This window comes from Pseudogemmobacter blasticus, from assembly GCF_003071405.1.
Lineage (GTDB): Bacteria > Pseudomonadota > Alphaproteobacteria > Rhodobacterales > Rhodobacteraceae > Pseudogemmobacter > Pseudogemmobacter blasticus.
The window spans coordinates 389782-502387 of the sequence record NZ_CP020470.1 but is presented as its reverse complement, the minus strand read 5'-3'; the positions used below and the strand labels follow the sequence as shown (position 1 = coordinate 502387).

At 66.6% G+C, this 112606-nt stretch carries 102 protein-coding genes (2 of these 102 running past the window's edge); 51 read left to right on the top strand and 51 right to left on the bottom strand.

Translation table 11 applies throughout. From position 1 onward, the window contains the following. From B6K69_RS02420 to B6K69_RS02400, 5 genes are all read left to right on the top strand, one after another. A protein-coding gene (locus B6K69_RS02420; RefSeq protein ID WP_108642642.1) for a carbohydrate ABC transporter permease crosses the window boundary here: on the top strand, positions 1-255 show its 3' end. The gene continues 972 nt to the left of window position 1, outside the view; 255 of the gene's 1227 nt are visible here — the last part of the coding sequence; its start codon lies off the left edge, out of view; the stop codon is at positions 253-255. A gap of 13 nt (positions 256-268) precedes the next feature. After that, entirely contained in the window at positions 269-1408 is a 1140-nt protein-coding gene (locus B6K69_RS02415; protein ID WP_108642641.1) for a carbohydrate ABC transporter permease, read from the top strand. 9 nt (positions 1409-1417) lie between these two features. Then, positions 1418-3037 carry an alpha-amylase family glycosyl hydrolase gene (locus B6K69_RS02410; RefSeq protein ID WP_108642640.1) on the top strand — a complete coding sequence of 540 codons (1620 nt, stop codon included), beginning with the start codon at positions 1418-1420 and terminating at the stop codon, positions 3035-3037. A 15-nt stretch (positions 3038-3052) separates the two neighbouring features. Beyond that, entirely contained in the window at positions 3053-4138 is a 1086-nt protein-coding gene (locus B6K69_RS02405) for an ABC transporter ATP-binding protein (protein ID WP_108642639.1), read from the top strand. 294 nt (positions 4139-4432) lie between these two features. Further along, positions 4433-5434: an SLAC1 family transporter gene (locus tag B6K69_RS02400; protein WP_108642638.1), complete on the top strand. Its 1002-nt coding sequence runs from the start codon at positions 4433-4435 to the stop codon at positions 5432-5434. 7 nt (positions 5435-5441) lie between these two features. Here the strand turns inward: B6K69_RS02400 and B6K69_RS02395 are convergent, their stop codons facing one another. Next, entirely contained in the window at positions 5442-6143 is a 702-nt protein-coding gene (locus B6K69_RS02395) for a type 1 glutamine amidotransferase (RefSeq protein ID WP_108644741.1), read from the bottom strand. Between the two features lie 139 nt (positions 6144-6282). On the opposite strand from B6K69_RS02395, the gene guaB reads away from it, so the two are divergent. From guaB to B6K69_RS02380, 3 genes are all read left to right on the top strand, one after another. Next, a complete protein-coding gene (guaB, locus tag B6K69_RS02390; RefSeq protein WP_108642637.1) occupies positions 6283-7731 on the top strand; it encodes an IMP dehydrogenase in 1449 nt (482 codons plus the stop codon). Positions 7732-7851: 120 nt separating this feature from the next. Then, positions 7852-9003 carry an RsmB/NOP family class I SAM-dependent RNA methyltransferase gene (locus tag B6K69_RS02385; RefSeq protein WP_108642636.1) on the top strand — a complete coding sequence of 384 codons (1152 nt, stop codon included), beginning with the start codon at positions 7852-7854 and terminating at the stop codon, positions 9001-9003. A 165-nt stretch (positions 9004-9168) separates the two neighbouring features. Beyond that, positions 9169-11421 carry a hybrid sensor histidine kinase/response regulator gene (locus tag B6K69_RS02380; RefSeq protein WP_228156788.1) on the top strand — a complete coding sequence of 751 codons (2253 nt, stop codon included), beginning with the start codon at positions 9169-9171 and terminating at the stop codon, positions 11419-11421. A 28-nt stretch (positions 11422-11449) separates the two neighbouring features. On the opposite strand, the gene B6K69_RS02375 is transcribed toward B6K69_RS02380, so the two are convergent. Beyond that, entirely contained in the window at positions 11450-12043 is a 594-nt protein-coding gene (locus tag B6K69_RS02375; protein WP_108642634.1) for a hypothetical protein, read from the bottom strand. Between the two features lie 206 nt (positions 12044-12249). Between B6K69_RS02375 and recA the strand changes: the two genes are divergently transcribed. From recA to B6K69_RS02355, 4 genes are all read left to right on the top strand, one after another. Further along, positions 12250-13323, top strand: coding sequence for a recombinase RecA (gene recA, locus B6K69_RS02370; protein WP_107674380.1), 1074 nt, complete (start codon positions 12250-12252; stop codon positions 13321-13323). A 158-nt stretch (positions 13324-13481) separates the two neighbouring features. Continuing rightward, positions 13482-16136 carry an alanine--tRNA ligase gene (gene alaS, locus B6K69_RS02365; RefSeq protein ID WP_108642633.1) on the top strand — a complete coding sequence of 885 codons (2655 nt, stop codon included), beginning with the start codon at positions 13482-13484 and terminating at the stop codon, positions 16134-16136. Between the two features lie 4 nt (positions 16137-16140). Then, positions 16141-16431 carry a DUF1330 domain-containing protein gene (locus B6K69_RS02360; protein WP_107674382.1) on the top strand — a complete coding sequence of 97 codons (291 nt, stop codon included), beginning with the start codon at positions 16141-16143 and terminating at the stop codon, positions 16429-16431. A 187-nt stretch (positions 16432-16618) separates the two neighbouring features. Next, a complete protein-coding gene (locus tag B6K69_RS02355; protein WP_108642632.1) occupies positions 16619-17413 on the top strand; it encodes a class II glutamine amidotransferase in 795 nt (264 codons plus the stop codon). Positions 17414-17415: 2 nt separating this feature from the next. Here the strand turns inward: B6K69_RS02355 and B6K69_RS02350 are convergent, their stop codons facing one another. The 3 genes from B6K69_RS02350 to B6K69_RS02340 all read right to left on the bottom strand — a co-directional run bounded on the left by B6K69_RS02350 (position 17416) and on the right by B6K69_RS02340 (position 19965). After that, positions 17416-17625 carry a YgaP family membrane protein gene (locus tag B6K69_RS02350; protein ID WP_108642631.1) on the bottom strand — a complete coding sequence of 70 codons (210 nt, stop codon included), beginning with the start codon at positions 17623-17625 and terminating at the stop codon, positions 17416-17418. 84 nt (positions 17626-17709) lie between these two features. Beyond that, positions 17710-18351, bottom strand: coding sequence for a Crp/Fnr family transcriptional regulator (locus B6K69_RS02345; protein ID WP_108642630.1), 642 nt, complete (start codon positions 18349-18351; stop codon positions 17710-17712). 114 nt (positions 18352-18465) lie between these two features. Then, complete coding sequence (locus B6K69_RS02340) at positions 18466-19965, bottom strand: CoA-acylating methylmalonate-semialdehyde dehydrogenase (RefSeq protein WP_108642629.1); 1500 nt, start codon at positions 19963-19965, stop codon at positions 18466-18468. Positions 19966-20068: 103 nt separating this feature from the next. Between B6K69_RS02340 and B6K69_RS02335 the strand changes: the two genes are divergently transcribed. The 3 genes from B6K69_RS02335 to coaD all read left to right on the top strand — a co-directional run bounded on the left by B6K69_RS02335 (position 20069) and on the right by coaD (position 22038). Further along, positions 20069-20953, top strand: a complete 885-nt coding sequence (locus B6K69_RS02335; RefSeq protein WP_108644740.1) for a LysR family transcriptional regulator — start codon at positions 20069-20071, stop codon at positions 20951-20953. Between the two features lie 59 nt (positions 20954-21012). Beyond that, on the top strand, positions 21013-21447 hold the full coding sequence (locus B6K69_RS02330; protein WP_107674387.1) for a CBS domain-containing protein: 435 nt from the start codon (positions 21013-21015) through the stop codon (positions 21445-21447). A gap of 99 nt (positions 21448-21546) precedes the next feature. Then, a complete protein-coding gene (gene coaD, locus B6K69_RS02325) occupies positions 21547-22038 on the top strand; it encodes a pantetheine-phosphate adenylyltransferase (RefSeq protein ID WP_108642628.1) in 492 nt (163 codons plus the stop codon). A gap of 75 nt (positions 22039-22113) precedes the next feature. Here coaD and B6K69_RS18100 read toward each other — a convergent pair whose 3' ends face one another. The 3 genes from B6K69_RS18100 to B6K69_RS02310 all read right to left on the bottom strand — a co-directional run bounded on the left by B6K69_RS18100 (position 22114) and on the right by B6K69_RS02310 (position 23684). Beyond that, entirely contained in the window at positions 22114-22287 is a 174-nt protein-coding gene (locus B6K69_RS18100; protein WP_164681840.1) for a hypothetical protein, read from the bottom strand. Between the two features lie 164 nt (positions 22288-22451). Beyond that, positions 22452-23453 (bottom strand): type I glyceraldehyde-3-phosphate dehydrogenase, encoded by a 1002-nt coding sequence (gap, locus tag B6K69_RS02315; protein ID WP_108644739.1) that lies wholly within the window; start codon positions 23451-23453, stop codon positions 22452-22454. 87 nt (positions 23454-23540) lie between these two features. After that, positions 23541-23684 carry a glyceraldehyde-3-phosphate dehydrogenase gene (locus B6K69_RS02310; RefSeq protein WP_107674390.1) on the bottom strand — a complete coding sequence of 48 codons (144 nt, stop codon included), beginning with the start codon at positions 23682-23684 and terminating at the stop codon, positions 23541-23543. A 162-nt stretch (positions 23685-23846) separates the two neighbouring features. On the opposite strand from B6K69_RS02310, the gene B6K69_RS02305 reads away from it, so the two are divergent. Beyond that, positions 23847-24821, top strand: a complete 975-nt coding sequence (locus B6K69_RS02305; RefSeq protein WP_108642627.1) for a DUF808 domain-containing protein — start codon at positions 23847-23849, stop codon at positions 24819-24821. Here B6K69_RS02305 and rarD read toward each other — a convergent pair. The 6 genes from rarD to B6K69_RS02275 form a co-directional block, all read right to left on the bottom strand. Beyond that, complete coding sequence (gene rarD / locus B6K69_RS02300; RefSeq protein ID WP_108642626.1) at positions 24818-25711, bottom strand: EamA family transporter RarD; 894 nt, start codon at positions 25709-25711, stop codon at positions 24818-24820. The two genes, B6K69_RS02305 and rarD, sit on opposite strands and share 4 nt — an antisense overlap. A 64-nt stretch (positions 25712-25775) precedes the next feature. Further along, entirely contained in the window at positions 25776-26189 is a 414-nt protein-coding gene (locus tag B6K69_RS02295) for a cupin domain-containing protein (protein ID WP_108642625.1), read from the bottom strand. Then, on the bottom strand, positions 26186-26722 hold the full coding sequence (locus B6K69_RS02290; RefSeq protein WP_108642624.1) for a pseudouridine synthase: 537 nt from the start codon (positions 26720-26722) through the stop codon (positions 26186-26188). The genes B6K69_RS02295 and B6K69_RS02290 overlap by 4 nt, the downstream gene beginning before the upstream one ends. A gap of 107 nt (positions 26723-26829) precedes the next feature. Continuing rightward, the gene (gene eno, locus B6K69_RS02285) at positions 26830-28107 is read right to left on the bottom strand and encodes a phosphopyruvate hydratase (protein WP_107674871.1); all 1278 of its coding nucleotides are present in this window, start codon (positions 28105-28107) and stop codon (positions 26830-26832) included. A gap of 58 nt (positions 28108-28165) precedes the next feature. Further along, positions 28166-29080: a DMT family transporter gene (locus B6K69_RS02280; RefSeq protein ID WP_108642623.1), complete on the bottom strand. Its 915-nt coding sequence runs from the start codon at positions 29078-29080 to the stop codon at positions 28166-28168. Between the two features lie 56 nt (positions 29081-29136). Beyond that, positions 29137-30048 carry a tellurite resistance TerB family protein gene (locus tag B6K69_RS02275; protein ID WP_108642622.1) on the bottom strand — a complete coding sequence of 304 codons (912 nt, stop codon included), beginning with the start codon at positions 30046-30048 and terminating at the stop codon, positions 29137-29139. A 102-nt stretch (positions 30049-30150) separates the two neighbouring features. Here B6K69_RS02275 and B6K69_RS02270 point away from each other — a divergent pair, with 102 nt between their 5' ends. From B6K69_RS02270 to B6K69_RS02245, 6 genes are all read left to right on the top strand, one after another. After that, on the top strand, positions 30151-31032 hold the full coding sequence (locus B6K69_RS02270; RefSeq protein ID WP_107674865.1) for a DMT family transporter: 882 nt from the start codon (positions 30151-30153) through the stop codon (positions 31030-31032). 517 nt (positions 31033-31549) lie between these two features. Next, entirely contained in the window at positions 31550-35242 is a 3693-nt protein-coding gene (locus B6K69_RS02265; protein WP_108642621.1) for a vitamin B12-dependent ribonucleotide reductase, read from the top strand. Between the two features lie 212 nt (positions 35243-35454). Further along, on the top strand, positions 35455-36483 hold the full coding sequence (locus B6K69_RS02260) for a fatty acid desaturase (RefSeq protein WP_108642620.1): 1029 nt from the start codon (positions 35455-35457) through the stop codon (positions 36481-36483). Positions 36484-36644: 161 nt separating this feature from the next. Continuing rightward, on the top strand, positions 36645-37904 hold the full coding sequence (locus B6K69_RS02255; protein WP_108642619.1) for an efflux RND transporter periplasmic adaptor subunit: 1260 nt from the start codon (positions 36645-36647) through the stop codon (positions 37902-37904). A gap of 2 nt (positions 37905-37906) precedes the next feature. Next, positions 37907-38632 (top strand): ABC transporter ATP-binding protein, encoded by a 726-nt coding sequence (locus B6K69_RS02250; protein WP_108642618.1) that lies wholly within the window; start codon positions 37907-37909, stop codon positions 38630-38632. Next, on the top strand, positions 38629-39834 hold the full coding sequence (locus tag B6K69_RS02245) for an ABC transporter permease (RefSeq protein ID WP_107672714.1): 1206 nt from the start codon (positions 38629-38631) through the stop codon (positions 39832-39834). The genes B6K69_RS02250 and B6K69_RS02245 overlap by 4 nt, the downstream gene beginning before the upstream one ends. Positions 39835-39838: 4 nt before the next feature. On the opposite strand, the gene B6K69_RS02240 is transcribed toward B6K69_RS02245, so the two are convergent. After that, the gene (locus B6K69_RS02240) at positions 39839-40867 is read right to left on the bottom strand and encodes a TonB family protein (RefSeq protein ID WP_123876515.1); all 1029 of its coding nucleotides are present in this window, start codon (positions 40865-40867) and stop codon (positions 39839-39841) included. A 146-nt stretch (positions 40868-41013) separates the two neighbouring features. Between B6K69_RS02240 and B6K69_RS02235 the strand changes: the two genes are divergently transcribed. Further along, the gene (locus tag B6K69_RS02235; RefSeq protein ID WP_107672716.1) at positions 41014-41439 is read left to right on the top strand and encodes a Fur family transcriptional regulator; all 426 of its coding nucleotides are present in this window, start codon (positions 41014-41016) and stop codon (positions 41437-41439) included. 50 nt (positions 41440-41489) lie between these two features. On the opposite strand, the gene B6K69_RS02230 is transcribed toward B6K69_RS02235, so the two are convergent. Beyond that, entirely contained in the window at positions 41490-41759 is a 270-nt protein-coding gene (locus tag B6K69_RS02230; protein WP_108642616.1) for a putative quinol monooxygenase, read from the bottom strand. 55 nt (positions 41760-41814) lie between these two features. Next, positions 41815-43371 carry a glutamine-hydrolyzing GMP synthase gene (guaA, locus tag B6K69_RS02225; protein WP_108642615.1) on the bottom strand — a complete coding sequence of 519 codons (1557 nt, stop codon included), beginning with the start codon at positions 43369-43371 and terminating at the stop codon, positions 41815-41817. Positions 43372-43569: 198 nt separating this feature from the next. Between guaA and B6K69_RS02220 the strand changes: the two genes are divergently transcribed. Further along, the gene (locus B6K69_RS02220) at positions 43570-45129 is read left to right on the top strand and encodes a trimethylamine methyltransferase family protein (RefSeq protein ID WP_108642614.1); all 1560 of its coding nucleotides are present in this window, start codon (positions 43570-43572) and stop codon (positions 45127-45129) included. A gap of 100 nt (positions 45130-45229) precedes the next feature. Here B6K69_RS02220 and B6K69_RS02215 read toward each other — a convergent pair whose 3' ends face one another. Further along, positions 45230-45514, bottom strand: a complete 285-nt coding sequence (locus B6K69_RS02215) for a DUF6477 family protein (RefSeq protein ID WP_107672898.1) — start codon at positions 45512-45514, stop codon at positions 45230-45232. 217 nt (positions 45515-45731) lie between these two features. Between B6K69_RS02215 and B6K69_RS02210 the strand changes: the two genes are divergently transcribed. Then, on the top strand, positions 45732-46856 hold the full coding sequence (locus tag B6K69_RS02210; protein WP_107672720.1) for a DUF6456 domain-containing protein: 1125 nt from the start codon (positions 45732-45734) through the stop codon (positions 46854-46856). Positions 46857-46863: 7 nt separating this feature from the next. Here B6K69_RS02210 and B6K69_RS02205 read toward each other — a convergent pair whose 3' ends face one another. Both B6K69_RS02205 and aqpZ read right to left on the bottom strand, forming a co-directional pair. Further along, on the bottom strand, positions 46864-47436 hold the full coding sequence (locus tag B6K69_RS02205; protein ID WP_108644738.1) for a hypothetical protein: 573 nt from the start codon (positions 47434-47436) through the stop codon (positions 46864-46866). Positions 47437-47580: 144 nt separating this feature from the next. After that, positions 47581-48264 (bottom strand): aquaporin Z, encoded by a 684-nt coding sequence (aqpZ, locus tag B6K69_RS02200; protein ID WP_107672900.1) that lies wholly within the window; start codon positions 48262-48264, stop codon positions 47581-47583. 131 nt (positions 48265-48395) lie between these two features. Here aqpZ and lipA point away from each other — a divergent pair, with 131 nt between their 5' ends. Beyond that, the gene (lipA, locus tag B6K69_RS02195; RefSeq protein WP_108642613.1) at positions 48396-49346 is read left to right on the top strand and encodes a lipoyl synthase; all 951 of its coding nucleotides are present in this window, start codon (positions 48396-48398) and stop codon (positions 49344-49346) included. 73 nt (positions 49347-49419) lie between these two features. Here the strand turns inward: lipA and B6K69_RS02190 are convergent, their stop codons facing one another. The 4 genes from B6K69_RS02190 to hpt all read right to left on the bottom strand — a co-directional run bounded on the left by B6K69_RS02190 (position 49420) and on the right by hpt (position 52179). Next, the gene (locus B6K69_RS02190) at positions 49420-50319 is read right to left on the bottom strand and encodes a hypothetical protein (protein WP_108642612.1); all 900 of its coding nucleotides are present in this window, start codon (positions 50317-50319) and stop codon (positions 49420-49422) included. A 160-nt stretch (positions 50320-50479) separates the two neighbouring features. After that, positions 50480-51382: a c-type cytochrome gene (locus B6K69_RS02185; RefSeq protein ID WP_108642611.1), complete on the bottom strand. Its 903-nt coding sequence runs from the start codon at positions 51380-51382 to the stop codon at positions 50480-50482. 61 nt (positions 51383-51443) lie between these two features. After that, positions 51444-51620 (bottom strand): hypothetical protein, encoded by a 177-nt coding sequence (locus B6K69_RS18095; RefSeq protein ID WP_164681861.1) that lies wholly within the window; start codon positions 51618-51620, stop codon positions 51444-51446. Positions 51621-51627: 7 nt separating this feature from the next. Continuing rightward, complete coding sequence (gene hpt, locus B6K69_RS02180; RefSeq protein WP_107672724.1) at positions 51628-52179, bottom strand: hypoxanthine phosphoribosyltransferase; 552 nt, start codon at positions 52177-52179, stop codon at positions 51628-51630. A 199-nt stretch (positions 52180-52378) separates the two neighbouring features. On the opposite strand from hpt, the gene B6K69_RS02175 reads away from it, so the two are divergent. Further along, positions 52379-52831 (top strand): type II toxin-antitoxin system RatA family toxin, encoded by a 453-nt coding sequence (locus B6K69_RS02175; protein WP_108642610.1) that lies wholly within the window; start codon positions 52379-52381, stop codon positions 52829-52831. Positions 52832-52904: 73 nt separating this feature from the next. Continuing rightward, positions 52905-53834: a CE1 family esterase gene (locus tag B6K69_RS02170; RefSeq protein ID WP_108642609.1), complete on the top strand. Its 930-nt coding sequence runs from the start codon at positions 52905-52907 to the stop codon at positions 53832-53834. Positions 53835-53852: 18 nt separating this feature from the next. On the opposite strand, the gene B6K69_RS02165 is transcribed toward B6K69_RS02170, so the two are convergent. Genes B6K69_RS02165 through B6K69_RS02155 form a run of 3 tightly spaced genes read right to left on the bottom strand, consistent with a single transcriptional unit; the run spans position 53853 to position 55929 of the window. Then, on the bottom strand, positions 53853-54341 hold the full coding sequence (locus tag B6K69_RS02165; protein ID WP_418260204.1) for a CinA family protein: 489 nt from the start codon (positions 54339-54341) through the stop codon (positions 53853-53855). After that, positions 54317-54808: a phosphatidylglycerophosphatase A family protein gene (locus B6K69_RS02160; protein WP_108642608.1), complete on the bottom strand. Its 492-nt coding sequence runs from the start codon at positions 54806-54808 to the stop codon at positions 54317-54319. Before B6K69_RS02160 ends, B6K69_RS02165 begins: the two co-directional genes overlap by 25 nt. Continuing rightward, positions 54805-55929, bottom strand: coding sequence for a bifunctional 2-C-methyl-D-erythritol 4-phosphate cytidylyltransferase/2-C-methyl-D-erythritol 2,4-cyclodiphosphate synthase (locus B6K69_RS02155; protein WP_108644736.1), 1125 nt, complete (start codon positions 55927-55929; stop codon positions 54805-54807). Before B6K69_RS02155 ends, B6K69_RS02160 begins: the two co-directional genes overlap by 4 nt. Before the next feature lie 194 nt (positions 55930-56123). On the opposite strand from B6K69_RS02155, the gene dusB reads away from it, so the two are divergent. The 9 genes from dusB (at position 56124) to hflX (ending at position 68034) form a co-directional block, all read left to right on the top strand. Next, on the top strand, positions 56124-57101 hold the full coding sequence (gene dusB / locus B6K69_RS02150; RefSeq protein ID WP_108642607.1) for a tRNA dihydrouridine synthase DusB: 978 nt from the start codon (positions 56124-56126) through the stop codon (positions 57099-57101). Continuing rightward, on the top strand, positions 57098-58195 hold the full coding sequence (locus B6K69_RS02145; protein WP_107672729.1) for a two-component system sensor histidine kinase NtrB: 1098 nt from the start codon (positions 57098-57100) through the stop codon (positions 58193-58195). The genes dusB and B6K69_RS02145 overlap by 4 nt, the downstream gene beginning before the upstream one ends. 3 nt (positions 58196-58198) lie before the next feature. After that, positions 58199-59566, top strand: coding sequence for a response regulator (locus tag B6K69_RS02140; protein ID WP_107672730.1), 1368 nt, complete (start codon positions 58199-58201; stop codon positions 59564-59566). Between the two features lie 63 nt (positions 59567-59629). After that, positions 59630-61915, top strand: coding sequence for a sensor histidine kinase NtrY-like (locus B6K69_RS02135; RefSeq protein WP_108644735.1), 2286 nt, complete (start codon positions 59630-59632; stop codon positions 61913-61915). Next, entirely contained in the window at positions 61912-63324 is a 1413-nt protein-coding gene (gene ntrX / locus B6K69_RS02130) for a nitrogen assimilation response regulator NtrX (protein ID WP_107672731.1), read from the top strand. The genes B6K69_RS02135 and ntrX overlap by 4 nt, the downstream gene beginning before the upstream one ends. Positions 63325-63399: 75 nt before the next feature. After that, positions 63400-64779 carry a Trk system potassium transporter TrkA gene (gene trkA / locus B6K69_RS02125; protein WP_107672732.1) on the top strand — a complete coding sequence of 460 codons (1380 nt, stop codon included), beginning with the start codon at positions 63400-63402 and terminating at the stop codon, positions 64777-64779. A gap of 4 nt (positions 64780-64783) precedes the next feature. After that, the gene (locus tag B6K69_RS02120) at positions 64784-66322 is read left to right on the top strand and encodes a TrkH family potassium uptake protein (RefSeq protein ID WP_107672733.1); all 1539 of its coding nucleotides are present in this window, start codon (positions 64784-64786) and stop codon (positions 66320-66322) included. 144 nt (positions 66323-66466) lie between these two features. Next, the gene (gene hfq / locus B6K69_RS02115; RefSeq protein ID WP_108642606.1) at positions 66467-66700 is read left to right on the top strand and encodes an RNA chaperone Hfq; all 234 of its coding nucleotides are present in this window, start codon (positions 66467-66469) and stop codon (positions 66698-66700) included. A 35-nt stretch (positions 66701-66735) separates the two neighbouring features. After that, positions 66736-68034, top strand: a complete 1299-nt coding sequence (gene hflX / locus B6K69_RS02110) for a GTPase HflX (protein ID WP_418260578.1) — start codon at positions 66736-66738, stop codon at positions 68032-68034. Here the strand turns inward: hflX and B6K69_RS02105 are convergent, their stop codons facing one another. Further along, positions 68035-70509 carry a penicillin acylase family protein gene (locus B6K69_RS02105; protein ID WP_108642604.1) on the bottom strand — a complete coding sequence of 825 codons (2475 nt, stop codon included), beginning with the start codon at positions 70507-70509 and terminating at the stop codon, positions 68035-68037. An 83-nt stretch (positions 70510-70592) separates the two neighbouring features. Here B6K69_RS02105 and B6K69_RS02100 point away from each other — a divergent pair, with 83 nt between their 5' ends. Next, positions 70593-71456 carry an NAD(P)-dependent oxidoreductase gene (locus tag B6K69_RS02100; RefSeq protein ID WP_107672737.1) on the top strand — a complete coding sequence of 288 codons (864 nt, stop codon included), beginning with the start codon at positions 70593-70595 and terminating at the stop codon, positions 71454-71456. Positions 71457-71459: 3 nt separating this feature from the next. On the opposite strand, the gene B6K69_RS02095 is transcribed toward B6K69_RS02100, so the two are convergent. From B6K69_RS02095 to hemB, 3 genes are all read right to left on the bottom strand, one after another. Continuing rightward, the gene (locus B6K69_RS02095; protein ID WP_108642603.1) at positions 71460-72080 is read right to left on the bottom strand and encodes a DedA family protein; all 621 of its coding nucleotides are present in this window, start codon (positions 72078-72080) and stop codon (positions 71460-71462) included. A gap of 19 nt (positions 72081-72099) precedes the next feature. Beyond that, a complete protein-coding gene (locus B6K69_RS02090; protein ID WP_107672739.1) occupies positions 72100-72657 on the bottom strand; it encodes a lipid-binding SYLF domain-containing protein in 558 nt (185 codons plus the stop codon). Positions 72658-72804: 147 nt separating this feature from the next. Continuing rightward, positions 72805-73803 (bottom strand): porphobilinogen synthase, encoded by a 999-nt coding sequence (gene hemB / locus B6K69_RS02085; RefSeq protein WP_108644734.1) that lies wholly within the window; start codon positions 73801-73803, stop codon positions 72805-72807. Between the two features lie 112 nt (positions 73804-73915). On the opposite strand from hemB, the gene B6K69_RS02080 reads away from it, so the two are divergent. Together B6K69_RS02080 and mfd are read left to right on the top strand one after the other, a co-directional pair. After that, positions 73916-74440: a component of SufBCD complex gene (locus B6K69_RS02080; RefSeq protein WP_107672740.1), complete on the top strand. Its 525-nt coding sequence runs from the start codon at positions 73916-73918 to the stop codon at positions 74438-74440. Positions 74441-74448: 8 nt separating this feature from the next. Next, a complete protein-coding gene (gene mfd / locus B6K69_RS02075) occupies positions 74449-77916 on the top strand; it encodes a transcription-repair coupling factor (RefSeq protein WP_108642602.1) in 3468 nt (1155 codons plus the stop codon). On the opposite strand, the gene B6K69_RS02070 is transcribed toward mfd, so the two are convergent. Genes B6K69_RS02070 through B6K69_RS02060 form a run of 3 tightly spaced genes read right to left on the bottom strand, consistent with a single transcriptional unit; the run spans position 77879 to position 81178 of the window. Then, entirely contained in the window at positions 77879-79081 is a 1203-nt protein-coding gene (locus B6K69_RS02070) for a multidrug effflux MFS transporter (RefSeq protein ID WP_108642601.1), read from the bottom strand. The two genes, mfd and B6K69_RS02070, sit on opposite strands and share 38 nt — an antisense overlap. Continuing rightward, positions 79078-79710, bottom strand: a complete 633-nt coding sequence (locus tag B6K69_RS02065) for a DsbA family oxidoreductase (RefSeq protein WP_108642600.1) — start codon at positions 79708-79710, stop codon at positions 79078-79080. Before B6K69_RS02065 ends, B6K69_RS02070 begins: the two co-directional genes overlap by 4 nt. After that, positions 79697-81178: a class I adenylate-forming enzyme family protein gene (locus B6K69_RS02060; RefSeq protein WP_108642599.1), complete on the bottom strand. Its 1482-nt coding sequence runs from the start codon at positions 81176-81178 to the stop codon at positions 79697-79699. The genes B6K69_RS02065 and B6K69_RS02060 overlap by 14 nt, the downstream gene beginning before the upstream one ends. A 67-nt stretch (positions 81179-81245) precedes the next feature. Between B6K69_RS02060 and B6K69_RS02055 the strand changes: the two genes are divergently transcribed. The 3 genes from B6K69_RS02055 to B6K69_RS02045 all read left to right on the top strand — a co-directional run bounded on the left by B6K69_RS02055 (position 81246) and on the right by B6K69_RS02045 (position 84190). Further along, positions 81246-81869 (top strand): helix-turn-helix domain-containing protein, encoded by a 624-nt coding sequence (locus tag B6K69_RS02055; RefSeq protein WP_108642598.1) that lies wholly within the window; start codon positions 81246-81248, stop codon positions 81867-81869. 128 nt (positions 81870-81997) lie between these two features. Next, positions 81998-82738: a metallophosphoesterase family protein gene (locus B6K69_RS02050; protein WP_108642597.1), complete on the top strand. Its 741-nt coding sequence runs from the start codon at positions 81998-82000 to the stop codon at positions 82736-82738. 3 nt (positions 82739-82741) lie between these two features. Next, entirely contained in the window at positions 82742-84190 is a 1449-nt protein-coding gene (locus B6K69_RS02045; RefSeq protein WP_108642596.1) for a bifunctional serine/threonine-protein kinase/universal stress protein, read from the top strand. A gap of 213 nt (positions 84191-84403) precedes the next feature. On the opposite strand, the gene B6K69_RS02040 is transcribed toward B6K69_RS02045, so the two are convergent. Then, complete coding sequence (locus B6K69_RS02040) at positions 84404-86218, bottom strand: extracellular solute-binding protein (protein ID WP_108642595.1); 1815 nt, start codon at positions 86216-86218, stop codon at positions 84404-84406. A gap of 271 nt (positions 86219-86489) precedes the next feature. Between B6K69_RS02040 and B6K69_RS02035 the strand changes: the two genes are divergently transcribed. Then, entirely contained in the window at positions 86490-87263 is a 774-nt protein-coding gene (locus B6K69_RS02035) for a 3-hydroxybutyrate dehydrogenase (protein WP_108642594.1), read from the top strand. A gap of 16 nt (positions 87264-87279) precedes the next feature. Next, positions 87280-88305: a patatin-like phospholipase family protein gene (locus B6K69_RS02030; RefSeq protein ID WP_108642593.1), complete on the top strand. Its 1026-nt coding sequence runs from the start codon at positions 87280-87282 to the stop codon at positions 88303-88305. A gap of 4 nt (positions 88306-88309) precedes the next feature. Here the strand turns inward: B6K69_RS02030 and B6K69_RS02025 are convergent, their stop codons facing one another. The 3 genes from B6K69_RS02025 to B6K69_RS02015 form a co-directional block, all read right to left on the bottom strand. Beyond that, entirely contained in the window at positions 88310-88987 is a 678-nt protein-coding gene (locus B6K69_RS02025; protein WP_107672750.1) for a DUF502 domain-containing protein, read from the bottom strand. A gap of 76 nt (positions 88988-89063) precedes the next feature. Further along, positions 89064-89981 carry a pseudouridine-5'-phosphate glycosidase gene (locus B6K69_RS02020; RefSeq protein WP_108642592.1) on the bottom strand — a complete coding sequence of 306 codons (918 nt, stop codon included), beginning with the start codon at positions 89979-89981 and terminating at the stop codon, positions 89064-89066. Further along, entirely contained in the window at positions 89978-90871 is an 894-nt protein-coding gene (locus tag B6K69_RS02015) for a PfkB family carbohydrate kinase (RefSeq protein WP_108644733.1), read from the bottom strand. The genes B6K69_RS02020 and B6K69_RS02015 overlap by 4 nt, the downstream gene beginning before the upstream one ends. Before the next feature lie 239 nt (positions 90872-91110). Here B6K69_RS02015 and rpsB point away from each other — a divergent pair, with 239 nt between their 5' ends. Together rpsB and tsf are read left to right on the top strand one after the other, a co-directional pair. Continuing rightward, complete coding sequence (rpsB, locus tag B6K69_RS02010; RefSeq protein ID WP_107672752.1) at positions 91111-91872, top strand: 30S ribosomal protein S2; 762 nt, start codon at positions 91111-91113, stop codon at positions 91870-91872. A 73-nt stretch (positions 91873-91945) separates the two neighbouring features. Further along, complete coding sequence (gene tsf, locus B6K69_RS02005) at positions 91946-92854, top strand: translation elongation factor Ts (RefSeq protein WP_107672753.1); 909 nt, start codon at positions 91946-91948, stop codon at positions 92852-92854. A gap of 356 nt (positions 92855-93210) precedes the next feature. Here tsf and B6K69_RS02000 read toward each other — a convergent pair whose 3' ends face one another. Beyond that, complete coding sequence (locus B6K69_RS02000; protein ID WP_108642591.1) at positions 93211-93999, bottom strand: LuxR family transcriptional regulator; 789 nt, start codon at positions 93997-93999, stop codon at positions 93211-93213. Between the two features lie 120 nt (positions 94000-94119). On the opposite strand from B6K69_RS02000, the gene B6K69_RS01995 reads away from it, so the two are divergent. After that, entirely contained in the window at positions 94120-95295 is a 1176-nt protein-coding gene (locus B6K69_RS01995; RefSeq protein WP_108642590.1) for an NAD(P)/FAD-dependent oxidoreductase, read from the top strand. Positions 95296-95406: 111 nt separating this feature from the next. On the opposite strand, the gene B6K69_RS01990 is transcribed toward B6K69_RS01995, so the two are convergent. The 8 genes from B6K69_RS01990 to B6K69_RS01955 form a co-directional block, all read right to left on the bottom strand. Next, positions 95407-95991 carry an HNH endonuclease gene (locus tag B6K69_RS01990; protein ID WP_107672756.1) on the bottom strand — a complete coding sequence of 195 codons (585 nt, stop codon included), beginning with the start codon at positions 95989-95991 and terminating at the stop codon, positions 95407-95409. A 188-nt stretch (positions 95992-96179) separates the two neighbouring features. Continuing rightward, positions 96180-96968: an FAD binding domain-containing protein gene (locus B6K69_RS01985; protein WP_108642589.1), complete on the bottom strand. Its 789-nt coding sequence runs from the start codon at positions 96966-96968 to the stop codon at positions 96180-96182. Between the two features lie 11 nt (positions 96969-96979). After that, positions 96980-99355 (bottom strand): xanthine dehydrogenase family protein molybdopterin-binding subunit, encoded by a 2376-nt coding sequence (locus B6K69_RS01980; protein ID WP_108642588.1) that lies wholly within the window; start codon positions 99353-99355, stop codon positions 96980-96982. Positions 99356-99408: 53 nt separating this feature from the next. Then, entirely contained in the window at positions 99409-99894 is a 486-nt protein-coding gene (locus B6K69_RS01975) for a (2Fe-2S)-binding protein (protein WP_107672759.1), read from the bottom strand. A gap of 56 nt (positions 99895-99950) precedes the next feature. Beyond that, positions 99951-100520 (bottom strand): CoxG family protein, encoded by a 570-nt coding sequence (locus tag B6K69_RS01970; RefSeq protein ID WP_108642587.1) that lies wholly within the window; start codon positions 100518-100520, stop codon positions 99951-99953. Positions 100521-100623: 103 nt separating this feature from the next. Continuing rightward, on the bottom strand, positions 100624-102822 hold the full coding sequence (locus B6K69_RS01965; RefSeq protein WP_108642586.1) for a hybrid sensor histidine kinase/response regulator: 2199 nt from the start codon (positions 102820-102822) through the stop codon (positions 100624-100626). Beyond that, positions 102819-103991, bottom strand: coding sequence for an FIST N-terminal domain-containing protein (locus B6K69_RS01960; RefSeq protein ID WP_108642585.1), 1173 nt, complete (start codon positions 103989-103991; stop codon positions 102819-102821). The genes B6K69_RS01965 and B6K69_RS01960 overlap by 4 nt, the downstream gene beginning before the upstream one ends. A 77-nt stretch (positions 103992-104068) precedes the next feature. Beyond that, complete coding sequence (locus B6K69_RS01955; RefSeq protein ID WP_107672763.1) at positions 104069-104767, bottom strand: response regulator transcription factor; 699 nt, start codon at positions 104765-104767, stop codon at positions 104069-104071. Between the two features lie 159 nt (positions 104768-104926). On the opposite strand from B6K69_RS01955, the gene B6K69_RS01950 reads away from it, so the two are divergent. From B6K69_RS01950 to B6K69_RS01940, 3 genes are read left to right on the top strand one after another with little or no spacing between them, the layout of a single operon-like run. Then, on the top strand, positions 104927-105376 hold the full coding sequence (locus B6K69_RS01950) for a lytic transglycosylase domain-containing protein (RefSeq protein ID WP_107672764.1): 450 nt from the start codon (positions 104927-104929) through the stop codon (positions 105374-105376). Positions 105377-105400: 24 nt separating this feature from the next. After that, on the top strand, positions 105401-106339 hold the full coding sequence (locus tag B6K69_RS01945; RefSeq protein ID WP_108642584.1) for a diacylglycerol/lipid kinase family protein: 939 nt from the start codon (positions 105401-105403) through the stop codon (positions 106337-106339). After that, a complete protein-coding gene (locus tag B6K69_RS01940) occupies positions 106336-107160 on the top strand; it encodes a metallophosphoesterase family protein (protein WP_108642583.1) in 825 nt (274 codons plus the stop codon). Before B6K69_RS01945 ends, B6K69_RS01940 begins: the two co-directional genes overlap by 4 nt. Here the strand turns inward: B6K69_RS01940 and B6K69_RS01935 are convergent. From B6K69_RS01935 to glgA, 4 genes are all read right to left on the bottom strand, one after another. Next, the gene (locus B6K69_RS01935) at positions 107157-108686 is read right to left on the bottom strand and encodes a trimethylamine methyltransferase family protein (RefSeq protein ID WP_108642582.1); all 1530 of its coding nucleotides are present in this window, start codon (positions 108684-108686) and stop codon (positions 107157-107159) included. The two genes, B6K69_RS01940 and B6K69_RS01935, sit on opposite strands and share 4 nt — an antisense overlap. A gap of 170 nt (positions 108687-108856) precedes the next feature. Continuing rightward, positions 108857-110482: an alpha-D-glucose phosphate-specific phosphoglucomutase gene (locus tag B6K69_RS01930; protein WP_108642581.1), complete on the bottom strand. Its 1626-nt coding sequence runs from the start codon at positions 110480-110482 to the stop codon at positions 108857-108859. Further along, positions 110479-112593, bottom strand: a complete 2115-nt coding sequence (glgX, locus tag B6K69_RS01925; RefSeq protein WP_418260194.1) for a glycogen debranching protein GlgX — start codon at positions 112591-112593, stop codon at positions 110479-110481. Before glgX ends, B6K69_RS01930 begins: the two co-directional genes overlap by 4 nt. Beyond that, on the bottom strand, positions 112590-112606 hold the 3' portion of the coding sequence (gene glgA, locus B6K69_RS01920; RefSeq protein ID WP_108642579.1) for a glycogen synthase GlgA. It continues 1411 nt past the right edge of the window; only the last 17 of its 1428 coding nucleotides appear in the window; its start codon lies beyond the right edge, outside the window; its stop codon occupies positions 112590-112592. The genes glgX and glgA overlap by 4 nt, the downstream gene beginning before the upstream one ends.

Sequence of the window (112606 nt, the reverse complement as noted above, 5' to 3'; positions counted from 1 at the left end):
AAGGTGCCGCAGATCATGGGCACCATCGTCGTGGTCTGGACCACCATCACCATCACCGTTCTCAAGGTCTTCGACATCGTGCTGGCCATGACCAACGGCCAGTGGGAGACGCAGGTGCTGGCCAATTACATGTATGACAAGCTGTTCCGTTCGCTGGACTGGGGCATGGGCTCGGCGGCGGCCATGGTGATCATGGCGCTGGTGACGCCGATCCTGATCTGGAACGTGTGGAACGCACGCAAGGAAATGCGGTAAAGGGGCGGGTCTGATGGACAATATTGCCGGCAAGAAACCCGCCCTTCTCTGGGCCGTTCACATCTCGGTCGTGGCGCTGGTGCTGCTTTGGGTGGTGCCCACCTTCGGGCTTCTGGTGTCTTCGTTCCGCACCGGCGACCAGATCGTCAGTTCGGGCTGGTGGCAGGCGCTGACCACGCAGGAAACCCAGCAGGCCGCCGTCCGCATCGCGGGGACCGAGGCCGAAAAGGACGGGGCCTTCGTGATCGAGGGCAACCTGTTCCCGGCCAAGGGCGTGGAGATCAGCCACTGGGGCACCTCATCGCGTGAGCCCGAGGCCTTTTCCCCGGGCGAAACCGCGCCGCTGAACGACGGCATGACGCTGACGGTGCAGGCGGACGGGGCGTTCGTGCTGACCTCGCCCGTTACCACCAAGGACATGCGGTTGCCGCGGGTGTTTTCCACCGCTTCAAGCCCGCCCGAGTTCACCACGCAGAACTATACCAACGTGATCTCGTCGCCGCTGGCGGGGCAGTCCATCGGGCAGGCGTTCATCAACACGCTGACGGTCTCGATCCCGGCCACCATCATTCCCATTCTGGTGGCCGCCTTTGCCGCCTATGCGCTGGCCTGGATGGAGTTTCCGGGCCGGGCGCTGCTGGTGGCCTTCGTGGTGGGGCTGCTGGTGGTGCCGCTGCAACTGGCGCTGATCCCGCTGTTGCAGTTCCACAACTGGATTGGCATCGGCAAGGGATACCTGGGCATCTGGATGGCCCATACCGGCTTTGGCCTGCCGCTGGCGATCTATCTGTTGCGCAACTACATGGTCGGCCTGCCGCGCGACATCATCGAGAATGCGAAGGTCGATGGCGCCACGGATTTCCAGATCTTCGTCAGGATCATCCTGCCGCTGTCCTTTCCGGCGCTGGCCAGCTTCGCCATCTTCCAGTTCCTCTGGACCTGGAACGACCTTCTGGTCGCGCTGGTCTTCCTGGGCACCGGCAATGGCGAGCAGGTGCTGACCGGCAACCTTGTGAACCTGATGGGGTCGCGCGGGGGAGACTGGGAAATTCTGTCGGCCTCGGCCTTCGTGTCCATCGCGGTGCCGCTTGTGGTGTTCTTCTCCATGCAGCGGTTCCTGGTGCGCGGGCTGCTGGCCGGTTCCGTCAAGTAAGAGAGAGAAATGACGTTGAAGAAAGACCCTGACTGGTGGCGCGGCGCGGTGATCTACCAGATCTATCCGCGCAGCTATCAGGATTCGAACGGCGACGGGATCGGTGACCTGAAGGGCATCATCCCCCGGCTTGACCACATCGCCCGGCTTGGCGCCGATGCGATCTGGATCAGCCCGTTCTTCACCAGCCCGATGAAGGACTTCGGCTATGATGTCAGCGATTATTGCGACGTTGATCCGATGTTCGGCACGCTGGCCGATTTCGACGCGCTGGTCGCCCGTGCGCATGAGCTGAACATCCGGGTGATGATCGACCTGGTGCTGTCGCATACCAGCGACCAGCACCCCTGGTTCAAGGAAAGCCGCCAGTCGCGCGACAACGCCAAGGCCGACTGGTATGTCTGGGCCGAGCCGAAGCCGGACGGAACGCCGCCGACCAACTGGCTGTCCATCTTCGGGGGCAGCGCCTGGCAATGGGATGCCCGGCGCGAGCAGTATTATCTGCACAACTTCCTGACCAGCCAGCCCGACCTGAACTTCCACACCCCCAAGGTTCAGCAGGCCTTGCTGGACGCCACCCGGTTCTGGCTGGAGCGGGGCGTGGACGGGTTCCGGCTGGATACGATCAATTTCTACTTCCACGACCAGAACTTGCGCGACAATCCTCCGCTTCCGCCGCAAGAGCGCAACGACCGCACGGCGCCCAAGGTGAACCCCTACAATCACCAGATGCACCTGTTTGACAAAAGCCGGCCGGAAAACCTTGAATTCCTGCGGAAATTCCGCGCCACGCTTGCGCCCTACGGGGCCGCTGCCGTGGGTGAGGTCGGGGATTCCGAACGCGGCCTGCAGATCATGGCCCAATACACCTCGGGCGGTGACAAGGTGCAGATGTGCTATCCGTTCGAGCTGCTTCAGCCGGCCCGGGTCACGGCGGGCGATCTGAAATCGACCTTCGACCAGTTGGCCGCCGAGGCGCCCGATGCCTGGCCCTGCTGGAGCTATTCCAATCATGACGTGGTGCGCCACATCACCCGCTGGGGCCTGACCGACACCGCCGCCCGCAGCTATATCGTGCTGCTCGCCAGCCTGCGCGGCTCGATCTGCCTCTATCAGGGCGAGGAACTGGGCCTGCCCGAGGCCGAGGTGGGGTTCGACGATCTGCAAGACCCTTACGGCATCGAATTCTGGCCTGAATTCAAGGGCCGCGACGGGTGCCGCACGCCGATGGTCTGGGTGTCGGACAATGGCAACGGCGGCTTTTCGACGGCCGAGAAGGGCTGGCTGCCGGTCGATCCCCGGCATCTGACGCGCGCGGTTGCCGTGCAAGAGGGCGACGCGCAGTCGATGCTGGCCTATTACCGCAGCGTGCTGGCCTTCCGCCGGGCGCATCCGGTGCTGCGCGACGGCGATATGGGGCCGATCACCACCAAGGGCGACGTGGCGCAGTTCCTGCGCCGGGGCCAAGAGACGCTGTTCTGCGCCTTCAATCTGGGGGAAGGCGCCGCAATCGTCCGCTTGCCCGAAGGAACATGGCAGACGGTGGGGGCCGAACTTGGGGCGGTGCCGGTGGAGACGGGGGAAATCCACCTTCCGGGCTGGGGCTTCGTCCTGGCGCGGCAAGTGTGAAAGGGAGGGGTACGAATGGCCGATCTGGTTCTGAAGGACGTCGAGAAAGCCTATGGCGAGGTCAAGGTGTTGAAAGACATCAACCTTGACATCAAGACAGGCGAGCTGATCGTTTTCGTCGGCCCTTCAGGCTGCGGGAAATCCACGCTGTTGCGGATGATTGCCGGGCTGGAACGGATCACCGGCGGCGATTTCAGCATCGACGGCGTGCGGATGAACGATGTGCCCCCGGCACAGCGCGGCATCGCCATGGTGTTCCAGAGCTATGCCCTTTACCCCCACATGACCGTGCGCGAGAACATGAGCTTTGCCCTGCGCATCGCCAAGAAATCGCAGGCCGAAATCGACCAGGCGGTCGACAAGGCCGCGCGCATCCTGCAACTGACACCCTATCTGGACCGTCTGCCCAAGGCGCTGTCGGGCGGGCAGCGCCAGCGGGTCGCCATCGGCCGCAGCATCGTGCGCGACCCCAAGGTCTATCTCTTCGACGAGCCGCTTTCCAACCTGGACGCCGCCCTGCGGGTGGCGACCCGGCTTGAGATCGCCCAGTTGAAAGAGGCGATGCCGAATTCCACCATGGTCTATGTGACGCATGACCAGGTTGAGGCGATGACGCTGGCCAGCCGCATCGTGGTGCTGGCGGGGGGCGGAATAGCCCAGGTCGGCACCCCGCTGGAACTGTATGAACGGCCGCAGAACGAGTTTGTCGCGCAGTTCATCGGCAGCCCGGCCATGAACCTGACCCCGGGCGAGGTGATCGAGACCGGGGCGCAGACCACGGTCCGGCTGGCCAATGGCGGCATTGCCGTTTCTGCCGTGCCGACCCAGGCCGCCGACAAGGGCATGGCGGTGAACGTGGGCGTGCGGCCCGAGGATCTGGTCGAAACCAAAGGCGATCGCCTGTTCGAGGCCGAGGTCGAGTTCACCGAAGCCCTGGGCGAGGTGACGCTGCTGCATCTGAAACGCACGGGCGACCAGCCGCAGGTCGTGGCCAAGCTGCCGGGCATCCGGTCGGAACTGCGGCGCACGCAGGTGCGGCTGACCGCCGATCCGAAGAAGGTGCATCTTTTCGCGAGCGGCAAGTCGCTGCTGTACCGCTGAGGCGAGTTATCCTGGCAATCCCACAAGGCTGACCAGGCCGAACCACAGCCCGCACAGCACCGCGCCCGACACCAGCCCGACCCAAAGGGTCAGCAAGGGCCGGGTCGGGAAAGGCGGGCGGGGTCTGGCCATGCCGCATGAAAGCATGGACAGGTTTCCGCGGCGCTAACATCGCAACGCTGTGGCTTGCCCGACAGGTTTACGCGGCGGCCCGCCGCAGACGGATGCCAGTGCTGGATAATCCCGCGAATTCCTGCGAAACCTCGGGCCATGCCACCGAAGGAGTGTTCTTGAATGGTCCGCGATCCCGCAGGCTTCAAGCCAAGGATGTATCCGCCGCCCGAGTTTCCACCGCGCAAGGTGCCTGCCTTTGCCAATACGCCGCCCGCGATCTTTCCGGTCCTGCTGGGGTTGCTGGGGCTGGTGCTGGCGCTGCGGGTCGGGCTGGCGCATCTGGGGCTGCCGCCGGGGATCGGGGATCTGGCGGCCGGTCTGGTGGTGCCGCTTTGGGCCGTGGGCGTGGTGGCCTATGGCGCCAAGCTGGCCCGGCGGCCGGGCGTCATCTTCGATGATCTCAAGGTGATGCCGTCGCGGGCAGGCCTGTCGGCGGCGACCATGGGCGGCATGGCGGCGGCGGCGCTGATCGCGCCCTATGCCCCGCGCCTTGCGCTGGCGCTGCTGGTCGTGGCGCTGGCGCTGCACGCGGTGCTGGCGCTGCTGGTCGCGCGCGTTCTGTCGGGGTTGCCGCCCGAGGGGCGTGAGGTCAACCCGACCTGGCACCTGACCTTTGTCGGTTTCATCGTCGGTGGCGTGGCGGCGGCCTTGCTGGATCAGCCCGGCATGGCGCGCGGGCTGCTTTGGGCCACCGTGCCGGTGGCGGCGGTGATCTGGGGGCTGAGCGTGATGCAGGCGCTGAAGCGGGTGCCGCCCGCCGCGCTGCGTCCCTTGCTGGTCATTCACCTTGCGCCGGCCAGCCTGTTCACCTCGGTTGCCCTGCTGACCGGCCACATGACGCTGGCGGTGATCTTCGCCGTCATTGGCATCGGCATCTTCCTTGTGCTGGCTGCGTCGTTCCGCTGGATCACGGAAACCGGCTTCTCGCCGCTCTGGGGGGCGATGACCTTTCCGCTGGCGGCTTTCTCCGCCGCGCTGCTTCGGCTGGGCGGGGTCTGGGCCTGGGCCGGGCTTGCCCTGCTGGGGCTGGGGCTGGTGGCGATTCCGCTGATCGCCTGGAATGTGCTGAAGCTGTGGCCCGGTGGCCGGCTGGCGGCCAGGACAAACGCGGCCGAGGCCTGAGCCGGCGTCAGCCGCCGATCAGCCCGACCCAGGCGCGCGCGATGGCCAGCCCGTGATCGTCCGCGGCCCGGCCACGGGTTTCGGCCAGCGCCGGGTGTGCCGCGTGCCAGCCCGGGTGCTGGCCTTCGACCAGATCGGGAAATTCGCGGGTCCAGTCGGCCACCACGGCGCGGCTGGCTTCGAAATGGAACTGCATCCCATAGGTGGCGCGGCCGATGCGGAAGCACTGGTTCGGCGCGGCGGCAGAGCCTGCCAGATGCACCGCGCCCGCCGGCAGGCTGAACGTGTCGGAATGCCACTGGAAGATCGGAAAGCTGCGGGGCAGGGCGCCCAGCACCGGGTCTGAAAGGCCGGTTTCGGTCAGGGCCACGTCGCACCAGCCGAATTCGGGGGCGGCGCCCAGAATGTTCTGCGCGCCCATGGCCCGGGCCAGAACCTGACTGCCAAGGCAGATGCCCAGCACCGGGCGATCCGATGCCGTAAAGGCCGCCATCAGCCGCGCCAATGCGGGCAGATAGGGGTGAGTGTGGTCATCCAGCGCGGATTGTTCGCCGCCGAACACCACCAGCGCATCGGCATCGAGGCCTTCGGGCAGGGGCTGGCCCGACCACGGTTTGTAAAGGTCGATCTTCGCCGCCTGTTCATGCAGCGCCACCCCGACCTGACCGTGATGGGTGATCCTGGTATTTTCGACAATGGCAACGCGCATCCGGCTTTTCCTTTGGCAGCCCGGCACAATCTGCATGGGGCGGCCCGGCTTTCAAGCGCAAGATGCGGGTTTTCGCTTGCGCCCGCGTCAAGCCCGTGAAACAGGGAACCGCCAAACGAATATCCCCAAGGAGACCCCGATGGAGATTCGAGAGGCCCTCGCTTTCGATGATGTTCTGCTGGTTCCGGCCGCCTCTTCCGTGCTGCCGGCGGATGCCGATACATCGACCTTTGTCACCAGATCCATCCGAATGAACATCCCGCTGCTGTCCAGCGCGATGGACACCGTGACCGAGGGGCGCATGGCAATTGCCATGGCCCAGGCCGGCGGTATCGGGGTGATCCACCGCAATCTGGACACCGAAACCCAGGCGCGCGAGGTGCGGCGGGTCAAGCGGTTCGAATCTGGCGTGGTCTATGCGCCGATCACGCTGCGCCCCGATCAGACGCTGGCCGATGCCAAGGAACTGATGGAGCGCTACAACATCACCGGCTTCCCGGTGGTGGATGCCGAGGGCCGGGTTCTGGGCATCGTCACCAACCGCGACATGCGCTTTGCCAGCGATGACCGGACGCCGGTCAGCGTGATGATGACCAGCGAAAACCTTGCCCTGCTGCGCGAACCCGTGGACCGGACGCAGGCGATCAGCCTGATGAAGGCGCGGCGGATCGAGAAGCTGCTGGTGACCGATGGCGCGGGCAAGCTGACCGGGCTGCTGACGCTGAAGGACACCGAGAAATCCGTTCTCAACCCCCATGCCTGCAAGGACGAGATGGGCCGCCTGCGCGTCGCCGCCGCCTCGACAGTGGGCGATGCGGGCTATGACCGCAGCCAGGCGCTGATCGAGGCCGGGGTGGACATGGTGGTGATCGACACCGCGCATGGCCATTCGGAAGGCGTGGCGCGGGCGGTGGAGCGGATCAAGAAGCTGTCGAACACCGTGCAGGTGGTGGCCGGCAACGTCGCCACCGGCGAGGCGACCCGTGCGCTGATCGGCGCCGGGGCGGATGCGGTCAAGGTCGGCATCGGGCCGGGCTCGATCTGCACCACCCGGATCGTGGCGGGCGTGGGTGTGCCGCAACTGACCGCGATCATGGATGCTTCGCGGGCTGCGGGGGATATTCCGGTCATCGCGGATGGCGGCATCAAGTATTCCGGCGATTTCGCCAAGGCCATTGCCGCCGGGGCCTCTTGCGCCATGGTCGGCAGCGCGATTGCCGGCACCGATGAATCGCCCGGCGAGGTGATCCTGTGGCAGGGCCGCAGCTTCAAGGCCTATCGTGGCATGGGGTCCATCGGGGCCATGGCGCGGGGCAGCGCGGACCGTTACTTCCAGAAGGAAGCCAGCAGCGACAAGCTGGTGCCCGAAGGGATCGAGGGGCAGGTGCCCTACAAGGGCAGCGTGACGGCGGTGCTGCACCAGATGGTCGGCGGCCTGCGCGCCGCCATGGGCTATACCGGCTGCCGCAGCATCGCCGAGATGCGGTCGAACTGCCAGTTCGTGCGGATCACCGGGGCCGGGCTGAAGGAAAGCCATGTCCATGACGTGCAGATCACCCGCGAAAGCCCGAACTACCGCGTCGGCTGAGAGCAGGCCGCGCCAGGGGCCGGTTCGCCTGAGAAATCTGGCGGATGCGGGCATCAGAAGGGCAATGAGGATGGGCGGAATGACCCTTGCAACCGGCACCCGCCGGGCCGGGCGGCGCTGATGCAGCCGGCGGCCCGCGCGGCTGCGGCCATGGCGGTGCTTGACCGGGTTCTGGCCGGCGAGCCTGCCGAAAAGGCGCTGACCGCCTGGGGGCGGGGGGCCCGCTATGCCGGGTCGGGCGACCGCAACGCGGTGCGCGATCTGGTGTTCGAGGCGCTGCGCTGCCGCCGGTCCTTTGCCGCGCTTGGCGGCGGGCTGACGGGACGCGGCCTGATTCTGGGCGCGATGCGTTCCATGGGTCAGGACATGCAGCAATGGTATGGCGAAGGTGCATACGCGTCCGCACCCCCCGCCGCCGATGAGGCGGGCCGGGTGCCCGAGGGCGATGAGGCGCTGGATGTGCCCGACTGGCTGGCGCCTGCGCTGCGGCGCGCGCTTGGCGACGACTACGCCCCGGTGATGCAGGCGATGCGTCAACGCGCGCCGGTGGTGCTGCGGGTCAACGCGGGCCGCAGCACGCGCGACGCTGCCCGGTCGCGCCTGCTGGCCGAAGGCATTGCCACCCGTCCGCATCCGCTGGCCGCCTTCGCGCTGGAGGTGACGGAGGGCGCGCGCAAGGTGCAGTCCTCGCCGGCCTATTCCGAAGGGGTGGTCGAATTGCAGGACGCCTCGTCCCAGGCGGTTGTCGAGGCGCTGCCGCTGGTCGACGGGATGCGCGTGCTGGACCATTGCGCCGGTGGCGGCGGCAAGACCCTGGCCATGGCGGCGCGGGCGCGGCTGCGGCTTTGGGCGCATGACGCCGCCCCCCGCCGCATGGCAGACCTGCCGCCGCGCGCGGCACGCGCCGGCGTTGCTGTCACGCTGACCGAGCGGCCCGGAGCGACCGCGCCCTATGATCTGGTGCTGGCCGATGCGCCCTGTTCCGGCAGCGGAAGCTGGCGCCGCGACCCCGAGGGAAAATGGGCGCTGACGCCGGAGCGTCTGGTGGAGCTGGTGGCCTTGCAGGGGCAGATTCTGGACCGCTGCGCCGCGATGGTGGCCCCCGCCGGCACGCTTGCCTATGCAACCTGTTCCTTCCTATGCGACGAGAACGAGGATCAGGTCACGGCCTTCCTTGCCCGCAATGCCGGCTGGACCTGCACCGGGCAGCACCGTTTTTCACCGTTGCAGGGCGGTGACGGTTTCTTTCTGGCGCTGCTGACGCGGGCCTGAACCTCAAATTACAACTTGAGGTTGCATTTCGGCTGCGGTTAAGTCGCGGTTAACGGTTGTGCGCTTAGGGAAGGGGTGGGGATTTCCGCAGCGGAGGGCCACTTGCTCAGGCCGGACAGCGACATCAGGGCCGCCTTGGTTACGCCGCAGGGGTTGCAGCGGGGTTTGCCCTGGCTGGTTGCGCTGGCCGCGCTGTGCCTGGCGCTGGCGGCTGCGGCCCCGACCGGGCCGGTCCGGCTGGGGCTGACGACCGGCGGGCTGGCGGTTCTGCTGGTTGCGGCGGGCCTTGGCGGGGTGATGCGCCGGGGCCGGCGGGCCGCCGGGCGGCTGGCCGGGCAGTTGACGATGCTGGTCGGCGGTGATGCCGCGCCCTGTTTCTCGACCGATGATCTGGGCCAGATCCTGTTCCGCAATGCGGCCGCCATCGCCCGTTTTGGCGAAAACACCGCCCCCACGCTGGTGGGCGTGCTGCATGAACAGTTCGCCTCGCCCTCGGCCGTGCTGTTCCGCCTGCAGACCCGGGCCGCCAACACCGGCGCGGCGCGGGAAGACGTGGTGACCCGGCGCGGCCATCTGCGGCTGTCGGTGCACAGGTTGGGCGAGGGCCGATTCCTTTGGCGGCTTGAGGAATTCCAGGACCGCACCCCCGCCGGCCGCGGGGCCGAGGGGTTGAGCCTGCCGATGGTGGTGGCCAATCGCAACGGCGTGGTGTTGTTCTCGAACGAGGCGATGCGGCGGCTGCTGGGCGAACGCCCCAAGCGGCTGGACCGCATCTTCCTGCACTCCCGGTTCCAGACCGGGGAAGAGGTGACGGTTCACACCCCCGACGGCCAGATCCGCGCCATCGTGGCCGAGGTTGAGGGGGTGGGCGACCGGCGCGAGATCTTTCTGGTGCCCGCCCCGGCGCGAACGGCCGAAACCGTCAGCGCCGATTTCGAATCGGTGCCGGTGGCGCTGATGACCTTTGGCCCGGACGGGGCGTTGCGCACCGCCAACCGCGCTGCGCGCGATCTGCTGGGCGGCGGCCCGCTGACCGGCCTGTCCTTCCACGATCTGTTCGAAGACCTGGGCCGCCCGGTGAACGACTGGCTGCTGGACGTGATCGCGGAACGCCTGCCCGCGGGGGCCGAGGTGCTGCGCCTGCGCCGCGCCGGGGACGAGGCCTTTGCCCAGGTGCAGTTGCGCCGCATCGTCGAACAGGGCCGCAGCGGGGCGCTGGCGATCCTGTCGGATGCCACCGCGCTGAAGAAGCTGGAGGCGCAGTTCAACCAGAGCCAGAAGATGCAGGCGATCGGCCAGCTTGCGGGCGGGATCGCGCATGATTTCAACAATCTGCTGACGGCGATTTCGGGCCATTGCGACCTGTTGCTGTTGCGGCATGACCGCGAGGACGGCGATTTCGCCGACCTTGAACAGATTCGGCAGAACGCCAACCGCGCTGCGGCGCTGGTCAGCCAGTTGCTGGCCTTTTCCCGCAAGCAGACGCTGAAACCCGAACGGCTGGACCTGCAGGATCTGCTGGCCGACCTGACCCATCTGCTGAAGCGGTTACTGGGGGAAAAGATCCTGCTGCGGTTTTCGCATGATCCGCTGCTGGGGCCGATCCGCGCCGACCGGCGACGGCTGGAACAGGTGCTGATGAACCTGGTGGTCAACGCCCGCGATGCCATGCCCGATGGCGGCACGATCCGCATCGAGACCGAGGCGCTGGCGCTGACCGAACCCTTGCTGCGCGACAAGGCCACGGTGCCGGCGGGCGAATATTCGGTGATCCGGGTCAGCGATACAGGCTGCGGCATCGCGCCCGACAAGATCGACAAGATCTTTGAACCCTTCTTCACCACCAAGCGGGTGGGCGAGGGGACGGGGCTTGGCCTGTCCACCGTCTATGGCATCGTCAAGCAATCGGGCGGCTATGTCTTCGTGCAGTCCGAACCCGGGCAGGGCACGCGGTTCGATCTGCTGTTCCCGGTGCATGACCTGGCCGGGGGTGACCATGACACCGCGCCCGCGCCCCCCGCCGAAACGCCGCCGCGTCTGACACTGCGCAAGGATGCCGGTGTGGTTCTGCTGGTTGAGGATGAGGCGCCGGTGCGCGCCTTCGCCAGCCGCGCCCTGCGGCTGCGCGGCTATACCGTGCTGGAGGCGGAAAACGCCGAGGACGCGCTGAAAACGCTGGAAGACCCCGCGGTCGATGTGGATGTCTTCGTTACCGATGTGGTGATGCCGGGGCTGGACGGGCCGACCTGGGTGCGGCGCGCGCTGGAGGACCGGCCGGGGGTGAAGGTGGTCTTTGTCTCGGGCTATGCCGAGGATTGCCTGAGTGAAGATCAGGCCCGCATCCCGAATTCGGTCTTCCTGCCAAAGCCGTTTTCCCTGACCGACCTGACCACCACGGTGCAGAACCAGATCGCCTGACCGGGAGGCGGCCCGGTGGAAACGGAAGTCAGGGCGTCAGGCTGGCGTAAAGCGCGAAGTCATCGGCCGCCACCTCATGCAGCAGGGCCTCGGTCTCGGACGAAAGCTCTGTCGCGCGGGAGGGCGAGACGTTCAGCCGCGGCAGGATGATTTCGCATCCCAGCCGGTCTTCAAGAAAATGCACGAAACTGTCGATGTCTTCATAGCGGAACAGCCGGCTGACCCCTTCGCCCTGGCGCGGCTTCAGGAACCGCGCCTGCGAGCCGACATCGGCAAAGGCGGGGCGCGGGGTGCTGCACCAGCCGCGCACGAAGTCATCGAAACTCATCCCGGCGGTGCTTTTCGCCGGATCGGTCTGGTCGGGCCGGCTGCGGAAGCGATACCAGGACGACAGCCAGTCCCGCGGTTCGCGCATCATGGCGACGACGGTCCAGTCGGCCTTGGAGGCGGCTTCCAGATAGGGGCCGAAGAACCGGCGGAAGCGGTGCACGGTGGTGTGTTTCAGCACGGGCGGCCGCTGGATCGACACCGAGGCCAGCGATTCGAGCGCGGAGGCAATGGCCGTGGACCCGGTTTTCGGCGTGGCCAGAAAGACCAGCCGCTGTTCCCAGAATACCAGCATTCCAACCCCTTTTTTCTTCCCATGGGCGCCCCGGACCCCGGTTTGCGTGCGCGGCGTAAACTATCCTTTAACGAAAACGGGCAAAAGCTGGATTCGCGAGAATTTGGTTGAAATGTTCCTGTTTTGATCCCATAAGAACGGGAACACTTTGGGAACATGTGTCGGGATTGCCGCCCCGGGGTGGCTATGGAATAAGGGAGACAAGAATGTCGGCGGCCAATCTATTCGACCTTGGGAGCAAACGGGACATGGACAAGCAGAAGGCGCTGGAAAGCGCGCTGCAACAGATCGAACGGCAGTTCGGCAAGGGCTCGATCATGCGCCTTGGCACCAACAGCCCGGCGATGGACATCGAAGCCACCTCGACCGGCAGCCTGGGCCTGGACATTGCCCTGGGGATCGGCGGCCTGCCGAAAGGCCGGATCGTGGAAATCTACGGCCCGGAAAGCAGCGGCAAGACCACGCTGACCCTGCATGTGGTGGCCGAGGAACAGAAGAAGGGCGGCGTCTGCGCCTTTGTCGATGCCGAACACGCGCTGGACCCGCAATATGCCAAGAAGCTGGGCGTCAACCTGGACGAACTGCTGATCAGCCAGCCCGACACCGGCGAACAGGCGCTGGAGATCGTGGATACGCTGGTGCGCAGCGGCGCGGTCAGCCTGATCGTGGTCGACTCGGTCGCCGCGCTGACGCCCAAGGCGGAACTGGAAGGCGACATGGGCGACGCCACGGTGGGCGCCCAGGCCCGGCTGATGAGCCAGGCGATGCGCAAGCTGACCGCCAGCATCGGCCGCACCAACTGCATGGTGATCTTCATCAACCAGATCCGCATGAAGATTGGCGTGATGTTCGGCAGCCCCGAAACCACCACCGGCGGCAATGCGCTGAAGTTCTACGCCAGCGTGCGGCTGGACATCCGTCGCATCGGCGCCATCAAGGACCGTGAAGAGGTGGTCGGCAACACCACCCGCGTCAAGGTGGTGAAGAACAAGGTGGCCCCGCCGTTCAAGCAGGTGGAATTCGACATCATGTATGGCGAAGGCATCTCGAAGATGGGCGAGCTGGTCGACATCGGCGTCAAGGCCGGGGTCGTGGAAAAGTCGGGCGCCTGGTATTCCTTCAAGGATGAGCGCATCGGTCAGGGCCGCGAGAATGCCAAGACCTTCCTGCGGGCCAACCCCGCCATGGCGGCCGAGATCGAGGACAAGATCCGCGCCGCGAACGGGCTGGATTTCACCCTTGTCGACGGCCCCGAGGACGGGGATGCCGTCGAGGCGTGACCGTCTGCAAGGCGACCAGAGGTCAGGGGCCGGAGGGGCAACCTCCGGCCCTTTTTCATGGTGCGGCCGGTCGCGGCCCGGCGCATCCCCCGTGGACAGGGAAGCCTGCCGCCGCTACATGGGGGCCAATGCAGGAAACACCCTGAAAGGCCCGGCCCATGGCGTCGCTGAACGACATCCGTTCCACCTATCTCGACTTTTTCGAAAAGAACGGCCACCGGGTCGTGGACAGCTCTCCGCTGGTGCCGCGGAACGACCCGACGCTGATGTTCACCAACAGCGGCATGGTGCAGTTCAAGAACCTGTTCACCGGGACCGAGCACCGCGATTACAAGCGCGCCACCACCGCGCAGAAATGCGTGCGGGCCGGCGGCAAGCACAATGACCTGGACAATGTCGGCTATACGGCGCGGCACCATACGTTCTTTGAAATGCTGGGGAACTTTTCCTTTGGCGACTATTTCAAGGAAACCGCCATCCCGCTGGCCTGGGAACTGCTGACCAAGGGTTTTGGCCTGGACCCCAAGCGCCTGCTGGTCACCGTCTATCACACCGATGAAGAGGCGGCGAACCTGTGGAAAAAGATGGCCGGCCTGTCGGATGACAAGATCATCCGCATCGCCACGAGCGACAATTTCTGGATGATGGGCCCGACCGGCCCCTGCGGCCCCTGCACGGAAATCTTTTACGACCACGGCCCCCATATCTGGGGCGGCCCGCCCGGCAGCGCGGAAGAGGACGGCGACCGTTTCATCGAGATCTGGAACAACGTCTTCATGCAATACGAACAGTTCGAGGACGGCAGCCGCCGCGAGCTGGACGCGAAGTCGATCGACACCGGCATGGGGCTGGAGCGGATCGGCGCGCTGTTGCAGGGCAAGCACGACAATTACGACACCGACCTGATGCGCAGCCTGATCGAGGCCAGCGCCAATGCCACCAGCAGCGACCCGGACGGCCCCGGCAAGACCAGCCACCGGGTGATTGCCGACCACCTGCGGTCAACCAGCTTCCTGATTGCCGATGGCGTGATGCCGTCGAACGAAGGGCGCGGCTATGTGCTGCGCCGCATCATGCGCCGCGCCATGCGTCATGCGCATATGCTGGGCGCGCAAGACCCGGTGATGTTCAAGCTGGTGCCGGCGCTGGTGCGCCAGATGGGCGCGGCCTACCCGGAGCTGAGCCGGGCGCAGGCGCTTATCGAGGAAACGCTGAAGCTGGAAGAGACCAAGTTCAAGCAGACGCTGGACCGCGGGCTGCGGCTTCTGGACGATGAACTGTCCCGGCTGCCCGAGGGCGCCGATCTGCCGGGTGGGGCGGCGTTCAAGCTGTATGACACCTATGGCTTCCCGCTGGACCTGACGCAGGATGCGCTGCGTGAACAGGGCCGGGCGGTGGATGTGGCGGGCTTCGATGCCGCCATGGCCGAACAGAAGGCCAAGGCGCGCGCCGCCTGGTCCGGTTCGGGCGAGGCCAAGGATGCCAAGATCTGGTTCGAACTGGCCGAGGACCGCGGCACGACCGAATTCCTGGGCTATGAGACCGAAACCGCCGAAGGTGTGGTGCTGGCGCTGGTGCGCGACGGGGCCGAAATCGGCAGCGCCGCCACGGGCGAGGCGGTGCAGGTCGTGGTCAACCAGACGCCGTTCTATGCCGAATCCGGCGGGCAGGTGGGCGACACCGGCCTGATCCGCACCGACACCGGCATGATCGAGGTGACTGACACGAAAAAGGCCGCGGGGGTGTTCATCCACATCGGCCGCGTGACCGAAGGCAGCGTTGCCAAGGGCCAGCCCGCCAAGCTGGAGGTGGGCCATGGCCGCCGCAGCGCCATTCGGGCCAACCATTCGGCCACCCACCTGCTGCACGAGGCGCTGCGCCGCGCGCTTGGTGACCATGTGGCGCAGAAGGGCAGTCTGAACGCGCCGGACCGTCTGCGGTTCGACTTTTCGCACAGCCATGCGCTGACGGCGGCGGAACAGGCGCAGGTCGAGGCCGAGGTGAACGCCTTTGTCCGGCAGAACGCCCCGGTCGAGACGCGCATCATGACGCCCGACGATGCCCGCGCCATCGGAGCGCAGGCGCTGTTCGGCGAAAAATACGGCGACGAGGTGCGCGTCGTGTCGATGGGCCTGCTGGACGGGTCGGGCAAGGGGGCCGAGGGCCGCACCTACAGCCTGGAACTGTGCGGCGGCACGCATGTGGCGCGCACGGGCGACATTGGCGCCTTCGTTCTGCTGGGCGACAGCGCGTCGTCCGCCGGCGTGCGCCGGGTCGAGGCGCTGACGGGCGAGGCCGCGCTGGCGCATCTGCGCGCGCAGGATGCCCGGCTGGCCGAGATTGCCGCCGTGCTGAAGGCCCCGGCGACCGAGGTGGTTGATCGCGTCAAGGCGCTGTTCGACGAACGCCGCGCGCTGCAGAACGAAGTGGCGCAACTGCGCCGCGATCTGGCGATGGGCGGCAGCTCTGGCGGGCCTGAGGTCAAGGAAGTTAACGGAATCAAGCTGATCGCGCAGGTTCTTCAAGGGGTTTCCGGCAAGGATCTGCCCGCGCTGGTGGATGAGATGAAGGCGCGCATCGGCAGCGGTGCGGTTCTTCTGATCGCCGATACCGGCGCGAAGCCGGCGGTTGCGGCCGGCGTCACCGCCGATCTGACCGGCCGGCTGTCCGCCGTGACGCTGGTCAAGGCGGCGGCCGAGGCGTTGGGGGGCAAGGGTGGCGGGGGCCGTCCTGATATGGCGCAGGCGGGCGGGGCTGACATTGCCCTGGCCGATGCCGCCATCGCCGCCGCCGAAGCCGTGATCGGAGGGTAAGCCGATGCCGACCGCATTCTGGATTGCCCATGTCCACGTGACCGACGCCGAGGCCTATGGCCGCTATGCCAAGGGCGCGACCGAGGCGATTGCCGCGCATGGCGGCGTGTTCCTGGCCCGGGGCGGGCGCTATGTGCAGCTTGAAGGGAACGACCGCAGCCGCAATGTGGTGGCGCGGTTTCCCAGCCTTGAGGCGGCGGTTGAGTGCTACAACTCGCCCGCCTATCAGGCCGCGCTGGAACATGCCAAAGGGGCGGCCGTCCGCGACCTGGTGGTGGTGGAAGCCGCCGATTGACACGAATTATTGCCGAAAGTTTCGCCGTTCGGCGGGAAATCGCGGCAATTTGTGTGCAAGCCCGGAATTCCGTTGCTTAACGGACGGCGCGGACTCTGTTACTGTTCCGTCATGAGGTAAGACCCCGGCACGCGACAAGGCCCGCCAAAGGGCCGCGCCGTCGGGTCCGGGCGGAAGGGTGTTGAACATGTGTCGTTGGGCGGCCTATTCGGGCAAGCCGATCTTTCTGGAAGATATCGTGTCCCGGCCGGGGCACAGCCTGATCCACCAGTCGCATTGCGCCACGCAATGCCACACGGCGATCAACGCCGACGGGTTCGGGGTGGCCTGGTATGGCGAACGGCCCGAGCCCGGCCTTTACCGCGACGTGATGCCGGCCTGGAGCGACCCGAACCTGCGCAGCCTGACCGCGCAGGTGAAATCGGGGCTGTTTCTGGCGCATGTCCGCGCCTCGACCGGATCGGCCACCAGCCGCAACAACTGTCATCCCTTCGTGCATGGCCGCTGGTCGTTCATGCACAACGGGCAGGTGGGCGGTTATGACGCCATCCGCCGCGATTCCGACATGCTGATCCCCGAGGATCTGTATCGCCACCGCAAGGGCGCCACCGACAGCGAGGCGCTGTTCCTGATCGCGGTGGCCGAAGGGCTGGACGATGATCCGCGCGGGGCGCTGGAACGGGCCGCCGCGCGGCTGATCACGCTGGCCCGCGCCAAGGGGGCCGCGCCGCATCTGCGGATGACCGCCGCGCTGTCGGATGGCCAGCAGCTTTATGCCGTGCGCTATGCGACCGACGATCTGGCGCCGTCGCTGTATTACCGCTGGTCCGACACCCGCGGCGGCATGGCCGTGGTTTCCGAACCGCTGGAAAGCGGCGAAGGCGGCTGGACAGAGGTGCCCGCCGCCTCGTTCTGCACCTTCGACGGGGCCAGCGTGCAGGTCGAGGAGTTCCGTCCCTGCCGTCTGGCCGTCGCCGCCTGAGATCAGGAGCGGTTCATCGGGCAGGTCGAAATCCCGACGATGCTGTAAAGCGGGCAGGTGCCCAGAAGGCCGGTCAGCAGCGGCACGATGCCGATGAGTTTGGCATAGTGCCAGACGCCGCTTCCGTTATCGACGAAGAACCAGAGCAGCAGGGCGGCGCCCAGCATGATGCGCAGAATCTTGTCGATGCCGCCGACATTGTTTTTCAGCATGTTGCGTGTCCTTGTCCGGGTGCCGGGCAAAACCCCGGCCTGACACAAGGGTAACAGGCGGAGCAGGCGCGGTCTGTGATCAGGTCACACAGCCGCCGCAACGCCGCGCAGGGCCGGGGCATCGGTCAGCCGGACCTGCCCGCGGTCGGTTTCCACCCAGCCCTGACGCTGGAATGCTTCAAGCCGCCGCGAGACCACCTCGCGCGCCGATCCGATGCGGGCGGCCAGTTCCGCCTGCGTGGCCGCCACCACATTGCCCTGCGCCAGTTCCAGAAGTGCTGCCGCCAGCCGCGCCTCGATCCGGCCGAAGGCTACCCGTTCCAGCAGATGCGTCACATCGGCCATGCGGCGGCCGAAGGCGCGCAGGACAAAGCGGCGGAAGCCGGGTTCCTGATCCATCAGCCGTTCGAACAGCGCGGCCGGGATCATCACCGCGCGGCTGTCCTCGGCCACCAGCGCCTCGCCGCTGTAATCTTCGCCCCCGGTCAGGCCCAGCGTGGTTTGCACGCAGCTTTGGCCTGGGTCGACCGCGTAAAGCAGGATCTCGCGCCCGCTGGCGCCGGTCAGGAACACCTCGACCCGGCCCGACAGCAGGATCAGAAAGCCCTGCGGCCGGTCGCCGGGGCGGAACAGCACCGCGCCTTTCGGCAGCGGCATTTCATGCAGATGTGCCAGCTCGCGCTGTGCTGGCGCCGACAGCGCCCCGATGTCCGAAACCCAGCTCATGCGCCCAGTGTGGGCAGACGGGCCGCGATGGCAACCGCAAAGCGCCGCCCTGCGCCGAAATGACAGGGGGCGGCCCGGCGGGCCGCCCCCTTGCGAAACGCGGTCGGGACCGGATCAGTCCAGCGCCTTGAAGTTCAGGCTGGCGCCTTCCTTGATGCCGCTGAACCAGCGCGCGGTGACGGTCTTGGTCTTGGTGTAGAACCGGAAGGCATCGGGGCCATACTGGTTCAGGTCGCCGAAGGCCGACCGTTTCCAGCCGCCGAAGCTGAAATAGGACAGCGGCACCGGGATGGGGAAGTTGATCCCGACCATGCCCACGTTGACGCGCGAGGCGAAATCGCGGGCCGTGTCGCCATCGGCGGTGAAGATCGCGGTGCCGTTGCCGTATTCGTTGTCCATCACCAGCTTCAGCGCGTCGTCATAGGTCTTGGCGCGGACCTGGGTCAGCACCGGGCCGAAGATTTCCTGCTTGTAGATCTCCATGTCAGCCGTGACGTTGTCGAACAGCGACGGGCCGACGAAGAAGCCGTTTTCATAGCCTTGCAGCTTGAAGCCGCGGCCATCGACCACCAACTTCGCGCCCTGGTCCACGCCGCTGTTGATCAGGCCAAGGATGCGGTCTTGCGACGCCTTGGTGATGACCGGGCCGAAATCGACATCCTCGCCCGCGGTATAGGGGCCGACCTTCAGCTTCTCGATCCGCGGCACCAGCCGTTCGATCAGCGCATCGGCGGTCTTTTCGCCCACCGGCACCGCGACCGAGATCGCCATGCAGCGTTCGCCCGCCGCGCCGAAGCCCGCGCCCACCAGCGCATCCGCCGCCTTGTCCAGATCGGCATCGGGCATGATGATCATGTGGTTCTTGGCACCGCCGAAGCATTGCGCCCGTTTGCCGTTGGTCGCGGCGCGGCCATAGATGTATTGCGCGATCGGGGTCGAGCCGACGAAGCCGATGCCCTGGATGACCGGATGGTCCAGCAGGCCATCGACCACCGCCTTGTCACCGTTGACGACCTGCAGGACGCCATCGGGAAGGCCGGCCTCTTGCAGCAGTTGCGCCAACAGAAGCGAGGTGGAGGGCACCCGTTCCGAGGGTTTCAGGATCATGGCATTGCCGGCCGACAGGGCCGGGGCCATTTTCCACAGCGGGATCATCGCCGGGAAGTTGAAGGGGGTGATGCCGGCGACCACGCCCAGCGGTTGGCGCATGGCGTAAAGGTCGATGCCGGGGCCGGCGCTGTCCATGTATTCGCCCTTGAGCATGGCGGGCGCGCCCATGCAGACCTCGACCACCTCAAGCCCGCGCTGCACGTCGCCGCGGGCGTCGGGCAGGGTCTTGCCATGTTCGCGGCTGACCAGTTCGGCCAGCTTGTCCATGTTGGCGTTGATCAGCGCGCCGAAGGCCATCATCACCCGGGCGCGGCGCTGCGGGTTGGTGGCGGCCCAGGCCACCTGGGCCTTGGCTGCCTCGGCAATGGCGTGGTCCAGTTCGGCGTCCGAGGCGAGGGCCACCTTCGCCTGCACTTCGCCGGTGGCGGGGTTGAACACTTCGGCAAAGCGGCCCGAGGTGCCCTTTACCAGCTTGCCGTTGATCCAGTGACCGATTTCCTGCATCGGAAGCCTCCCATATCTGTCTGCCCTGTTCTACTATTGCGGAAACGCCAGACAAAGCGGCAATGTTCCAAACAGGTTTTGCAATTTCGCAATGGTGGCCGGGATGGACTGGGATGATCTGCGGGTGTTCCTTGCGGTGGCGCGCAGCGAAAGCCTGTCGGGTGCCGGGCGGGGGCTGAAGATCGACCCGGCGACGGTGGGGCGGCGGATTTCGCGGCTGGAAGATGCCGTGGGTGCGGCGCTGTTCGCGAAGTCACCGCAGGGCTATGCGCTGACCGAGGCGGGGGCGCGGCTGATTCCCCATGCCGAACGTGCGGAAGGGGCGGCGCTGGCGGCGCGCGAATCCCTGTCCGGCCCGGAAGGGCTGACCGGGCTGATCCGGCTTGGCGCGCCGGACGGCTGCGCGAACTATCTGCTGCCGGGGGTGCTGGCCCGCATCTGCGATGCCAACCCCGGGCTTGAAATCCAGCTTGTCGCCCTGCCGCGCGTCTTCAACCTGTCGAAGCGCGAGGCCGACATGGCCATCGCCGTGTCGCGCCCCGAGGCGGGGCGGCTGACCGTGCAGAAGCTGACGGACTATCACCTGTCTCTGGCCAGCAGCCGCGACTGGCTGGCCGCGCATCCGATCACCGGCCCGCAAGACCTGCGGGCGCATCCCTTTGTCGGCTACATCCCCGACATGATCTTCGACAAGGAACTGGACTATCTGGCCGAGATCGGTGCGCCCCCGGCGCGGCTGGCGTCGAACTCGGTCTCGGTGCAACTGAACTTTCTGCGGCGCGGGGCAGGGATCGGCGTGGTGCATGACTTTGCCCTGTCCGCCGCGCCGGAACTGGTGCGCGTGCTGCCCGACCATATCCGCCTGACCCGCAGCTTCTGGCTGATCCGCCATGCCGACGACACCCGCGTCGCGCGCCTGGGCCGGTTTGCCGACCTGCTGCTGCGCGAGGCGCGGGCGGAAATGGTGTATCTTGAATCCATCGCTTGACAGGCCGGCCCCGCTGCCCTGACCCTTGACCCGAAGACCACGGGGAAGGGGGGCCACCCATGCTTGTCAGCCAGATACTCAGATCCAAGACGCAGGGCGGGGTGATCACCGTCGCGCCGGGCAGCAGCCTGGCCGAGGCGGCGCAGGTCTTGTCCGAGCGCAAGATCGGGGCGGTCATCGTGTCCGAAGACGGCCGTCACGCCGTTGGCATCCTGTCGGAGCGCGACATCGTGCGCGAACTGGGCAGGCGCGGTGCGGCCTGCCTGAGCGACAAGGTGGATGCGGTGATGACCTCGCGGCTGATCTCTTGCGAAAGCACGGACCGGGCGCGCGACGTGTTGCAGAAGATGACCGATGGCCGCTTCCGCCATATGCCCGTGGTCGAGGGGGGCGTGATGGTCGGGATGATCTCGATCGGGGACGTGGTGAAGGCGCGGCTGGAAGAGCTGCACGCGCAGAAGGATGCGCTGGAGGGCATGATCAAGGGGTTCTGACGCGCGCCCTGCTGCAGTGCGGCGGTTTTGGCCTTGCGAAAGCCGCCGCAATCATATTCTCGTGACCGGCGGAAGCAGGGACCAGACGGAGAGCCTTCCATGCGCATCGGCCTTTACCCGGGCACCTTCGATCCGGTCACTCTTGGACATGTCGACATCATCCAGCGCGCGATGGCACTGGTGGACCGGCTGGTGATCGGGGTGGCGATCAACCGCGACAAGGGCCCGCTATTCAACCTGGATGAACGGGTGGCCATGGTTCAGGCCGAATGTGCCGAGATCGTGGCGCGCACCGGCGGCGAGATTGTCGTGCATCCGTTCGAAAACCTGCTGATCGACTGCGCCCGCGATGTGGGGGCCGGGATCATCATTCGCGGCCTGCGGGCGGTGGCGGATTTCGAATATGAATTCCAGATGGTCGGCATGAACCGCGCCCTCGACAATACGGTCGAGACGGTCTTCCTGATGGCCGATGCCCGGCGGCAGGCCATTGCGTCCAAGCTGGTGAAGGAAATCGCCCGGCTGGGCGGCGATGTCTCGCGCTTCGTTCCGCCGGCGGTCCATTCGGCGCTGAAGCGCAAGTTCGCCTGAAACGAAAAAGGGGGCCCCTGGCCCCCGATCATCGCGCCGCGACGAAGTTCGCGGCCTCCGCCTTGATCTTCGCGGTCAGCCGCGGCCGTAGACAGCGGTCCAGGCGATGCGGTCGGCGTCGCCGGGGTAGATGTCCAGATCCAGCGCCACATCCAGCGGCATCCGGGCGATTTCATCGCGGGTCTGGCGATAGAGCGCCCGCTTGCGCGCGGCGTCCTTCAGGTTTTCAATCATCGTCAACATGGTCATTCCTTTCTGCGGCGTCTGCTTTTTCTTCCGCATGTCCCCTAAATGGGGCAATCGGATAGCGCTAACAAGGCGTCTTGCTGCAGCGCAGCATTGCGTCTGGCGCATAGCCGCGAAAGGAAAAGGGCGCCCGGGGGCGCCCTTCGTTATCAGCCTGTGACGGCCGCTCAGATCAGCTTGCCCATGGCCACGGCGGTATCGGACATGCGGTTCGAGAAGCCCCATTCATTGTCATACCACGACAGGACCGAGCACAGCGTGCCGTCCATCACCTTGGTCTGGTCCATGTGGAAGACCGACGAGTGGGGGTCGTGGTTGAAGTCCATGCTGACGTTCTTGGCGGTGGTATAGCCCAGGATGCCCTTCAGCGGCCCGTCGGCGGCGGCCTTGATGGCGGCGTTGATCTCTTCCACGGTGGTGGCGCGCTTGGCGATGAACTTCAGGTCCACCACGCTGACGTTGGGCGTCGGCACCCGGATGGCGAAACCGTCCAGCTTGCCCTTCAGGTCGGGCAGGACCAGACCCACGGCCTTGGCGGCGCCGGTCGAGGTGGGGATCATGTTCAGCGCCGCAGCGCGGGCTCGATACAGATCCTTGTGCATGGTGTCCAGCGTGGGCTGGTCGCCGGTGTAGCTGTGGATCGTGGTCATCATGCCCTTTTCGATGCCGATGGCCTCATTCAGGACCTTGGCAAAGGGCGACAGGCAGTTGGTGGTGCAGGACGCGTTCGACACGACCAGATCGTCCTTGGTCAGCGTGTCGTGGTTCACGCCGTAAACGATGGTCTTGTCCGCGCCATCGCCCGGGGCCGAGATCAGCACCCGCTTCGAGCCGTTTTCAAGATGCGGCAGGCACTTCTCTTTCGAAGTGAAGATGCCGGTGCATTCCATCACGATGTCCACGTCGCCCCAGGGCAACTCGGCCGGGTTGCGCAGCGCGGTTACCCGCATCCGGCCGCGACCGACATCAATCCAGTCATCGCCGGTGGTCACCGTGGCGGGAAACCGGCCATGGACCGAATCAAAGCGCAGAAGGTGCGCGTTGGTCTCGACCGGGCCCAGATCGTTGATCGCGACCACCTCGATGTCGGTGCGGCCCGATTCGATGATTGCGCGCAGCACATTGCGCCCGATGCGGCCGAAACCGTTGATGGCGACCTTCACAGCCATGTCCATTCCTCCTGAAACCAGCGGGCATTTGCCCTGCCATTGCTCAGAACCGCACTTCCGGCCGGATTGCAACCGTCTCTCGCGCCGTTAGCGCCAGAACACCACATGATCCAGCAGGACAAGGAACTTGCGCGCCAGAAACAGCAGCGTGGCGCCGCCGGTCAGCGCCAGATCGGCCAGCCCGAAGGCGACAAGAAGGATCACAAGATACAGCGCCAGTCTTTCCGTCACAAAACACCCCTGCGGCCGTGATCCGCGTTGACGGGGCAACCATAGTCGATGCCGGCAGGGGGGTGAAGGGCGGGGCAGGGAGCGCGCGGGAGCAGGCCGACGCCGCCTTTGCCAAGGGGCCGCGTCTGCGCTATCTCGACCCTACCTTGGACGGAGCGGGTGATGAGCGGACTTCTGGCGCTGTTGGACGATGTGGCGGCCATTGCCAAGGTGGCGGCGGCCTCGGTGGACGATGTGGCGGCGGCGGCGGCCAAGGCCGGGGCCAAGGCCGCGGGCGTGGTGATCGACGATGCCGCGGTGACGCCGAAATATGTGCACGGCTTTTCGGCCGACCGGGAACTGCCGATCATCCGCCGCATCGCCACCGGATCGCTGAAGAACAAGCTGATCTTCCTGCTGCCGGGCCTTCTGGCGCTGGATTACTTCCTGCCGCAGGCCATCACGCCGCTTCTGATGATGGGCGGGGCCTATCTGTGCTTTGAAGGGGCGGAAAAGCTGGTTCACGCCTTTGCGCCCCATGCCGATGCCGAGGTGGCCGAAGATTTCGACACCCGCGATCCGGCGCATCTGGAAGAGGCCAAGGTGGCCGGGGCGATCAAGACCGATTTCATCCTGTCGGCCGAGATCATGACCATCGCGCTGGCCACCATCGAAAGCCCGTCCTTCGCCATGCGCGCGATCACGCTGGCGATCGTGGGCACGCTGATCACCGTTGCGGTCTATGGCGCGGTGGCGCTGATCGTGAAGATGGATGACATCGGCCTTCACATGGCCGCCAACCGCCGCACCCGCGCCGCGCGGGCCTTTGGCCGGGGGCTGGTGCTGGCGATGCCGAAGGTCATGGCCTTCCTGTCCACCGTGGGCACGGCGGCGATGCTGTGGGTGGGCGGCAATATCGTGATCCACGGGCTTGAGGTCACGCATCTGTGGCCCGCGCCCTATGAGGCGATCCACCATATCGCCGAAACGGCGGCCCATGCGGTGCCGGCGGCGCCGGGGGTGGTGGCCTGGGTGGTGACCGCGGCGCTGGATGGCGTTTGCGGGCTGATCCTGGGGCTGGCGCTGATTCCGCCGGTGACCCGGGTCATCGGCCCGCTCTGGGCGAAGCTGACCGGATCACAGGGCGCGGCGCATTAGCCGCGCCGCAGCACCGTTGCGGAATAGATCGCCAGCGCCGCCCAGATGAAGCCGAAGGCCACCATCTTGGTCTGGCTGAAGGGTTCGCCGAACACGAAGACAGCCGTCAGGAAGATCATCGTGGGCGAGACATATTGCATGATGGCGATGGTCGAGAGCCGCAACCGCTTGGCGCCGTTGGCATAAAGCATCAGCGGTGCCGCCGTGATGATGCCGCAGCCCAGCAGGAGCCAGGTATCGCGCGGCACGCCTTGCAGGAAATGCCCACCCCCGGCCACCAGCAGCCAGCCGGCATAGGCCAGGCCGAAGGGCAGCAGGATCAGCACCTCAAGCGCGAAGCCCTGGTTCGGCCCGATGGGCAGGCGTTTCTTGAAATAGGCGTAGAAGCCCCAGGTCAGCGTCAGGGCCAGCGCCACCATCGGCAGGCGACCGGCTTCCCATGTCAGGATGGCCACGGCGATGGCCGTGCAGGCAATGGCCAGCCATTGCACGCCCTTGAGCCGTTCCCCCAGCAGCACCGAGCCCAGCAGGATCGAGAAGAGCGGGTTGATGTAATAGCCCAGCGCCGCATCCAGCGCATGACCCGAGCCGATGGCCCAGACATAGATGCCCCAGTTGACGCTGATCAGCGCCGCGGTGATGACGCCCATCGCCAGCATCCGGGGCGTGCGCAGCGCGGTGCGCAGGTCGGCCGTGCGGCCCAGCCAGACCAGCAGCCCCAGCGCCACCGGCACCGACCAGATCACCCGATGGGCGATCACCTCGATCGGCGGCACATTCGCAAGGGCCTTCATGTAAAGCGGCAGGAACCCCCACAGCACATAGGCCGAGAGGGCGAAGAAAAAGCCCGACAGGCTGTCTTCATTGCGGGGGGGAAGGCTATCTGACATGCCGCACCTCTAGCCAAGCCTGGGCCAGCGCGCCACGGCGAACTTGTGTCCGATACACTTGGTTTCAGCGGGGCAGATCCCAGCCGGGCGGGGCCAGCGTGAAGCCTTCGAAGCGGAAGCCGGGGCTGACGGTGCAGGAGACCAGCGTATAGGCGCCGGTGGATTCCGCGGCCTGCCAGTGCCCGGCGGGCACCACGATCTGCGGGCTTTCGCCGGCCAGAACGTCCGGCCCCAGCCGGTGCGCGTGGGCGCGCGTCTCGCCCATTGACAGCAGCAGCGGGCTGCCGGCGTGCCAGAGCCAGATTTCATCGGCATCGACCCGATGCCAGTGGCTGCGCTCGCCCGCCTGCAACAGGAACAGGATCGCGGTGCCGCTGGCCCGGCCCGCCACCTGCGGTCCGCGCCAGGTTTCGCGATACCAGCCGCCTTCGGGATGGAGCTGCAACCCCAGCCGTTCGATGATCCGCGCGGCGCTCATGCCTCGCGCCACTCGCCGGGGCCAAGGCCGTCCAGCGTCCAGTCGCCGACGCGCCAGCGGATCAGCCGCAGCGTGGGGTGGCCGACGGCGGCGGTCATCCGGCGGACCTGCCGGTTGCGGCCTTCGCGGATGGTCAGTTCCAGCCAGCAATCGGCCACGGTCTGACGCACGCGGATCGGCGGATTGCGCGGCCAGAGCCAGGCCGGCGCATCCACCAGCCGGGCCCGGGCGGGCAGGGTCAGCCCGTCCTTGAGCATCACCCCCGACGACAGCCCGGCCAGCGAGGCCGCATCGGGCACCCCTTCGACCTGGGCGTAATAGGTCTTTTCGGTCTTGTGTTTCGGATCGGCGATCCGTTCCTGAAGCCGGCCGTTGTCGGTCAGCACCAGAAGCCCCTCGCTGTCACGGTCCAGCCGCCCGGCGGGATAGACATCGCGCACCGGCACCACATCGGCCAGCGTGGCGCGGCCCTCGCCATCGGTGAACTGGCAGAGCATGTCATAGGGTTTGTTCAGCAGGATGATACGGGTCATGCGCCAGCGTTACCCCAAGCGGGGGCAGGGCGAAAGGCTTGCCGGCCCGAATGAAAAACGGGCGCCCGAAGGCGCCCGCCGGATTTGGTCTGCGGATCGGCCCGGCCTTAGCCGCGCAGGATGCTGCGGCCGGCGTATTCGGCGGTTTCGCCCAGCATTTCCTCGATGCGGATCAACTGGTTGTATTTCGCCAGCCGGTCCGAGCGCGCAAGGCTGCCGGTCTTGATCTGGCCGCAGTTGGTGGCCACCGCCAGATCGGCGATGGTCGCATCCTCGGTTTCGCCCGAACGGTGGCTCATCACATTGGTGTAGCGCGCGCGGTGGGCCATTTCGACGGCTTCCAGCGTTTCGGTCAGGGTGCCGATCTGGTTGACCTTGACCAGCATGGAATTGGCCACGCCGCGCGAGATGCCTTCCGCCAGACGGCGGGGGTTGGTCACGAACAGGTCGTCGCCCACCAGTTGCACCTTGCCGCCCAGCTTGTCGGTCAGCAGCTTCCAGCCTTCCCAGTCGTCTTCCGAGCAGCCGTCCTCGATCGACAGGATCGGATAGTCGGCCACCAGCTTGGCCAGATAGGCGACGTTCTGGGTCGGCGTCAGGGTTTTCTTTTCACCGGAAAGCACATAGGCGCCGTCCTTGAAGTATTCGGTCGCGGCGCAATCCAGCGCAAGGAAGATGTCTTCGCCGGGGGTGTAGCCGGCTTTTTCAATGGCCTTCAGGATGAAGTCCAGCGCGGCGCGTGCCGATTTCAGGTTCGGGGCAAAGCCGCCCTCATCGCCGATCCCGGTCGAGAGGCCGGCCGCCGACAGTTCCTTCTTGAGGGTGTGGAACACTTCCGACCCCATGCGGACGGCATCGCGGATATTGTCCGCGCCGACCGGCATGATCATGAATTCCTGAATGTCGATCGGATTGTCGGCATGGGCGCCGCCGTTGATGATGTTCATCATCGGCACCGGCAGGACGCGGGCCGAGGTGCCGCCGACATAGCGGTAAAGCGGCTGCGACGAATATTCGGCCGCCGCCTTGGCCACTGCCAGCGACACGCCCAGAATGGCGTTGGCGCCCAGACGGCCCTTGTTCGGGGTGCCGTCCATCTCGATCATGGTGCGGTCGATGCCGATCTGTTCGGTGGCGTCATAGCCGACCAGTTCCTCGGCGATTTCGCCGTTCACGGCGGCCACCGCTTCCAGCACGCCCTTGCCCATGTAGCGGGCCTTGTCGCCGTCGCGGCGTTCCACCGCCTCATGCGCGCCGGTCGAGGCGCCCGAGGGCACCGCCGCGCGGCCCATGGCGCCGCTTTCCAGGATCACGTCCACCTCGACGGTCGGGTTGCCCCGGCTGTCCAGAATTTCACGGGCATGGATGTCGATGATGGTACTCATTGGGATGCTCCCTCGGGCCGCGATGATGCTTGCACCCGCCCTTTAGCCCTCATTCGTTTCAAGGAAAAGACGGCGTTTCAAGCGAACTGCGGCGTTTGGCCAGCGCGCGTTCGCGGGCGAAGGCGTAAATCCCCGATCCCACGACCAGGACCGAGCCGATCAGCATGGAAAGGCTGGGCCTTTCGCCGAAGACGACCATCGCCAGCACGATGGCAAAGACCAGCCTTGTATAGCGGTAAGGCGCCACGACCGAGACCTCGCCCAGCCGCATCGCCGCCACCACCGCGTAATAGCCGAAGAGCCCGGCGATCAGCGCGCCGCCCAGGCCGGCCCATTGCCAGGGGGTGGGCGGCACGAAGCCGTGCCCCATCAGCGCCATCAGCAGCCCGCCCGCCGGCACCAGCCCCAGATAGGCCCAGGCCGCCACCTGAAAGGTGCCGATCCGCGCCGGCATCATCCGCGTTGCCAGATCGCGCACCGCCAGCACCAGAACGCAGCCCACGGTCAGCAGGCCGGTCGGGTCAAACTCGGCCTGCCAGGGCCCCAGGATCACCAGAACGCCGGCCAGCCCCACCAGCACCGACAGCCAGCGCCGCCAGCCGACCTGTTCCCCCAGAACCAGCGCCGCGCCGGCCACGACGACCAGAGGCGAGGCCTGCAACAGCGCCGCCGTCATCGACAGCGGCGCCAGCGCCAGCGCGACGATGTAGAGCATGGCCGCCGCCGCCTCGGCCAGGGTGCGCACCAGGGGCACGCCGCGCAGGGCATCGCGGATGAGGACGGGTTCCCCTCGGCTTGCGGCCAGCGCCCAGAACACCAGCGCCCCGGCGGCGCCGGTCAGCATGAGCACCTCGCCCGGGGGCAGGGCTTCGGCGGCGCGTTTCAGGAACAGGTCTTCCACGGCGAAAAATGCCATCGAGCCGACCATAAGGCCCGCGGCCCGCGAATTTTCGGCCGCTTGCGGCGTTGTCATCAGTCTCTCCCGGTTCCGGTGCAGGCGCGCGGCCTGCACCGGCGCGGGATGGTGGGTCAGCGATAGATGCGGGGGGCGCCCGCGCGGTCATGCAGCGCGTTCACCTCTTCGGGGGTCAGTTCCAGGGCCTGGGCAAGCGCGTGGAGGTATTCCGCCTCGGCCTGCTGGTCCAGATCAATGGCCATCAGCGACAGGGTGTAGACCTTGGGCTCCATCCCCGCCGGAACCGACCGTGCAAGCCCTTCCACATCGACCGGGCGGGACAGTTCGGCATTCACCGCCTTCACTTCGGCCGCGGTGGCATCGCCCATGGCATCGAAGAGCTTCTTCTTCTCGGCCTCGTCCAGATTGCCGTCGCATTTCACGGCCTGAATCACGGCACGCAGAAGAAGGGCTGCCGAGAGTTCTTCTTCCTGCTCGGGTTCGGGCAGGATCATCGGCTTGCCGACCGCCGTCTTGCTGGCGACGGTCTTGCTGCCGGCCAGTACCTGATCCAGCAGGTCGCCCACGCCGCCGCCGCTGCCGGATTCCCGGCCGGCCTTGGAGGTGCCGGTCAACTGGCCCAGAAGATCCTCAAGCCCGCCCTTCGGCGCCGAGGCGCGCGGGTTGCTGCGCTTGGTGCCGGACAGTTGGTCCAGCAGATCGCCCAGCCCGCCGCCGGCAGTACCGCTGTCCCGGCTGGTGGGGGCGGTTTTCTGCGTGCCGCCCCCCAAAAGATCGCCCAGCAGATCGCCAAGGCCGCCGCCTTGCGGGCTGGCCTGCGGGGTGCGGGTGGTGCCCTTGCTGCCGCCGCCAAGGATGTCACCCATCATGTCTTCCAGGCCGCCGCGATTGCCACCGTCATAGCGGGTGCCGCGACCGGCACTTGTGGTGTCGGTGCCAGCACCGGCGCCCTTGGTCATGCTGGAAATGCCCTTCGCGATCGCGACGCCGATCGCCACCTTCAACAACGTCTTGCCGAGACTCATGACTCACCTCTCCCAGGATCCGGTCCTTTGGGGCACAGCGTCGCTTGCCCCCGGAACGCGGTCAATGGCAAAAGGGCGCGATGCGGACAGCGGGGGGCGGGGATGCGCAAGGACAGGCTTGATGGCACCGGCCTTGCGCTGCTGCTGGGGGTGCAGGCGCTGCTGGCCTTCAACCAGATCATCGTCAAGGTGGTGAATGTGGGGTTGCAGCCGGTGTTCTTTGCCGGGCTGCGGTCGGCGCTGGCCATCGGCTTCGTCTGGGGCTGGCTGGTCTGGCGGGGCCGTCCGCCCAAGATCCGGCGGCAGGCCGTTCTGCCGGGGCTGGCCATCGGAACCGTCTTCGCGGCCGAATTCCTGTTTCTGTTCCTGGCCATCGACCTGACGACCGTCGGCCGGGCGGCGATCATCTTCTATTCCATGCCGGTCTGGTTCGCGATTCTGGCGCATTTCGGTCTGGGCGAGCGGATCACGCCAACCCGCGGGCTTGGCCTTGTGCTGGCGTTTCTGGGCGCGGCCTATGCGATTGTATCTGGCGCCGGCACCGGCGAGGGCAGCCTTCTGGGCGATCTTTGCGCGCTTGGCGGGGCCTTTGGCTGGGCGCTGACCGCCTATATCGCGCGCCGCCCGGTGATGCGGGCGGAAGGCCCCGAGATGCAGTTGTTCTGGATGGTCCTTGTCTCGGCGCCCATCCTTTTGCTGCTGGCGCCTGCCTTCGGCCCGCTGATCCGCGAGTTGCAACCTGTGCACCTGTTCTGGCTGGTGTTTCAGGCCTCGGTCGTGGTGGCGGGGGGCTTCATTGCCTGGCTGTGGCTGATGTCGGTCTATCCCGCTTCGACCGTGGCGGCCTTCTCGTTCCTGACGCCGGTCTTCTCGCTGTTCCTGGGCGCTCTTGTGTTTGGTGAGTCGCTGACCAGCGCGATTCTGGTGTCCGCGGCACTGGTCGCGGCGGGCATCGCGCTGATCAACCGCGCTCCCCGGCGCTGAGGCAGGGAATCGGCCGGCGGCGGGGCCCGGGCCGGGCAGGGCGGTCGCGCCCGGTTATACCCCGTTGATCCGTTGCCACAGCGTTTTGCCGCAAACGCCCGGATCACGCCGCAAAACCGGCACTCTTCAGAAATCACTCCAGTGCTTGTCCACAAGATCGCCCACAAGACCCCGGCGGGGAGGGCGCGGAAAAGTTAACAAATCTGTGAAGGTCGGGTCGGGAACGGACGAAAACGTCAAGCCGGAAAATCGGGTCTGGCCACAAAAAAACCGTTTGATCCTGCCGGGCGAATACGACAGTTTGACTGCGCGGCCGAACGAGACACTACATCTAGTGCGGCCGGTGAGGGACCAGCAGAGCTTCCAGACAGGCGCCCGGATCGCTTCCGTGGCGAGCCGACCCGCTGTTCGCGGGTCGGGGCCAAGCAATGTTGCCCCCGCCGGACACGGCCAGGGAAACGGGGACATGCCGCCGGACCATCCGGGTTGCAGCGGCCAAAATGAAGGACCAGGGGCCATGAAGATCGAGCGCAAGTTTACCACCGAAGCCACCGGCGCCTATGGGGCCATGGCCTTCGCGACGACCACCTCGGAAATCCGCAATCCCGATGGCAAGGTCGTGTTCAAGAACGATGCCGTCGAAGTGCCCGAAGGCTGGAGCCAGGTCGCCTCGGACGTGCTGGCGCAGAAGTATTTTCGCAAGGCCGGCGTTCCCGCCCGGCTGAAGCGCGTCAAGGAAAAGGGCGTGCCCGAATTCCTCTGGCGCTCGGTCCCTGACGAAGAGGCGCTGGCCAAGCTGCCGGCCGAAGCCCGCTATGTGGGCGAGACCAGCGCCAAGCAGGTGTTCGACCGGCTGGCCGGGGCCTGGGCCTATTGGGGCTGGAAGGGGGGTTACTTCACCTCTGAAGCCGATGCCCGCGCCTATTTCGACGAGATGCGCTTCATGCTGGCCCGCCAGATGGCCGCCCCGAATTCGCCCCAGTGGTTCAACACCGGCCTGCATTGGGCCTATGGCGTGGATGGTCCTGCGCAGGGGCATTACTACGTTGACCATAAGACCGGCGTGCTGACCAAATCCGACAGCGCCTATGAACACCCGCAGCCCCATGCCTGCTTCATCCAGTCGGTCTCGGACGATCTGGTGAACGAAGGCGGCATCATGGACCTGTGGGTCCGCGAGGCGCGGCTGTTCAAATACGGTTCGGGCACCGGCACCAACTTCTCGTCCTTGCGGGGCGAGGGCGAAAAACTGTCGGGCGGCGGCAAGTCCAGCGGTCTGATGGGCTTCCTCAAGATCGGCGACCGCGCGGCCGGCGCCATCAAGTCGGGCGGTACCACGCGGCGCGCCGCCAAGATGGTGATCTGCGACATGGATCACCCCGATATTGAACAGTTCATCAACTGGAAGGTCATCGAGGAGCAGAAGGTTGCGTCGCTGGTGGCCGGGTCCAAGGCGCATGAGCTGCGCCTGAACGACATCTTCGCCGCCATCCGCGAATGGGATGGCAGCAGCGAAGCCGCCGTCGATCCGGCTAAGAACCCCGCGCTGAAGGCGGCGATCAAGGCGGCCAAGAAGGCGCTGATCCCCGACACCTATACCAACCGCATCCTGCAATACGCGCGGCAGGGCTTCGACAGCATCGAATTCCCGACCTATGACACCGACTGGGATTCCGAAGCCTACATCACCGTTTCGGGCCAGAACTCGAACAACTCGGTCCGCGTCACCGATGCCTTCCTGAAGGCGGTGCGCGACGACAAGCCGTGGGAGCTGATCCGCCGCACCGATGGCAAGGTCGCCAAGACCGTTTCAGCGCGCGAGCTGTGGGACCAGATCGGCCATGCCGCCTGGGCCTGCGCCGACCCCGGCATCCAGTTCCACGACACGGTGAACGCCTGGCACACCTGCCCGGAAGACGGGCCGATCCGCGGGTCGAACCCGTGCTCGGAATACATGTTCCTGGACGACACCGCCTGCAACTTGGCGTCGATGAACCTGCTGACCTTCTTCCGGGACGGCAAGTTCGATGCCGATGCCTATGTCCATGCCTCGCGGCTGTGGACGGTGACGCTGGAAGTCAGCGTGATGATGGCGCAGTTCCCGTCGAAGGAAATCGCGCAGCTCAGCTACGACTTCCGCACTCTGGGCCTGGGCTATGCCAATATCGGCGGCCTGCTGATGAACATGGGCCTTGGCTATGACTCGGCCGAAGGCCGGGCGCTGTGCGGCGCGCTGACCGCCATCATGACCGGCGTCGCCTATGCGACCAGCGCCGAAATGGCGCGCGAGCTGGGGGCCTTTGCCGGCTATGACCGCAACCGCGACCACATGCTGCGGGTGATCCGCAACCACCGCGCCGCGGCCTGGGGCAAGACCACCGGCTATGAAGGGCTGAACGTCAACCCGGTGGCGCTGGATCACGCGAACTGCCCCGACCAGACCCTTGTCGCCCTTGCGAAATCCGCCTGGGACGAGGCGCTGTCGCTGGGCGAAAAGCACGGCTTCCGCAACGCCCAGACCACCGTGATTGCCCCCACCGGCACCATCGGCCTGGTGATGGATTGCGACACCACCGGGATCGAGCCCGATTTCGCGCTGGTCAAGTTCAAGAAGCTGGCGGGCGGCGGCTACTTCAAGATCATCAACCAGTCGGTTCCGGCAGCGCTGGAAAAGCTGGGCTACCCCGGCCATCAGGTGGCCGAGATCGTGGCCCATGCCGTGGGCCATGGCTCGCTGGCGCAGGCGCCGGCGATCAACCACACCTCGCTGATCGGCCATGGCTTCGGCCCGGCCGAGATCGAGAAGGTCGAGGCCGCGCTGCCGACCGCCTTCGACATCAAGTTCGTCTTCAACCAATGGACGCTGGGCGCCGAGTTCTGCACCAAGACGCTTGGCATCCCGGATGAAAAGCTGAACGACCCGACCTTTGACCTGCTGCGCCACCTTGGCTTCAGCAAGGCCCAGATCGACGCCGCGAATGACCATGTTTGCGGCACGATGACGCTGGAAGGCGCGCCCTTCCTGCGCCCCGAACACTACCCGGTGTTCGACTGCGCCAACCCCTGCGGCAAGACCGGCAAGCGGTATCTTTCGGTAGAAAGCCACATCTACATGATGGCCGCCGCGCAGTCCTTCATCTCGGGTGCGATCTCGAAGACGATCAACATGCCGAATTCGGCCTCGATCGCGGAAACGCTGGCGGCCTATGAGCTGTCACATTCGCTGGGCATCAAGGCCAACGCGCTGTATCGCGACGGATCGAAGCTGTCGCAACCGCTGGCCTCGGCGCTGATCGAGGACGACGAAGAAGCCGAGGAAATTCTTGCCACCGGGTCGGCGCAGGAAAAGGCGATGGTGATTGCCGAGAAGATCGTCGAGAAGGTGATCGTCAAGGAAATCGTCCGCAGCCACCGCGAAAAGCTGCCCGAGCGCCGCAAGGGCTATACCCAGAAGGCCATTGTCGGCGGCCATAAGGTGTATCTGCGCACCGGCGAGTATCAGGACGGCAGCCTTGGCGAGATCTTCATCGACATGCACAAGGAAGGCGCGGGCTTCCGGGCGATGATGAACAACTTCGCCATCGCTGTGAGCGTCGGGCTGCAATACGGTGTTCCGCTGGAAGAATTCGTCGAAGCCTTCACCTTCACCCGGTTTGAACCGGCGGGCATGGTGCAGGGCAATGACAGCATCAAGAACGCCACCTCGATCCTGGACTACATCTTCCGCGAACTGGCGATCAGCTACCTTGACCGCACCGATCTGGCGCATGTCGCGCCGAAGGGCCACAGCTTCGACGAGATGGGCCGCGGCGACGATGAGGGCAAGCGCAACTTCGGCGAGGTCTCGGACACCGCCGCCACCAAATCGGTGGAACTGCTGAAGTCGATCTCCTCGACCGGCTATCTGCGCAAGCGCCTGCCGCAAGAGCTGATGGTGTTCCAGGGCGGCGGCAACAGCGGCGCCATCGCCTTTGCCAATGGCACCGATCCGACGGCCGCGCTCAACATGCTGGTGCCCGAGGTCCGCACGGCGGGTCTGGCCGAAACCTCGGCGGTGGTGCTTGGCGCGGTGACGGCCGACGCCCGCACCAAGGCCAAGATGCAGGGCTATACCGGCGATCCTTGCGGGGAATGTGGCAACTACACGCTGGTGCGCAACGGTACCTGCCTGAAGTGCAACACCTGCGGCGGGACCACCGGCTGTAGCTGAGGCGACCTGCAAACGAACACAAGGAAGGCCTGCGCAAGCAGGCCTTCTGTCATTTGCGGACAGGCCTTGCCCGCCGGGGCGGCACCAAAACGGTTGATCTCGGGCGCAACTCTCCGTAACCCCGGGACAGTTGGGGGACCGATCGCTTTTCGGGATTCTGCCAGAATTTACCGAAACCTGCCGGGCCCGGACCGGCAAGAAAGCGACAGGCCGTGACAGCAGACCAGCCTAAGACCCCGCGCACGGCGCGCGAATGGCTCAGCATCCTTGCGCAATACCGCGAACCTTCAACCTGGCGCAGCCTGTTCGAACTGGTGGCAACGCTGACGCCCTTCCTGGCGCTGTGGGTGCTGGCCTGGATGGCGCTTTCGGTCAGCCCCTGGCTGGCCCTGGCGCTGGCGGCGGCCAATGGGCTGTTTCTGGTGCGGATCTTCATCATCCAGCATGATTGCGGCCATGGCGCCTTTCTCAAGAACCGGCAGGCGCAGGATTGGGTTGGCCGCGTGCTGGGGGTGCTGACGCTGACGCCCTATGCGGTGTGGCGGCGCACCCATTCCATCCACCATGCCCATCACGGTGATCTGGATCATCGCGGCATCGGCGACGTGCTGACGCTGACCATCGCGGAATACCGCGCGCGGTCTGCCTTCGGGCGCTTCCTTTACCGGCTGTACCGGCACCCGTTCATCCTGTTCGTGCTGGGGCCAAGCTATCTGTTCATCCTGCAGAACCGGCTGCCCTTCGGGCTGATGAATTCGGGCTGGCGCTACTGGACCTCGGCCATGGGGACCAATGCGATGATCGGCATCGCGCTGGGGCTGATCCTCTGGTTCGGCGGCCTGCTGCCGGTGCTGCTGATCTTCCTGCCCACCTCGGTCATTGCCGCGACCATCGGGGTCTGGCTGTTCTACGTCCAGCACCAGTTCGAGGAAACCCACTGGTCCAAGGGAGAGGACTGGCAGTTGCACAATGCCGCGCTGGAGGGCAGCTCGCATTATGTCCTGCCGCAGCCCCTGCGCTGGCTGTCGGGGAACATCGGCATCCACCATGTTCACCACCTGTATTCCCGCATCCCGTTCTATCGCCTGACCGAAGTGATCCGCGAACACCGCGATCTGGCCGAGGCGCAGCGCCTGACCATCCGCGAAAGCCTGGCAACGGTGAAGCTGAACCTGTGGGATGAAGGGCAGGGTCGGCTGATGTCCTTTGCAGAAGCCCGTCGCCGCTATGGCATCGCCTGACTTCATCTTGGCAGAAATACCCCACGGGGGTCCGGGGGTGTGAAACCCCCGGCGCGTGCGTTCCGACAGCAACGTGACTTTCCCTTGCGGTCTGCGGCCCTATAGTGACCGGCGACCGACGGAAGCCGGCCGTCCCGTCGTATTACCGGCAACCCATGGGAATGACCGCCTTGACCACCGACCCGCGCCCCGATCTTGCCAGCCTGGCCCGCATGGCCCCCCGCCGCCGGTTCGGACTGTGGTTCTGGCTGGTGCTGGTGCTGGCCGTTGCCGCCGCCGGCACCGGCTGGTGGCTGACCCGCGCCCCCGCCGCCGTGACCTATGACACCAGTGCCGTCCGGCGCGGCGACCTGACCGTGACCGTGGTTGCCACCGGCACCATCCAGCCCACCACCAGCGTCGACATCTCCTCCGAACAGTCGGGCACCATCGCGGCGGTCGAGGTGGATTACAACGATGAGGTCGAGGTGGGGCAGGTGCTGGCGCGGCTGGATGACACCACGCTGAAAAGCCGTGTCACCACCGCCGAGGCGCAGCTTGCCTCGGCCCGGGCCAAGGTGATTCAGGCCGAAGCCACCGCGGCCGAGACGGCCGACGCCTGGGATTCCACCTCGGCGCTGGATCGCCGGGGCCTTGCCACCCGCACCACGGTGATTGCCGCCAAGGCCGCGCATGACCGCGCCATTGCCGCGGTCGAGATCGCCCGGGCCGATGTGACGCTGAGCGAGGCCGCCCTGACCGAAGCCCGCAACGATCTGGACAAGGCGGTGATCCGCGCGCCGATCAAGGGTATCGTGCTGAAACGATCGGCCGAAGTGGGGCAGATCGTGGCCGCCACGCTGAACGCGCCGGTCCTGTTCACGCTGGCCGAAGACCTGGCCCGGATGGACCTGCAGGTTGCGGTGGACGAGGCGGACATTGGCCGGGTCAAATCGGGCCAGACGGCCGAATTCACCGTTGATGCCTATCCCGGCCAGCGGTTCGAGGCGACGATCACCAGCCTGCGCTATGCGCCTGACGACAGCGACAGCGTGGTGACCTATACCGCCGTGCTGTCGGTCTCGAACGAAAAGCTGCTGCTGCGGCCCGGCATGACCGCCACCGCCACCATTACCATCGCCGAGGAAACCGATGCGCTGCTGATCCCGGTGACGGCGCTGCGCTATGCGCCGCCGCAGGCCGACAGTTCGGCCAGCCGGTCGGGGCGCGGGCTGATCGGCTATATCATGCCGTCACGCCCGCCGGGCACCACGGCGACCCGGGGCAAGGTGGATGGGTCGGGCGTCTGGGTGCTGCGCGGGGGAGAGCCGGTCCGCGTCAAGATCACCCCCGGCGCGACCGACGGGACCAGCATCGTCGTCACCTCGGACGAATTGCAGGAAGGCGACGAGGTGATCCTGGCACAGCGCGAGGCCGGCTGACCATGGCCGCGCCGCTGATCGAATTCCGCAACGTCTCACGCGTGTATGGTCAGGGCGAGGCCGAGGTGCGCGCGCTGGATGGCGTGGACCTGCGGATCGAGGCGGGGGAATTCGTGGCGGTGATGGGGCCGTCGGGATCGGGCAAATCGACCTCGATGAACATCATCGGCTGTCTCGACCGGCCCACGGGCGGCGAATACCTGTTCGAAGGCGTGCCGGTGCAGGGCCTGTCACCCGATGCGCGCGCCCTGCTGCGGCGGCATTATCTGGGCTTCGTGTTTCAGGGCTTCAACCTGCTGCCGCGCACCTCGGCGCTGGAGAATGTGGAACTGCCGCTGATCTACAAGGGCGTCAGCGGGCCCGAGCGCGACGCCCGCGCCCGGGCGGCGCTGGCCAAGGTGGGCCTTCAGGGCCGCGAGGGGCATGACCCGTCGCAACTGTCGGGCGGCCAGCAGCAGCGCGTGGCCATTGCCCGCGCGCTGGCCGGCAGCCCGACCGTCATTCTGGCCGACGAACCGACCGGCAACCTGGACAGCCACCGCAGCCACGAAATCCTGACGCTGTTGCAGGATCTGAACCGCGACGAGGGCATCACCATCGTCATGGTCACGCATGAGCCCGACATCGCCGCCTATGCCAAGCGGCTGGTGGTGTTCACCGATGGCAAGATCACCCGCGACGAACCCTCGGCCGCGCTGGCGCCCGGCCTGACCGGAGCGACGCCATGATCCTTGAGGCGGTTCGTTTGGCGCTGCGGTCGATCCTGCGCAACAAGCTGCGGTCCTTCCTGACCATCCTTGGCGTGGTGATCGGGGTGGGCGCGGTGATCGCCATGGTCACCGTTGGGCAGGGATCGTCACAGCAGGTGTCGGCCAGCGTGCAGAGCCTGGGGTCTGACATGGTGGTGCTGCGGCCGGGGCAGCGCGGCTTTGGCCCCGGATCAGGCCCGCCGGCGCGGCGCTTCACCTTGCGCGATTCCGACGCGCTGGCGCATCTGCCGGTGGTCCGCTCGGTGGCGCCGACCGCCAATGCCAGCGCGACCGTGGTCTTCGGCAATGCCAATGTCTCGACCTCGATCACCGGCAGCACCGAGGCCTGGGCGGAGATCTCGAACTGGACCTTCGCATCGGGGCGCAATTTCTCGGCCTCGGAAGCGCGGGCCGGGGCGCCGGTCTGCCTGCTGGGCCAGACGGTCCGCACCAAGCTGTTCGGTGCCAGCGATCCGGTGGGGCAGCAGGTGCGCGTCAAGGCCATTTCCTGCACCGTGGTCGGCCTTCTGGGGGCCAAGGGGGCGGGCAGTTTCGGGCAGGATCAGGATGACCTGATCGTCATGCCGGTGCGGCTGGTGCAGCGGCGGCTGAATGGCAATGACGAGGTGAACGCCATCCAGATCGGCATCGCGCCCGGGGTTTCCACCGCCGAGGCGATTGGCCAGATCACCGACCTGATGCGTGACCGGCGGCGCATCGGCATGGGGCAGGACGACGATTTCTCGGTCACCGACATGAAGGAAGTGGCGTCCATGCTGAACTCGATCAACTCGGTCCTGTCGGGGATGCTGTCTTCGGTGGCGGCGGTCAGCCTTCTGGTGGGCGGGATCGGCATCATGAACATCATGCTGGTGTCCGTCACCGAACGGACGCGGGAAATCGGCATCCGGCTGGCCATCGGGGCCACGGGGCGGCAGGTGCTGACGCAGTTTCTGGTCGAGGCGGTGGTGTTGTCGCTGTTCGGCGGGCTGATCGGCATCATCGTCGGGCTGGCGCTGGCCTGGGGGGCGGGGCGGTTCATGGCCATCCCCTTCGCGCCCGACCCGCTGGTGGTGCTGCTGGCCTTTGCCTTCTCGGCGGTGGTGGGTGTGGTCTTCGGCTTCTTCCCCGCGCGCCGTGCCGCCCGGCTGGACCCGATCGAGGCGCTGCGGCACCAGTAGCGCGTCAGTTATAGCGCATCGGCAGGGTGAAGCTGTAGCTGTCCTTCGCCAGCCCCTTGGGCGCGGCGGGGAAGCGGCCGGCGGCGCGGACGGCGGCAAGCGCGGCCTGATCCAGCGCTGCATGGCCGGATGAGGCCACGACCGCGGCCGACAAGAGCTTGCCGCTGCGGGCCACCACAAGCTGCACCTTCACCGTGCCGGTCGCACCTGCCGCGCTGCGCGGCGTGGATTTCCGCGCCTCGATGCGGGAGCGGATCTTGCCGCCCCAGGCGGTTTTCAGGTCGGTCTCGCTGGCGGCCCCGGCGCCGGCATCGGCGGCCTTTCCGGCGGCCCCGCTGGCCGCACCGCCCCCCGCACCGGCGGCCTTGGTCGCGGCCTCTGGCTGCGGGGCTGCGGGGCGTTTCTTCTTCTTGGCTTTTTTCTCGACCGGCTTGTCGGCCACCTTTTCCACGGGCTTGGGCGGCGGCGGGGCCGAGAAGGCGCCGTCGTCGGCGGGCGGGGCATCGGCCTGCGGCAGATCGGGGCGCAAAATCGGGGCGTCTGCCGGGGGCGGCGGCGTTTCGGCCGCTAGCGCGACCTCGGGCATTTCCGGCGGGGTTTCTGTCAGGCTTTCGGGCAGGGTTTCGGGCGTGACCGCGGGCACCTCGGGGGCAAGGTCGGGCACCAGATCGGCGGGGGTCATCAGCGTGACCTGCACCGCGGGCGGTGCGGGGCGGCTGAGGCTGTCAAGCCCTGCTTCCCCGGCGGCACCGGCATCCAGCCAGACCGGCGTGGCGACCAGCGCCAGCGCGGCCCCGGCGTGAAGCCCGGCCGAAACCAGCGCGGACCAGGGCGCGGCACGGGGCGACGGCGTGGCAGGCCCCGGCAGGGGGGCGGCGGTCAGTGCAGGCGCCGCGCCGGGCGGTGACAGATGCGCCAGCGCCTTTCCTGTGGTGACGGGGCCGGGAACAGGGCCAAGCGGCACGCGCGGCGCCGGCAAGGCACCGCCCCGCAGCGCCACCAATGCGGCGGCTGGCTTGGACAACCCGGTCATCCGTTTCTCCGAAGGTTCGGACGGCATCCGGTTGCGCGCCCGGCGGGGTGTTGTCAAGGGCTGGCCGTCTGCCGGGGGCCGGGCCGGCGCGGCGTTTCGCATCTGCAAGGGTTGAACCTGAGAACCGCTCTGTTAGGCTTTGGCGGATGAAGAAGCCGCAAGACAAGACCGCCCGGATGACCAAGGCCCTGCGCGAAGGCGGCGTGCGTGTCACGCGCCAGCGCGAAGCCTTGCTGAAGGTGCTGACCGAGGCCGCCGACCACCCGGATGCGGCCGAACTGCACCGCCGGGCGCAGGTGCTGGACGATACCGTGTCGCTGGCCACGGTCTATCGCACGCTGACGGTGCTGGAACGCGAAGGCGTGGTGCACCGCCATTCCTTCGAATCGGGCGGCGCGCGGTTCGAAGTGGCCGATCCGGTGCATCACGACCACATCGTCGACATCGACACCGGGCATATCATCGAATTCCGCAACGACAAGATCGAGGAATTGCAGCGCCTGATCGCGGCGGAGATGGGTTATGAAATCGTCCATCACCGGCTGGAGCTTTACTGTCGGAAGCTGGCGTAAGGGGCTGGTTTCCTGCGGGAAATCGCGCCGGAGCCTTGAAGGCTCCGGGGTTAGCCGATGATCTGGAACTCGCGCCGGATGGGCGCGGTTTCCCTGAACCACCGGCTTTCGCGGGTGCGGGTCTGATGGGCGTCAAAGGCGGCGCGGTCGGTGAAGGTTTCGTTCACCTGCCAGACCAGCGGGTCGCCGGTCGGGACCACATCGAAGGACAGGCAGCCGGGTTCGGCCCGGGTCAGCCGGATGTGGTCAGGCAGATAAAGCCGCACCAGGGCCGCTTGCGCCGCATCGGTGCAGATCAGGCGGCCGGTCAGGGTGATCATGGCAGGGTCCGCGCGAAACCCGCGCCCGGATCTTCTGCAAGATCCGGGGCGGGGCTCATTCCAGCTCGATCGTGCCGGGGGGCTTCGAGGTGCAGTCGTAGAAGACGCGGTTCACGCCCTTCACTTCGTTGATGATCCGCGTGGCGGTTTCGCCAAGGAAATCATGGGTGAAGGGATAGTAATCGGCGGTCATGCCGTCGACCGAGGTGACCGCGCGCAGCGCCAGCGCATAGTCATAGGTGCGCCCGTCGCCCATCACGCCCACGGTGCGCATCGGCAGGATGGCCGCGAAGGCCTGCCAGATGTCATCGTAAAGCCCGTGCTTGCGGATCTGGTCGATATAGACCGCATCGGCGCGGCGCAGAATCTCCAGCTTTTCGCGGGTGATTTCGCCGGGGCAGCGGATCGCAAGGCCGGGGCCGGGGAAGGGATGGCGGCCGATGAAGGATTGCGGCAGGCCCAGTTCGCGGCCAAGGGCGCGGACTTCATCCTTGAACAGCTCGCGCAGCGGTTCCACCAGCTTGAGGCCCATCTTTTCCGGCAGGCCGCCGACATTGTGGTGCGACTTGATGGTGACCGAGGGGCCGCCCGAGAAGGAGACCGATTCAATCACGTCGGGGTAAAGCGTGCCCTGCGCCAGAAACTGGGCGCCGCCCACCTCATGCGCGTGTTTCTGGAACACGTCGATGAACAGCTTGCCGATGGTCTTGCGCTTCACCTCGGGGTCGCTGATGCCTTCCAGCGCGCCAAGGAACAGGTCGCTTTCGTCGGCATGGATCAGCGGCATGTTGTAATGGTCGCGGAACATGCTGACGACCTGTTCCGCCTCGCCCAGACGCAGCAGGCCGTGGTCAACGAAGACGCAGGTCAGCTGGTCGCCGATGGCTTCGTGGATCAGCACGGCGGCGACCGAGGAATCGACCCCGCCGGACAGGCCGCAGATCACCTTGGCGTCGCCCACCTGTTCGCGGATCTTGCGGATCGCTTCTTCGCGGTAGGCGCCCATGGTCCAGTCGCCCTTGAAGCCGGCGAGATGGACGAAGTTTTCATACAGTTTCGCGCCGCGCGGGGTGTGGTGCACCTCGGGGTGGAACTGCACGGCGTAGAACCGGCGGTCAGGGTCGGCGGTGATGGCGAAGGGCGCGTTGGGCGAGGTGCCGTAGACGCGGAAGCCGGGGGCGATTTTCGACACATGGTCGCCGTGGCTCATCCAGACCTGTTCGTCGCCCGCATCGAACCAGCCGTCCAGAAGCGGCAGGCGGTCGGCGGTGGGGGTGACGAAGGCCTTGCCGAATTCGGCGGTGCCGTGGCCGCCTTCGACATGGCCGCCCAGGACGTGCATCATCACCTGCTGGCCGTAGCAGATGCCCAGGATCGGCACGCCCAGATCGAACACGCCTTTCGGCGGCATCGGGGCGCCGTCCCAGTAAACGCTGGCCGGCCCGCCCGAGAAGATCACGGCCTTGGGGGCGAACGCCTGAAGAAAGGCCTCGTCCACGCGGTTGTAGGGATGGATTTCGCAATAGACGTTCAGCTCGCGCAGGCGGCGGGCGATGAGCTGCGTGACTTGCGAGCCGAAGTCGATGATGAGGAGGCGGTCATGCTGGGTCATGCGCCCGCGTAGCGCGCAAGGGCTGGCGTGGCAAGAGGGCGGTTGGCCGGGTGAACGGGTATTTGGGCCAAGTGGAAGCCGGGGTCGTTTTCCGGCGCGAGCCGTGTCGCTTTTGGCGGTCATGCGCCGCAATCGGGGGGCGGGGCGGGCGGGTTTGCGGGCATAAGGACGGCAACGGATTCCCCTTTGGAGGCGGAGATGAGCGAGACGGATGTGGCGGAAGCAGGGGCAGGCCGGCGGGCGCGGGGCGGTGGCGGCAGCGCGCGGCGGGCCGAGCGCACGGCGGTCAGCTTCGAGACCGCGCGCTATATCGAGCGCAACATCCCGAATTTCGAGATCCTGAACGAAGAGGCGTTGCAGATCATCGAGTACAACGCCGAGACGGTGCTGGAAGAGATCGGCGTCAACTTCGTGGAAAACCCGGGCGCGCTGGTGCGCTGGCGTGAAGCCGGGGCCGATGTGCGGGGCGAGCGGGTGCATATTCCGCGCGGCCTGGCGCGGCAGTTGTGCGCCTCGGCGCCCGGCAGCTTTACCCAGCACGCCCGCAACCCGGCCCGCAACGTGGAAATCGGTGGCAAGGGGCTGGTGCTGGCGCCGGTCTATGGCCCGCCCTTTGTCCGCGATGCGGAAGGCGGGCGTCGCTATGCGACGATGGAGGATTTCCGCAACTTCGTGAAGCTGGGCTACATGTCCAAATGGCTGCACCATTCGGGCGGCACGGTCTGCGAACCGACCGACATTCCGGTGAACAAGCGGCATTTCGACATGCTGCTGGCCCATATGACACTGAGCGACAAGCCCTATATGGGATCGGTCACCGAACCCAGCCGGGCGGCGGATTCGGTCGAGATGTCGAAGATCCTGTTCGGCGATGATTTCGTTGAACAGAACACGGTGATGACCAGCCTGATCAACATCAACAGCCCGATGACCTTTGACGGCATCATGATGGGCGCGCTTGAGGTTTATGCGCAGGCCAATCAGGCGGCGATCATCAGCCCGTTCATCGTCGGGGGCGCCATGGCGCCGGTGACGGTGGCCGGCACGCTGACGCAGGTGCTGGCCGAATGTCTGGCCGGGGTGGCCTACAGCCAGCTTGTCCGCAAGGGCGCGCCCGTCATCATGGGGGCCTTCGTCACCAGCATCGACATGAACAGCGGCGCGCCGACCTTCGGCACGCCCGAGGCGGCACATATCACCTATGGCGCGGGGCAGTTGGCGCGGCGGCTGGGGCTGCCCTATCGCAGCGGCGGTGCGTTCTGCGGATCGAAGCTGCCCGACGCGCAGGCGGCCTATGAAACGGCCAACAGCCTGAACATGGCGCTGCTGGCCGGTGTCAACTTCATGCTGCACGCCTGCGGCTGGCTGGAGGGCGGTCTTGTGTCGTCCTACGAGAAGTTCGTGATGGATGCCGACCAGTTGGGCTGCCTGCACGGGCTGGCCAAGGGCGTGGCGGTGGATGCCAACGGGCAGGGCATGGACGCGATCCGCGAGGTCGGGCCCGGCGGTCACTATTTGGGCTGCGAACATACCCAGGCCAACTTCAAGTCGGCCTTCTGGCGCACCGACCTGCTGGATTACAAACCCTTCGAGACCTGGGAAGAGGAAGGCGCGCGCGACACGCAGGCGCTGGCGTCGGCCCGGGTGAAGAAGATGCTGGGCGACTATCAGGCGCCGGCGCTGGACGAAGGCAAGCGCGAGGCGCTGGAAGCCTATGTCGCGCGCCGCAAGAGCGAGATGCCCGACGCTTTCCTGTAAGCGCCCGATCCGCCGGCACGCTTAACCGGCGTTTCGACAGCGGAAACAATAGGCCCGCGTTCCGCCTGGGACGCGGGCTTTTTGCTGCCGGAAGGCCGGATCAGCCGACAGGCCGGCCTGCGGCAAGGCGGGCTTCGGCCAGAAGCGCCACCAGCATTTCGACATGGGCGGGAATGGAATAGGCGGCATCGCCGCGAAGCCGGGTTTCTTCCAGCCGCGCCTCGGCCTCGATCAGACGGGGCAGGGCGCGTTCGGGCCGGGTTTCCCCGCCCAGAAGCCGCGGCAGCAGGCGCGCGCGGCGGTAATGGGCCAGCCCGTGACGGGCGGCCTGCATCAGCAGCCCTGGACGGCGCAGCGTGGCAAGGCCGGGGTGGGAAAGCGTCATGGCAACCTCCTGCAGAATCTCGGAGGTCAGTTTGCACCGGAACAATCCTGCGTTGCATTTCGGCCATTTCCTGCGCGCGGCGTGGTTGGGATTGTTTAGGATTTAGTTACGATTATGGCCAGAAGGTTAAGGGTTAACTTTCAGGTAACCAATTCTTCTCTAGGTTGTATTGTCCGGTTTCCCGGATGATGCGCTCTCATGTAGCCGCAAGCCCAGGATGACAGGATTGTCCGCCACTGCCGTAGCCCCCTTGCCCGACTGGCTGCCAGCCAAGGTGCGTCTTTACCTCAGCCATACCGAAGACGGAGTGCCTCTGCGGGCGCTGGCGCGGGAGGTCGGGCTGAATGCCTCGACCGTGCTGCGGCAGGTGCGGCGGTTCGAATGTCGCCGGGATGATCCGCTGATGGACGGCGCGCTGGAGGCGCTGGCGCGGGCGGCCCGTTCCGACATCCCCGATCCCAGCCGAAAGGACGCATCCGACATGACCGCACCGATCCGAAACCTGCCCGTCCTGCCTGACGAGGCCCAGCTTGAGCGCGAGGGGCGGCGGGTGCTGCGCCGGCTGGTCGAGCCGGGCGCGGTGCTGGCCTTCGCGCCCGAGATGGAGAAGGCGGCAGTGCTGCGCGAGTTTCCCGACGGCAAATCGGCGCGGACGGCGGTGCTGGACCGTTCCGTCGCGCAGGCGATGAGCGTGAAGGACTGGATCGCCTGCCGCAAGGCGGGCCGCATCTCGGTTTATGAAATCACGGCGGCGGGGCGGGCGGCGCTGAAGCGGATGCTGGATGCCGAGGACCGGCGTCGCAACGGCGGTCTGGCCGAGGCGGCGGCCCCTTTCGGCGACCAGCACCGGAGCTGGGGCGAGCGCACGGTGCCCGAAGCCGATGGCCTGCGGCGGGTGCGCTGCAATCTGGCGGAAAGCCCGGTCGCGGTGCTGGGACGGCGGCGCGACAAGGACGGCAAGCCGTTTCTGGAAACCTCGCTGATCGACGCGGCCGAACGGCTGCGCGAGGATTTCGAGCTGGCGCAGATGGGGCCGCGCGTGGCGCAGAACTGGGAAAAGTTCCTGACCGGCGGCGACCGGGGCAGCTATCGCGCCGATGCCGGGCTGGCAGAAGGGCCGGGCCGGGCGCGCGAACGGGTGGCGGCGGCGCTGCGCGATCTGGGGCCGGGTCTGGGCGACGTGGCGCTGCGTGTGTGTTGCTTTCTGGAAGGGATCGAGGCGGCCGAGCGGCGGATGGGCTGGGCGGCGCGGTCGGGCAAGATCGTGCTGCGCATCGCGCTGATGCGGTTGCGGCGGCATTATGACGAAACCTATGGCCGGTCAGGCCCGCTGATCGGCTGAGGCGGGCTCAGGCGCCAAGGCCGCGCAGGACAAGCACCACCGACAGCGCCCCGAGCCAGACCGAGGCCACCCGCCGGATGATCAGCATCTGCCTTGCTGGCTGGTCCTTGCGCACGGCCAGCAGGGCGCCGCCGGTGATCCAGAGGCAGGCCACAAGCACGACCTGCGCCGAGAAATTGGCCAGGTTAAGCGCAAGGCCGGTTGGCGCCGGCAGCAGCACCAGCCCGAAGATCAGGGCCTTGGGGTTCAGAAGCGTGGTGAAGAACACCGTGCGCGCGCCAACGCTGGGCGTTCCGGCCGCAACGTCCGGCAGGCGCCACAGCCGCACCGCAAGGACGGCCACCCACAGCCCGGCCAGCAGGGCAATCGCGGCGCGGGCGTGGGGCAGGCCGTTCAGCAGATGCGCGCCGGCCAGTGTCAGGGGAAGGACGGTTGTCAGGTAGCCGGCCAGTTCGGCCGGGATCAGGCGCAGGGCCTTGGCCGCGCCGCGTTCGCTGCCGGCGACGAACATCAGGGTATTGGTCGGTCCGGGCGTGATCAGCAGCCCGAGAATGGCAAGGGACAGTTCGATCGAGGTCATGGTGGCCTGCAGTTTGTCTGTGCCGATGTGCCGCGACAAGGCCGGCTGCGCCTTGATGCGTATCAAACTCAGGTTATGGCGGCGCAGAATGCAAAACGGAGGGCGCCTTGCGGGCCCTCCGTTCCAGGATCGTTCAGGTCAGGGTCAGTCGGCGCGGGTCAGGCCGGCCTTGTGCACGATGCCCGCCAGCGCGCCGCCGACCAGCGGCGCCACGATGAAGACCCAAAGCTGCGACAGGGCGGTGCCGCCCACCAGCAGCGCCGGGCCGATCGAGCGGGCCGGGTTGACCGAGGTGCCGGTGACGGCGATGCCGACGAGGTGGATCATCGTCAGCGTCAGGCCGATGGCCAGACCGGCCATGGCGGCCGGGGCACCCGACTGGGTGGCGCCAAGGATCACGGTCACGAAGATGAAGGTCGCGACGCCTTCGAACACCAGCGCCGAGGTCAGCGAATAGCCGCCCTGATAGCCCGCGCCATAGCCGTTCTGGCCAAGGCCGTTGACGGCGATGTCATAGCCCTGACCGCCGCTGGCGATCAGCAGCAGCACGGCGGCCGCCAGAATGGCACCGGCCACCTGGGCCAGTGCATAGACGGCGAAGGTGGTCGCGTCGATGCGACCGGCCATCAGCGCGCCAAGGCTGACGGCGGGGTTCAGGTGCGCGCCCGAGATCGCGCCAAGACCGTAGGCGGCCGCGACGATGGTCAGGCCGAAGGCCAGCGCGATGCCCATCAGACCGATTTGTGCCCCCATCAGAACGGCCGCGCCGCAACCGAAGAAGACAAGGATGAAGGTGCCCAGCACCTCGGCGAAGAACTTCTTGCCCATGGTAACTCCACTGTTTTTCAGAACCGGCGGTTCGCGCAAAAGGCGCGACACGTTGCCTGCCGGCATGTTAGCGCATATGTCAGAAGAACCCCGATACGGCTAGGGGGAAAAACCACAGAGGGCTTGCAGCTTTGCGCGACCTGAAAATTCCCGAAGAGCGCCACCCCGAAAAGGCGCATCGTCCTGACAACGCCCAGCCGAAGAAGCCGGCCTGGATCAGGGTAAAGGCCCCCACGTCAGAGGGTTACAAGACAACCCGCGACATTCTGAAGGCCAAGAAACTGGTGACGGTCTGCGAAGAGGCGGGCTGCCCCAATGTCGGCGAATGCTGGAGCCAGGGTCACGCCACCATGATGATCATGGGCGAGATCTGCACCCGCGGCTGCACCTTCTGCAACGTCGCCACCGGCAAGCCGCAGGCGCTGGATGCCTTCGAGCCGGGCCGTGTGGCGCACGCCGTTTCGGAACTGGGGCTGAAGCATGTCGTCGTCACCAGTGTGGACCGCGACGATCTTGCCGATGGCGGGGCCGAACACTTCGCCCAGACCATTCGCGCCATCCGCCACCGCGCGCCCGAGACCACCATCGAGGTGCTGGTGCCCGATTTCCTGAAATGCGGGTCCGAGGCGCTGGAAACCGTGGTTGCGGCGCGGCCCGATGTGCTGAACCACAACCTTGAAACCGTGCCCGGGCTTTATCCGGGGGTGCGGCCCGGCGCGCGCTATTTCCACAGCCTGCGGCTGTTGCAGCGGGTCAAGGAACTGGACCCGACGATGTTCACTAAATCGGGCATCATGGTCGGGCTGGGCGAGGATCGCGCCGCCGTGCAGCAGGTGATGGATGACATGCGCAGCGCCGATGTCGATTTCCTGACCATCGGCCAGTATCTGCAGCCGACGCCGAAACACCATGCCGTGGCGCGCTTCGTGACGCCCGAGGAATTCGCGGCCTATGAGACGGCGGCCTATGGCAAGGGGTTCCTGATGGTCTCGGCCACGCCGCTGACGCGGTCCAGCTATCATGCGGGGGACGATTTCGCCCGGTTGCGGGCGGCCCGGCTGGAAAAGCTGGGGCGGGCCTGACACGACCGGCTGAAAGGCAGACGGCCGCCCGGAAAGGGGCGGCCGTTGTCATGTGGGGTGATCTGATCCGCGATCAGAACTTCAGGCCGACGCCGATGTCGTAGATCTGGTCATTGTCGACAAAGGACGCGCCGCCCTCGACAAAGCCGATCTGGCCAAAGCGGTATTCAGCGCCGAGCGAATAGATGTTCTCGCTGCTCTCGATCAGCAGCATGTCGCCCTTGACGGTCAGTTCGGGCATCACGTCATAGGTGCCGAACAGCCGCCCGGTGGTGATGCCTTCGCTGCCGTAATCCACCCGCGCCAGTTCCCCGCCGAAGGAATAGACATCGGCGCTGTAAAGGCCGCCGATCTTGACGACCGAAGGATCGACGCTGAGCAGATCACCCAGTTCGCCGCTGATGAACAGCGTCGTCGCGCCGTTGGAATAGTTCATCACGCCCTGGATCAGATCCAGATCGCTGCCGCCGATTTCAAAGCGGTGATAGGACAGGCCATAGCTGACCGAACCGGATTGCCCGGTGAAGGCCAGGCCCGGCGCAAAACCATTGTCCTCGAAGCCGGCCGCAGTCGAGAGCGGGCCACGGGCGAAAGAGGTTTCTAGATCCAGCAGACGCGAGGTGCCGAAGCGCGGCAGCACGGCCATCGATTCGACCACCGGCCGCGGGGCGCCGACAGAGAATTCGCCCATGTCGGTCGAGAAGACGAGCGCGGCCCAGATGTTGGTCAGGTCTTCGTCGGAATCGCCGATATAGGTTGAATCAAGCGCCGCATCGAAGCCGATCAGCCCGCCCGAGCGCCAGCTCAGGCCAAGATCGGCATCCAGAACGGCGGTGTCGTCCGATTCGTACTTGTCATATTCCAGCTTGACCGAGCCGGTCACGGCCATGCCGTTGCCAAGATCGAAGGCCGAGGCCGCAGACGGCGCAATTGCGCCGACGGCAAGCAGGGCAAGGAGAGAAACGCGCATCATGGGAGCCTCCGATCTTCTTGTTCCTGCTTTCGCGCAATCTGGGGGCGAACGAAACAGTTGGCTGGGCCATTCCGAAACCTTGGCCGCGTCTGTTGCCACGATACAACGCAAATTCTTGTGTCTGGCGGTGTCGGGCGCCGCAAGGGAAGGCGTCTGGCCGCTATGGCCCGCCCGAAGGCGGCACGGCCTTGAGATAGGCCGCAACGGCGGCGGCATCCTCGGCCGGCAGGCGGGCGAAGTTTTCCACCACATGGGCCATATGGCCGCCAACACTATCATATTCGGGGGTGAAGCCGGTGGTCAGGTAGCTGGCGATTTCATCTTCCGTCCAGGTCAGGCGGGTGGGGGTGATGTCGGGCACACGCGCCTTGCCGCTGGCGTCTGACGGATCGGGCGTACCGGCCAGCCAGCGGCTTGTTTCAAGACCGCCCAGGGCATTGCGCGGTGTGTGACATTCGCCGCAATGCGCCATCGCCTCGACCAGATAGCGGCCACGGTCGGCCTGCGGGGACAGCGGGCCGGGCAGCGCCCAGTCGGTTGACAGGAACAGCAGTTTCCAGCCGCCAAGGCTGGCGCGGATGTTGAAGGGAAAGCCGATCTCATGCGCGGCGCTTGGCGTCGGGTCGGCGGGCAGGGTTTTCAGGAAGGCGAAAAGATCGGCCACGTCCTGCATCTGCATCTTGCCGTAGGCGGCATAGGGCAGCACGGGGTAAAGGTGTTCGCCCTGCGGGGACACGCCCCGGGTCAGGGCATTGGCCAGATCCAGCAGCGACCAGGTGCCGATGCCCGCCTGCGGGTGCTGGCTGATGTTCGGGGCAATGAAGGTGCCGAAGGGCGAGGCGAAGCGCTGGCCGCCCGAGAGCACCAGTTGCGCATCGCCCTTGGCGCCCGGCGCCATGTGGCAAGAGGCGCAGCCTGCGGCCCAGAACACCTGTTCGCCGTGGGCGGCGTCCCCCACAAGGCCCGCCACAGCCGAGGCGGGCAGGGGCGCGGGGCGGGTCAGCCACCAGCCTGCGGCGGCAGCGGCAAGGGCAAGCAGCATGAGCTTGGGCACAAGGCGCATGACGGTTGGCCTCCTTCAGGGCAGGAAGTGCCAGCCTAGCGCGAAATGCCGAACCTGTCAGTCAGGGTTTGACGCGCATCCGGTCGGGGGTCAGCCAAGCGGGCCAGCCCCAGATCCATTCGATCCCGGCAATCGCCAGGCAGACGGCGATGATGGCGGCATAGAAGATGACCTGCCGCATCGAGGGCGGGTTCTGCGCCCAGCGCTTTGCCTTCATCATCCAGCGGATCGGGTCCATGGCCGGCCTATCCTGCGGATGTGTCGGTGAAGCGCACCTTGCCGATATAGGGCAGGTTGCGGTTGCGCTGCGCGAAATCGATTCCATAGCCGACGACGAATTCGTCGGGGATCTCGAACCCGGTCCAGGTGGCCTTGATCGCCACCTCGCGGCGCGAGGGCTTGTCAAGCAGCGCGCAGACCTCTAGCCGCCGGGGTTCGCGCGACAGCAGCATGTTCTTGACGTGGTGCAGGGTGAAGCCGGTATCAACGATGTCTTCCACCACCAGCACGTCACGACCGGCGATTTCGCCGCGCAGGTCTTTCAGGATGCGCACCTCGCGCGACGAATGAAGCGCGTCGCCGTAGGAGCTGGCCTCCAGAAAATCCACCTCGACCGGCAGGTCGATCTCGCGCACCAGATCGGCGATGAAGACGAAGCTGCCGCGCAGAAGGCCGACGACGACCAGCTTGTCGGTGCCGCGGTAATGGGCGGTGATCTCGCGGGCCAGCGCCTCGACCCGGGCGGCAATTGCCTTGGCACTGATGAGCTGGTCGATCACATAGGGGCGGTCGGGCATCTGGGGCTTCCCTGCTTGACGACCCTTCCTAGCGCCAAGCGAACCGGGTTTCGAGAGCGATCTTGACCGTGGCGGCCTGACGCTTTGGCAAGGGCATTGCTTCGGGCGCCGGACTTTTCGTCGCCCCCCGTCACGGCTGGCGCCGCTTGACCGCCGGGCAGAGACGCGCCACATGAAGGGGCCTTACAGCCGCAGACCAATGCCCACCCATCACGAAACCAAGCGACTGCCCTACACCGCCCAGCAGATGTATGATCTGGTGGCCGATGTCGCACGTTACCCCGAATTCCTGCCGTGGAATTCCGCCGCGCGCATCCGGTCGCGCACCCCCATTCCGGGCGGCGAGCTGATGGAGGCCGATCTGGTGATCAGCTTCAAGGTGTTCCGCGAAAGGTTCGGCAGCCGGGTGCAGTTGCTGTCCGAGCAACGCCGCATCCTGACGGAATATATCGACGGGCCGTTCCGCTTCATGCGGTCCACCTGGGAATTCCGCGATGCGCCGGGTGGTTGTGAGGTGGAATTCTTCGTGGATTTCGAATTTCGCAACGCGATCCTGCAAGGCATCATCGGCGTGGTCTTCAACGAGGCGATGACGCGGATCGTGCGCGCCTTTGAACGCCGCGCGGCCGATCTCTACGGTCGCGCCGCCTGACATCGCGCGCGGCGCGACGGAAACCGGCGGTTGTGGCGTTTCAGCGGAAACAGCCCGCTGACCGGAGACCCCAATGACCGCAGTTGACCCCACATTTGCCCGGCTTGCCCGGATACAGACGGCTCGTTCGGTGCTGGTCTGGGCGGCAATGATCCTGGCCGCGCTGACGCTGCCCGCCCTGGCGCGGACCGAGCGGGTGGAGCTGGGCGACCGCTGGTATCTGGTGGACCTGCCGTCGCAGCCCAAGGGCGCGCCGATCATTCTGGCGCTGCACGGCGGCGGGGGCGACCCCGGTCAGTTCGCGCGGTCGTCAGGTCTGGCCAAGGCGGGCACGGCCAAGGGATATGCGGTGGTCTTTCCCGCCGGCACCGGGCGCAAGGGTGACCGGCTGCTGACCTGGAACGCCGGCTATTGCTGCGGATCGGCCGCGCGCAAGGGCGTGGCGGACGAGGCCTTTCTCAAGGCTGTGATCGCCGATGTGACGGCCCGCTACGGGGTGGATGGCGGGCGGGTGTTCCTGACCGGCATGTCGAACGGGTCCATGATGTCGGAAACCTTTGCCGCGCGGAATCCGCGGCTGGTGCGGGCGGTGGCCGGCGTTTCGGGCACGATGGACAGCGGACGGGTTGCCGTCCGGGGGCCGGTTCCGGCGCTGATCGTGCATGGCACCGCCGACAGCCGGGTGCCCTATGCCGGCGGGCAGGGCGACAGCAGCCTGACGCGCACCGATTTCGCCTCGGTCGCCTCGGTGGTGCAGGCGTTTCTGGCGCCGCAACCGGGGCCTTTGGCGCAGACCAAACGGCGGATCGACGCCAAGGACGACGGAACGGCGGTCGAGGTGACGGACTGGGTGGCGGGCGGCAGGGTGCGGCTGCGGCTGATGACGGTCGAAGGGGGCGAGCATGTCTGGCCGGGAAGCCGCAAGGCGCGGCTGGACAGCGGCAAGACCCGCGAAATCGACGCGACGCAGGAAGTGCTGCGGTTCTTTGACGGCTGGCGCTGAGGCCGGTTCCGTCTGCGGTCAGTCCATCGCGGCCAGCAGCAGCGCCAGCGCATGTTCGGTGCTGGCGGCGCGCACCTTGGCCCGGCCGATGGCGCCATAATGCACCGTCTCGGTCCTGGTCATGTGGCCGGCCTTGGCCAGCGCAAAGCAGACCCGGCCTTCCGGCTTGAACTCGCTTGAGCCGGGGCCGGCGACGCCGGTGATGGCCACCACAAGCCCGGCATCGGCCCGGGCCAGCGCGCCTTCGGCCATTTCGCGGGCGGTGGGTTCGGAAACGGCGCCGTTGGCGGCAAGCGTTTCTTCCCGCACGCCCAGCATCTGCATCTTGGACAGGTTGGAATAGGTGACATAGCCGCGATCAAAGACCGTGGACGATCCGGCCACATCGGTCAGCACGGCGGCGACCATGCCCCCGGTGCAGCTTTCGGCGGTGGCGATGCGCAAACCCCAGTAGCGGGCGCGATCCAGCACCTCTTCCGCCGTCACAATCCCATCACGCCGTGCCATATCCCTGCCGTCACCATGATCATCAGCCCAGCAAACAGCCCCGCCCAGAGATCGTCAAGCATCACGCCTGTCGCATCCCCCCGCCGGTCGGCGCGGCCAACCAGCCAGGGCTTCCAGATGTCGAACAGCCGGAAGAACAGGAAGGCGGCCACCCAGCCGGGCCAGGCGTCCAGCGCCCAGTCGGTCAGGCCACGGTTCCAGAAGGCGAAGGCGGGGAACAGCAGCGCCAGCCATTGACCGGCCACTTCATCAATCACCACCTCGGCGGGGTCTTCGCCGGGGCCGCAGACGGCGGCGCAGGCGCGGAAGCCAAGGGCGGTGACGATCACGAAGGCGGCCAGCAGGCCCCAGACGGTGAACAGCCGGTCAATGGCCACGCCCGCGACGATGGCCGCGGCCGACCCCCATGTCCCCGGGGCCGGGCGCAGGCGGCCGATGCCGAAGACGGTGGCGATGGCGCGCATCATGCGCGCACCAGAACGCAGGTGGCGATGGAGGCGATGCCTTCTTCCCGGCCGGTGAAGCCAAGCCGTTCCGAGGTGGTGGCCTTGACGCTGACGCGGCCCGGCTCAACCCCCATGATGCGGGCAAGTTCCTGTTGCATTGTATGGGCATGGGGGCCGATCTTCGGGCGTTCGCAGACCAGCGTCACGTCGCAGTTGGAAATCACATAGCCCTTTTCGCGGACCATGTTCGCGGCATGGGCCAGGAAGATGTGGCTGGCCGCGCCCTTCCATTGCGGGTCGCTGGGGGGGAAGTGGCGGCCGATGTCGCCCATCGCCATGGCGCCATAGATCGCATCGGTCAGGGCGTGCATCCCGACATCGGCGTCGGAATGGCCCAGCAGCGCCTTGTCATGCGGCACCTTCACGCCGCAAAGCCAGACGTGATCGCCCGCCGTGAAGGCATGAACGTCATAGCCATTGCCCATCCGCACATCCATGGTCCGCCCCTCCAGAAGCCGCCCGGCGCGCGCAAAGTCGCCGGGGAAGGTGAGTTTCAGATTGTCCTCGTCGCCCTCGACGATGGCAACGTCAAGTCCTGCGGCCCGCGCCACTTCGACATCATCGGCGGCATTGCCCGGATGGGCGCGGTGCGCCGCAAGGATTTCGGCAAAACGGAAGGCCTGCGGCGTTTGCGCGCGGTAAAGGCCGTCGCGCGACTGCGTGCCCGAGACAAGGCCCGCTTCGCCGCGCCACAGCGCATCGGTGACCGCCAGCGCGGGGGCGGCGCCGGGGTGGGCATCCAGCGCCGCCTCCAGCCGGGCGATCAGCGCGCGGCTGACCAGCGGGCGGGCGCCGTCATGGATCAGAACCTTGGTGACGCCGGTTCCTTCCAGCGCCTCAAGCGCGTTCTTCACCGATTGCGCCCGCGTGGCGCCGCCTTCAACCAGAGGGATGTCCGGCGCAAGGGCTGCGGCGCGGGCGCGGTCGTCGGGATGGATGGCCAGCACGATCCGCATCCCGGCAAAGGCGGCCAGCGTATGGGCCAGCACCGGCTTGCCGCGAAGCAGTTGCCACTGCTTCGGAATTTCGCCTCCGGCCCGGGTTCCCCGGCCAGCGGCAACGATAAGGACGGCGGTGGTCATGGCGGCAGGCTTCCCGGTTGTGCCCATCCTGTCTAGGCCAGCCCCGCGGCGCTGACAATGTGGCGGGAAAGCAGGCATATCTGCCTAGTTATTGTGCAATGCACGTTTTTCAGTCAAAGGTTGTTCCGCGCGCTTTGGACCTTTGCCGCCCGGGGCGCTAAGGCTTGGCCCATCCCTTGCAGGACAGAACACCCGTGACCCTGACCCTTGGCCCGATTTCGGTTTCCCCTCCGGTGCTTCTGGCGCCGCTGGCCGGCATCACCGACCTGCCGTTCCGCCGGCTGGTGGGGCGGTTCGGGGCCGGGCTGGTGGTCAGCGAGATGGTCGCCAGCGACGAGGTGCTGCGCGCCCGACCGGAAGCGCGGGCGCGGGCCGAACTGGGCTTCGGCGAGGTGGCGACCAGCGTGCAGCTTGCGGGCCGGGAACCGGCACTGATGGCGGAAGCCGCGCGCTGGTGCGAAGGGCAGGGCGCGCAGGTGATCGACATCAACATGGGATGCCCGTCCAAGCGGGTGACCACGGGCCTGTGCGGCAGCGCCTTGCTGCGCGATCTGGATCTGGCGCTGCGGCTGATCGAGGCGGTGGCGACGGCGGTGCAGGTGCCGGTCACGCTGAAAACCCGGCTGGGCTGGGACGACAGCGATCTGAACGCGCCGGCACTGGCGAAACGGGCGGAAGCGGCGGGTGTGCGGATGGTGGTGATCCACGGCCGCACCCGTTGCCAGTTCTACAAGGGGCGGGCCGACTGGGCGGCGATCGGCGCGGTGAAGGACGCGGTGTCGATCCCGGTTGTCGCCAATGGCGACATCGTGGATGCGGACACCGCGCGGCAGGCGCTGGCGGCCAGCGGCGCCGATGGCGTGATGGTGGGGCGCGGGGCGCAAGGGGCGCCCTGGCGGCTGGCCGAGATTGCCCATGCGCTGCACGGCACCCCGGCCCCGGCGATTCCCGAAGGTGCGGACCGCGCCGCGCTGATCGTGACGCATTATGAAGACATGCTGGGTTTCTACGGCCGCGACCTGGGCCTGCGCTGCGCGCGCAAGCATCTGGGCTGGTATCTGGACGAGGCCGGCCTGCCGCAGGCGCGCGAGGCGATCCTGACCGCCACCGACCCGGCAGAGGTGATCCGGCTGGTCCTTGCGGCCTTCGATGACATGGAGGTGGCGGCATGAGCGCCTATCGCTCGCCCTATCCGGTGCCAGGGGTGGTCTGGGCCTCGCTGCCCTTGCCGGCGCTGCTGGTGAACGAGGCGGGTCGGGTGCTTGAGGTCAACCCCGCGGCCGAGGCCTTTCTGAACACCTCGGCGCGGGCGCTGGCGGGCCAGCCCGTGCTGGACCGGCTGGCGATCGACGCCCCGATGGAAGAGGCGATGGCGCGGGCGCGGTCGAACCAGGCGGCGCTGAACATCAACGATGTGGACGTGACCAGCGGCGAACGCGCCCCGGTGCAATGCACCATCCATCTGGCCCCGATGCATGACAACCCCGGCATCCTGCTGCTGATCCTGTCGCCCCGCGAACTGGCCGACAGGCTGGGCCGGTCGATGGGGGCGAAGACGGCGGCGAAATCGGCCATCGGCATGGCCGAGATGCTGGCGCATGAGATCAAGAACCCGCTCGCCGGGATTGCGGGCGCGGCGCAGCTTCTGTCGATGTCGCTGACGCCCGAAGACCGCGAGATGACCGATTTGATCGTCGAGGAAACCCGGCGCATCGTGAAGCTGCTGGAACAGGTCGAACAGTTCGGCAACCTGCGGCCACCGGACCGCCGCGCGGTGAATGTGCATGACGCGCTGGACCGCGCCCGCCGTTCGGCGCTGGTGGGCTTTGCCGCGCATATGACGATCATCGAGGATTTCGATCCCTCGCTGCCGCCCACCTGGGCCGACCCCGACCAGTTGATGCAGGTGTTCCTGAACCTGATCAAGAACGCGGCCGAGGCGGCGGGGCGCAAGGGCGGCACCATCCGGCTGCGCACCTTCTATGACATCAGCCTGCGGATGCGGCGCAAGGATGGCGTGCCCGCCGCGCTGCCGCTGAATGTCGAGATCATCGACGATGGTCCCGGCCTGCCGCCCGACATTGCCGGCGATGTGTTCGAGCCCTTCGTTTCGGGCCGCGAGAACGGCACCGGCCTGGGGCTGGCGCTGGTATCCAAGATCATCTCTGACCACGACGGCTGGATCAGCGTGGAATCGGTGCCCGGACGCACCGCGTTCCGCATTTCCCTGCCGCTCGCCCCCAAGGACAAACGGAAGGACCTGTAAGCCATGGACGGCACCATCCTTGTCGCCGACGATGACCGCACCATCCGCACGGTGCTGACCCAGGCGCTGACGCGCGCCGGCTGCAAGGTGCACGCGACCGGCAGCCTGATGACGCTGATGCGGTGGGTCGAGGAAGGGAAGGGCGATCTGGTCATTTCCGACGTGATCATGCCCGACGGCAACGGGCTGGATGCGCTGCCGCGGATCGGCCGGATGCGGCCCGGTCTGCCGGTGATCGTGATTTCGGCGCAGAACACCATCATGACGGCCATTCAGGCAGCCGAGGCGGAAGCCTTCGACTATCTGCCCAAACCCTTTGACCTGCCCGACCTGATGAAACGGTCGGCCCGCGCGCTGGACCAGCGCCGCCGCGCGCCGCAGGTGGCGGTGCAGCCGCTGCGCGAACCGTCGGAAGACCTGCCGCTGGTGGGCCGGGCGCCGGGGATGCAGGCGCTGTACCGGCTGGTCGCGCGGGTGATGAACACCGACCTGCCGGTGCTGATCACCGGCGAATCCGGCACCGGCAAAAGCCTGCTGGCCCGCGCGATCCATGATTTCAGCGACCGCCGCAACATGCCCTTCGTGGTGGTGCAGGCGGCTGACCTGCAAGGGATGGAAGGCCCGTCGAACCTGATCGCGCGGGCGCGCGGCGGCACGCTGGTCTTTGACGAGGTGGCCGATTACGACGATGACACGCAGGCCCGCGCCGTGCGGCTGCTGGATCTGCCGGGCGACAGTGCGCCCCGGGTGATCGCCACCAGCCAGGCAGACCTGAGCCAGAAGATCGAGGCGGGCAGCTTCCGGCAGGATCTGTATTTCCGGCTGGCCGGCGTGACGCTGCACATGCCCAGCTTGCGCGAACGGGTCGAGGATATTCCGCTTTTGGCCGACCACTTCCTTGGCCGGGCCGAACGCGACCTGGGTACCGGGCGGCGGCTTTCGGCCGAGGCGCGCGAGATGGTGCGCGCCCATGCCTGGCCCGGCAACGTGCGGCAATTGGAGAATGCCCTGCGCCGGCTGGCGGTGACGGCCAGCGACGCCGAAATCACCAAGGCCGAGGTGGCGCAGGTTCTGGGCCAGTTGCCGCCGGCCGAGCCTGTGAAATCGGCGCTGGAGGGGGAAAAGCTGTCGGCCAGCGTGGCGCGGCACCTGAAGCGCTACTTCGATCTGCACGGCGGGCAACTGCCGCCTCCGGGCGTCTATCAGCGCATCCTGAAGGAAGTGGAGACGCCGCTGATCGAGATTGCGCTGGATGCCACCGGCGGAAATCAGGCGAAATGCGCCGATCTGCTGGGGATCAATCGCAATACCTTGCGCAAGAAGATCACCGACCTCGATATCCGCGTGACACGGCGGCGCAAGCTGATGTAAAACCGCAACATCAAGCGTGGCACACGGGTCGCAATGCCCGAACGCCACAAGATGTTGCAGGTCATGAGCCCTTCAGAACGCGCCCTTCACCGGGATGTCTGGTCCAGATTGTCAAGGCTGCGGCGCCAGAAGCGTGTGCAGACTGCAACGACTCTGGGCCTGGTGTTTCTTGGCCCCGTGCTGGTGGTGGCCACCTTCCTGGCGCTGGGGCCGTTCAATCAGGGCGCGACAACGCCGCAACTGCGGCTGATTCTGCTGGCCGATCTGGTCTATGTTCTGCTGGTGGCGGCGTTGGTCCTGTACCGCGTGGCGCGGCTTGTGGCCGACCGGCGCAGCCAGTCGGCCGGATCGCGGCTGCACCTGCGGCTGTCGGGCGTGTTTGCCGGGGTGGCGCTGGTGCCCACCGTGCTGGTCGCGGTCTTTGCGGTCTTGTCGGTCAACCTGGGGCTTGAGGGCTGGTTTTCCGACCGGGTGCGCTCGGTCGTCGGGTCGTCGCTGGCCGCCGCCGAAGCCTATGAGGGCGAACAGCGCGAAGACCTGATGCAGGATGCGCAGGCGCTGGCGTCCTATCTGAACCTTGCCAAGCAGAAGACCTTTTTCCTGCGGGACGATCAGTTGCGTCCGCTTCTTAGCCAGGGGCAGGATGCCATTCAGCGCGGGCTGAAAGAGGCCTATCTGATTGACGGGACCGGAACGCTGAAGACGCGCGGCGATCGGTCTTACCTCTTCGGCTTTGAAAACATCACGCCCGAACAACTGGCCCGCGCCCGCACCGGCGAGACGGTGATGATCGAGGACTGGCCGAACAACGAATTCCGGGCGCTGGTGCATCTGGAGGCCTATCCCGACCGCTATCTTTACGTCAGCCGCGATGTGGACGGGTCAATCCTGTCGCTGCTGGATGAAACCAAGGAAACGGTGCGGCTTTACAGCCAGCTTGAAAGCGACCGTGGCAAACTGCTGCTGAATTTCGGGCTGATCTATCTGGGCTTCGCGCTGATCCTGATCCTGGCGGCCATCTGGCTGGGCCTGTGGTTCGCGGAACGGCTGTCGCGCCCGGTGGGGCGGCTGGCCGGGGCGGCGCAGCAGGTTGGGGCGGGCGATCTGGATGTGCAGGTCCGCGAGGAAGAAGGCGATGACGAAATCGCCATGCTGGGGCGGCTGTTCAACCAGATGACGCGGCAGTTGAAGGGCCAGCGCGAGGCGCTGATGGAAAGCAACCGCCAGACCGAACGGCGGCGGCGGCTGTTCGATTCGGTGCTGTCGAACGTGACGGCCGGGGTGATTGGTCTGGATGCCAACGGGCAGGTCGATTTCATCAACCGCGCCGCCGAAGGCCTGCTGGACATCACCGGCGAACTGCATGGCGTGACAATGGCCAGTGCCGTGCCCGAATTCGAACCGCTGTTCGCGCGCCTGAAGGATGAAGGCGGCGCGGGGGTGCAGGAAGAGGTGAAGCTGACGCGCCGGGGCAAGCTGGAAAGCCTGCTGGTGCGGATGAGCGTGCGGCGCAGCGACAGCGGCCGGCTGGAAGGCTATGTGGTCGCCTTTGACGATGTGACCGATCTGGTCACCGCGCAGCGCATGGCGGCCTGGGGCGATGTGGCGCGGCGCATCGCGCATGAGATCAAGAACCCGCTGACGCCGATTGCCCTGTCGGCCGAACGGCTGAAGCGCAAGTTCCTGACCCAGGTGCGCGACCCCGAAGACCTGGAACAGTTGACCGACGTTATCGTTCGTCAGACCAATGACTTGCGCCGCATTGTTGATGAATTCTCCAAATTCGCCCGGATGCCAGAACCGGACCGGCGCGAAAGCAATCTGGTGCAGATCCTGCGCGATGCCGTCACCCTGCAAGTGGCCGGCCAGCCGGACGTGCGCTTCGTGACCGAGATCCCCGAGGGGCCGGTGACGATGGATCTGGATGCCGCCATGATCGGGCAGGCGCTGACAAACCTGATCAAGAACGCTGGCGAAGCGATTGACTCCTTTAAGGAAAAGAATTCATCGCAGGACATCGCGCCCGAAATCAGGATCAGCCTGACCTCGGATGACATCGAAAGCGTGATCCGCATCGCCGACAATGGCATCGGCCTGCCGCCCGACCGGGCGCGGCTGTTCGAACCCTATGTCACCACGCGCGCCAAGGGCACCGGCCTTGGCCTGCCCATCGTCAAAAAGATCATCGAAGAACATGGCGGCACGCTGGCGCTGCTGGACGCGCCCCTGTTCGAAGGCAATGCCCATGCCGGCGCGCTGGCCGAGATCCGGCTTCCGCGCCTTGCCAAGCGCCGCATGGGCCGCAACATCGGGCCGCAATCGCCGGCCCAAGGGGGAACCGCAGCATGAGCATCCTTATCGTCGACGATGAAAAGGACATCCGTGAACTGATCGGCGACATCCTTCGCGACGAAGGCTATCTCGTCCGTCTTGCCGGCAATTCCGATGACTGCATGACCGAGATCAACGCCGACCCGCCGGCGCTGATGATCCTGGACATCTGGCTCAAGGACAGCCGGATGGACGGGATCGACATTCTCAAGACCGTCAAGCGCGACAACCCGGACATTCCCGTCATCATCATCTCGGGGCATGGCAATATTGAAATCGCCGTCGCGGCCATCAAGCAGGGCGCCTATGACTTCATCGAAAAACCGTTCAACATCGACCAGTTGATCGTGGTGGTGACGCGGGCGATGGAGACCAGCCGCCTGCGCCGGGAAAACCACGAACTGCGCCGCCGCGATGTCAGCTCGGCCGAGATGGTCGGCAGCTCTGCCGCCTTCAAGGGTCTGAAATCGCAACTGGAAAAGGTCACCAAGTCGAACGGCCGGGTCATGCTGACCGGGCAGCCCGGATCGGGCAAGGAAATGGCGGCCCGCTTCATTCATTCCAATTCGAACCGGGCCGCGGCCCCGTTCATCAGCGTCTCGTCGGCCACGATCGAGCCGGAGCGGATGGAAGAGGTGCTGTTCGGGCGCGAAACCCCGGATCGCGGGGTGGAACCGGGCCTGCTGGAACAGGCGCATGGTGGCGTGGTCTATTTCGACGAAGTGGGCGACATGCCGCTGGGCACCCAGTCCAAGATCCTGCGGGTGCTGACCGAACAGCAGTTCACCCGCGCAGGCGGGGCCGACAAGGTGCGGGTCGATCTGCGGGTGATCTCGTCCACCACACGCGATCTGCCGGGGGAAATCCGGGCCGGGCGCTTCCGGCAGGAGCTGTACGACCGGCTGAACGTGGTGCCGATTGCGGTGCCGTCGCTGTCAGAGCGCCGCGAGGACATTCCCGAACTGGCGCGGCATTTCATCGACTGGTTCCACCGCAGCCAGGGCCTGCCGGCGCGCGCCCTCAGCCAGGAAGCCGAGGCGACCCTGCAGACCATGGCCTGGCCCGGCAACATCCGCCAGTTGCGCAATGTGATCGAGCGGGTGCTGATCCTGGGCGAAAGCGGCGGCGCCATCGAGGCGCGCGAATTGCCCGGGCCAGAGCAGCACAGCGGTTCGGGCGAGGGCATGGTTCTGGGCGGGCAGATCGCCACGCTGCCCCTGCGCGAGGCGCGCGAGCTGTTCGAACGCGAATACCTGCTGACCCAGATCAACCGCTTCGGCGGCAACATCAGTCGCACCGCGGGCTTTGTCGGGATGGAGCGCAGCGCGCTGCACCGCAAGCTGAAATCGCTGGGGGTTGTCACCTCGTCCCGCGGCTATCGCGGCGAGACGGGCGAGGGCGACGATGACCTTGGCGGCGATGAGTGACGGCAGGCTGCGCCGATTGACCCGCTGGCATGGACGTGACATTCAGGCCCGACGTGGAACCGACCGGGGTATCTGATGAAGGTGATCATCTGCGGCGCGGGACAGGTGGGCTGGCAGATCGCGCGCCAGCTTTCGGGCGAAAAGAACGATGTCACCGTTGTTGACGTGAACGCCGATCTGGTGCGCCGGGCGACGGAAACGCTGGACGTTCAGGGCGTTGTGGGCTTTGCCAGCCACCCGGATGTTCTGGAAAAGGCCGGGGCGCGCGATGCCGACATGATCATCGCCGCGACCCATTCCGACGAAGTGAACATGGTGACCTGCCAGATCGCACAGGCGGTGTTCAACGTCACCCGCAAGATCGCGCGGGTGCGGGCGCAAAGCTATCTGTCGGACGCCTACAGCGACCTTTACACGCAGGACCGGCTGGCGATCGACGTGGTGATCAGCCCCGAGCATGAGGTGGCCGAAGCCGCGCTGCAACGGCTGGCGGCCCCGGCGACCTTTGACACCGAAGTATTCATGGGCGGGCGGGCGCAGCTTCTGGGCATCCAGTTGACCGAAGATTGTCCGGTGCTGAACACGCCCCTGCGGCAGTTGAACGAGCTGTTTTCCACCCTGCGGGCCATTGTCGTGGGCGTGCGGCGCGAGGGGCGGCTTTTCGCGCCCGAGCCGGGCGACCAGTTGCTGGCCGAGGACCAGATCTATGTCTTCACCCATTCCGAAGACGTGAACCGCTGCCTGGAAATCTTTGGCAAGAAGAACAAGAAGCAGGAACGCCTGGTTATCATCGGGGCGGGCAATGTGGGCCTTGGCGTGGCCATCGCGCTGGAAAAGCGCAGTGCCCGCGTGCGGACCAAGATCATCGAGAAGGACCGCCCCACCGCCGAACGCGCCGCCGATGCGCTGGAACGGACCATCGTGCTGAACGGCGACGGCATGGACATGGACCTGCTGATGGAAGCCGCCATTGACCGTGCCGACGCGGTGCTGGCGGTGACGGATGATGACAAGACCAACCTTCTGGTCTCGGTCCGGGCCAAGCAGGCAGGCTGCCCGATGGCAATTGCGCTGGTGAACGACCCGACGCTGGCGCCGCTGATGGCGCCGCTGGACATTGACGCCTATATCAACCCGCGGGCGACCACGGTGTCGTCGATCCTGCGGCACATCCGGCACGGGCGGGTGCGGCATGTCTATGCCATCGGCGATGCCGAGGCCGAGCTGATCGAGGCGCAGGTGATGTCCACCTCGCCGCTGGCGGGCAAGCTGATCCGCGATGTCGAGTTTCCCGAAGGCGTGCTGGTCGGCGCAGTGATGAAATCCGGCGACAAGGTGCTGAAGCCGACCGGCGATCTGCGGATCGAGGCGGGCGACGTGATCGCGCTGTTCGCGATGGCCAAGGACGTGACCGAGGTCGAGCGGCTGTTGCTGGTCTCGATCGACTTCTTCTGACGCGATGCTGGCCCGGCTGACCGCATTGCCGTTGCTGGTCGTCCTGCTGGGCGGCACGGCGCTGGTGGCGTTGCTGCCGTCGGGCCATGCGCTGATTCTGGGCGACATGCGAACGGCGCGGGCGTTCTTCTATGCCGCGCTGATGCTGGCCGTGCTGACGGTGATGCTGGGGCTGGCCACCGCGCATTGGCGGCCGCGCAATGCGGCGCGGGCGCAACTGGCGGCGCTGGTCGGGGCCTATGTCGTGCTGCCGGTGGCGATGGCGCTGCCCGTGGTCTGGGCGGTGCGCGACACCAGCCTGATCAACGCCTGGTTCGAGATGATGACCTGTTTCACCACCACCGGGTCATCGGTCTATGAACCGGGCCGGCTGCCGCCTTCGGTGCATCTGTGGCGGGCGCTGGTGTCCTGGCTGGGCGGTTACTTCATCCTGCTGGCGGCCTATGCGATTCTGGCACCGCTGAACCTGGGCGGGGCCGAGGTGATTTCCGGCCGGGTGCCGGGGCGCGGCGCGCATGGCGCGACGCAGATCACCCGTGTTGCCGACCCCGCGCTGCGCCTCAGCCGCTATGCGATGGCGATCTTGCCGGTCTATGCCGGGCTGACGCTGGCGCTGTGGGTGGCGCTGCTGATCGCGGGCGAGGATGGCTTGTTGGCGCTGACACATGCCATGGGCACGCTGTCCACCTCGGGCGTCTCGGCGGGGATCGGGCTGTCGGTCACCGGGTCGGGGCTGGCGGGCGAGGTGCTGATCCTTGGCTTTCTGGTCTTTGCCCTCAGCCGGCGGCTGATGCCGGTGCCGGGGGTGGGGCTGTCGGACCGCAAGATCTGGCACGACCCCGAGCTTCGGCTGGCAGCCTTCCTGACGGCGGTCGTGGTGCTGGTCCTGATGACACGGCACCTGATGTCCGAGGTCGAGGCGCCGCGCGAAATGGCCACGGCCACCGGCATTGCCCGTGCGCTGTGGGGGGCGATGTTCACCGCCTTGTCGTTCCTGACAACCACCGGCTACGAATCCGCCTACTGGTCCTCGGCGCGCGACTGGGCCGGGCTGGGGGCGCCGGGTCTGATGCTGCTGGGGCTGGCGATTGTCGGGGGCGGGGTCGCCACCACGGCGGGCGGGGTCAAGCTCTTGCGGGTCTATGCGCTGCTGCGGCAGGGCGAGCGCGAGCTGGAGCGGATCATCCACCCCAATTCGGTGGGCGGTCAGGGCGCCGAAGGGCGGCGGCTGCGCGGGGAAGGCGCCTATATGGCCTGGGTCTTCTTCATGCTGTTCGCGCTGTCCATCGGCCTTGTGACCGCGGTGCTGACGCTGACGGGCCAGGCCTTTCAGCCGGCGCTGGTCCTGGGCATTTCGGCGCTGACCACAACCGGCCCGCTGATCCAGGTCGCCACCGCCGAGCCGCTGTCCTATGCGGTGCTGAGCAATGCCGAAAAGATCGTGCTGGGCGTGACCATGGTCGTGGGCCGGCTTGAGACTTTGGCGCTTATCGCGCTGGTTGCGCCGGGGGGCTGGCGGGGCAAGGCGCAATTCCACATGTAACGGCCTGATTTTCGGGCTGGAATCTGCGCGATTCGCAGCTAATACTGCTTTCATTCGCAGGGCCTGCGGATACCGCGGCCTTTCCGGCCAGAAACTTCAACCGTGCCGCGACAAAACGCGGCCATCGCGCAAGGCAAAACAACAATGGCTGGCGACAAGCAAAACCTGCAGGACGCGTTTCTCAATCACGTCCGCAAGGCCAAGGTTCCGGTAACGATCTTCCTGATCAACGGCGTCAAGTTGCGGGGCGTGATTACCTGGTTTGACAATTTCTGCGTGCTGTTGCGCCGTGACGGTCAATCCCAGCTTGTCTACAAGCACGCGATCTCCACCATCATGCCGGGTGCGCCGATCAGCCTTTATGAAGGTGAAGACTGATTTCCGACCTTCCCGAAGATGACGACGACGATCCGCTGTTCGAAGACGGCGGAATCGATGCCTATGAAACGGCGGCGCGGCCCACCCGTGCCTGGGTGCTGCACCCCGACCTGAAGGCCCGCAACACCCGCCGCCTGCCCGAACACGGGCTGGCGGAAGCGGTGTCACTGGCCATGGCGCTGCCCGCGATCGAGGTGGTCGGGTCCGAAGTCGTGCGGCTGTCCAAGGTGGCGCCGGGCACGCTGTTCGGGACCGGCAAGCTGGAAGAGCTGAAGACCCGATTCAAGGCCGAAGGCATTGAGCTGGTGCTGGTGGACGGGCCGGTGACGCCGGTGCAGCAGCGCAATCTGGAAAAGGACTGGGGCGTCAAACTTCTGGACCGGACCAGCCTGATCCTTGAAATCTTTGCCGACCGCGCCCGCACCCGCGAAGGCGTGTTGCAGGTGGAACTGGCGGCGCTGTCCTATCAGCGGTCCCGCCTTGTGCGGGCCTGGACCCACCTTGAACGCCAGCGGGGCGGCTTTGGCTTTGTCGGCGGTCCGGGGGAAACCCAGATCGAATCCGACCGCCGCGCCATTGACGATCAGGTGGTGCGGCTGAAACGCCAGTTGGAACGGGTGGTCAAGACGCGCGAGTTGCACCGGGCCGCGCGGGCCAAGGTGCCGTTCCCGATTGTCGCGCTGGTCGGCTATACCAACGCCGGCAAATCGACGCTGTTCAACCGGATCACCGGCGCCTCGGTCATGGCCAAGGACATGCTGTTCGCCACGCTTGACCCCACGATGCGCGGCGTGGTGCTGCCCTCTGGCCGCAAGATCATCCTGTCCGATACGGTGGGGTTCATCAGTGACCTGCCGACGCAACTGGTGGCCGCCTTCCGCGCCACGCTGGAAGAGGTGCTGTCGGCCGATCTGATCTGCCATGTCCGCGACATCAGCCACCCCGAAACCGCCGAACAGGCCGCCGATGTGGCCGATATTCTGGCCAGCCTTGGCGTGACCTCGGCCACCCCGCAGATCGAGGTCTGGAACAAGCTGGATCTGGTCGGTCCCTCGGACCGCGAGGCGCTGGCGGCGCAATCGGCCCAGCGGCCCGATGTGCTGCCGGTTTCGGCGCTGACGGGCGAAGGGATCGACGCGCTCCTGGACCGCATCTCGCAGTCCTTCGAAGAGGAAAAGACCGAGGTGACGCTTCACCTTGGCTTTGCCGACGGCCGCCGCCGGGCCTGGCTGCACGATCAGGCGGTGGTGGTGTCGGAAGCCGATACCGAAACCGGCTGGGATGTGACCGTGCGCTGGACCGCGCGCCAGCAGAAGCGCTGGCGCGAGGCCTGATCAGTCTGCCGCCGGGGCGGGGGTCAGCACCATCACCCCAAGGGCCGCCGCCCGCGCCAGCGCGGGGTCAAGACTCATGGGGATATACTCGCCACGCCGCCACAACTCTCCCAGATCGTCGTAATGGCGGCTTAGGGGGTGGCCCGACTGGCCGGTCGCGGTGATGAAGACAGACGAATCCGGGTCGGCAAAATCATAGACGCCGCGATAGCCCGCGCCATGCACGTTCAGGAACGGGTTGTCGCCGGTGCCGGCGGTGCGGCCGCGCATCAGCGTATCATCGCCGCCGCTGGTGGATTGGCGGATGTTCACGAAATGCCGCAGCAGGGGCACCTGACCCAGAACCGGGTGGTCATGCGTGGCCTGGTGGGCATCGCCCCAGCGCCAGCTTTCCAGGTTCGGCCCCCATTTTTCCTGCAACCGCAACAGCGCCTCATCCAGCGCGATGCGGGCCAGATCGGTGCAGGTCTCGACCGCCGCCGACTGGATCACGTCGCACCAGACCGAGGCGCCGTTCACATTGCGGAACACCCGTTCGATGAACACCGGGTCGGGGTGGGTGAAACTGTCGGCCATCGGGCCCAGCTCGTCGCGGATCAGCCGGTCCATCAGGGCGCGAATCCAGGCATCCGCGATCAGCGGTTCGGGCAGATGCTCGTTCATCTCGCCGTTCCATTCGGCCAGCAGCATCAGCGCGCGCTGGCGGAACCGTTCCGGCGTGCCTTCGGGGGCGGGGTCGCCGGTGAACCACAGATCGGCGCCGATCAGCGGCAGCAGGGCGCGCGACGTGGGGTCGACCGTATCAAGCTGCGCCTCGATGAAACTTTCGCGGGTATGCACCTCGCGCGATTTCATCAGCGTCAGCCAGCGCTGGATGCGCTGCGTATCGCCCCAGAGGAAGCTGAGATGGTCGGGGAAGGGGCGGTCCACCGTCTTGTTGTTGGTGTTGCCCAGCAGGCCCGAGGGCGGGTTCAGGAAGCGCGGGTTGTCTTCATAGGGGAAGCTGCCCTTGAAGCCGGTGGCCGGCAGCCAGCCCGGCGCGGGCATCCGGCCCTGGGTCGGGTGGGCTGCATCGCGCGCCGGCATCTGGCCGATCACCTGAAGGGCAATGCCATCGGGGCCGGCCAGCATCAGGTTCTGCGCCGGCGCGATCTGCAGCCGGCCCGCCTCGATGGCCTCGGCCACGTTTTGCGACGACATCAGCCGCAGCGCGGCGGTCATGGTCGTGTCCGCGCCCGACAGCGCCGTCCAGGATAGCGCCGCGACATGGCCGGGGGGCGTGACGGTGCCCACCTCGAACTGCTTGCCGGACAGGATCGGGCCGTGGTCGGACCAGCGCAGCGTCAGCGTCAGCGGGGTGCCGTCCTTGACGGTGACAATGCTTTGCCGGCTGTCGAAACGGGCATAGCTGCCATCGGGGCGCAGGTATTCCTCGGGGTTGTCGGGGTTCAGCTTCTCGATCACCAGATCCTGATCGTCGAGATAGGCCGTGGTCAGGCCCCAGCCCATCTGTTCGCTGCGCCCGACCAGCACGGCGGGAACGCCGGGAATGGTGCCGCCGATCACGCCGCCGGTGGTCAGTTCCAGCCGCGCCAGATACCAGATCGTCGGCGCGGTAAAGCCAAGGTGCGGATCGCTGGCCAGAAGCGCGGCCCCCGCGGCCGAGCGGGATGGTGCGGCGGCCCAGGCGTTCGAGGCGCCCGCCATGCCCAGGGGCGGCAGGGGTGAGAACGGGCCAAGCGCGAAATCCAGCGGCTTGCTGGCGGGCAGGGCGCCGGGCACAAGCGCGGCATAGTCGGGCAGGGCGGCCACGCCCTTGCCCGGGTCTTCCGGCAAGATGTCGGCCAGCCGGTCCGCCGACAGGATCATCGACAGGCGCGCACGCAGCACCTCGGCCTCGGCATGGCCGGACAGTTGCAGCGCCATCAGCTTCAGGATGGCGATGGAATCGGCCGGGGCCCAGGCGGAAATCTCGGGCTCGAACATCCAGAATTCAGGCGCCCCCCGGCCACGGGCGCCCGAATTCACCTGTTCGATCCAGGCATTGACGCCGGCCGAATAGGCCTGAAGCGCGGCCAGAGTCTTGGGATCCTGCGCCGCCACGCTGTCCAGCGACAGGGTGTAGAGGTCCAGCCGACGCATCAGTTCATCCACGCCCAGCGTGGCAGAGCCGAACAGTTCCGAAAGTCGCCCCTGCGCGGTGCGGCGCAGCATCGTCATCTGCCAAAGCCTGTCCTGCGCATGAACGAAGCCAAGCGCGAAATAGACATCCTCGTCACTCTTGCCGAAGATATGCGGCACGCTGTCGTTGTTGCGCACCACTTCGACCGGGGCGGTGATGCCCTTGACGGTAAAATCCTCGTCATAATCGACCAGAGACCGCGACAGGAACCAGTAAAGCAGCAGAAGGCCCACGCCGCCCAGAACGGCGGCGGCGGTCAACAGGCGGACAAGCCAGCGGAACAGCGTGTACATCGGGGCCCTTCTTGACGGCGGCGGCGCCTTGGCGTCCTAGTCCATCTTCGGTTCAAGGGCAAATCACAGGCGGAGGCAAGCGCATGGCAAAGGTGGCATTTCTGGGTCTGGGCGTGATGGGCTTTCCGATGGCCGGGCATCTGGCAAGGGCCGGGCATCGCGTGACGGTCTGGAATCGCTCGTCCGGCAAGGCGGAACGCTGGCTGGAACAGCATGAAGGGACCGCAGCGCCCACCGCGCGCGAGGCTGCCCTTGGTGCCGAATTCGTGATGGCCTGCGTGGGCAATGACGACGACCTGCGCATGGTCTGCCTTGGCCCGGACGGGGCCTTTGCCGGCATGGACCCCGGCGCGATCTTTGTCGATCACACCACGGTTTCCGCCCGTGTGACCCGAGAGCTGGCCGAGGTGGCCGCCGAAAAGGGGCGGGGCTTTGTCGATGCGCCGGTGTCGGGCGGGCAGGCGGGGGCTGAAAACGGCCAGCTTTCCATCATGTGCGGCGGCCGCGAGGACGATTACGCCGCCGCCGAGCCGGTGATCGCCGCCTATGCCCGCATCTGCCGCCGTCTGGGCGACAGCGGCGCGGGACAACTGGCCAAGATGATGAACCAGATCTGCATCGCCGGGCTGATGCAGGGGCTGAGCGAGGCGCTGGCCTTTGGCCAGAAGGCAGGGCTGGATGGCGAGGCGGTGGTAGAAGTCATCAGCCAGGGCGCCGCGGGAAGCTGGCAGATGGCGAACCGGCACAAGACCATGCTGGCCGACCAGTTCGATTTCGGCTTCGCGGTGGACTGGATGCGCAAGGATCTGGGCATCTGCCTTGCCACCGCCGACGAGATCGGCGCGCGGCTGCCGGTGACGGCGCTGGTCGATCAGTTCTACAAGGACGTGCAACTGATGGGCGGCGGGCGCAACGACACCTCAAGCCTGATCCGCCGGCTGCGCTAGACCTCAGCCCTTTGGCGGGCGGCGGAACACCAGACGGTGCGCCGCCAGCCCGGCCAGCGCCAGCCCGGCCACCAGCCACAGCCAGTGATGCGCGGCCAGCCGGCCCAGAAGCGCCTCGGCGGCAAGGCCGAAATGGTAGCCAAGCCCGGTGAATAGCAACGCCCAGACACAGACCGACGCCCCGTTCAGTGCCGCGAAGGCGGGCCAGGACAGGGCGGTCTGTGCCAGCAGGATCGGGCCGGCGATACGGGTGCCGGGGATGAAGCGGAACAGCATCGCCATCAGGTGGCGGCTGCTTTCCAGCCGGCTTCGCAGCGGGCTGGCGGCGGCGGCCTGCCTCAGCCGGCGCAGCGGCCCGACATCGGGCGCATGGCGCGACAGCAGGAACCACATCTGATCGGCCAGAAAGGCGCCCAGCCCGGCGACGGCCGCCATGCCCGACCAGGCCCCGATACCGAACCAGCGCGCAGATCCAACCGGATCGGGCATCAGGGCGGCGGTGCCGCCATCCAGCCCGCGATGGGCAAAGACACCGCCCAGCAGGGCCGCCGTCTCGCCTTCGAAAAAGCAGCCCAGAAAAACCGCCGCCGGGCCATAGGCCTGAATCAGGGATTCGATCGACATTGCCGGCGGCGCGCGTCGGTCAGGGGATGATGCGGGTGTATTTCACGCCCGCCAGCGAGGCGCCTGCGATCAGCCCCTGCTGGCCGAACACCAGCGCGATCACCGGGTCGATCTCGGTCGTGGCCTTGCCGATGCTGCCGCCTTCTTCCGGCGTGGCATAGCGCAGGTCGGCCGATGCCGCCCAGCCCTGCGAGCGGCGGAAGTCGGACAGCGCCTCGGGCGTCATGAAGAACAGCGCGTGGGCGTATTGCTGGGCGCCGACCTGCAGGCCGATGCTGGCCTTGGTGGCCGAATAATAATCCACCGTGGCGCCCTGAATCTGCAGCGCGCCGCGCCCATAGGACCCGCCCCAGATCAGCCCCGCCTCGGTGATCAGCGGCATGTACAGCACGCCCGACGCGCGCGCGGCCAGATCGCTGGTGCCGGGATAGCGGCTGAAAAGATAGTTCTTCGTGGCATCGACCCGGGCGTCGATCTGCGCCGACCCGTTCGAGCCAACCCCGTTGCCGCAAGCCGCGGTCAGAAAGGCCGTCGCGCCGGCCCCTGCCAGAAGTCCACGTCGTGTGATCCTGTCCATCGCTCTGCCCTTTTGCCTGATCCGGGGGTCTGAGGCCCCATTGACGCAAAATCTAGCGTGTTCCGGCGCAGTTGTCATGCGTTTCGCACAGGCAGGGCCCGCATCGGCGGGATCACGCAAAGACTGTCGGGCGGTGCTTTCGCCGGTTCAGGCGCGCAGAAGCCGCGCCGCTTCGGGGGCGAAATAGGTCAGGATGCCGTCACAGCCGGCGCGTTTGAACGCCATCAGGCTTTCCATCATAACCTTCTCGCCATCGACCCAGCCGTTCAGCGCCGCGCCCTTGAGCATCGCGTATTCGCCCGACACCTGATAGGCGAAGGTCGGTGCGCCAAAGGCATCCTTCACGCGGCGGCAGATGTCGAGATAGGGCATCCCCGGTTTGACCATCACCATGTCGGCGCCTTCGCGCAGGTCGCGCTCGATCAGGCGCAGCGCCTCGTCGCTGTTGGCGGGGTTCATCTGATAGGTCTTCTTGTCGCCCTTCAGCGCCCCGCTGGCCCCCACCGCATCGCGGAACGGGCCGTAGAAGGCCGAGGCGTATTTCGCGGAATAGGACATGATCGACACATCCTTGTGGCCGGCGGCTTCCAGCGCGCTGCGCATGGCGCCGATCCGGCCATCCATCATGTCGGACGGGCCCAGAATGTCGGCCCCCGACTCGGCCTGTGCCAGCGACATCCTGACCAGCGCCTCGACGGTTTCATCGTTCACGATGATGCCATCGCGGACGATCCCGTCATGGCCGTTGGAATTGTAGGGGTCCAGCGCGACATCGGTCATCACCGCGATGTCCGGCACCGCCTGCTTGATGGCGCGGATGGCGCGGTTGGCCAGATTGTCGGGGTTCCAGGCCTCTTCGCACAGCTCGGTCTTCTTGGACGGGTCGGTGTAGGGGAACAGGCAGATCGCCGGAATTCCAAGCCCGGCCGCCAGTTCCGCCGCCTGCACCACCTTGTCGATCGACAGCCGGCTGACCCCCGGCATCGAGGCGATGGGTTCTTCCACACCCAAGCCATCGCGCACGAACAGCGGCCAGATCAGATCGCCGGTGCTGAGCACGTTTTCCTGCGTCAGGGCGCGCAGCGCGGCGGTGCGCCGCAGGCGGCGGAAGCGAAGGGCGGGGGTAGGGGCTGAGATCGGGCGCATCATCTGTCCATCTTGGCGGGCTTGGGGGCTTGCGGCCTTGTCACTTGCCTGCCATGGAAAGGCGCGCGCCTCAAGGGATGTCGGGCGCGGCAAAAAACGCAGGGGCCGGGCCGTGGACTGGTATCAGACCATCATCGGAGTGATCGACACCAGATCCTTCTCGAGCATCTGGTACTGGATCGTCGTGGCGGTCCTGTGGTCGGTCAGCAGCTACTGGGTCATGGGCGTGCCCTATGACATGCTGCAAAAGGCCCGCCGCCACGGCGGGCAAGCCCAGACCGATGTCGAAACCCTGGCCGAAATTCACGCCCGGCGCCTGCTGGACCTGTCGCGTCAGGCGGCGGTGCCGCTGTTCGCACTGGTGTCCTTCCTGCTGACCAGCCTTGTGGTGCTTGGGTTCTGGTATGGCATCCAGTTGGCGCAGGCGCTGTTCTGCCTTGCGCTGCCGATGGTGCCCATCGGCTGGCTGTCGCTGCGCACCGCGCTGAAGATCGAGGCGGGCGAGAATACCGGCCGCGCCCTGTACCACCGGCTGATGTATCACCGGCGGTCGGTCCAGGTGGTCGGGATGCTGGCGATCTTTTTCACCGGCATGTTCGGTTCCTACCAGATCATGCACGTCACGTTCCTGCATTGATCCGCAGCATGGCAGGCGAACGCATCATCCTGGGCGGCGCGCCCGAGGGCTGGGACGCCTTCCTTCTGGCGCGGGAAGTGGCCAAGGGCCGCCCCGTGATCCATGTCGCGCGCGACGACAAGCGGGCCGAGGCGATGCGCGCCGCGCTGGCGGTGGCGGCGCCGGGGCTGGTGGTGGTCGATTTTCCGGCCTGGGATTGCCTGCCCTTCGACCGCGTGTCCCCCAACCCCGAGATTGCCGCCCGCCGCATGGCCACGCTGGCGCTGCTGGCCGATGGTCTGCCGGGGCCGTTCGTGCTGCTGACCACGCTGGGCGCCGCCACCCAGCGGTTGCCCGCGCGTGAGGTGGTGCAGGCCTCCTCCTTCCGCGCCACGGTGGGCGACCGGGTGGATGAGGCGCGGCTCAAGGGATTTCTGGCGCGCATGGGCTTCACCCCGGCCTCGACCGTGGCGGAGCCCGGCGATTTCGCCATTCGCGGCGGCATCGTCGATATTTACCCGCCGGGGCCGGGCGGGCCGATCCGGCTGGATTTCTTCGGCGATGTGCTGGACGGCGCGCGCCGCTTCGATGCGGCCACGCAACGGACGGTGGAAAAGCTGGCCCGCGTCGAATTCGCGCCGGTGTCCGAGGTGATCCTGGACCCGGCGGCGATCACCCGGTTCCGCCAGAACTACCGTGCCGAATTCGGGGCCGGCGGATCGGAAGATCCGCTGTATGAAGCCGTCAGCGCCGGCCGCAAGCATCAGGGGATGGAGCACTGGCTGCCGTTCTTCCATGACCGGCTTGAGACGCTGTTCGACTATCTGCCGCAGGCGGTGGTGATGCTGGATGACCAGGTCACGCCCATGCGGCTGGCCCGGTGGGAGGCCATCGACGACGCCTATGACGCCCGCGCCGAGGCCCTGTCGGCCAAGGGCCGCATCGACACGGTCTACAAGCCGGTCGCGCCGGGGCTGCTGTATCTGGACGATGCCGGCTGGGAGGAAACGCTGGCCGACCGCCGGGTGATCCAGCTTTCGCCGCTGCCGCAGGCGCCGGGGCCGGGCGTGCTGGATGCCGGCGGCCGGATCGGACGCAATTTCGCGCCGGAACGGCAGCAAGAGAAGATAAGTCTTTTCGCGGCCTTGGCCGACCATGTTCGCAGTTTGCGCGAACAATCTTCGGTCGTGATCGCCAGTTGGTCCGAAGGCGCGCGGGACCGGCTGAAAGGGCTGCTGTCCGATCAGGGCCTGGCCACCGAAGACCTGCCGGACCTGCGGGCGCTGCCCCCGGCCCGGGGCGGTGTGCATCTGGTGGTCTGGGCGCTGGAAGCGGGCTTCACCGCGCCGGGGCTGACAGTGATCTCGGAACAGGACGTTCTGGGCGACCGTCTGACCGGAAAGCCGAAAAAACGCCGCAAGGCCGATAACTTTCTGCGCGAAGTTGATGCTTTGTCGCCCGGCGATCTGGTGGTGCATGTCGAACATGGCGTCGGGCGCTATCTGGGGATCGAGACGATCACCGCCCTTGGCGCGCCCCATGCCTGCGTGGCGCTGGAATATGCCGAAAATGCCAAGCTCTATCTGCCGGTCGAGAACATCGAACTTCTGTCGCGCTATGGCCATGACGAAGGCCTGCTTGACCGGCTGGGCGGCGGGGCCTGGCAGGCCAAGAAGGCCAGGCTCAAGGAACGCATCAAGGAAATCGCCGACCGGCTGATGCGGGTCGCGGCGGAACGGGCGCTGCGCCATGCGCCGATCCTGGAAGCCCCTCATTCCATCTGGGAGGCCTTCGCCGCGCGTTTCCCCTATCAGGAAACCGACGACCAGCTTGCCGCCATCGCCGATGTGGTGGCCGATCTGGAAAAGGGCAGCCCGATGGACCGGCTGATCGTCGGTGACGTGGGCTTCGGCAAGACCGAGGTTGCCATGCGCGCGGCCTTTGTCGCCGCGCTGTCGGGGATGCAGGTGGCGGTGATCTGCCCGACCACGCTTCTGGCCCGCCAGCATTACCGCAGTTTCGCCGAACGCTTCCGCGGCTTCCCCATCACGGTGCGCCCGCTGTCGCGCTTTGTCGGCACGAAAGAGGCCAATGCCACGCGGGCCGGGCTGACCGATGGCACGGTGGACATCGTGGTGGGCACCCATGCGTTGCTGGCCAAGTCGATCAGCTTCAAGAACCTTGGCCTTCTGATCATCGACGAGGAGCAGCATTTCGGCGTGACCCACAAGGAACGCCTGAAGGAAATGCGCAGCGAGGTTCACGTCCTGACGCTGACCGCGACGCCCATTCCGCGCACGCTGCAACTGTCGCTGACCGGGGTGCGCGATCTGTCGATCATCGCCACCCCGCCGGTGGACCGGCTGGCGATCCGCACCTACATTTCCGAATTCGACAGCATCACCATCCGCGAGGCGCTGCTGCGCGAACGGTATCGTGGCGGGCAGACCTTCTATGTGGTGCCGCGGGTGGCGGATATTCCCGAGATCGAGGATTTCCTGAAAACCCATGTTCCCGAAGTGTCCTATGTCATCGCGCATGGGCAACTGGCGGCGGGCGATCTGGATGACCGGATGAACCAGTTCTACGACGGCAAGTATGACGTGCTGCTGGCAACGACCATCGTGGAATCCGGGCTGGATATTCCGACCGCGAACACAATGATCGTGCATCGGGCCGACATGTTCGGCCTGTCGCAACTGTATCAGATCCGTGGCCGGGTGGGGCGGTCCAAGACCCGCGCCTATTGCTATCTGACAACAAAACCGCGCAGCCCGCTGACGCCGCAGGCGCAGAAGCGGCTGAAACTGCTGGGCAGCCTGGACAGCCTTGGCGCCGGGTTCAACCTGGCCAGCCATGACCTTGACCTGCGCGGCGCCGGCAATTTGCTGGGCGAGGAACAGTCGGGCCATATCAAGGAAGTCGGCTACGAGCTGTACCAGCACATGCTGGAAGAGACGATCGCCCGGATCAAGGCCGGCGATCTTCAGGGCCTGTCCACGATTTCAGACGACTGGAGCCCGCAGTTGAACCTGGGCGTTCCGGTGATGATCCCCGAGGACTATATCCCCGACCTCGACATCCGGCTGGGTCTTTACCGCCGCCTCAGCAGCCTGACCACCAAGGTGGAACTGGAAGGCTTTGCCGCCGAGCTGATCGACCGTTTCGGCCCGCTGCCGAAAGAGGTGAACACGCTGATGCTGATCGTGCGCATCAAGGCGATGTGCAAGCGGGCCGGCATCAGCCGGCTGGATGCGGGGCCGAAGGGCGCGACGGTGCAGTTCCACAACGACAAGTTCGCCAATCCGGCGGGGCTGGTCGAATTCCTCAAGGCGCAAGGCGCGGCGGCCAAGGTGCAGGGCAACAAGATCGTGCTTCAGGGCGAGATGAAGTCGGAGGCCGACCGCATCAAGGGCGCCTTCGCCATTGCCCGCGATCTGGCCGAACAGGCGCGGGCGGCTACGCCCGCCGCATCAGCAGCAGCGAAGCCGCGATAAAGACGGAAACCCCGGCCAGCAGCGGCAGCGCCGTGCCGTCGAAGGCCTGACCCACCGGAATGGCCAGCAGGACCGAGGCGACGGTGGCAATCGCCGAAATCACGCTGGCCGCCAGCCCGGCAATATGGCCCACCGGCTCCATCGCCAGGGCGTTCAGGTTGCCAATGGTCAGCCCCATCATGCCGAACATCGCAACGCCCCAGGCCACGAAGGCCGCAAAAGCCAGCGTTTCGGGCATCAGGCCCGTCGCCACCAGCGCCAGATGCAGCAGCGTCAGTGCCAGCACGGCGGCATAGCTTGCCGTCACCATGCGGCGCATCCCGACCTTGACCACCACCTTCGCGTTGAGGATCGAGCCGAAGGCGGACAGCACCGCGATCACCCCGAACCACAGCGGAAACTGGTCGGCGCGATCAAAGCGCAGGTCGAAGATGCCCTGAATCGACGACAGCATCGAAAACAGCGCGCCCAGCGTCAGCGACTGGCACAGGATCGAGATCAGCACGACGCGGTGGCTGAACAGTTCCCGCGTGGCGGCGACCAGGGCCCGCACCGAAAGCGGGCGGCGTGCCGGGGGCGGCAGCGTCTCGGGCTGGCGCAGGCCCAGCCAGACCATCGTGATCGCGGCAAAGACGATGTAGACCAGAAAGATGGTCTGCCAGTCCGAAAGCGCGATCACGCCCTGTCCCATCAGCGGCGCCAGCGCGGGCACCATGGTGAAGACCATCATGGCAAAGGACATGATCCGCGCCATTTCGCGGCCCTGGAACAGATCGCGCATCAGCGCCATCGACACGGTGCGCGGCCCAGCCGAGCCGATGCCCTGCACCACGCGGGCCACCAGCAGCAGTTCCAGCGACGAGGCGAAATAACAGGCCAGCGCCGCCACGCAGTACAGCGCCGATCCGAACAGGATCACCGGCTTGCGGCCAAAGGCATCGGACAACGGGCCGGCAACCAGCGTGCCCAGCCCCATGCCGAAGACAAAGCTGGTCAGCACCAGTTGCGCGCGGTTCGGCGCGTCGGGGGTCAGAGTCTGGGCGATTTCGGGCAGCGCGGGCAGCATCGCGTCGATCGACAGCGCGATGGTGGCGAACAGCATCGCGATCAGCGCGATGAATTCGCCCTGGCTGAGGCGTTCGGGCGCCGGGGTCGGACGGGTCATTCCTGGGCCTTCAACTCGTCAATCACCTGCGCCCAGACCTCGGGCGGTTGCGCGCCCGAGACGACATATTGCTGGGCGATCAGGAAGGTGGGCACCGCGTTCACGCCCTTTTGCCGCGCATCGGCATCGCGGGCGCGCAGGTCGTCGGCATCGGCGTCGCTGGCCAGCAGGCGCAGGGTGGCGGCGCGGTCCATGCCGCAGGCATCGGCGATGTCGGCCAGAACCTCGGGCTGGCCGATGTCGCGGCCGCCGGTCCAGTAGGCGCTGAACAGGGCCGAGACAACGGCCATCTGCCGCCCCTCGATCCCGGCCCAATGGATCAGCCGGTGGGCATCCAGCGTGTTGGGAATCCGCTTCGGCTTGTCGGGGTCCAGCGCCACGCCGGCGGTGCGGGCCACTTCGCGCAGCCGTTCATGGACGGCGGCCAGCCGGTCCTTGCCGCCCATCTTGGCCTCAAGATAGGCGCGCTTGTCCATGCCTTCGGGCGGCATGTCCGGGTTCAACTGGAACGGATGCCACTGGATGACGAACGGGTGGTCGGGGGCCGCCGCCAGCGCCCGGTCAAGGTTGGCCTTGCCGATGAAACACCAGGGGCAGACGGGATCGGAAAAGATATCAAGCCGGATCATTCGTGCCGTTTCCATAAAGGGCGGCCAGCGCCCGGCGGTTGACCTTGCCGGTGGGTCCGCGCGGAATCTCGGACACATGGACATAGCCTCGGGGGCATTTGTAGCGGGCCAGGCGTTCGGCCGCAAAGGCCTGTGCCGTGCCTTCCGGCAGAGGCTGGCCTGCGTAGAAGCACAGGGCCACGCGGGTGCCGGGCGCCACCTCGACCTCGGCCACGGCCAGATCGGTGACACCGGGCAGGCCCAGCAGGGCCTGTTCCACCTCGCGCGGGGAAACCCGCACGCCGCCGGGGTTCATCATCTCATCGGCGCGTCCGTGGTAATGGATCGCGCCGCCATGGTCCTGATGCACCAGATCGCCGGTCGCGAACCACGGGCCTTGCGGCGGATCGGCGCCTTCGTAGGACAGCATCAGCCCCGGATCGGCGGTCGAGATCGCCAGCACGCCGATTTCACCCGGTGGCAGCGGGCGGCCATCGTCACCCAGCACCGCAACACGGCGGCCGGTCTGCGGAAAGCCGGTGGCGCCCATCGGCGCCGGGCGGTCGGGCGCGCCGGAGATGAAGGTGGAAACCTCGCTCATCCCCAGGGCTTCGTGAATGTCGGTGCCGGTCGTGGCCTGCCAGTCCGCGCGCAGGTCGCGCGGCAGCGGTTCGCCGGCGGACAGCGCGTGGCGCAGCCGGGGCAGGGCCGGCAGGCCGGCCCGCAACAGGCGGCGCAGCACGGTGGGCACGGCGGCAAGGATCGTCGCGTCATGTCGGCGCAGCACCAGCGACAGGTGGTCAAGGCTGACCGAGGGCGCCGCGATCAGGGCGGTGGCCCCGACGGTCCAGGGGTCCATCAGCCCGGTGCCCATGGTATAGGTCCAGTTGAAGGCGCCCGCATGCAGCAGCCGGTCGTTCGGACCCAGCCCTTCCCAGCCCTGATACATGTAGCCGCGCGCCAGAATCGCCCGGTGGGCGTGGCGCACCGCCAGCGGCGTGCCAGAGGTGCCCGAGGTGAAGACGATATAGCCTTCCCGTTCGGCCGGGCCGAGATGCCAGTCACAGGGTGCCGCCGCCTCCCATTCCGCCAGATCGCCGGGCAGGGCGGGCACGCCTTCGGGCACCGCCACCGCCTCATCCGCCACGGTCAGCCGGGGGCGCACCACGGCGGCCATCCTGGTGATCTCGGGCGCGGTCAGCAGCGGCGAGGTGGCCACCGGCACCATCCCGGCGGCAATCGCGCCCAGATACAGCACCGGATAGGCCGGGCGGTTGCCCAGCCGGATCAGCACGCGGTCGCCGGGGCGCAGGCCCTGCGCGCGCAGCCAGCCGCCGCAGCCCCGCACGGCGCGGATCAGCCGGGCATAGCTCCAGCGTTCGGCGCCGGTCAGCGTCAGGATGGCCAGCGCGACCTTGTCGGGTGTTTCCGCCCCAGCCGCCAGCACATGGGCGGCCAGGTTGAAGCGGGAAAGATCGGGTGTGGTCATAAGCCCGGCATTAACATGCTTGCACAGGCTTGCAAGGCCCCGAGGCGCTGGCGTATCCGCATGGAGCATGACGCATCCCGATCCCAAGACCTTGATCCGCATCGCCCGCGAGGACGGGGGCGAGGCGCATGTCGAGCCGCTGGATCTGGGCGCCCGGGTGCGCGCCCTGCGCAAGGAACGCGGCTGGACGCTGGAACAGGCGGCCGGCAAGGCGGGGCTGGCGCGGTCAACGCTGTCCAAGATCGAGAACGGCCAGATGTCGCCCACCTATGAGGCGCTGAAGAAACTGGCCGAAGGGCTGGCGATCAGCGTGCCGCAACTGTTCACCCCGCCGTCGCGGACGCAGGTGAACGGCCGCATGGCGGTGACGAAATCGGGTGAAGGGCAGGCCAGCGCCACTGCCACCTATGAACACGAACTGCTGGCCAGCGGCTTGCGCAAGAAGCAGATGCTGCCTTACCGCGCCCGCATCCGGGCCCGCGAATTTGGCGAATTCGACGGCTGGGTGCGGCATGACGGGGAAGAGTTCCTCTATGTCCTGACCGGCATCGTGCGGCTTTACACCGAGTTCTATGAGCCGGTGGACCTGCGCCGGGGCGACAGCGCCTATTACGATGCCTCGATGGGGCACAATGTCATCAGCCTGTCGGAAGAGGACGCGACGGTGCTTTGGGTCACCTCGCTGGTGTAGGGCTGGCGCAGGTCTGGCCACGCGCCCCTTGCGCAAAGATGATTCCACGGCCTTTGATCTGTCGCATGGCGCGGGCGGAAAATGCCTTCCAGCGTCGGGGCTGAGGGGAACGCCTTGGGAGGGGCCGGATGAAATATGCCATCCTGACGGACATCCATGCCAACCGAGAGGCGTTCGAAGCCGTGCTGGCGGATGTCGGGGGGCGTGGGGTGGACCGGATCGTCCTGCTGGGCGATCTGGTCGGCTATGGGGCCGATCCCGAATGGTGCACCGAGAAGGCCGCCGATCTGGTGGCCAAGGGCGCGATCTGCGTGCGCGGCAACCATGACAATGCCGCCGCCGGGGCGCCCGAGATGATGTCGACCTATGCCAAGCGCGCGATGGACTGGACCAAGACCCGCGTGACCGAAGCGCATCGCCGGTTTCTGGCAGGCCTGCCGATGACGGTTGAGGAGGACGGCATCCTCTTCGTCCACGCCTCGGCCAACGCGCCCGAGGACTGGACCTATGTCACCTCGGACACCAAGGCGACGCCCTCGTTCCGGGCCAGCAAGGCGCGGCTGATCTTCTGCGGCCATGTGCATGTGCCGCTGCTGGCCAGTTGCGACATGGGCGGCATGGTGCGCCAGCAGACGTTTCGCGTGGGCTTCCCGATCCCGCTGCTGCGCAGCCGGCGCTGGCTGGCGGTGGTCGGTTCGGTGGGGCAGCCGCGCGACGGGGTGGCGCAGGCGTCCTGGGCGCTGCTGGACACCGCGATCAACGACCTGACCTTCCGCCGCGTTCCCTACAACACCGCCGCCGCCGCGCAGAAGGTGCGGGCGGCGGGCCTGCCCGAGGAACTTGCCATCCGTCTGCTCAAAGGACAGTAGCCCATGCCCGTGCGCCCCCATCCCGGCCTTGAGATCGACGGCTTCACCCTGGGTGAAAAGCTGCACACCGGCGGCTTTGCAACGATCTGGGAAGCAACCCACGCCAAGTATCGCACGCCCATGGTGATGAAGGTGCCAACCATCATGGACGGTTATGACGGGCCAACCATCGTGGGCTTCGAGATCGAGCAGATGATCATGCCGCGCCTGACCGGCCCGCATGTGCCCCGCGTGATGGGGATCGGCGATTTCGAGGTGATGCCCTATATCGTGACCGAGCGGATCGAGGGTGAGAGCTTCCTCAAGGTGTTCCAGAAGGCGCCGCTGCCGCTGTCGGATGTGCTGGAGATTGCCGCCCGCATGGTGGATGCGGTGGCCGACCTGCACCGCCAGCATGTCATCCATCTGGACCTGAAGCCCGAGAACTTCCTGCAACGCCCGACCGGCGAGATGGTGATCGTCGATTACGGCCTGTCGCGGCACGACCAGTTGCCCGACCTTCTGGCCGAGGAATTCACCATTCCGATGGGCACCTATCCCTATATCGCGCCGGAACAATACCTGCGCTGCCGCGACGACCCGCGGTCAGACCTGTTCGCGCTGGGGGCCATGCTTTACGCGCTGGCCACCGGCAAGAACCCCTGGGGCACGCCGGAAACCCTGCGCGGCGTGCGCAAGCGGCTCTGGCGCGATCCGGTGCCGCCCCGTGCGATCCGGCCGGAAATTCCCGAATGGCTGCAGGAAATCATCCTGCGCGCGCTGGTGGTTGATCCGATGCGCCGCACCCAGACGGCCGCGCAGATGGCCTTTGACCTGACGCATCCCCAGCAGGTGAAGCTGACCGCGCGGGCGCACAAGCTGAAGCAGGACAGCCTGCTGACGGTGTTCGACCGCTGGCGGGTGATGCGGAAGATCCGCCAGTTCAAGGCGCCGGATTCGGTGGCCTCGCAACTGGCCTCGGTGCCGATCATCGCGGTGGCGGTGGACCTGTCGCCCGAGGGCGAAAAGCTGTCATCCGTGCTGCGATCGGCTGTGAAGCGGATGCTGCTGATCGAACCGGACGCCCGCATCGCCTGCGTCAACGTCATCAAGACGGCGCGGATCGGCATTGATCAGGGCACCGACGATCAGGGCAACAACATCCATGTGATGCGGCTGGTGCAGTTGAAACACTGGGCGGAAGAGATCGAACTGCCCGACGACCGGCTGACCTTCACCATTCTGGAAGGCACCGATCCGGGGCAGGCGATCCTGGATTATGCGACCGCGAACCATGTGGACCACATCATGATGGGGGCGCGGGGCCATTCCACGACGCGGCGCTATCTGGGGTCGGTCTCGGCGCATGTGGTGGCCGAGGCGCATTGTTCGGTGACGGTGATCCGGCTGCCCGAACGGCGCGAGGACCGTGCGCCGGCCGAGGCCGAAGGGGCAAGCAAGGCGGCGGAATAGCGTCGGGGCCAAGGAAAAGGGGCTGCGCCATGGCTGGCACAGCCCCTTTGTCACGCGCCGGGGGCGGGTTCAGCCGAACCAGCCCTGCACGGTGCGGGCGCCGCCCGACACGTCATCCCCGACGCCGGCGATGGTGTTGCAGCCTTGAAGGGCGGCCAGAAGCGCCCCCAGAAGTATGATCTTTTTCATGCTCTTGCCTGCCGTTTGTTGTTGTCAGTCCTGATACCACCAGATGTCGGGCTGGAATCCGATCCAGTCGCCATAGAGCGGGATGCGGTCGGGGAATCTGAGCTCCTTCCGATGCGCGATCCGAGCCTTGTCAGCATACCAGATCGGAATCACGTATCTACCCGTTGTCAACACACGATCCAGCGCCTGTGTCGCCGCTGCAAATTCGGCCGGGTCCGAGGCCTTGACCATATCGGCGATCATCGCCTCGGCGGCGGGGCTGTTCATGCCCATCCAGTTGCGGGTGCCCGGTTCCGTCACCCCGGCCGATCCCCAGTACAACGTCTGTTCGTTGCCGGGGCTGAGAGACAGCGAACGTATGTAATGCGTCATGTCGAAGTCATACTTCGTCATACGTTCCTTCATCTGCGCGCTGTCCAGCATGGTGACGGTCGCGGTGATGCCAAGCGCCTTGAGTGACTCGATATAGATCGCCGCGATCGAGGCCATTTCATCCTGTCCGACGGTCAGCACGATGTCGAAGGCGAAGGGCTGGCCTGCGGCGTTGCGCAGGATGCCATCGTCGCCCACGGCCCAGCCCGCCTCTTCCAGAAGGGCGGTGGCCTTGCGGATGTTGCGGCGGTTGGAACGGTCGGTCGCCACCGGCAGGGCATAGCCGTCCAGCGCGCCGGGAAGAAGCTGGTCCCTGAACGGCGCCAGCAGGTCGGCCACGCGGCCTTCGGCGGGTTTGCCCGGCTCCATCGCCAGCGTGCTGTTCGAGAAGTAGCTCTGGATGCGCGGTTCGGTGCCGCCGGTGATGGTCTGGTTGATGAATTCGAAGTTGAAGGCCAGGATCAGCGCCTCGCGCACGCGCCAGTCGGCAAAGATGGGACGGCGGGTGTTGAACACCAGCCCCTCGATGCCCGAGGGCCGCTTGTGCGGGATTTCCGATTTCACCACATCGCCCGACTGCACCGCCGGAAAGCTGTAGTTCGACAGCCATTTCGCGGCATTGCCTTCGCGGTAGGTGCTGAGCGCCCCGGCCTTGAACGCCTCGAAGATCGCCTGTGAATTGGCGAAGTATTCGTGGCGGATCTCGTCAAAGTTCCATTGGCCCCGGTTGAAGGGCAGATCCTTGCCCCACCAGTCGGGGTTGCGGCGGAAGCTGATGAAGACGCCGGGTTCCATCTTGTCCACCACATACGGCCCCGAACCGATGGGGGCCTCGAAGGTGGTGGCCTCGAAATCCTTGCCCTGCCACTGGGCCTTTTTCAGAATCGGGCGCAGGCCCAGGATCAGCGGCAGTTCGCGGTCTTCGGTGTTGAAGGTGAACCTGACGCTGCGCGGCCCGGTCTGTTCGACCGCAGCCACCTTTTTCCAGGCGGCGTGGTAGCGCGGGTTTCCGAGGGTGCCCAGCGTCTCCATCGACCAGATGACATCCTCGACCGTGACCGGGCTGCCGTCCGAGAATCGGGCTTCTTCACGAAGGGTAAATTCCGCGTAACTGCGGGCCTCGTCCGTGCTGACCGATTCGGCCAGCAGGCCATAAAGCGAGAACGGCTCGTCATAGTTCCGGCCCATCAGCGTCTCGACCACATAGGTCGAAACGCCGGTCGCGGGCTGGCCTGCGGTGATGAACGGGTTGAGCGTGTCGAATGTGCCGGACTGGCCGAAGGTGATCTTGCCACCCTTGGGGGCATCGGGGTTCACCTGGGGCAGGGACACAAAATCCGGGGGCAGCGCGGGTTCGCCATACATAGCGATGGCGTGTCTGGGTTCGGCCTGCACGGCACTTGCCGCAAGCGACAGCATCAGGGCGGCGGCAAGGGTCTGCAACCTCGCGTAGATGTGACGGACCATCTTCGACGGTATCCCTTCGGCTTGGCTTCGATTTGCGGCCACCCTAAGCGGCGTCCCGTGCCTTTTCAAACTTTTAGCTTGGCCATCGGCGGCGGGGGGACTATATAGAACTTACTGCTCGATAGGTTTCTTGCCTGTATGAAACCTGCCTCAACGACTGAACGCCGGCCTAGCGCCGGCGTTTTTTTTGGCCCTGTCCCCCTGCGCTTTGTGCTGTCATTCCCGAACCCCGGGTGTAAGTTTGCCGCAGTTGCAGCATGGGAGAAGGGTCATGGACCTTAAGGGAAAGCGTGCCATCGTCACCGGGTCGAACTCGGGTATCGGGCTGGGCGTGGCCGAGGAGCTGGCCCGCGCCGGGGCCGATGTGGTGCTGAACAGCTTTACCGACAACGATGCCGATCACGCCCTTGCGAGCGACATGGCGACCCGATTCGGGGTGACGGTCCGCTACATCCGCGCCGACCTGTCCAAGGCCGAAGACGCGCGTGCGCTGGTCGAACAGGCCGGCGGCTGCGACATCCTGGTGAACAATGCCGGCATCCAGCATGTCGCCCCGGTCGAGGACTTCCCGGTCGAGCAATGGAACCGCATCCTTGCGATCAACCTGTCCTCGGCCTTCCACACCTCGGCCGTCGCGCTGCCGGGGATGCGGGCCAGGGGCTGGGGCCGGATCATCAACGTCGCCTCGGCGCATGGGCTGACCGCCAGCCCGTTCAAATCGGCCTATGTGGCGGCCAAGCATGGCGTGGTCGGGCTGACCAAGACCATCGCGCTGGAAACGGCGGGGCAGGGCATCACCTGCAACGCGATCTGCCCGGGCTATGTGCTGACCCCGCTGGTCGAGGCGCAGATCCCCGACCAGATGAAGGTGCACAACATGGACCGGGAAACGGTGATCCGCGAGGTTCTGCTGGACCGCCAGCCCTCGAAGCAGTTTGCCACCACGGAACAGATCGGCGGCACGGCGGTGTGGCTGTCCTCGTCCTATGCCGATCAGGTGACCGGAACCACGATTTCGGTCGATGGTGGCTGGACGGCGATGTGAGGCGGCCCAGGGTGATATGGAAGGTGGCAAGGTGCGGGTAAGTCTGGCGCTGCAGGGCGGCGGTGCGCATGGGGCCTTTACCTGGGGCGTGCTGGACCGCCTGCTTGAGGAAGACAGCCTTGAGATCGCGGCGGTGTCGGGCACCTCGGCCGGGGCGCTGAACGGCGCCGCGCTGAAGGCGGGGCTGGTGGCGGGCGGGCGTGAGGCCGCCCGCAAGCGGCTGCGCAAGCTGTGGGAGGATGTTGCCGACGTGGGCGATCTGCGGATGATCCCCTGGCTGCAACCCTTTGCGCCGGTGATGCAATACTGGCAGGACATGGCCGAAGCCCTGTTGCCGGTCAGCCCGCAGGGCATCGCGGCGCAGTTCTATTCGCCCTACGCCTGGGGCGGGGCCTGGTCGAACCCGCTGGAACCGATCGTGCGCGATCTGGATTTCACCCATATCTGCGCCGAGACAGAGCCGCGGCTGTTCATCGGCGCCACCAATCTTCGCACCGGCAAGGCGCGGGTGTTCGCCGGCCAGGACATCTCGCCCGAGGCGCTGATGGCTTCGGCCTGTATTCCGACGGTGTTCCAGGCGGTCGAGATCGACGGCGAGGCCTATTGGGATGGCGGATTCGCCGGAAACCCCTCGCTCTGGCCGCTGTATGACCGCGACCTGCCGGACGATCTGCTGATCGTGCAGGTCAACCCGATGCGGCGCGACGCGGTGCCGGACACGCCGCTGGAAATCCAGAACCGGATGAACGAGATCAGCTTCAACGCCTCGCTCATGTCAGAGCTGCGGGCGGTGGGGTTCGTCAAGCGGCTGATCGCGCAGGGGCATATTGCGAAAGGCCAGATGAAGGACTTGCGGGTCCATATCATTGCCGACGATCCGCTGATGAACGACCTTTCGGCCACGACCAAGCTGCAACCGTCCGAACATATCGTGACGCGGCTGTTCGAGGCCGGTCGCCGCGCGGCAGAGGCCTTCCTGGCCACCTGCGACGGCGACCTTGAAAAGGCGGTGCCAGTCGATCTGGCGAAGGTCTATAGCTGACGGGTCAGCGCGGTTCCTTGGGCAGCGGATAGACCAGCCCGCCCGACACGATCAGCTTGGCGGCATCCTCGACCTTCATGTCGAGGATGACCAGCTTGCTGGTGGGAACGAACAGCAGCATCCCGCTGGTGAAGGGGGTCAGGCCGACGAAGACCGAGGACATCTCTTCGCCATTGTCGGCCAGCCGGTCGGCCAGTTCGCCCTTGGGCCGGGTCGAGATGAACCCCAGCGCCCAGCTTCCGGGGCGGGGAAATTCGACCAGGCAGACCTTGTCGAAACTTTGTTCCTTCTTGTTGAAGAAGGTCTCGGCCACCTGCTTGATCGCGCCATAGACCGAACGGACGATCGGCGTGCGGTCCACCAGATTCTCGCCGGTGCGGATGATCGACCGGCCGATCAGGCCCTTTGCCATCCAGCCGATGATCACCGTGGCGAACAGGAACACCAGCACACCGACGCCACGCACCGGGAATTCGTATTCCGGGCCGAACCAGCGCCCGATCAGGGCATCGGGCTGATAGGCGGCGGGGATCAGCGGCAGGATCCAGCCGTCTAACCAACCGATGAAGGCCCAGACGATGTAGATCGTCAGGCCGATGGGCAAGACCACCACAAGCCCGGTCAGGAAACTGGCGCGAAGCCCGGCCAGAAGGCCGCGGCGGGGGGGATGGGGTTCGGTCATTGAGGCACCTGCATGGGCCCTAAATAGGCCGCAGGCCCCGGTCCGCGCAATGCCGCGCTGCCGAAAATCTGGCCGTTCACGAAGCTTTGGCCAATTCCGCGGCAATCGCGGCGGCCAGCCGGGCATTCGACAGCACCAGCGCGATGTTCGCCTTCAGCGACCGGCCTTCGGTCCGCTCGAAAATCCGCTGCAACAGGAAGGGCGTGACCGCCTTGGCGGCGATGCCCTGTGCGGCGGCCTCGGCCAGCGCGGCCTCGACATGGGGCATGATTTCGGCGCGGGGGATTTCGGCTTCAACCGGAATGGGATTGGCAACCAGTTGGCCGCCCGGCAGGCCCAGAACACCGCGCAGGCGGTGTGCGGCGGCGATCTCGGCGGCGCTGTCCATCCGCAAGGGCGCCTTCAGCCCCGAGGCGCGCGACCAGAAGGCGGGAAAGTCATCCTGCCCGAAAGCGATGACCGGCACGCCATGGGTTTCCAGCACCTCAAGCGTCTTGGGCAGGTCGAGAATGGCCTTGGCCCCGGCGGCAACCACCGTCACCGGCGTCTGCGCCAGTTCCAGAAGGTCGGCGGAAATGTCGAAACTGTCTTCGGCACCGCGATGCACCCCGCCGATGCCGCCGGTGGCAAAGACCGAAATCCCCGCCAGCCGGGCGCAGATCATGGTGGCGGCCACCGTGGTTGCGCCGGTGGCGCCGCTGGCCAGACAGGCGGCAATGTCGGCGCGGCTGAGCTTGGCCACATTCTGCGCCTGACCCAACTGGTCCAGCGTGGCATCGTCCAGCCCGGCATGGATGCGGCCGCCGATCACCGCCATGGTGGCCGGCACCGCGCCTGCGGCGCGCACCTCGGCCTCGACCGCGCGGGCGGTTTCCACGTTCTGCGGCCAGGGCATCCCATGGGTGATGATGGTGGATTCCAGCGCCACCAGCGGCGCGCCGGTTTCCCGGGCGCGCAGCACTTCGGCCGAGCAGGTAAGGGGCAGGGTCGTCATGTTCCAACATCTCCTGAAACATAGGTGGCGGCGGCCTGAAGGGCGGCCTGCAAGGCCGCCTCACGCGGGGCGCCGCGCCGTTCGGCCACCAGATGGGCGGCCATGAAGGTATCGCCCGCGCCGGTCACGCGGGTGACCAGAACCTCGGGCGGCTTGCCGATGATGACGCCCTTGCCCTGCGTGCCCTCGGCGGCGGGGCGGCCACCGTCGGTGACCAGAACCCGCTGCGCGCCGCGCGCCAGCAGCGCCTCGGCCGCTTCGGCGGCGGTGACCGCGCCGGCGCGCGACAGAAGATTGGCCTCTTCAAGGTTCACATAAAGCGTGGTGCCGGGGTGGGCCAGCAGCGGGCGCAGCCGTTCGGCCTTGCCGGGGCTGGCGGGGGCGACGCGCAGATCGGCGGCGGCAAACAGCGGCGAGGCGGCGATGTCGGACAAGAGCGCCTCGGTCAGATTGCCGTCCAGCGCCACCTGTCCGGCCCAGGGCGACCTGGACGAGCCAAGCCGGCCATCGGCCAGCGGGCGCAGGATGCGGTCGCCCGCGGTTTCCAGCGAATGGGCATCCGCCACCGCCGCGATCAGCCCGTTCGCGCCTTCGACGGCCATGTAGCGGTCGGTCGGCAGATCGTCCGAGCGATAGGCGAAGGAGGTGTCCACCCCCATGCGCTGACAGGCGGCAACCAGTTCGTCGCCTTCGGCATCGCGGCCGATGGCGGTCAGGGCGGCGGGTTGCAACCCGAAACGCGCCAGTGTCATGGCGATGTTCATGGCCACGCCGCCGGGCAGGCGGGTGATGCGGCCCGGCACGTCGGACCCCAGCCGCATCGCCGAGGGCGAGCGACCGATGATGTCCCACAGGACCGAACCTATGCAAAGGATGTCGGGTTTCGTCATGCCGCCTTCATCGCCCAAGGCCCGCCCGCGCGCAAGCACCGGGCCGGGGCCTGCGGCGCGGGTATTTGGCCCAAGTGGACGGGCAAGGGGGTTGCGCCGGGGGCAGGGGGCGGCTATATGCGCGCCACTTCACAGGTGGAGCTTGGGCTTTTGCGGGGAGAAATCCCGCAGGGTCCGCCGGTTGGGGCGCAAGCCCTGAAGACGGCTTCACCGAGGATCAAACCGGAAAAGGACAAGGCATGGCTCTTCCCGAGTTCTCCATGCGTCAGCTCTTGGAAGCTGGCGTTCACTACGGCCACCAGACCGCCCGCTGGAACCCCCGCATGGGCGAGTACATCTATGGTGACCGCAACGGCATTCACATCATCGACCTGACGCAGACCGTTCCGCTGCTGGACCAGGCGCTGAAGGTTGTGCGCGACACCGTCGCCAAGGGCGGCCGCATCCTGTTCGTCGGCACCAAGCGCCAGGCACAGAAGCCCGTCGCCGAAGCCGCCGAAAAATGCGCGCAATACTACATGAACCACCGCTGGCTGGGCGGCACCCTGACCAACTGGAAGACCATCTCGGCCTCGATCCAGCGCCTGAAGCAGATCGACGAAGTGCTGGCGGCCGGCGCCGAAGGTCTGACCAAGAAGGAACGCCTGAACATGGAACGCGACCAGGCGAAGCTGCAGGCTTCGCTGGGCGGCATCCGTGAAATGGGCGGCGTGCCGGACCTGCTGTTCATCATCGACGTGGGCAAGGAAGACCTCGCCATCCTGGAAGCCAACAAGCTGGGCATCCCGGTCGTGGCCGTGGTCGACACCAACTGCTCGCCCAAGGGCGTGAGCCACGTCATCCCGGGCAACGACGACGCCGCCCGCGCGATCGCGCTCTATTGCGACCTGATCGCCCGCGCCGCGCTTGACGGCATGTCGGCCCAACTTGGCGCCGCCGGCGTCGATCTCGGCGCGCTGGAAGCCGCGCCGGTGGAAGAGGCCGCCGCCGCCGAGGCGTGAGCTTTTGTCACCCATCTGACATGCGGCGGGGGGATACCCCCGCCGGACCTCATTCCGATTCCAGGAGACTGACATGACCGTCACCGCACAGATGGTGAAAGAACTGCGCGATTCGACCGGCGCAGGCATGATGGACGCCAAGAAGGCGCTGACCGAAACCAACGGCGACATGGATGCCGCGGTGGACTGGCTGCGCACCAAGGGCCTTGCCAAGGCCGCCAAGAAGGCCGACCGCGTGGCCGCCGAAGGTCTGGTGGGCGTGGCCGTGGCCGATGGCCGGGGCGTTGCCGTCGAGATCAACTCGGAAACCGACTTCGTGGCCAAGAACGCCGACTTCCAGTCGCTGGTGCGCGAGGTGACCAAGGTTGCCCTGCAGACCGGCGATTCGGTCGAAGTGGTGCGCGCGGCCGACCTGAACGGCAAGACCGTGGATGAGGTGATCCAGGAATCGATCGCCCGCATCGGCGAGAACATGACCCTGCGCCGCCTGCACGTTCTGGAAGGCGACACCGTGGTGTCCTATGTCCACAACGCCGCGACCGACGGCATGGGCAAGATCGGCGTGCTGGTCGCGCTGAAGGGCCCGGCCGACAAGGCGAAAGAGATCGGCAAGCAGTTCGCGATGCACATCGCCGCGACCTCGCCGCTGGCGCTGTCGGAAGGCCACCTTGACCCGGTGGTGCTGGAGCGGGAACTGGCGGTTCAAACCGCCAAGGCGCTGGAAGAAAACGCCTCTTCTGCCAAGCCGAAGCCCGATGCGGTGATCCACAACAACATCATCCCGGGCCGGATGAAGCGCTTCCTGGCGGAAAACACGCTGCTGGGCCAAGCCTTCGTGGTGAACCCCGACCTGACCGTCGAACAGGCGGCCAAGGAAGCCGGGGTCGAGATCACCGGCTATGCCCGCGTGGCCGTGGGCGAAGGCGTCGAGAAGAAGGCGGAAGACTTCGCCGCCGAAGTCGCCAAGATGGCGCAAGGCTGATCAGACCGCAGGGTCTGGCGGCAAGGCCCGTGCCGGGGAAACCCGGTGCGGGCCTTCGCATCTGTGCCGGACGGGGAAGGGGGCGCGGACCTGCCCCCGATGACGCTGGGGATGAGGACAAGGAGGGCAGGTCCGCATAGGCCGGCCTGGCTGGGAACCCATGACCGACGACGTCCCGCCGACCGCGAAATCCGGCACGGAGAGACAGGCAGAGAGCGGTCGACCGTAACTCCGTAATGCGGTGGGTCGGCCGCCCCTGTTCCCTGGCCCAAGGCCACCTTCCACGGAACGGCCTGACCTTGCGTCATGCCCTGACTGGCGGCGAGTGGGGGATTCCCCACCTGTGTCGTTTTGTCCTAACCGGCGGCCTGGGCCTGCGGTTGTGTCGGGCGCTGGAAGATCATGTTCAGCAGGGCGCCCTTGGCCACGGCCTGCGCCGTTGTCTCGACCGCCAGCGCCTCGCGCGCAAGGCGAAGGTGCTTTTCCACCATCGCCGGGCTGACGCCCATCAGAAGGGCCACATCCTGCGTGGTCTTGCCATCGGCCACCCATTCCAGCGCCTCGCGCTGGCGGGGGGACAGGGCGCGCGCACGGGCCAGATGCGGCAACTGGACGATGCGCAGGTGCATCACATGCGCCAGCGCCAGGATTTCATCCTGATGCGCGGCCCAGATCCGTTCCACGGCGTCATGATCCAGCCCCGGATCGGCCAGCAGGCCCATGGCCCCCTTGGCGCGGGCCGAGGCTTCGGGAAAGCTGACGGTGATGCCGGCATTGACGCCCATCGCCACGTTCTGCCGCACAGACTCGGCCTCTTCGGCGGTCAGGCGGCCGGCTTCATAGGCGTCTTTCACCCATTTCCAGGTGCAGGCGCCGGAATTGTGTTCGGCCCAGCGGAAGACCGGGGTCCGGGCGTAGAAGCCACCGCGAAAATACCGCTTGGCATAATCGGCGTCGCAGGTGGTCAGGAACAGTGCGTCGTCCGGGTCACCGATGGTGCGCAGGTGGCGGAACCGGGTGAAGCCATAGTTCACACGCGAAAAGCCCAAGGTCGCGAAATGCCCAGTGGCCAGTGTCCAGGCGTCGTCTATGCTGGTCGCCTCGGCCACGCCGATCAGCAGTTTCAGCAAGGTGCTGCCGCTCATCTCAGTCTCCTTCACGCCACAGATGTCGCGTCTGGAACGGGGCAGGTTGTCCTTGTCCCTTCTCCTGTCATATGCAGACACCGGCGCCCTGTCGAGACTCAGGGCTATCAGGATGGAATCATGACGGAAGATGTCATCATCATCGGCGGCGGGGTCATGGGGGCCTCGGCGGCTTACTGGCTGACGCGGTTTTCGCCCGGTTTGCGTGTTCTGGTGGTTGAGCGCGACCCCGGATATGAACGGGCCGCGACCGCGCTGTCGGTGGCATCGGTCCGGCAGCAGTTTTCGTCGGCCGTCAATGTAAGGATCTCGCGCTTCGGGATCGACTTCATCAGGAACTTCGCGGAACGCATTGGTCCTGCTGCGGAAATTCCGTCACTGGGGCTTAAGGAAAACGGCTATCTTTTCCTGACCACGCGGCCCGAGCAGGTGGCGGTGATGCAGGAACTGGCCGAGATGCAGCGCGCCGAAGGCGCCGCGACCGAGGTCTGGGATGCCGCCGAACTGGGCCGGCATTACCCCTGGTTGAACACCGAAGACATCGCCGCCGCCAGCTTCGGCCCGCGCGATGAGGGCTGGTTCGACAACATGGGCCTGTTGCAAGGCTTCCGCAACGCAGCCCGCGCGCAAGGCGCGAAATTCATCAAGGCCGAGGCGACGGGCCTGCAAATGACCGCCGGCCGCGTGACCGGAGTCGAGATCGAGGGCAGGGGTCTGGTGCCCTGCGGCGTGGCGATCAACGCCGCCGGCACCCGCGCGTCGCGCGTCATGGCCTGGGCCGGGCTTGACCATCCGGTTGAACCGCGCAAGCGCACGGTCTTTGTGATCGACGCGCCCAATGCGCGCCATCCCGATGCGCCGCTGATGATCGACCGCGATTATTACCTGCGTCCCGAAGTTCAGGGCCGCTGGATCGTGGCGACGGTTCCGCAGGATGACGGGCCTTGCGATGTCAATGACTTCGAGCCGGATCTTCACTTGTTTGAAGAGGCCATCTGGGAACCGCTGTATCACCGCGCGCCGGGCTTCGATGCGGTCAAGGTCGTGCGGCACTGGGTTGGCCATTACGATTACAACACGCTGGACCAGAACGCGATCCTTGGGCCGCATCCGGCAGTGCCGAACCTGTTCCTGATGAGCGGCTTTTCGGGACACGGCTTGCAGCAATCACCGGCCATCGGGCGTGGAACGGCCGAGTATGTTCTGAACGGCGGCTGGCAAAGCCTTGATCTGTCAGAGCTTTCGATTGGCCGCGTGCTGCGCGGCGAACCGCTGCTGGAGCGGGCCGTGGTCTGACAGACAGGTAGTTATTTTACATAATACTGATTATGCGAAAAACGGATGAGGCATTCCCAGCACCTGCCTCATCCTGTTCTGGCCCGTTGTTCCGGCGCCATACGGCCCGGATCACGCCTCCAGTTCGGCGTCCCAATACAGGAAGTCGAGCCAGCTTTCGTGCAGATGGTTTGGCGGGAACTTGCGGCCGTGGGTCTGCATCTCTTCGGCGGACGGTGCCACGGGCGGCCGGCGCAAGGTCAGGCCGGACTGGCGCAGCGTCTTGCTGCCCTTGCGCAGGTTGCACGGCGAACAGGCTGCCACGACGTTTTCCCAACTGGTCAGCCCGCCCCGCGACCGCGGGATGACGTGATCGAAGGTCAGGTCGCCCTTCGATCCGCAATACTGGCAACAGAATTCGTCGCGCAGAAAAAGATTGAAGCGCGTGAAGGCCACGCGCTTCTGGGGTTTGACGAATTCCTTGAGGACGACGACCGACGGGATACGGACTTCCTGCCTCTGGCTTCGGACAACCTCGTCATATTCGGCCAGGATCTGCACCCGGTCCAGAAAGACCGCCTTGATTGCCTCTTGCCAGGGCCAGAGGCTGAGCGGGTAATAACTGAGCGGCCGGAAATCGGCATTGAGCACAAGCGCCGGAAAATGCTTCAACGCACCGGGATCGCGTACGAAATGGGTCCTGAAGTCGCCGTCCATCCGTAGATGACTCCCGCTTCGCCTGACTGCCACTGGCATCAGGACGGGGCACCCGTCCCGACGGCAACGACTATATCTGGATGGATTGCGCTGGCAACCCCGAGATATTGTCAATGTGCGCCCGCTTTCTGGCAGGCGCACATGACAGGCGTTTGACAGTCTGCCTGCCCGGAAAACGGGCGATGTGCTCAGGCCGCGGCCTGAACCGCGCGGCCGGTCAGCACCTTGACCAGATGCGCGCGATAGGCAGGCGTTCCGTGCAGGTCGTGGATCATGCCCTCCGGCGAAACCGTCAGCCCCGCAATGGCCGAAGCCGCGAAATTGGCCGACAGCGCCGCCTCGGCCTCGGTCCAGCGGAAGACACCGTCGCCCCCTGCCCCCGTGACCGCCACCCGCACGCCATCGGCCGTTTTCGCGACGAAGACGCCGGTCAGCGCAAAGCGGCTGGCGGGCTGGTCAAACTTCACATAGGCGGCCTTCTGCGGGATCGGAAAGACGACCGAGGTGACGATTTCACCTTCGTGCAGGGCGGTGGTGAACAGGCCCTGGAAGTAATCATCCGCGGCGATGCGACGGCGGTTGGTGACGATCGTGGCGCCCGATGCCAGCACGCCGGCCGGATAGCAGGCCGAAGGGTCGTTGTTGGCGATCGACCCGCCGATGGTGCCCCGGTTGCGCACCAGCGGATCGCCGATGCCACCGGCCAGCGCGGCCAGCGCCGGATAGTGTTTCGCGGCCTCGCGCGCCACTTCGGCATGGGGGGTGGCGGCGCCGACATGCAGGCCCCCTTCCCCGATGCAGACGCCCTTCAGTTCGGGGATGCCGGTCAGGCTGACCAGCGTCGCCGGGGCGGCAAGGCGCTGTTTCATGCTGGCAATCAGCGTCTGCCCGCCCGACAGTGCCTGCGCGCCGTCGGATTTCAGGGCGGCCAGCGCATCGGCCAGGGTTGCCGGTTTTACGAAGTCGAAGTTGTGCATCTGAACCTCCCTCAGCGCTGGTGCATCGCGGCCCAGACGCGGGCCGGAGAGACGGGCATATCGATATGGTCGATGTGGCTGTAGCCGCCGCGTTGCAGGGCGTCGATCACGGCATTCACCACGGCGGGCGGGCTGCCGATGGCCCCCGCCTCACCACAGCCCTTTACGCCCAGCGGGTTGTGGGTGCAGGGCGTGATGCAGCTATGATCCACCTTGAAGAACGGCAGGTCATCGGCGCGCGGCATGGCGTAATCCATGAACGAGCCCGACAGAAGCTGTCCGTTCTCGTCGAAGACGCAGTTTTCCAGCATGGCCTGCCCGATACCCTGGGCAAGACCGCCATGCACCTGCCCTTCCACGATCATCGGGTTCACCACATTGCCGAAGTCGTCGGCGGCGGTAAAGGCCAGGATCGTCACCTTGCCGGTGTCGGGGTCGATCTCCAGCTCGCAGCCATAGGCGCCGGCGGGATAGGTAAAGTTGGACGGGTCGTAGAAGGCGGTCTCTTCCAGCCCGGGTTCAAGGCTTTCCAGAGGGTAGTTGTGCGGCACATAGGCGGCCAGCGTGATGTCCACCCAGGTCTTTGACCTGTCGGTGCCCGCCACGGTGAACTTGCCGTCCTTGAACTCGATGTCCTGTTCGCTGGCCTCCAGCAGATGCGAGGCGATCTTCTTCGCCTTGTTGATGATCTTGTTGGTGGCCTTGACCATGGCAGACCCGCCCACCGCCAGACTGCGTGAGCCATAGGTGCCCATCCCCATCGGGCTGTTCGACGTGTCTCCGTGGACGATCTCCACCTGACTGGCGTCAATGCCGATCATCTCGGCCACGACCTGGGCGAAGGTGGTCTCATGCCCCTGCCCGTGGCTGTGGCTGCCGGTGAAGATGGTGATAGAGCCGGTGGCGTTCACCCGCACCGTGGCGCTTTCGTAAAGCCCGGCCCGCGCGCCCAGTTGCCCGACAAGGTTTGACGGCGCAATGCCGCAGGCCTCGATGTAATGGGCAATGCCGAAGCCGCGCAAACGCCCGCGTTTCTTCGACTCTTCGGCCCGCGCGGCAAAGCCGGCGTGGTCGGACAGCTCCAGCAGCTTGTCCATCGTGGCCTGATAATTGCCGGTGTCATAGACCACGGCGACCGGCGTCTGATAGGGAAACTGGTCGGGCTGGATGAAGTTCTTGCGCCGCAGTTCGACCGGGTCCACCCCCAGTTCGCGCGCCGCCTTGTCGATGATGCGCTCCAGTTGATAGGTCGCCTCGGGGCGGCCTGCGCCGCGATAGGCATCGACCGGCACGGTGTTGGTGAAAACGGCTTTCACGTTCACATAGACCAGCGGCGTCTTGTAATTGCCGGCCATCAGCGTGCCGTGCAGCCAGGTGGGAATCGAAGGCGCGAAAGTGCTGAGATAGGCGCCCATGTTGGCATGGGTTTCGGTGCGCAGCGCCAGGAAGTTGTGGTCCTTGTCCAGCGCCAGTTCGATCCGGGTCAGGTGGTCGCGGCCCTGTGCATCGGAAATGAAGGCTTCGCTGCGCGAGGCGGTCCATTTCACCGGGCGTTTCACCTGCTTGGCGGCAAAGGTCACCGCCGCCTCTTCGGCATAGTGATAGATCTTCGACCCGAAGCCGCCGCCCACATCGGGCGCCACCACGCGCAGCTTGGATTCCGGGATGCCCAGCACGAAGGCGCCCATCAGCAGCCGGATGACATGCGGGTTCTGGCTGGTGGTATAAAGCGTGTGCATCCCCGAATGGTCTTCGTAATCGCCCACGGCGACGCGGGGTTCCATCGGGTTGGCGACAAGGCGGTTGTTCACCAGATCCAGCGTGATGTGATGCGCGGCGCCGTCAAAGGCCCTGGCCACGGCTTCACGGTTTTCCTCGACGAAGCCCCAGTCGTAGCACAGGTTCGAGGTCAGATCGTCATGCACCTTGGGCGCATCGGGCTTGAGCGCGTCCTTCATGTTCAGAACGGGCGGCAGGTCTTCGATCTCGACCCCGATCGCCTCGGCGGCGTCGCGGGCCTGATCCAGCGTTTCGGCCACCACCATGGCGATGGGGTCGCCGACATGGCGCACCTTGCCATCGGCCAGAACCGGGTGTTTCGGTTCCTGCATCACCTTGCCGAAGCGGTCTGTCACCTGCCAGCCGCAGGGAATACCGCCGACACCCGCGAAATCGGCCGCGGTGAAGACCTGCACCACGCCCGGCATGTCTGATGCCGCCGCGGTATCAACCGACTTCAGCCGCCCATGCGCCACGTCGCTGCGCAGGAAGAAGGCGTAAAGCTGGCCACGGATGTTGATGTCGTCGGTATAGCGTCCCTTGCCGGTCAGGAACCGCACGTCTTCGCGCCGCTTCACGCTGGCGCCGATGCCACCATCTTTGGGCATGGTATCCTCCCTGAATTTCTGTGCTGGCCGGGCGCCGATGCGCCCCCTGCCCCTTATTCCGCAGCGATTTTCGAAACGTCCTGCCCCGAGGCCTGCAACACCGCCTTGACGATGTTGTGGTAGCCGGTGCAGCGGCAGATGTTGCCTTCCAGCCCGTGGCGCACCTCGGCCTCGGTGGGCGACGGGTTGTCGGCCAGCAGCGCCGCCGCCGACATCACCATGCCGGGGGTGCAGAAGCCGCATTGCAGGCCGTGATTGTCCTGAAATGCCTGTTGCAGAACCGAAAGCGATCCGTCTGGGTTCGCCATGCCTTCGATGGTCTTCACCTGGGCGCCGGCCACATCCAGCGCGAAGACCGTGCAGGATTTCACCGCGCGGCCATCCACATGCACCACGCAGGCGCCACACTGGCTGGTGTCACAACCGATATGGGTGCCGGTCAGCCCCAGCCCGTCGCGCAGGAAGCTGGACAGCAGCGTCCGCCCCTCCACCTCGCCCGAGACGGACTTGCCGTTCACGGTCATCGAGACCTTCGTCATAAGCTCCTCCCTGGGTATGTCCTTGGTATCGTCTTTTGGCCCCTGCGAGCCGCCAGTCAGACGCCGATCATGCGGCGGAACCAGCCCTTCTTGTGATCTGCGCTGTCGCCGGTGGCCTCGGCCTCTTCTGCCGCCTCGGCGGCGGCAGCCTCGGCTTCGGCGGCGGCGGCAAGTTCTTCCTCGGTCGGCGGTTCCACCGCATCCTGAAACCGGGCAAAGAATTCGTCGGCCATCTTCTTGGCGAAGCTGTCCACGATGCGGCTGCCCAGTTGCGCGATCTTGCCACCGACGCTGGCGTCCACGTCATAGGTCAGCCGGGTGCCTTCGGGGATCGGGTCCAGCGTGACCGCCGCCCCGCCCTTGGCAAAGCCGGCAACACCGCCCTTGCCTTCGCCGGTGATGGTCAGCGACTTGCCTTCGACCACATCGGAAAAGCTGACATGGCCGGTGAAGGTGGCACTGACCGGGCCAACCTTCTGTTTCACCACGGCCTCGAACCCCTCGGCCACGCTGCCCGCCATCGACTGGCAGCCGGGAATGCACTGGTGCAGGACTTCGGGGTCCAGGATCGCCGACCACACCATTTCCGGCGCGGCCGCAATGTCGCGGCTGTCGCTCAGCTTCATGTTGCTCTCTCCCTCTGCGAGAAAGCCTAAGGGCCGGATCGCCGCCGCGCCATTCTCCGATAGTCGTATCCCGGCCGTCGCATTTGCCGGACAAAGGTGGCGGTCACAGCGCCGCAAGCGCCTTGCGCAGGCTGGCGGCGTCGATGGGTTTCTGGATCAGCCCGATGCCGGCGGCCCGCGCCGCCCCGGCCAGTTCGGGCGCGCGGTCGGCGGTGATCAGCCGCGCTGGCAAGGCGCCGTGGCGGGCGCGCAGCGCAGTCAGGAAGGCCAGCCCGTCCATCCCCTGCCCCAGTTGCTGATCCACCAGGAAGAGGTCGGGCAGGATGCCGATTTCCTCGATCAGGGCAAAGGCCTCTTCGCCCGAGGCGGCCTCCAGCACCCCCAGCCCCCAGCGTTCCAGGATCAGCCCCAGCGCGCGGCGCAGGTCGGCGTCGTTTTCCACCAGAAACACGATGCGGCTTTCGGGGGCGGTGTCCGGCAGCGCCGGTTGTGCAACGGCTGGCGGCGTTTCGGCGGCAGGATGCCCTGCCAGCGGCAGGCACACCCGGAAGGTGGTGCCGCGGCCCAGATGCGAGGTCAGGCCCAGCGGATGATCCAGCAGCACGCAGGCCCGCTGCACGATCGCCAGCCCCAACCCCATGCCTTCGCTGGCAGACGCACGGGCGTTCAGGCGGTGGAATTCCTTGAAGATGTCGTCCTGCGCCTCGGCGGGGATGCCGGGGCCGGTGTCGCGCACCTCGACCACCACCTGCGCGCCCTGCCGCCGCGCCCCGACCAGCACGCGCCCCGCATCGGTGTAGCGGATGGCGTTGCCGATCAGGTTCTGCAGGATGCGGCGCAGATAAGCCGGATCGCTTTCGACCACCGCACCACAGGGCAGCACGCGCAACCGCAGCCCCTTGGCCGCCGCCATCGGGGCGAATTCCTCATGCAGTTGCGCCAGCAGGCGGCCCAGCCGCACCGGGCCGACGCTGACCGCCGCCTTGCCGGATTCCAGCTTCGAGATGTCCAGCAGCGCGTCCAGAATCCCCTCGACCGAGATCAGCGCGTTCTGCGCCTTTTCCAGCGCCACGCGGGCCGGGTCCGCCAGCCCGGCGGGTTCGATGGCCGACAGGAACAGCTTGGCCGCTGACAGCGGTTGCAGCAGGTCATGGCTGGCCGCGGCGACAAAGCGCGACCGGCTGGCATTGGCGCGTTCGGCATGGGCCAGCGCATCCTGCAGTTCCAGCGTGCGTTCGGTCACGCGGGCCTCAAGCGTTTCCTTGGCGCGGCTCAGCGCCTCCAGCGCCTCGCGCTCGGCGGTGACATCGGTGAAGCTCATCACGAAGCCGCCGTCGGGCATGGCCTGGGCGAACACGTCAAGGATCGGGCCACCGCCCTGCCGGACCGAGAAGGACAGCGCCCCCTGCCGGCCGCCCGCCGCCACCCAGTCCATCAGCCGCGCTTCTGTCATGCCGGCGCCAAAGGCCAGCGCCGCGCGGATGCGGTTCAGCAACTGGTCGAAGGACGCGCCCATCCGCAGCCGCCCGGCCGGCAGCGCCAGCAGGTCGGACAGCCGCTGGTTCCAGCCGATCAGCCGCCCCTCGCGATCAAAGATCGCAACGCCCTGATTGATATGGTCCAGCGTGGCCCGGATCACCCGCGCCTGATCGTCCAGCAGCTTGCCGCGTTCGTGCCGTTCGGCGCGGATGATGTCGGTCACATCGGTTTGCAGGATCACCGTGCCGCCGTCCGCCGTGCGGTGTTCGCTGACCTGCACCCAATGATCGCGGATCATGCGGACGTTGAAGATGACGTGCCGGTCCTGATGCCGCTGCATCCGCCGCACCACCCAGGCCTCGGGCGTTTCACTCTCGGGCAGCGCAAGGAAGGCGGACCGGCTGACCCGTTCGACATAATCGGCGAAGGGCAGGCCGGGCATCAGCTTGCCGCGCAGGTCCAGCATGTGCATCCCGAAGCGCGAGTTGCACATGACCAGCCGGTCCTCGCGGTCGAACAGGGCAAAGCCCTCCTGAATGGTCTCGATCGCATTGGCCAAGTTCTGGCGGGCCGTCTCGGCTTCGGCCTTGGCTTCGGCCAGCCGGGCGTTGCTGGCGTTCAGCAGCGACAGCGCGCGTTCCAGATCGCGGGTGCGGTCGCGCACCTGTTCCTCCAGCAGGGCGGCGCGCTGGAACTGGGCATAGGCCGCGCCGGAATCGTCGGTGACCCGCTCCATCCGGCGCATCAGCGCGGTGGCGATGGTCAGCAGCTTTTCGGCCCGGCGTTCGGGGCCATCGGCGGGGTCGATCAGCGTCTCGATCATGGCCCGCCCCCCTCTGGCGGCCAAAGCGCGACGCCGGTCATGGTCTGGTTGACGTGGATGGAATTCCATTGCTCGCCATAGGTCGAGAAGCCCGCCACCCCATGCGCCGCCAGTATACGCGACACCGCGCCGTAGCGCTGCTTTTCCTGCGCCTCCATCCGGCGCAGCAGGCAATCGCAGGCCAGGATCGCCGCCGGCGGCCGGTCAGGCCCCAGCGCGGTCAGGGCGGCATCCAGATGGTCGGCCATATCCACGGGTTCGGCCAGCGTCAGCACCAGCCCCTCGTCAATGGCCGAAAAGAACACCAGATCGCCGTTCGGGGCCATGCGCTGAATGGCGCGAACATGGTGGCGCCCGCCGATCCGCACCACCACCGGATGGGCGGCAAAAGTGAAGGCGGTCAGTTGCGCGGGGTCTTTCCCCAGAAGCCGGGCATATTCGCGCGCGGCGGGTTCGGCGTTGATGCGGTGAACGATGCGGCGGCCCGGATCGGCCCCGGTTACCACCATGCGCCGGTCGGTCGGCACCAGATGGTCAAGGCTGAACACCCTGACCCGGCAGGCGGTGCGCACCATCGCCAGCACGGCGGCATTGCGGCGAAACCGCCCCGCCCACAGCACGAAGGTTTCGCCAAAGCGCAGCCCGTCGCCGGCCGAGCCGCCGAACAGCGGCACCGGGCCAAGGCCGGGGCCAAGGGCGGCGGTCAGCGCGTCCTCGCGGATCGACAGGCCATCGACCATCAGAAAGGCGAACTCGCCCTCCCAACCGGGGTGACGGTCGGCGGTGGCGGCGCGGGCGCGGATCATGCGGCCGATCGCTTCCTGACCGTCGATCCGGTCAAGGTCGATGGGCAGAACCTCGGCCGCGAAGGTGCTGGCGGGCAGCCCCACGGCGACGACCGTGCCTTCGCCATAGCCCGCGCCCGCGATTTCGCCGGCGGTGGTGCAGCCGATCACCGGCGCGGCGCCGAACGCGCCGCCGGCCAGCGCGGCCTCCAGCGCCGCGCGGTCGGCCTCGGGCGAGACGAACAGCAGGACCAGCGCAAAGGGCCCCTGCCCCAGACCGGCGGCAAGCCGCGACAGAACCGCCGGATCGCACGCATCGGCCTGCGCGCGCGGCAAGACCGCCGCGCCCGGGCTGGTGCCAAGGCTTTCCCCCCGTCCGTCCATCTTCGGCCTCCCCGCCGAACATGAAGCCTAAGCCGCAGCATCCCGCTGCGTAAAGGGCCGCGTGCGAAGGACCGCGCTCAGCCGTCTTCCGGCATCAGGCTGGTGAAATCGGTGGCCTTGGCCATCAGCACCGCCTGCGTCCGGCTTTGCACCCCCAGCTTGCGCATGATCGCGGTGACATGCGCCTTGACCGTGGTTTCGGCGATGGTCAGATCCCAGGCGATCTGCTTGTTCAGCTTGCCTTCGCAGATCAGTTGCAGGATGCGCGATTGCTGCCGTGTCAAGAGCGCCAGCCGCGAAATCGCCTCTTGCCGGGTCGAGGGGCGGGCGCCGCCGGGCGGTTCCGCCTCATACCCTTCGGGAAGATAGCGCCCGCCGCCGCGCAGGGCGTCCACTGCGGCGCGGAACACGTCGCGCCGGGCGTGTTTGGGCACAAATCCCGCTGCCCCCGCCGCCAGACAGGCGCCGATCACGCGCGGATCGGCCATCGAGGACACCACCAGAACCGGCACCTCGCCCGCCGCCTGCCGCAGGCGGATCAGCCCGTCGATGCCGGTCACATCGGGCAGGTTCAGGTCCAGCACCACCAGATCGGGCAAGGGCGCGCGGTCCAGCCGGGCCAGCGCGGTTTCCAGCCGGTCGGCGGTTTCCACCGCGCCCAGCCCCGCGACCGCCTTCAGCGTCATCGACAGCGCGTCGCAGAACAGCGGATGGTCGTCCACGATCAGGGCCGTGGCCATGGGGCGCGGGGCGATACGGGCTGGCGTCGGGGTCATCGGAAAGCGGTCCCTTGCGTGCTGCGGATCAGACTAGCGCCCCTTGCCGGTTGTGGCCACAGGCGGAAAGTCGGACATGCGCACCGGCGATCCTGCCATCGGCTTGCGCCGGAAGCGCGCATTTTCTATGCCTGCCGCCAATGTAAGAGGACTGGCCCGATGCCCCTGACCCGCCGCGCGACCCTGATGCTTCTGCCGCTGGCACTGGCCGCCTGCGCGGCCCGCCGCCCCGAACCGTCGCGCGCCGCCGGCGACACGCCCGAGATGCACGCGCTGGTGCGCAAATATGCCGGCATCCACGGCATCCCCGAAAGCCTGCTGCACCGGGTGATCCGCCGCGAAAGCGGCTACAACCCGCGCGCCCGCAACGGCCCCTATTACGGGCTGATGCAGATCCATCCGGGCACCGCCAGGACCATGGGCTACAAAGGTTCGCCCGAGGGCTTGCTCGATGCCGAGACCAACCTCATGTATGCGGGCAAGTATCTGCGCGGGGCCTGGCTGGTGTCGCGCGGCAGCGAAGACCGTGCGGTCATGTGGTATTCGAAAGGATACTATTACGAGGCCAAGCGGATGGGTCTGCTGAGGGAAACCGGGTTGAAGGGCTGAGGCCCTGCGGAAAGGCAAGGCATCATGGCGGCGCGCACCGCGGACATCTGCGTGATCGCCAACCCGAAATCGGGTGCCGCACAGCGCAACCCCGGTGCTCTGGATGCGGCGATGGCAGTCTTTGGTCCGCGCGCCGTGCTGCGCAAGTTCAGCGGTGACCCCGCCCCGCAGGCCGAACAGGCGGTGCGCGACGGGTTTCGCATCATCGTGGCCGCGGGCGGCGATGGCACGGTCGCGGGCGTGGCCCATGCCCTTGCCGGCACCGACAGCGCGCTGGCCGTTCTGCCGCTGGGCACGTTCAACTATTTTGCCCGTGGCCTGCAGATGCCCGAAGACCCCGACGCCGCCGCCCGCGCGATCCTGGGCGGACAGGACCATTCCATCGCGGTGGCCACGCTGAACGGCCGGCTGTTCCTGAACAATGTCTCGATCGGGCTTTACCCCGCGATCCTTGAGGAACGCGAGGCGACCTATGCCCGCTTCGGCCGCTACCGGATTCTGGCGCATCTTGCGTCCTTGCGGACGATCCTGCGGTTCCAGCGCCCCTATCGCATGTTGCTGGAACTGGACGAGACCCGGCGGCTGGTGCGGACGCCGATGGTGTTCATCGCCCGCTCGGCCTATCAGCTTGACCAGTTCGGACTGAAAGGCGGCGAAGCGATTTCGGCCGACCGTTTCGCGCTGTTCCTGGCGCAGAAACAGACGCGGCTGGGGTTCCTGCGGCTGGCCTGGCGGCTGGTGCGGCGGCGGGTGGACCATGACCGCGACGTGCAGGTGCTGACGCCCGAACGGATTGGCATCACCGTGCTGGGGCGGCAGCGCATTTCGGTGGCGCTGGATGGCGAAAAGCTGCGGATGGACCTGCCGCTCACCATCGCGCTGTCGAATGACCAGCTTCATGTGATCGTGCCGCCGGAAAAGCCGCTGCCCGCCAAGGCACCGCCGCAGGGGCGCGGCGCATGACGCGGCTGCTGCATCTGTCCGACCTGCATTTCGGCGCGGTGGAGGATCGGCTGCTGGCGCCAGTGCTGGCGCTGGCGCAGGATCTGGCCCCGGATGCCGTGGTGATCTCGGGCGACCTGACACAGCGCGCCCGGGCTGACCAGTTCGCGGCGGCGCGCGCGTTTGTTGCGAACCTGCCCGCGCCGTCTCTGGTGGTGCCGGGCAATCACGACATGCCGCTTTACAACCTTGCCCTTCGCCTGCTGGCGCCGTTCGGGCGCTATTCCCGCGCCTTCGGACCGGGGCTTGAGCCGCAGCTTGCCCTGCCCGGCGCGGTGATCCAGGGGGTGAATACCGCCGATCCGCTGGTGTGGAAGGCGGGCCGGATGCGCGATGCCTCGCGCCGGCGTCTTGCCCGCAGCTTTGCCGAAGCCGCCGCCGAAAGCTGGCGCATCGCGGTGCTGCACCACGCGCCGGTGCCCGCCAGCGACGGAACACCCGCCGACATGGCCCGCCCGGCCGATGTTCTGGCCGCGCTGGCAGCAGCGGGCACCGACATCGTTCTGTCGGGCCACACCCACATGCCCCATTCCGGTTTCGCCGAAACGGCGGCGGGCACGCTGTTTTTGCAGGTAGGCACCGCCATCTCGACCCGGCGCAAGACCGGGGCCAATGATTTCAGCCTGATCGAGCTGCACCCCGGCCGGGTGACGCGGCGCAGTTGGCTGGCGCTGCCGGGGCAAGGCTTTGCCGAAGGCCCGGCCGAACACTTCCGCAAGCAGGCGGGGGAATGGCAGACCGATGGCGCCGTGCCGGTGCCTGCGGCGCCCCCTGCCCCCTAATACCAGGCGTCGGCCACCTCGGCCTTGCGGCGCGACACGAAATCGCGAAGCCCGTCGCGCAGACCTTCGTCCAGTGCCGGGGCTTCGTATTCGGCCAGCCGCAGCTTCCACGCGCGGTTTGCTCGCGTCGCGGCGTCTTCGCTGCCGGCGGCTTCCCATTTCTCGAAGGGTTCGTTGTCGGCCAGCCCGCTGTCCCAGAAAGCGGTTTCGTAATGCGCCATGGTGTGCGAGCAGCCGAAGAAGTGGTTGCCGGGGCCAACCTCGGCAAAGGCATCAACGGCCAACTGGTCGTCGTCGATCTTCACCCCGTCCAGATAGGCGTGCAGCGCGCCGCAAAGATCGTCATCCAGCATGAATTTCTCGTAGGACATGCTGAGAAGTCCGTCCAGGAAGCCCGCCGCGTGAAGGATGAAGTTCGCGCCGCAATGCACGGCGGCCAGCATGGACATGGTGCCTTCGGTCATGGCCTGCGCATCGGGCAGTTTCGAGGTGGTGAAATTGCCCGAACAGCGCAGCGGCAGGTTCAGACGGCGGGCAAGCTGGCCGATCACCATGCTGCCGATGGCCGGTTCCGGCGTGCCGAAGGTGGGGCTGCCCGACCGCATGGCCATGGACGACAGGAAGTTGCCGAAGATCACCGGCGCGCCGGGGCGTTCCAACTGGGTCAGCGCGCAGCCGGCCATGGTCTCGGCCAGGCTTTGGGCAATGCCGCCGGCATTGGTGACCGGCCCCATCGCGCCGCCCAGAATGAAGGGCACCACCACCGCCGCCTGATTGGCCCGCGCATAGGCGCGAAGGCTGCGGGTCATGGTGCCATCCCAGACCAAAGGTGAATTCACGTTCACATTGCCAAGGATCACGCAGTTGCGGTCCACGAAATCCGCCCCGAACAGCAGGCGGCACATCTCGATACTGTCTTCGCTGCGTTCTTCGGCGGTGACCGATCCCATGAAGGGCCGGTCGGACAGTTCGATATGCGCCATCACCATATCAAGGTGGCGCTTGTTCACCGGCACGTCGGTGGGTTCGCAGATCGTGCCGCCGGAATGGTGCAGGTTGGGGCTGGATTGCGCCAGTTTGATGAAATTGCGGAAATCCTCCATCGTGCCGAAGCGGCGGCCCTGATCCAGATCCATCACAAAGGGGCTGCCATAGGCCGGCGCGAACACCACGTTGCTGCCGCCGATCTGCACCGATTTGGCTGGGTTGCGGGCGTGCTGGGTAAATTCGGCCGGGGCAGTCCCGAGGATTTCGCGCAGCATCCCCGGTTCGAACCGCACCCGCAGATCATCGACCTGCGCGCCGGCGCGGCGCCAGTGGTCCAGCGCAACCGGATCGTCGCGGAACTCGATCCCGGTTTCGGCCAGAATCCGGTCGGCAGCGCGTTCGATGCGGATCAGGTTTTCTTCGGACAGCACGTCATAGGTCGGGATGCCGCGCTGGATATAGGGCCGGCCGATGCCGCCACTTTTGCGGCTGCGCTCCGCTGCCCGTGCCTGCCGTCCGCTGCGCCGCTGTTCGTTCATGGTTGCCCCCTGCTGCCGCCCCTTGATCTGACGACAGTCCGAAGCCGGGGAATTGCCCGAAAACGACAAGGCGGCGGCGCAAAAACGCCAGCTTTCCCTTGGGTCAAACAATCCTTGGCTGGCAGGGGCGATCCGCCGCCCCTGCCCCCGCCCCCTGCTCCCGCCTAGCGTCAGGTCACCACGTCGGGCGCGGTGCGGCCGGTGTGGGTTTCAATCCCGGCAATGGCATGGGCCGCGCGGATGATCGGGGCCAGCGCCGCCTGCGGGTCTTCGGCCAGACCATCCGGTCCGGGCACATAGCGTTCCAGATACAGCCGCAGGGTTGCGCCTTCGGTGCCGGTGCCCGACAGGCGGAACACCGCGCGGCTGCCGCCGGCAAACAGCACCCGCACGCCCTGTTTCAGGCTGACCGAGCCGTCAATCGGGTCGGTATAGGCGAAATCATCCGCCGCCTCGACCACCAGCCCCTCCAGCGCGGTGCCGGGCAGGCTGGCCAGCTTTTCGCGCAAGACGGCCATCATCGCATCGGCCTTGTCGGTGGGGATCGCCTCGAAATCGTGCCGGCTATAGTAGTTGCGGCCGAACTTCGCCCAGTGTTCCTGCAGGATCTGGGCCACCGATTGCTTGCGCACGGCCAGAATGTTCAGCCACAAGAGGATGGCCCAGAGACCGTCCTTCTCTCGCACATGGTCGCTGCCGGTGCCGAAACTTTCCTCACCGCACAGCGTGGCACGGCCGGCATCCAGCAGGTTGCCGAAGAACTTCCATCCGGTCGGCGTTTCATAGGCACCGATCCCCAGCGCGGCGGCCACCCGGTCGGCGGCGGCGCTGGTCGGCATCGACCGCGCGATGCCCTTCAGCCCGGCCTTGTAGCCCGGTGCCAGATGGGCATTGGCCGCCAGAACCGCCAGCGAATCCGAAGGCGAGACATAGATGCCACGCCCCACCACCATGTTGCGGTCGCCGTCGCCATCGCTGGCGGCGCCGAAATCCGGGGCGTCCTGACCGAACATCTCGTCCATCAGGGCCTTGGCCCAGGTGGGGTTCGGGTCGGGGTGCATCCCGCCGAAATCAGGCAGCGGCGCGGCGTTGACCACGGTTCCCTGTGCGGCGCCCAGCCGGTTTTCCAGGATTTCCACCGCATAGGGCCCGGTGATGGCGCACATGCTGTCCATCCGCATACGGAAGCCGCCGGCGAACATGCTGCGGATTGCCGGAAAATCGAAAAGGGTTTCCATCAGCGCGGCATAATCGGCCACCGGATCGACCACATCGACCACCATCCCGGCCAGATCGTGCCGGCCGATGCGGGCCAGGTCCACATCCTGCGCCTCGACCATGTGGTATTCGGTGATCTCGGTGGTGCGGCGGTAGATCGCCTCGGTCACCGCTTCGGGCGCGGGTCCGCCGTTCGGCATGTTGAACTTGACGCCGAAATCCTCGGTCGGGCCGCCGGGGTTGTGGCTGGCCGACATGATGATGCCGCCATCCGTCTTGTTCAGGCGGATCAGGTGGCTGGCCGCCGGGGTGGACAGAAACGCGCCCTGCCCCACGATCACCCGCGCCGCGCCGCTGGCCGCCGCCATCCGCAGGATCACCTGCGCCGCGCGGTCGTTGAAATAGCGCCCGTCGCCACCCAGCACGAAGGTCTTGCCGGCGCATCCCACGACATCAAAGACCGACTGGACGAAGTTTTCCAGATAATGCCGCGCCATGAAGACCGGGGTCTTCTTGCGCAGGCCGCTGGTGCCGGGCTTCTGCCCGGCGATGGGGGTGGTCTTGACGGTGGTGGTCATGGGGTCTCTCCCTCGGGAACATCGGGGCGCGAACGCAGCAACAGCACGGATTGCGCCGGCACCTCTTGCGGGGCCGGGCCTTCGGTCAGCTCGGGCCGGGTGGTATCAAGGATCAGCTCCCAGCGCGGCGCGGTGTCAGGCAGGCGCAGCGCGGTAGCCCCGCCGCAGTTGAACACCGCCAGCACGGCACCCGACCCGGGATCGCCGCCTTCCGCCGCCATGCGCAATTCGACGCACAGGCAGCGGAAGGCCGGATCGTGCCAGTCCTGCGGCGAAGGTTCGCTGCCATCGGGGCGGCGCCAGATCACATCGCGCAACCCGTCCGAAGGCCGGGCGCGGGCATGCAGGAACCGGCGCTGGTGCAGCACCGGATGCGCCTTGCGCAGCGCGGCCAGCCGCGCCACGAAGGCCGTCAGCGCCTGATCCGCATTGGCCCAGTTGATCCAGGAAATCTCGTTGTCCTGCGCATAGGCATTGTTGTTGCCGCCCTGGGTCTGGCCGATCTCGTCCCCCGCCAGCAGCATGGGCACGCCCTGGCTCAGCATCAGGGTTGCCAGCAGGTTGCGCTTGCGCAGCGCCCGCGCGGCCAGCACCGCCGGAACATTGGTCGGCCCTTCCACCCCCAGATTGTCGGAATGGTTTTCGGAATGGCCGTCGCGGTTGTCTTCGCCGTTGTCCCAGTTGCGCTTGACGGTGAAACTGACCAGATCCTGCAGGGTGAAGCCGTCATGGCTGGTCAGAAAGTTGATGGACGATCCGGCGGACCGGCCCGAATGGTCAAACCGTTCGGCCGAACCCAGAAGCCGCGCCGCCAGATCGCGCGTCATCGCCACATCGCCGCGCCAGAACCGGCGCACGCCATCGCGGAAACGGTCGTTCCATTCCTGGAACGGATGCGGATAGGCCCCAAGCTGATAGCCGCCGGGACCGATGTCCCAGGGTTCGGCGATCAGCTTCACCCGGCTCAGCACCGGGTCTTGCCGGATCGCATCGAAAAAGCCGCCGTTCGGGTCAAACCCCTGCGCCTCGCGGCCCAGCACGGTGGCCAGATCGAAGCGGAAGCCGTCGACATGCGCCACCTCGACCCAGTAGCGCAGCGAATCCATCACCATCCGCAGCACCATGGGGTGCGTCAGGTTCAGCGTGTTGCCGGTGCCGGTGTCGTTGACATAGTTCCGCCCGCCATCGGCCAGCCGGTAATAGCTGGCGTTATCAAGCCCGCGGAAGCTGAGGGTCGGGCCCCACTGGTCGCCCTCGCCCGTGTGGTTGTAGACCACATCAAGGATCACCTCGATCCCGGCGGAATGAAGCCGGCGCACCATGGTCTGGAATTCCCACAGCCCGCCCTTGCCCATGTAGCGCGGTTCGGGCGCGAAGAATCCGATGGTGTTGTAGCCCCAGTAATTGCGCAGGCCCCGCGTCACCACGAAGCGTTCGTCGATGAAGGCCTGAACCGGCAGCAGTTCCACCGCCGTCACGCCCAGTTTCAGCATGTGGTCGATCACCGCATCCGAGGCGAGGCCCAGATAGGTGCCGCGCAGGCCCTGCGGCACGCCCGGATGGCGCATGGTCAGGCCGCGCACATGCGCCTCGTAGATCAAGGAATCGGTGCGGGCGGTGCGGGGATGGTCGTCGTTGCCCCAGCCGAAGGACGGGTCTGTCACCACCGCCTTGGGCACGGCAAAGGCGCTGTCGCGGGTGTCATAGCTCAGATCGCCGCGCGCCGTGCCGATCTTGTAGCCCATCAGCGCGTCAGACCATTTCAGCCGCCCTTCCAGCGCGCGGGCATAGGGGTCCAGCAACAGCTTGTGCGGGTTGAAGCGGTGGCCGCGTTCGGGGTCATAGGGGCCAAAGGCGCGGAAGCCGTAGACCGCCCCCGCCGTCAGCCCGCCGACATGGATATGCCAGATGTCGCCATCGCGGTCGCGGATCGGCAGGCGGGCCAGCTCCTTGCGGCCATCGGGCGAAAACAGGCACAGTTCGATCAGTTCGGCATGGGCCGAGAATACGGCGAAGTTCACGCCGTCGCCGGTCAGCGTGGCGCCCATCGGCCAGGGCCTGCCGGGCGAAACGGAATGTCCGTTCGCCCGGATGCGGGGGGCAGTTGTCACCCTTGCAGCCCTT

What these genes read in the sequence shown, in the direction of transcription:
- B6K69_RS01965 (WP_108642586.1), bottom strand. Translation starts at nt 102,822, where the DNA reads ATGATCGAGACGCTGATCGACCCCGCCGATGGCCCCGAACGCCGGGCC.
- B6K69_RS02185 (WP_108642611.1), bottom strand. Translation starts at nt 51,382, where the DNA reads ATGCGCCTTGTGCCCAAGCTCATGCTGCTTGCCCTTGCCGCTGCCGCC.
- gap (WP_108644739.1), bottom strand. Translation starts at nt 23,453, where the DNA reads ATGGCTGTGAAGGTCGCCATCAACGGTTTCGGCCGCATCGGGCGCAAT.
- B6K69_RS01930 (WP_108642581.1), bottom strand. Translation starts at nt 110,482, where the DNA reads ATGACCACCACCGTCAAGACCACCCCCATCGCCGGGCAGAAGCCCGGC.
- B6K69_RS18100 (WP_164681840.1), bottom strand. Translation starts at nt 22,287, where the DNA reads ATGACCATGTTGACGATGATTGAAAACCTGAAGGACGCCGCGCGCAAG.
- B6K69_RS01955 (WP_107672763.1), bottom strand. Translation starts at nt 104,767, where the DNA reads ATGACCCCGACGCCAGCCCGTATCGCCCCGCGCCCCATGGCCACGGCC.
- B6K69_RS02095 (WP_108642603.1), bottom strand. Translation starts at nt 72,080, where the DNA reads ATGTCGATCGAATCCCTGATTCAGGCCTATGGCCCGGCGGCGGTTTTT.
- B6K69_RS02235 (WP_107672716.1), top strand. Translation starts at nt 41,014, where the DNA reads ATGAAGAAGCCGCAAGACAAGACCGCCCGGATGACCAAGGCCCTGCGC.
- B6K69_RS01940 (WP_108642583.1), top strand. Translation starts at nt 106,336, where the DNA reads ATGACGCGGCTGCTGCATCTGTCCGACCTGCATTTCGGCGCGGTGGAG.
- B6K69_RS02100 (WP_107672737.1), top strand. Translation starts at nt 70,593, where the DNA reads ATGGCAAAGGTGGCATTTCTGGGTCTGGGCGTGATGGGCTTTCCGATG.
- B6K69_RS02330 (WP_107674387.1), top strand. Translation starts at nt 21,013, where the DNA reads ATGCTTGTCAGCCAGATACTCAGATCCAAGACGCAGGGCGGGGTGATC.
- B6K69_RS01980 (WP_108642588.1), bottom strand. Translation starts at nt 99,355, where the DNA reads ATGCCCAAAGATGGTGGCATCGGCGCCAGCGTGAAGCGGCGCGAAGAC.
- B6K69_RS02160 (WP_108642608.1), bottom strand. Translation starts at nt 54,808, where the DNA reads ATGATGCGCGCCATCGCCACCGTCTTCGGCATCGGCCGCCTGCGCCCG.
- B6K69_RS02205 (WP_108644738.1), bottom strand. Translation starts at nt 47,436, where the DNA reads ATGACCTCGATCGAACTGTCCCTTGCCATTCTCGGGCTGCTGATCACG.
- eno (WP_107674871.1), bottom strand. Translation starts at nt 28,107, where the DNA reads ATGAGTACCATCATCGACATCCATGCCCGTGAAATTCTGGACAGCCGG.
- B6K69_RS02265 (WP_108642621.1), top strand. Translation starts at nt 31,550, where the DNA reads ATGAAGATCGAGCGCAAGTTTACCACCGAAGCCACCGGCGCCTATGGG.
- trkA (WP_107672732.1), top strand. Translation starts at nt 63,400, where the DNA reads ATGAAGGTGATCATCTGCGGCGCGGGACAGGTGGGCTGGCAGATCGCG.
- mfd (WP_108642602.1), top strand. Translation starts at nt 74,449, where the DNA reads ATGGCAGGCGAACGCATCATCCTGGGCGGCGCGCCCGAGGGCTGGGAC.
- B6K69_RS02385 (WP_108642636.1), top strand. Translation starts at nt 7,852, where the DNA reads ATGCAGCCGGCGGCCCGCGCGGCTGCGGCCATGGCGGTGCTTGACCGG.
- B6K69_RS01970 (WP_108642587.1), bottom strand. Translation starts at nt 100,520, where the DNA reads ATGAAGCTGAGCGACAGCCGCGACATTGCGGCCGCGCCGGAAATGGTG.
- B6K69_RS02290 (WP_108642624.1), bottom strand. Translation starts at nt 26,722, where the DNA reads ATGACCCGTATCATCCTGCTGAACAAACCCTATGACATGCTCTGCCAG.
- B6K69_RS02050 (WP_108642597.1), top strand. Translation starts at nt 81,998, where the DNA reads ATGAAATATGCCATCCTGACGGACATCCATGCCAACCGAGAGGCGTTC.
- B6K69_RS02375 (WP_108642634.1), bottom strand. Translation starts at nt 12,043, where the DNA reads ATGCTGGTATTCTGGGAACAGCGGCTGGTCTTTCTGGCCACGCCGAAA.
- B6K69_RS02120 (WP_107672733.1), top strand. Translation starts at nt 64,784, where the DNA reads ATGCTGGCCCGGCTGACCGCATTGCCGTTGCTGGTCGTCCTGCTGGGC.
- B6K69_RS02155 (WP_108644736.1), bottom strand. Translation starts at nt 55,929, where the DNA reads ATGACCACCGCCGTCCTTATCGTTGCCGCTGGCCGGGGAACCCGGGCC.
- B6K69_RS02410 (WP_108642640.1), top strand. Translation starts at nt 1,418, where the DNA reads ATGACGTTGAAGAAAGACCCTGACTGGTGGCGCGGCGCGGTGATCTAC.
- rpsB (WP_107672752.1), top strand. Translation starts at nt 91,111, where the DNA reads ATGGCTCTTCCCGAGTTCTCCATGCGTCAGCTCTTGGAAGCTGGCGTT.
- B6K69_RS02045 (WP_108642596.1), top strand. Translation starts at nt 82,742, where the DNA reads ATGCCCGTGCGCCCCCATCCCGGCCTTGAGATCGACGGCTTCACCCTG.
- B6K69_RS02345 (WP_108642630.1), bottom strand. Translation starts at nt 18,351, where the DNA reads ATGAGCTGGGTTTCGGACATCGGGGCGCTGTCGGCGCCAGCACAGCGC.
- B6K69_RS02060 (WP_108642599.1), bottom strand. Translation starts at nt 81,178, where the DNA reads ATGACCACACCCGATCTTTCCCGCTTCAACCTGGCCGCCCATGTGCTG.
- B6K69_RS02015 (WP_108644733.1), bottom strand. Translation starts at nt 90,871, where the DNA reads ATGACGAAACCCGACATCCTTTGCATAGGTTCGGTCCTGTGGGACATC.
- rarD (WP_108642626.1), bottom strand. Translation starts at nt 25,711, where the DNA reads ATGTCAGATAGCCTTCCCCCCCGCAATGAAGACAGCCTGTCGGGCTTT.
- ntrX (WP_107672731.1), top strand. Translation starts at nt 61,912, where the DNA reads ATGAGCATCCTTATCGTCGACGATGAAAAGGACATCCGTGAACTGATC.
- B6K69_RS02145 (WP_107672729.1), top strand. Translation starts at nt 57,098, where the DNA reads ATGAGCGCCTATCGCTCGCCCTATCCGGTGCCAGGGGTGGTCTGGGCC.
- B6K69_RS02415 (WP_108642641.1), top strand. Translation starts at nt 269, where the DNA reads ATGGACAATATTGCCGGCAAGAAACCCGCCCTTCTCTGGGCCGTTCAC.
- B6K69_RS18095 (WP_164681861.1), bottom strand. Translation starts at nt 51,620, where the DNA reads ATGGACCCGATCCGCTGGATGATGAAGGCAAAGCGCTGGGCGCAGAAC.
- B6K69_RS02335 (WP_108644740.1), top strand. Translation starts at nt 20,069, where the DNA reads ATGGACTGGGATGATCTGCGGGTGTTCCTTGCGGTGGCGCGCAGCGAA.
- B6K69_RS02305 (WP_108642627.1), top strand. Translation starts at nt 23,847, where the DNA reads ATGAGCGGACTTCTGGCGCTGTTGGACGATGTGGCGGCCATTGCCAAG.
- B6K69_RS02250 (WP_108642618.1), top strand. Translation starts at nt 37,907, where the DNA reads ATGGCCGCGCCGCTGATCGAATTCCGCAACGTCTCACGCGTGTATGGT.
- B6K69_RS02055 (WP_108642598.1), top strand. Translation starts at nt 81,246, where the DNA reads ATGACGCATCCCGATCCCAAGACCTTGATCCGCATCGCCCGCGAGGAC.
- B6K69_RS02025 (WP_107672750.1), bottom strand. Translation starts at nt 88,987, where the DNA reads ATGACCGAACCCCATCCCCCCCGCCGCGGCCTTCTGGCCGGGCTTCGC.
- B6K69_RS02215 (WP_107672898.1), bottom strand. Translation starts at nt 45,514, where the DNA reads ATGACGCTTTCCCACCCCGGCCTTGCCACGCTGCGCCGTCCAGGGCTG.
- hpt (WP_107672724.1), bottom strand. Translation starts at nt 52,179, where the DNA reads ATGCCCGACCGCCCCTATGTGATCGACCAGCTCATCAGTGCCAAGGCA.
- recA (WP_107674380.1), top strand. Translation starts at nt 12,250, where the DNA reads ATGTCGGCGGCCAATCTATTCGACCTTGGGAGCAAACGGGACATGGAC.
- B6K69_RS02280 (WP_108642623.1), bottom strand. Translation starts at nt 29,080, where the DNA reads ATGACAACGCCGCAAGCGGCCGAAAATTCGCGGGCCGCGGGCCTTATG.
- B6K69_RS02245 (WP_107672714.1), top strand. Translation starts at nt 38,629, where the DNA reads ATGATCCTTGAGGCGGTTCGTTTGGCGCTGCGGTCGATCCTGCGCAAC.
- B6K69_RS01950 (WP_107672764.1), top strand. Translation starts at nt 104,927, where the DNA reads ATGCCCCTGACCCGCCGCGCGACCCTGATGCTTCTGCCGCTGGCACTG.
- B6K69_RS02035 (WP_108642594.1), top strand. Translation starts at nt 86,490, where the DNA reads ATGGACCTTAAGGGAAAGCGTGCCATCGTCACCGGGTCGAACTCGGGT.
- guaA (WP_108642615.1), bottom strand. Translation starts at nt 43,371, where the DNA reads ATGACCCAGCATGACCGCCTCCTCATCATCGACTTCGGCTCGCAAGTC.
- hfq (WP_108642606.1), top strand. Translation starts at nt 66,467, where the DNA reads ATGGCTGGCGACAAGCAAAACCTGCAGGACGCGTTTCTCAATCACGTC.
- B6K69_RS02140 (WP_107672730.1), top strand. Translation starts at nt 58,199, where the DNA reads ATGGACGGCACCATCCTTGTCGCCGACGATGACCGCACCATCCGCACG.
- B6K69_RS02070 (WP_108642601.1), bottom strand. Translation starts at nt 79,081, where the DNA reads ATGACCCGTCCGACCCCGGCGCCCGAACGCCTCAGCCAGGGCGAATTC.
- B6K69_RS02295 (WP_108642625.1), bottom strand. Translation starts at nt 26,189, where the DNA reads ATGAGCGCCGCGCGGATCATCGAACGGCTGGGGTTGCAGCTCCATCCC.
- B6K69_RS02355 (WP_108642632.1), top strand. Translation starts at nt 16,619, where the DNA reads ATGTGTCGTTGGGCGGCCTATTCGGGCAAGCCGATCTTTCTGGAAGAT.
- B6K69_RS01945 (WP_108642584.1), top strand. Translation starts at nt 105,401, where the DNA reads ATGGCGGCGCGCACCGCGGACATCTGCGTGATCGCCAACCCGAAATCG.
- B6K69_RS02020 (WP_108642592.1), bottom strand. Translation starts at nt 89,981, where the DNA reads ATGACGACCCTGCCCCTTACCTGCTCGGCCGAAGTGCTGCGCGCCCGG.
- B6K69_RS02105 (WP_108642604.1), bottom strand. Translation starts at nt 70,509, where the DNA reads ATGTACACGCTGTTCCGCTGGCTTGTCCGCCTGTTGACCGCCGCCGCC.
- B6K69_RS02165 (WP_418260204.1), bottom strand. Translation starts at nt 54,341, where the DNA reads ATGGCACGGCGTGATGGGATTGTGACGGCGGAAGAGGTGCTGGATCGC.
- B6K69_RS02240 (WP_123876515.1), bottom strand. Translation starts at nt 40,867, where the DNA reads ATGACCGGGTTGTCCAAGCCAGCCGCCGCATTGGTGGCGCTGCGGGGC.
- tsf (WP_107672753.1), top strand. Translation starts at nt 91,946, where the DNA reads ATGACCGTCACCGCACAGATGGTGAAAGAACTGCGCGATTCGACCGGC.
- guaB (WP_108642637.1), top strand. Translation starts at nt 6,283, where the DNA reads ATGGAGATTCGAGAGGCCCTCGCTTTCGATGATGTTCTGCTGGTTCCG.
- B6K69_RS02220 (WP_108642614.1), top strand. Translation starts at nt 43,570, where the DNA reads ATGAGCGAGACGGATGTGGCGGAAGCAGGGGCAGGCCGGCGGGCGCGG.
- B6K69_RS02135 (WP_108644735.1), top strand. Translation starts at nt 59,630, where the DNA reads ATGAGCCCTTCAGAACGCGCCCTTCACCGGGATGTCTGGTCCAGATTG.
- B6K69_RS02040 (WP_108642595.1), bottom strand. Translation starts at nt 86,218, where the DNA reads ATGGTCCGTCACATCTACGCGAGGTTGCAGACCCTTGCCGCCGCCCTG.
- hemB (WP_108644734.1), bottom strand. Translation starts at nt 73,803, where the DNA reads ATGCGCCCGATCTCAGCCCCTACCCCCGCCCTTCGCTTCCGCCGCCTG.
- B6K69_RS01995 (WP_108642590.1), top strand. Translation starts at nt 94,120, where the DNA reads ATGACGGAAGATGTCATCATCATCGGCGGCGGGGTCATGGGGGCCTCG.
- B6K69_RS02190 (WP_108642612.1), bottom strand. Translation starts at nt 50,319, where the DNA reads ATGATGCGCGTTTCTCTCCTTGCCCTGCTTGCCGTCGGCGCAATTGCG.
- B6K69_RS02255 (WP_108642619.1), top strand. Translation starts at nt 36,645, where the DNA reads ATGACCGCCTTGACCACCGACCCGCGCCCCGATCTTGCCAGCCTGGCC.
- aqpZ (WP_107672900.1), bottom strand. Translation starts at nt 48,264, where the DNA reads ATGGGCAAGAAGTTCTTCGCCGAGGTGCTGGGCACCTTCATCCTTGTC.
- B6K69_RS02400 (WP_108642638.1), top strand. Translation starts at nt 4,433, where the DNA reads ATGGTCCGCGATCCCGCAGGCTTCAAGCCAAGGATGTATCCGCCGCCC.
- B6K69_RS02175 (WP_108642610.1), top strand. Translation starts at nt 52,379, where the DNA reads ATGCCCACCCATCACGAAACCAAGCGACTGCCCTACACCGCCCAGCAG.
- B6K69_RS02210 (WP_107672720.1), top strand. Translation starts at nt 45,732, where the DNA reads ATGACAGGATTGTCCGCCACTGCCGTAGCCCCCTTGCCCGACTGGCTG.
- B6K69_RS01985 (WP_108642589.1), bottom strand. Translation starts at nt 96,968, where the DNA reads ATGCACAACTTCGACTTCGTAAAACCGGCAACCCTGGCCGATGCGCTG.
- B6K69_RS01990 (WP_107672756.1), bottom strand. Translation starts at nt 95,991, where the DNA reads ATGGACGGCGACTTCAGGACCCATTTCGTACGCGATCCCGGTGCGTTG.
- B6K69_RS02000 (WP_108642591.1), bottom strand. Translation starts at nt 93,999, where the DNA reads ATGAGCGGCAGCACCTTGCTGAAACTGCTGATCGGCGTGGCCGAGGCG.
- B6K69_RS01975 (WP_107672759.1), bottom strand. Translation starts at nt 99,894, where the DNA reads ATGACGAAGGTCTCGATGACCGTGAACGGCAAGTCCGTCTCGGGCGAG.
- B6K69_RS02405 (WP_108642639.1), top strand. Translation starts at nt 3,053, where the DNA reads ATGGCCGATCTGGTTCTGAAGGACGTCGAGAAAGCCTATGGCGAGGTC.
- B6K69_RS02270 (WP_107674865.1), top strand. Translation starts at nt 30,151, where the DNA reads ATGCGCAAGGACAGGCTTGATGGCACCGGCCTTGCGCTGCTGCTGGGG.
- B6K69_RS02360 (WP_107674382.1), top strand. Translation starts at nt 16,141, where the DNA reads ATGCCGACCGCATTCTGGATTGCCCATGTCCACGTGACCGACGCCGAG.
- alaS (WP_108642633.1), top strand. Translation starts at nt 13,482, where the DNA reads ATGGCGTCGCTGAACGACATCCGTTCCACCTATCTCGACTTTTTCGAA.
- B6K69_RS02170 (WP_108642609.1), top strand. Translation starts at nt 52,905, where the DNA reads ATGACCGCAGTTGACCCCACATTTGCCCGGCTTGCCCGGATACAGACG.
- B6K69_RS01960 (WP_108642585.1), bottom strand. Translation starts at nt 103,991, where the DNA reads ATGGACGGACGGGGGGAAAGCCTTGGCACCAGCCCGGGCGCGGCGGTC.
- B6K69_RS02230 (WP_108642616.1), bottom strand. Translation starts at nt 41,759, where the DNA reads ATGATCACCCTGACCGGCCGCCTGATCTGCACCGATGCGGCGCAAGCG.
- B6K69_RS01935 (WP_108642582.1), bottom strand. Translation starts at nt 108,686, where the DNA reads ATGAACGAACAGCGGCGCAGCGGACGGCAGGCACGGGCAGCGGAGCGC.
- coaD (WP_108642628.1), top strand. Translation starts at nt 21,547, where the DNA reads ATGCGCATCGGCCTTTACCCGGGCACCTTCGATCCGGTCACTCTTGGA.
- B6K69_RS02065 (WP_108642600.1), bottom strand. Translation starts at nt 79,710, where the DNA reads ATGATCCGGCTTGATATCTTTTCCGATCCCGTCTGCCCCTGGTGTTTC.
- B6K69_RS02090 (WP_107672739.1), bottom strand. Translation starts at nt 72,657, where the DNA reads ATGGACAGGATCACACGACGTGGACTTCTGGCAGGGGCCGGCGCGACG.
- B6K69_RS02395 (WP_108644741.1), bottom strand. Translation starts at nt 6,143, where the DNA reads ATGCGCGTTGCCATTGTCGAAAATACCAGGATCACCCATCACGGTCAG.
- B6K69_RS02030 (WP_108642593.1), top strand. Translation starts at nt 87,280, where the DNA reads ATGGAAGGTGGCAAGGTGCGGGTAAGTCTGGCGCTGCAGGGCGGCGGT.
- B6K69_RS02275 (WP_108642622.1), bottom strand. Translation starts at nt 30,048, where the DNA reads ATGAGTCTCGGCAAGACGTTGTTGAAGGTGGCGATCGGCGTCGCGATC.
- B6K69_RS02350 (WP_108642631.1), bottom strand. Translation starts at nt 17,625, where the DNA reads ATGCTGAAAAACAATGTCGGCGGCATCGACAAGATTCTGCGCATCATG.
- B6K69_RS02340 (WP_108642629.1), bottom strand. Translation starts at nt 19,965, where the DNA reads ATGCAGGAAATCGGTCACTGGATCAACGGCAAGCTGGTAAAGGGCACC.